The sequence below is a fragment of the Streptomyces sp. x-80 genome (assembly GCF_046549095.1).
GTDB classification, from domain to species: Bacteria; Actinomycetota; Actinomycetes; order Streptomycetales; family Streptomycetaceae; genus Streptomyces; species Streptomyces celluloflavus.
The window spans coordinates 1-112914 of sequence record NZ_JAJPWM010000005.1; the positions used below are offsets into that span (position 1 = coordinate 1).

A 112914-nucleotide genomic window follows, 5' to 3' on the forward strand; every position below is an offset into this window, starting at 1 on the left:
GCAGCGGGGGCCGTTGTCGTGTTGGCACATGGAACAGCGACCACGCCACGCCTCCGCTGACCTGCGAATCTGAGCCACGACACGGCACGTCAGTACCGGGTGGTTGACAGCAAGGGTTAGCAACGACCAACCCCGACAACCCGAACCACTGGCTACGCCGCGACTACCTGCTCAGGCCCACCGAGGCCCGACTCAGGTCGTGGCACTTCCAGTTGGACGACAACCCCGCCCTTGACGACGAGTACAAAGCCCGGATCAAGTCCACGCACACCGGCCTGTTCTACCAGCGGAACGTACTCGGCCTGTGGGTACAGGCCGAGGGCGCGATCTACGACATGTTCGACGAGTCCGAGCACGTCGTCGACGACCTGCCCACTATGCGCCGGTACTGGATCGGAATCGACTACGGCACCGTGAACGCCACCTCGGCGATCCTGCTCGGCGAAGGCGCCGACGGCCGGCTGTACGCGTGCGCCGAGTGGCGCCACGACTCCCGCACCGCGCGCCGCCAGATGACCGACGCCCAGTATTCGACCGCCCTCCGCAAGTGGGTTGCCGAACAAGGCGTCGCCCCCGAGTGGACGTTCATCGACCCCAGCGCGGCGAGCTTCATCACACAGCTATGGGCCGACGCCTATCCGGGCGTTACCCGCGCCTCGAACGAAGTCGTGGACGGAATTCGCAGCGTGGCGAACCTGCTCGGTGCCGGGCTGCTCCGCATACACCGATCGTGCGAGGGCCTGCTCGACGAGCTGCCCGGCTACGTATGGGACGAGACGGCCGCCAACAAGGGCGAGGACAAGCCCGTGAAGCAGGCCGACCACTCGTCCGACGCGCTGCGGTACGTCGTGCACTCGACGGCGCACGAGTGGCGCCACCTACTCACCGCACCGAGGGAGGTCGCCGCATGACTGCCGTATGGCTCCACATGCCTATGACGCTGACCGTCGGCGACCACACCGGCGACATAGGCACGCTCACGCTCGGCCCCGGCGACAGCGTCGGCCCGTGCCTTGCCCTCATGCTCCGCAACGTCGCCGAGGCGTGCGAGGCCATACAGGAAGGGGGCGACGATGGCACTTCCTGACGCCAACGCACCCTGGCCGCCGCCGAGGCTCGCCCCGCTCTACCGCGAGCTGCGCGTCGACGACGCCTGGTACTCCGGCGACCGAACCAAGCTCGCCGACGTCTACCAGCACCAGCAGCGACGCGAGGACGGCCGGCGCCGACTGTGGGCCCGCCACCGGCATCCGCAGCCCGGGAAGCGCGACACCCGCCTACACATCCCGCTCGCCGGCGACATCGCCACCACCAGCGCCGATCTTCTGTTCTCCGAATCGCCGACGTTCACCGTGCCGGACCCTGGCGCGCAGGATCGCCTCGCCGAGCTCGTCGAGGTTGACGGCGTCGAGAACACGCTGCTCGAAGCGGCCGAGGTCGCCGCCGCTTTGGGCGGTGTGTACCTGCGGATCACGTGGGATACCTCGCTCGCCCCACGTCCTCTTCTGACCGCCGTGCACGCCGACGCTGCCGTACCCACCTTCCGTTGGGGGCAGTTGACCGAGGTCACGTTCTGGCGCGAACTCGCTTCGGACAACGCGACCGTATGGCGCCACCTCGAACACCACGAACCCGGCCGCATCTTGCACGGACTGTACGAGGGGACCGTCGACCACCTTGGCCGGCGCATACCGCTCACCGAACACCCCGAGGTTGCCTGCCTCGCCAAGTCTCTCAGCGCCGAGGGCGATGCGATCGAGACCGGCATACCGGAGCTCACTGCCGCCTACGTTCCCAACATCAAGCCGAACCGCAAACACCGCGGCAGCCCGTTCGGACGCTCGGACTACGCCGCACCTCTCCATGACCTCATGGACGGCCTGGACGAGACATGGTCAAGCTGGCTGCGCGACATCCGCCTCGCCCGTGCCCGCCTGATCGTCCCCGACGGGTACCTGCGCGACCACGGGCCCGGCCGCGGCGCCTCGTTCGACGATGACCGGGAAATCTGGCAGGCATTGAGCATGCCCCCGACCGAGCAGGGCGGTATTACCCTGGCGCAGTTCGCGATCAGAGTCGCCGAACACCAGTCAACGTCCGACGCAATCGTGCAGCAGGCCGTACGCTCCGCCGGATACTCCGCGCAGAGCTTCGGACTCGGCGACCAGGGCGGCGCCGTCACGGCAACCGAGGTCACCGCCCGCGAGCGCCGCTCGATGATCACCCGAAACAAGAAGTCGCGCTACTGGCGACCGGCCCTCGCACACATCTTGCTCGTCATGCTCCGGCTGGACCGAGCGATGTTCACCCCAAACCTCGTCGTCGACCGGCCCCGTGTCGCCTTCGACGACGGCGTGAGCGAGGACCCGCAATCAGTCGCACAAACCCTGTCCCTGCTTCAGCAGGCGCAGGCCGTGAGCACCGACACCAAGGTGCGCGCGCTGCATCCAGATTGGGACGACGACACCGTGCGGGCCGAGGTCGACCGCATCCTCGCCGAGACCGGCGCCGCCGTACCCGACCCAATGCAGGCCGGCGCCCTCGACTGAAAGGAAGGGGGCGCCGTGCCGATCCACCCGGGCATGGTCGAGGATCTGTCGGCCGGCGTCCGCGACCTGTACGCGGGCGCCGAGGCGCGGCTGCTGTCGCTGATCGCGCGACGGCTCGACGACGGGTTCGACGCGCCGGCATGGGCGGAGAAGAAGCTCGCCGATGTGCAGGCGCTACGCCGGGCTGCGCAGTCCGTCGTCGCTGAACTCGGCAAAGCCACTCAACTTGAGGTGTTCGACGTGGTCGCCGAGGCGTACAACGTCGGCTCCCGCGCCGGTCTGGTCGAGTTGGGCGCGCTGCATGACGTCGACGTCCGTCGGATTGCGGAGAGTACGCCCAACGCCCGCGCGGTCGATCGTCTCGCGCATGAGGCGGTCGACCGTGTCACCGCTACGCATCGCGGCATCCTGCGGGGCGTAGCGGACGGGTATCGGCAGGTGATCGCCGAGGTATCTGGTACGCCGTTGCTGGGTGTGGAGACGCGCCGGCAGGCGACGCAGGCTGCCATGGAGCGTTTTGCCGACCGAGGGTTCAGGAGCTTCGTCGACCGGTCCGGTCGTGCCTGGTCGATGACCTCGTACGCCGAGATGGCCGTACGAACGGCCGTCGGAAGGGCCGCGGTCGAGGCGCACGGCGACCGTCTACGCGCGGCCGGGGTGTCCTTGGTGATCGTTTCCAACGCGCCCCACGAGTGCCCCCTGTGCTCCCGTTGGGAAGGCAAGGTGTTGGCCCTCGACGGGCCCGACGGCGTCCGAACGGTTGAGGTCGAGCATGCCGTCGAGGACGGACGGACCGTGCACGCACACGTCGCCGGATCACTCGATGAAGCGCGCCGTCAGGGATTGCAGCATCCCAACTGCCGTCACTCGACGTCGGCTTATCTGCCGGGGGTCACTCGGGCGCCGGTGGAGCACTCCACCGATCCGAACGGGTACGAGGCCAGCCAGCGGCAGCGCGCAATCGAGCGCGGCATTCGGAAGTGGAAGAACCGCGCCACCGCCGCCATTACCCCGGAGGGCAAGCACGCGGCTGAGGCCAAGGTTCGCACCTGGCAGAAGAAGCAGCGCGAACACCTCGCACAACACCCTGAGTTGATCCGTCGCCGCTACCGCGAACAGTCGGGCGCCGGGAACCTCCCGGAGCGCCGGCCGCATCCGCCGCAGGACGCTGTCGAGGCCGCCCGGGTGCGCTCCGGCGACCGTCACACTCTGGCGGAGATGAGCGACACCCAGCTCGGGGCGTCGCTGAGACCTGGGGTACTCGACGAGCACGACCGCGGCCGTATCGCGGCCGAGGCGGATCGCCGGGACCTGATGGCCCGCGCCTTTCCCGGCGGCCGGCTGGCCGCCAACCTCGCCGGACTGACCGACGATGCCCTCGGCGCAGCGATCCGGCATGCGCAGCCGTCCGAGGTCGCGCGGATCGCGGCCGAGTTCGACCGCCGGTATCCGCCGCGGCCTGCGCCGGCCGCCGATGGCGCGCAGACCGTTGAGGGGCAGGTCGCTGACCATCAGGCCCTCGATAGTGCCTTGGCCCCTGTCCCCGATCCGGATGACTGGGGCTGGCTCGCCAACGATGCCGGCGACCGGTTCACGGGCATGACCGCAACCGACCGGTGGGTCGCCGAGCGCACCGAGGAAGCCGCGGCCGGCCGCGGCGCCTATACCCGCGCGCAGGTCCGGGAGATGTACCGGGAGCACGTCTACGCACAGTGGCAGTCCGCGGAGGATGCGTGCCGGGGCGTGCTGCTGTCCCGTGAGGCCGCCGCCGCTGACATCGACCCGATCAGCCTGTTCACGGGGCCGGCGCACGTCGCGTACGCCCGCGCTTCCGAAGAACTCAAGCGATGGTGGGCCGATCACCCGCGCACTACGCTGGCCGAGTACACCGAACAGCTCACGGGTCAGCGCAACGCGGCGGCCGACACTGCCCGCAAGGCACGGTCGGACCGTGACAACCGGCTGTAGGAGGCGAAGTTGTCCCGCTCAGACCTCGTACGCGCCCTCACAGAAGGGGCCGAGGCCGGCCGCGCTCGGCAGCCGGTGACCGTCTGCCCCTACCCGGCCGGCGACCTGCGTCGTAGCGCATGGGTCCGCGGCTACGCCAAGGCCCGCCCGCTACCGGGCGAGGACGAAGCCGCGCAGTAGCGCAACACAGACACACCCCACGGGGCCCGCCTGGTGCGGGCCCCTTTCGCATGCCCGAACGCCCGCCAGGAGCGGGCCCACCGCACCAGGAGTGCACACCGTGAGCGACACCACCCCCAGCACCACTCCGGCCTCCGCCGAGACCGTCGCCCCCGACACCACGCTGGCCCCCGCCGCTGTCCCGGCGCCGCCGGTCGCTGCGAACGAGGTCGAGCAGGTTGAGCCCGCGGCGCAGATCGCGCGCCTTGAGCGTCAGCTCGCCGAGGCCCGCGCCGAGGCCGGCAAGACGCGCGTAACGGCCAAGGCACGTGCGGCGGATGAGGCCCGCACGCAGCTCGCGCAGGAGATCGGGCGCGCGCTGGGCCTGGCCCAGGACGCCGACGCCGCGCCGGACCCGGCCGCCTTGACGCAGCAGCTCGCCGCCGAGCAGCAGCAGGCGCGGCAGGCCGCCGTCGAGCTGGCCGTGTACCGGGCCGCGGGCGCGGCCGGCGCGGACCCCGACGCCCTGCTCGACTCCCGGGCGTTCGCCGACGCCGTCGCCGAGCTGGACCCCACCGACACGGCCGCCGTACAGGCCACGATCACCGAAGCCCTCAAGACCACCCCGCGACTCGCCTCCACCCCGGCCGGCCCCGCTCGCAGCGGCGGGGAGTTCAACGGCGCGCCCACCGCGCCGCGCCGCGCCACCTCCCTCGATGACGCCATCGCCGCCCGCCTGGGCGGCTGAACCAGATAGGAGCCCCACCTATGGCCGTGACCCTGGCCGAGGCCCGCAACAACGCCCAGGACGATCTTGATGTGCAGGTGATCGACGAGTTCCGCAAGGGCAGCGCGATCCTGGACAGCCTCCAGTTCGACCAGGCCGTCAACCCCGCCGGCGGCGGCGCGACCCTGACCTACGGCTACCGCCGACTGGTCACTCAGCCGACCGCCGCGTTCCGCCCGCTCAACAGCGAGTACGCGCCCAGCAACGTCAACACCGAGCGCCACACCGTCGATCTCACCGTCTTTGGTGGCTCGTTCGAAATCGACCGCGTCATCGCGAAGATCGGCCCGGCCGCCTCCGGCGCCGTCTCGCTGAACATGCAGCAGAAGATCAAGGCCGCCCGCACCCTTTTTCAGGACACCGTGATCAACGGTGATACCGCGACGGACGAGAACGCGTTCGACGGCCTCGACAAGGCCCTGACGGGCAGCTCGACGGAGTTCCGCGCGGACTCCGTCACCGACTGGTCCGACTTCGACACCAACACCCGTGCGGAGCACCGCGCGTTGGACGCGATTGACGAGTGGCTGTCGCTGCTGGATGGCACCCCGACCGTGATCCTCGGCAATGCCAAGGCCCTTGCCCGCGTGCGTGCTGCCGCTCGCCGCGCCGGGATGTACACCCGTGATCCGATCGAGGGTCTGCTCGGCCCCGGCGGACGCCCCATCGAGCGCGAGTCCTACGGCGGGATCGTGTTCGCCGACCCCGGCGCCAAGGCCGGATCCAACGACCCGATCATTCCGGTTGAGTCCCGGAAGGTCAGCGACGCCGACACCAGCGGACTCACGGACCTGTACGCCTACCGGGCCGGCCTCGACGGGTTCCACGGTGTCGCCACCGCCGGCGGACAGCTTGTGTCCACGTGGCTGCCCGACTTCAACAGCGCGGGCGCCGTCAAGCGCGGTGAGGTCGAAATGGGCCCGGTCGCCGTCGCGTTGAAGGCGACCAAGGCCGCGTCGGTCTTCCGGAACATCAAGGTGGTGTGACCATGCGTGACACCCCAGGCGGTGAGCACCGCAACGCGCTCGACGCCCCGGCCGTCACCGTGGTGACGCCGGAGGGCCGACAGCCCCTCGACGCCGTACTCGACACCCTCTCCGGTGGCGGGCCGGTGGCGTGGGCGAGCGTGACGGGCAAACCGGCCACCTTCCCGCCGACCGTCGGCACCGGTGCCAAGGACGCCGCCGCGGGCAACCACACCCACACCGGCCTGCTCACCGGCAGCGCGACCAAGGTCGCGAACTCCGACGCGGCCGAGGTCGCCGGGCTGGTCGACGACTTCAATGCGCTGCTGGCCGCACTCCGCGCCCGCGGCGTGATCAGCGGGTGACGCCCGTGGCCACCATCTACAGCCCCGTTCCCCACTTCACCGGCCCCGGCCCCGGTGGAGTTCCGATCGTCGACGGGCAGGCGCAGACCGACGACCCGCGCGTCCTCGCCTACGCCCGCCGCCACGGCTACCGAGTCGACGACGCACCCCCCGCACCGGCACGCCCACGCAGACGTAAGGAGGAGTAGCCAATGCTGCGCCGCCTGTACGCCACCCCCGAACAGCTCGCCGCCTACCTCGGCGAGGCTGCACCCGCGGGCGCCGAGCGGCTGCTCACCCGCGCATCCGAGGACATCGACAGCGCCCTGCTGACCGCGGTGTACGCGGTCGACGAGGACGGCGACCCGCTCGACGCCCGAGTACGCGCCGCCCTAGCCGATGCCGTGTGTGCGCAGGTTGAGCACTGGCTCGCCACCGGTGACGACGGCACCGGCGCCGGTGGCATCTGGGATGCGGTGTCCATCGGGCCGGTGTCCCTGTCCGGCCGGTCCGGGCAGGCGCCGGCCGCTTCGGGCGTCGAGCTGGCGCCGCGCGCCGGCCGGGCGCTGCGCCGGGCCGGGCTTGAACCGGGGGTGGTGTGGCCGTGGTGACCCGCGTACCGGCGGTGCTGCTGCGCCACCGCGTCACCATCGAGCCGTACCTCGGCGACGGCGCGTACGGGCCGACGTACGGCCCGCCGGCAGTGGTGCGGGCCCTGGTCGCCGACCGGCCCCAGATGACCCGCACCCCCGAGAGCCGCACCACCCAGGCCACCGCGACTGCAATCGCCGGACCGGAGATCGAGTGCCCGGTCGGTAGCCGCCTGACGCTGCCCGACGGGCGCACCACCACCGCACTGACCGTCGCCCGCCACACCGCCCCGGGATTGCCGGTGCCTGCCTGTACGGAGGTGATGTGCCAATGAGCCCCCGCGTCCGATGGCAGGGGCCGGCGGTGGTCGCCGCGGCGCGCTCCGCCGCTGCCCGCGGCATGCTGCTGGCCGCCGAGCACGTGCTCGGCGCCTCCCGTCAGCGGGTGCCGATCGCCGAGGGGGTGCTCGAACGGTCAGGGGCGGCCTCCGTGGACACCGGCCGGATGACGTCCGCCGTGTCCTACGACACCCCGTACGCGGTGCGCGTCCACGAGGACATGCACGCCCGGCACGCCCCGGGCCGCACCGCCAAGTACCTCGAATCCGTGCTACCCGAGGAGAGCGGCACCGTGCAGGCATTGATCGCTGCGCAGATTCGGCGGGCCCTGTCGTGAGCTACACCGCCGACCTGCTTGACGGCCTCGCCCGTCTGCTCGCCGAGCACGGCGTCGGCACCTACCGGCCCGACGGCCGGTACGCCCCGGGCGAGACCGCGCTCACGATGGCCGCGATTCCACCGGCGCCGGATCGCGTCATCTGCCTGACCGCGTATCCGGTCCAGGACTCTTCCGCGCTCACCGACTGCACCACCGGAATCCAGGTCCGCACCCGGGCCGGGGCCGACCCCCGCGAGGTCGACGCCCTCGACGACCAGGCGCACGACCTGCTGCACGGCGCCGGACCGTTCCTGTGGGGTGTAGCGCGGGTGCAGCTCCTCTACCGCACCGCGTCGGCTCCGATCGGCGCCGACGACTGTGGCCGCATGGAGCGGTCGAGCACCTACTACGCCCGCGCGCACCGCGCGGCCCGACACCTCGAATAGGAGACGACCGATGGCAACCCCCACGCCGCCGGCCGAGACGGTGACTGCGCTCGCGCGCCGGTACCGCCTTGAGCTGGACATGGGCAAGGACGGCACCCCGACTTGGGCCCTGGTCCCCGGTATCACTGAGTTCACGCCCAAGATCGAGCCCACACAGCAGGATGTGACGACGTACGACGCCGAGGGCTGGTCGGAGCAGGCCGTGACCATGCTCGCGTGGTCGGTCGAGGTCGCCCTCGCCCACCGCGCCCACCCGGCCACAGGTGCTTTTAACACCGCGCAAGAGGCGCTCCGGAAGGCGTCGATGCGGTTCGGTGCCGACAGCTACGTCGCGGTGCGGTACTACGACCGCAACGGAGCCGATGACGCGTACGAAGGCCGCGCCCTGGTCACCTGGGAGCCCGACGGCGGCGGCCCCGACGAAGTCGACACCATCAAAGTCACCCTGACCGGCTCCGGACCGCTGACCGAGATCACCAACCCCGTTGCCGATGGCCCGCCGGCCGGGCCGAAGACGCTGAAGGCGGTGAGCTGATGGCCTTCAAGGCACTCGACGAACTACTCGACGAGTCTCTGCATCTGCCGATCGCTGACACGGTCTACACCGTCCCGGCCCCCTCCGCCAAGGTAGGACTGCGCACACAGAAGCTGATCAACGCCGCGGCGGTCGCCGCCGACGGCGGGGCGGTCGACGAGCAGGTACTCGGGGACGCCGCCGAGCAGGACCTGTACCACGACGTACTCGGCTCCGCGCACGACGAGATGGTCGCCGACGGTGTGACCTGGCCCGCGCTCAAACACGCCGCCATCACGGCCATGGTGTGGATTGCGCAGGACAAGGCCGCAGCCGAAACGTTCTGGAACGCGGGCGGCGGCCCTTCTCGGCTGGCCCCGAACCGGCAGGCGCGGCGCAGCCGGCCGGGCGGGGCGAATACGACGAAGAGAGCGGCCTCTACGAGTGGTACGAGTACCCGGAAGGCACCGGCCCGCAGCGAGGACCACACGCGTCGCTGACCTGGGCCCGCCTCCTTGCCGAGTGGCCCCTCATCGAGGCCGATCTACACGAGACGTACGGAGTTGACGTCAGCGCTCCGGGTCTACTGCAAGACCGGTCCTGGCGCTGGCTCCGTGTCCGCATTCTGGGCCTTCTCTCGACAGAGTCGCGCCTGTCCCGCGCGCTCGCTCCCGGCCCTTCCCCCTCCGCCCCGCCGGGCGGCACGATCCCCCGGAGGTGACCACGGTGGCGCTGCGCGTCGGTGAACTCTTTGCCAGTCTCCGCTTGGACGATTCCCAGTTCCGCGGCCGACTGGCCACCGCACAAGGCCAGTTCTCCAGCGTCGGGCAGACCGCGGCCAGTGTGGGCGGCGGGATGTCGAAATGGCTCACCGCCCCTCTGGTGGGGGTGGCTGCCGCCGCGATCAAGACCGGCGGCGACTTCCAGGCATCCATGAACCGCGTCAAGGCCGTGTCCGGCGCGGCCGGTGCGCAGTTCGCCTCCCTGGAAAAGCTCGCCAAGGAGATGGGGTCGACGACCCAGTACAGCGCGAGCGAAGCCGCGGACGCCATGGGCTACATGGCCATGGCCGGCATGAAATCCCGGGACATCACCCAGGCTCTACCGGGGGTGCTGAACCTCGCCGCGGCCGGAAACATCGCCCTCGCGGACGCCGCCGACATCGCAACCAACGTCCTTTCCGGATACGGGCTTCAGACGAAAGACCTCGCACACCTCAACGACGTGTTGGCTAAGACGTTCACCAGCACCAACACCGATATGAAGATGCTCGGCGAGAGCTTCAAGTACGTCGCGCCCGTGGCCTCAAGTGCCGGTCTGGCGATCGAGGAAACCTCGGCCGCTATCGGCATGATGGGCAACGCGGGCATTCAGGGGTCCGAGGCCGGTACCGCACTGCGGGGCGCAATCGCCTCGCTGCTCAAGCCAACCGGCGACACAGAGAAGATTCTGAAGAAGCTCGGCGTGTCCGTTGTCGACAGTCACGGCAAGCTGCGTCCACTCGTCTCCATCGTTGGCCAACTCGAAAAGGCCGGCGCGTCGACCGCGGACATGATGGGAATTTTCGGTGTCGAGGCCGGCCCCGCCATGCAGGCACTCGTATCGCAAGGCTCCGGCGCCCTCAAGAAGTTGACGAAAGACCTGGAGCACTCCGGCGGTACCGCAAAGAACATCGCTGACGTCCAAATGCAGGGCTTCAACGGCCAGATGAAGGGGCTTCAGTCTGCGGTCGAGGGCCTAATGTTGGCTATCGCCGGGTCCGGGATTTTGCAGTGGGCTACCAGTTTTGCGGAAAAGCTCACTGCGCTTGCGTCGAAACTGTCGCAGACGGATTCCGGGCTCCTGCGGACCGGCACTGTTGTGGCGCTGGCAGTTGCCGCGCTCGGTCCGCTCGTAATCGCCATCGGAAAGACCATCTCCGCGTTCGGAAGTTCCCTGACCACCATCGCGAATTTCGCGCGAGGCACCATGGCCGCGGCGAGCGCCATCGGCCGCATGGCTGTCGCCGCCAGCGGCTACGCCGCGCGTATGACCGTGGTGGCTGCCCAGGCCGTTGCCGCAGGCGTGCGAATGGCGGCCTCGGCGGCAGCGACCGCGGCACGCGTCGTGGCCGGCTGGGTGCTCATGGGAGCGCAGGCCCTCGCCCAGGCGGCCCGGATGGCCGCCGCGTGGGTGATGGCCATGGGCCCTGTCGGCTGGGTCATTACTGCTGTCGTGGGCCTGGTGGCTTTGATCGTCGCCAAGTGGGACGCCATCAAGAATGCTACCGCCGCCGCCTGGGACTGGGTCTGGGGAAAGATCAAGGCCGTCGGCCAATGGCTGATCGACCTGTTCATGAATTTCACTTTGGTCGGGATCATCATCAAGCATTGGGATTCCATCAAAGCGGGGACAGTACGCGTATGGAATACCATCGTCGATTGGGTCAAGGGACTACCGCAAAAGCTGCTGAACTTCTTCCTCAATTGGACTCTTCCCGGGCTGATCATCAAGCATTGGCAGGCCATCAAAGACGGGACAGTGCGCAAGGCGACTGAACTCGTGAACTGGGTACGGGGGTTGCCGGGCCGCATCGTGTCGGGCCTCGGAAACCTTGGAAATCTCCTCTACAACAAGGGCATGGACATCGTCCGTGGCCTATGGAACGGCATTCGCTCCATGGGATCTTGGCTGAAAAATACACTGATGGGATGGGCAAAGGATCTAATTCCGGGACCGATTGCCCGCGCGCTGGGGATTCACTCACCTTCGCGTGTCATGCGGGACCAGATCGGCCGGCACATTCCGTCAGGCATCGTCGAGGGCATCAAGTCGGGCGCCTCCGCGGTCGACCGCACCATGCGCTCGCTGGTGTCCGTACCGGCTGCTCCCCAATTCGCCACGGCTGGCACGACGCCCACCAACGGCACATCACAGAACGCTGGTTGGGGAGCAACCGTGCACATCGAGAATTGGCACGCGGACGGGCAGTCCGCCGACCAGATCGCCGCGTCACTGGCGTGGCAGATGAAGGGCAGGGGGTGACCATGGCCGCCGGTGACCTGGTCACCCTCCCCGGACACATCCAGTACGGCGAGCTGCTGCTCGGCCCCGGCACCGCCGTGCGCTGGCAGAAGCTCACCGGCTGGGAGGAATCTCCCGGCGCGGACTCCGGCACCGTGCCGCGGGCCGGCGCGCACGGAGCGATCCCCGGCCGGCTCCTGGCCCAACTCCGCACGATCACCGTCGATGGCGTCGTGCTGCGCACCCCGCCCGGCGCCATGACCACAGCAGTACGGGAGTTGGGCGCACACCTGGCGCTCCGCGACGACGAACTGCCGCTCGTGGTCCGCCTGGACGATGCCCCGCCGCTGCTGGCCTACGCCCGGTGCCTGCGGCACTCCATACCCGTGGACACCGGATACCGCATAGGCGTTGCGTCGGGTGGGGCGATTCAGTTCGAAGCCAGCGACTCCCGCCGCTACAGCCTGAACGAGCAGCGCGCCGAGATCCGGTTGCCGGCTGCCGAGCCGGGCCTCGACTGGAACCTTGACCCCGGCCCCGAGGGGCTGGGGTGGCCGCTGGACTTCGGGGCTCCTGGCTCGACCGGCACCACCACCGCCACCAACGACGGCACCACCGACACACACCCCCTGATCACCTTCCGGGGGCCGGTCGAGCTTCCGTCGCTGACCAACCTGGCCACCGGCGACACGCTCGAATACGACATCCCCCTCGCCACCGATGACGAACTGCTCATCGACACCGCGGCCGGCACGGTCACGCTCAACGGCACCGCCTCACGCCTCTACACCGCCACCGCGCGCAGCGTGCCCGAGGAAACGTTCACGCTCCCGCCCGGCACAACGAATTACATCTACCGGGCCGCGCCCGGATCATCCGACCCGCGCGCCGCCTGCACCGTGCGATGGCGCTCGGCCTACTGGTGACAGGAGTTGCCCCGTGACCGTGCGCGCCGCATGGCTGCTGCCCAAGGAACAGACCCGAGAAGACACCCGACTCGCCCCCGTCGGGCCCATGGCGCCCGAGGGCGAGCTACGGTCGCGTGGCGGTGTGATCGCCGGCGGCGATCCGCTCAAGGCGACCGGCGTCGCCTCCATGCAAGTCCAGATCGGCACCGGCCGCGCCCTGGTCCAAGGCACCGACACTCAAGGCGCCTACCCCGTAGCCATCACAGCCCCCGAAACGCTCACCGTCACCGACGGCGACGCACAATACGCACGGATCGATTCCGTCGTGCTGCGCGTGCTCGACCCGCTGTACGACACCAGCGAGCAGCCCGCCGCCGTCGTCGAGATCATCCAGGGTGCGCCCTCGGCCACCCCCGCGCCTGCGAGCCTGCCGGGTACATGTCTGCGGCTGTGGGACATCACCGTGCCCGCCGGAGCCTCCGCCGGTGTCGGCGGAATCAACTGGGCGGGCGCACTTGCCGACCGGCGCCGCTACACCGCGGCGGCCGGCGGAATCATCCCCCGCGGCTGGGGCCTCAGCTTCGAGGGCGCCTACCCGGGCCAGTACCGCGACAACGGCACCGGGCTGGACCGCTGGGACGGAAACGGCTGGAGCAGCGTGGCCGAGCGCCATTACGTCGCCGTCCGCAAAGACGAGACCTACAGCCTGGCGGCGAATCGCTACACCCCGGTGCGGTGGAGCGGCGCAGACGCGCGGTCCGACACATCGATGTGGACGTCGACGACCCCCACTCGTCTCGTCGCCCCCGTCGCAGGGCTTTACACCGTCTACGCACAGCAGACATGGCCGGGCGGCGCCGACCAGGCTCGCGTCCTGGTCGTCAAGAACGGTGGCGTCCGGGAATGGCACATGTCCTTCGTCGCGCGGTCCACTGGTGGGCAGGGGCATGCCGCTGCCCTCCCCGTCGTGCTGAAGACCGGCGACTACATCGAGATGAGCCTCTACACCGCGACCGCCTTGACAAACATTCCAGGGACGTACAGCTCGGCCGCGCTGCGGTGGGAGGGCCCGGCATGACCCCTGCCACCTATCGCGTGCTGCTGTGCGACCTGCGCAGCGACCAGCTCCTCGACGTCGTCCCCGTTTCCGGCCTGAGCCTTGACGACTACATCGGCAAAGCCGGATCGCTGCAAGCAACTATCCCTCTCCCGAACACGGCGCTCGCCGCACGCGTCCGCGCCGCCCTGGTGCCCGGCCGTACCGCGGTATGGGTCGAGCGCGGACGGGAAATCTGGTGGGGCGGCGTTCTGTGGACGGCGTCGATACAGTCCAGCGACCGCGGGTATCTCTCCGCCCAGATCCAGGCCGGCACATGGGATACCTACCTCGATCACCGGCTGCTCTACGACACCCAAGAGGCCCGGAAAGTCGACCAGTTCGACATCGTGCGGACCCTGCTCGACTACGTCCAAGGCACACCCGGCGGAGACATCGGCATCACGTACGGCACGGAGCTATCCGGTATGCCACGTGACCGCGTCTACAGCCGCTACGACCTGCCCACGGTTCGCGATCTGATCGACCAACTATCCCGCGTCCAAGGCGGGTTCGAGTGGCGTATCGCGTCGTTCCGCGAGGCACAGACCGGCCGGCGCGTGAAGCGACTGCAACTCGGCGCTCCCACGATCCGCACCGGAACCAGCGACATCGTGCTCGACCGCCCCGGCCCGGTCATGTCCTACACCTGGCCAGTGGACGCCAGCGGGCAGGCGAACGCTTGGCAGTCCCGCGGCGCCTCGGACAACGACAACCAAGCGTCCGAGTCCGTGCCGTTGCTGTCCGATCTGCTCGTTGACGACGCCGCCCTCGCCGCCGGCTGGCCCCGCCTCGACGGCACCTCGGACTACTCGACCGTGATCGAGAAACCGACCCTGGACGCCCACGCGCGGGCCGACTGGAACATCGCCCGCTCCCCGCGCACCATTCCCGAGATCACCGTGCACATGGGCCACGCTCCCCTCTCCCCCGCCATGCTCGGCACCACCATCCGCCTCCGCATACGTGACCTGTGGTGGCCCAACGGCCTCGACGAGCGGTACCGCGTCGTCGGCATCGCCATCACACCGCCGGAACGCGGTCAGTCCGAAACCGCGAAGCTCTATCTGGAGGCGCCCTGATGGCCGCGATCCCCCTCGACCTGCTCGACCGCATCCGGGCCCTGGAACGGCAAGTTCGGGAGCTGACTGGCCGCGCGCAGACTCGGCCGGCTCTGAACAAGATCACCCACGGCGCCGTGGTCATCGGCGAGGGCGGCAGCCTCGACGTCCGCGCCCCAACGGGAGCGCAGATTCTGGGAGTCGGCCAATTCACTACCGGCCGCTACGGCGTCAGCATGGCCCGCGAGGACGGCACCGGCCTCGCCCTGCAAGTCGGCGGCAACGACCCCGCCTCCCCCCAGATGGTCCGGGCCTTCGCCCGCGGCGGATACCCGTCCCCGATCATCATGGACGACGCAGACGCCGACGGGTACCTCGGCCGCCCCTGGGTGCCCATCCCCCTCACCCCCGGCGCCTCCGTCACCGCCGCCGACTGGATCACCGCCCACTCCGGCACCATCCAGACCCAGCACGCCGTACTCGCCGCGCGGTGGTCCCTCTGGGCCCCGGCCGGCACCACCGCCGAGGCCCGCCTCATGCTCAACCGCGGCGGCACCCTCACGCAGCTCGGCGACACCATCACCGCCACCGGCAAAGAGGTCTACGCCTCACCGCGAATTACCCCCGGCGCCCATGGTCTTTCGCATGGCGACGTCGCCGGCCTGCTCATCCAGGCCCGCCGTACCAGCGGCACCGGCACCGCTACGGCCTGGTGCCACGGCATGTGGGGCACCAACACCATCAACCCCAACGAGGCGAACTGATCATGCTGCCTGACTCCATCCCCACCGTAACCGTCACCGGCCGCTACCTCTCCCCCGACGGCCGCCCCCTGTCCGGCAGCGTCGTCTTCCGCGCCCCCGCGCAGCTCACGTTCCCGGCCGCCGACGTGATCCTCGGCGGCCCGGTCGTCGCGCAGCTCGACGCACAAGGCCAGATCAGCGCGACCCTGCCCGCCACCGACGCGCCCGAGATGATCCCCGATGGCTGGTCGTACACCGTGACCGAGGCCCTGTCGGGCATCCCCGCCGGCCGCTCGTATCAGATCCTGCTGCCGGCCGAGGCACCCGAGGTGGACCTCGCCGACATCGCGCCGACAGATCCGAGCAAGCCCAACTACGTTGCTGTACGCGGTGACTCCGCGTACGAGGTGGCCGTCGCCGCCGGGTTCGAGGGCACCGTCGCCGACTGGCTCGACTCCCTCGTCGGCCCGCCGGGTCCCCGCGGGGAGACCGGCCCGCCGGGGCCGCGCGGCGAGCAGGGCCCGGCCGGCGCGGACAGCACGGTGCCCGGCCCGCCGGGCGAGACCGGGCCCCGCGGCGAGCAGGGACCGCGGGGCGAACGCGGCGAGCAGGGGCAGCCCGGCGCCGACGGCGCGCCGGGGGCCGACGGCCGCGACGGCGCCCCCGGTCTCGTGCAGTCCGTCAACGGCCACTCCGCCGCCGAGGTCCGCCTCGACGCTGCGGACGTCGGCGCGCTCCCGGCCACCGCCGCAGGCGCCGCGGGTGGCGTCGCCCAGCTCGACGCCACCGGCCGCGTTCCCGCCGCGCAGCTCCCGGCCGCGAGCGGCGCCCGTAACGTCTGGACGCCGCAGGCCCTCGGATTCGTCGCCTGGTCGTGCGACCCGGGCAGCGTGGCCAACCCCGCCGCGAAGTACCTCGCCCCGCAGCGCCTCTACCTCACCGGCATCAACATCACGGAGAACACCACCGTGAGCCGAGCGGTCATGTTCGCCCGTGGGTACGGAGGCGTGACTGCCGATCGGTTCATGGCCGGCATCTACCGCGCGGACGGTACCCGCGTCGTCGCGTCGAGCGCGGTCGCCCTCACCCAAGCCGGGCAGGAGACCGGCGCGCTCCCGGCCATGGCGGCGAACCACATCGGCGCCGTGCCCCTGTCGTTCACCTCAACGACCCTCACCCCGGGCCGCTACTGGGTGGCGTGGCTGATGACCACGGGCGGCGCGAGCGACTTCTCGTTCTTCCACGTGCAGAACGATGCGCCGGTCGCCGCGGCGAACTTCTTCATGACCAGCAGCCCGTTCCCGCGCGCCTGGTACATCGCCGCACAGTCCACGCTGCCCACCACGGTCAGCCCGACGGCCACAACCGCGCTCGCCGACCACGACATCCCGATCTTGGCACTCGCACCCTGACCACCACCCCACCCGTACGCCCCGGCAGTCGCCGCGGGCGATTTTTCATGTCTGGAGCCCTACCTATGGCAACTCCCCTGACCGCCGACAAGCTGCTCGCCGCCCTGCGCGCCGAGGGCGTGAAGGTCGTCGAGTACGGATCTTGGCGCACCCACAGCCGCGCCGGCCACGGCGCATGGGGCCCGATCAACGGCGTGCTGATCCACCACACTGTGTCGTCCGGCACCGACGGTTCAGTACGCATGTGCCACGACGGATACGCCGACCTGCCCGGCCCGCTGTGCCATGGCGTGATCGCCAAGGACGGCACGGTCTACCTGATCAGTTCCGGCCGCGCGAACCACGCCGGCCGAGGCGACAGCAACGTACTCGCCGCGGTCGTGGCCGAGCGCAAGCTACCCGCCACCAACCGGAACGACACCGACGGCAACGCGCGGTTCTACGGATTCGAGTGCGTGAACCTCGGCAACGGCGCGGATCCATGGCCCGAGGCGCAGTTGCTCGCCATCGAGAAGGCCGGCGCCGCGATCTGCCGCGCCTACGGATGGAGCGCAGCGAGCGTCATCGGCCACAAGGAGTGGACGAACACCAAGGTCGACCCGCGCGGTTTCTCCATGGCCACCATGCGCGAGCGCGTCGACCGCCGGCTCGGCACCAAGCCGGGCAAGCCCGTACCGGCCCCGAAGTTCGAGCCGTTCCCGGGCGTCGACTTCTTCAAGAGCTATCCGCGCTCTCCCATCGTGACCGCCATGGGCCGGCGCCTCGCCGCCGAAGGCTGCTCGGCCTACGCAGAGGGGCCCGGCCCGCAGTGGACGGCCGCCGACAAGGAGTCGTTCCGACGGTGGCAAAAGAAGCTCGGCGACGCCCCGCAATACTGCGACGGATGGCCCGGTCGACGCCAGTGGGACGCGCTCAAGGTTCCCAAGGTCTAACCACGCCGCCGGCCCGCACCCGCGGGCCGGCCGGCCCTCCCCACTTCATGAAATGAGAACCCCATGACCGATGCCGCTCGCCGGACCGTCCGCACCGTCGTGCAGACCGCCGTAGCCCTCGCAGTACTGCTCCCCGCCATCGTCGATGCCTCCGGCATCCCCTCCACCCTGCCGTGGGTCGCCGGCGCGCTCGCCATCGCCGGCGGCCTCGCCCGCGTGATGGCTCTGCCCAGCGTCCAGGCCCTCATACCCGAATGGCTGCGCACCGCACCGCCAGCCCGGTCCGAGGACGGAGGCGGTAGCGCGTGACCGATCCGGCTTCGGTCGCGCTGGAACTCGAACGCATCCGAAGGACGATCGAGGTCGGATTCACCCGCACCGACGGCGCCCTCGCCCTGCTTGTGCAACGGCACGACCAGACCGACGAGGCGATCAAGGAACACGCCCGCCGCATCGACGACCACGACGCCCGCCTCGACACCCTCGAACGGGGCGAGACCGAACGCCAGAAGCGCGGCGACACCCGCCTCGACACCCTCGAAAAGAGCCGGTGGCCGCTTCCGTCGGTAGCCGCCCTGGTCGCCGTCGCCGGTCTCGTTCTGTCCCTGTGGCAGTTCGCAGCCCGCTCATGAGCAACGCCCCCCGCACGGCCACCTACGGCCGTGCGGGGGGCGTTATTCTGCTTTGGAGCACTGCCCGTCCGGATCACCGCGAGCTGTGCCTACACCTCGCCCTCGACCACGCTTCCGATGAATGCTTGCCACCCCTCGAAAGTGCACGTCAGGACCGGGCCCGCCTGCTCTTTGCTGTCTCGCATGGCAACCGCATCGTCGAGGTATGCCACCTCGACGCAGGCGCCGTTTCCGTTGCTGTGGCTCGACTTGAACCACTCAGCGTTGTCAACCCTTTTCATAGCTCCCTGCTACCTCAGAAATTAGGCGCTGCGACGCCTGCTCATCTAGCGATGCTTCCCAGATGCTGTCAAAGGCCGCGTCATACTGTTTCACCTCCCGTTCCTTGTCCAGGTACAGGCCCCCCGTGTACCCGTCCGCGTAGACCGTCGGTGGCTCCGTGGCGACCCCGTCGCCGTTCATGGGGAAGCGCAAGATGATGAAAGGCCCGGTGACGGCCCCCGAGTGCATACCAGCCGCGAAGGGGATCACACGAATCGCGACGTTCGGCAACTCGGAGACGTAGACAAGGTGCGCAAGTTGCTGCGCCATCACGTCGCAACCGCCAACGGGGCGGCGTAGTACCGCCTCGCTCAGCGCGACGCGCAACACCGGCGGATCAGTGACCCGAGTCAGAAGCGACTGACGCTCGATGCGCAGGCGCACGCGTCCATCGAGGTCCGTGTCGCCAATCCCTCGGATGTGCGTACGGATGATCTCGCGTGCGTACCCGTCGGTTTGAAGCAGCCCAGGGACGATGTCGCTCTCGTACAACGACAAGGTGTCCGCGGCTTCTTCAAGTCCCACGTAGACGTCGAAACCCTCTGGGATCACGTCGCCGTAGGCGTGCCACCAGCCACGCGCCTTAGTTTCCTTCGCCAGCCCCATCAGAGCCTCGGTGAGGTCTGGTGCAGCGCCGTACACCAGGCACATTGCCTGAACGTCGAGGCTGCGCAGAGGGGTTTGGCCCGTCTCGATGCGCCACATCTTCGCCTCGGACCACTCCAGTTTCGTTGCTGCTGCGCGCACCGTCAGGCGAGCCCGGTTGCGCAGGGCTCGCAGATTTCGCCCCAGTTGACGACGCGGCACGGTCGACCCGGTCGGACCCTCAGCCATCTCTACCCCTCCTACAGAACCCAGTATGAAGGACATTTGTCCCTCACGATGAAAGCTGTTGGGCACTCGCTCCGCAGTACAAGGCATCAGTTCGACACCCTGCAAGCGGTGCAACGCCATGAAGTCTTGCACGGCATAGGGCCCGCCGTGCAGTCTGGAAAACCACTTCCCGAGCGATCGTTCCGCTACGTCGCTGTGCCGGACTGCACACGTCGGCTCCGCGCGCGGCATTTGCCCGTAAGGGGACTCGCATGTTCGATCCACCGCGGGTGCTTCGACCCGCATGTTGCCCGCCGCCCGACGGTCCTCCGCCCAGGCTGTTGCTGGCGAGCGACCCCCAATCGGCCAGACGCGCCCGTGAGTTTGCACGCGAGTTCACCGCGTACCACGTTCCGGGTGCTGAGACCCATGCCGATTCGGTCGTCTTGGTCGTCTGTGAGCTGGTAACGAACAGCATCAGGTACGGCACCGAACCCGACGACTTTCTACGCCTCACGCTCGACACGGACGAGGTCCGAACGCGGGTCGAGGTGCACGATCCGGTTCGTCGGCATCCCCGCGTTCGCCCGGAGTCCGCAGAACGCGACCGCGGGCGCGGCCTGATCATCCTTGACGCCCTCTGCCCTATGGCGTGGGGCACCTACGACGTCCCGTTCGGTAAAGCCGTATGGGCGGAGGTGGCACTGTGACGAATCCAGTCACTATCAGGGCTGTGCCCGGCCCCGGTTTCACAGTCGGGTGTGTGATCTCAACGTGGATGGACGTAAACATCCGTTCCGCCTCCATCGCATACGTTTTGATCGGCCACGCACCTCCGCGACGCCCTGAGGAGACGGCCGCGATCGAGACTGGCCTGTTGGGCATGGTCGACGCGATGCGCTTACGGCCGGCCGCCGAGCGCGTACCGCATGTCGGAGACCGGCTGACGCTGCGCGGACCGGTCGTCGTCCTCGACTACGGGCACCCGGCCTGCACCATGCAGCTACCGGCGACCGGCGACGAGTGGCGCGCGCACGTGAGCGCCGGCGGACGCGTGTGCTTAGCGATCGGCCTTGACCCGATCCCGCCCGGCGCGGGCCCGGACGCCGTCGAGGCGTACCTCGCGCGCGTCCTCGCGACAGGCCGCGCCTACATGGGCGCGACGACAATCCGGCGCCGGTGATGGCCGAGGACCCGCGCAAGGTCGGTGAACGGCCTGTACCACCGCCGTTCATGTGGGGCTGTCCCGAGTGCGCGCGATTGCTGCTGCGGCTCGGCCGCCAGTGGGCCGCCGCCGAGGGCTGTTTCTGGGAACAGTTGCAATTGGCGCGGCACATAGCCGCGGCGCACCCCGACGACGTGCCGCCCCAGCACATCAACGGCTGCGACCTGTGCCCCTACTACGCGCGCTGCAAGGACGAAGCCGCACTCATATGGGCGCAGCACCGGGCGCGCGACCTCTTCATGCCGCCGTCAATCGCGCGCCTCATTTAAGCCATCGACACCAAAGGATGCGCCATGCCACCACCGGCCCCCGGTCACCCCGTGACCGCCGCCGTACTCATCACGGACCCGCGCGACCACCTGCTACTCGTCCACCCCGCCAAGCCCGACGGTCCGTGGCAGCTTCCAGGGGGCATCGTCGACCAGGGCGAGTCGCCCCTCGACGCTGTCCGCCGGGAAGGTCGCGAAGAACTCGGGCTCGACCTCGACATACAGGAACACGACCTGTTCGCCATCGAATGGCTGCAAGCCACCCGCCCCGGCCGCCGTGACCGGATGGCGCTCCTGTTTGCCGGACCCGAGCTATACCGGGACGACACCGATCGCATCACCTTGCAGCGCGAAGAACTCGACGCCTGGCGCTGGGCCACCCGCGCCGAGGCGGAATCGATGCTGCACCCCGCAATAGCCGCGCGAATCGTCGGGCCCCTCCAGCCCGACGGCGCGGTCTACCGTGAAACCAGACACGAAGGGACGTTATGAACACGACCGACTTCCCCGCCCGGAAGCTGCGCATCGGTACCCGCAGCTCGCCGCTGGCACTCGCTCAGGTTGACCAGGTGTCGGCCCTGCTCCGCAAGATCGAGCCCGACCTCGACATCGAGGTCATGCCGGTCACCACCGAAGCGGACAAGTGGCAGGGCGACTTAGCCCTGTTGGGCGGGAAGGGCTTGTTCGTCCGCGAAATCGATCAGATGTTGCAGCGCGGTCAGATCGATATGGCCGTGCACTGCATCAAGGACGTACCCGGTGACGTTCCCATGCCGCGCGGCCTGATCTTCGCCGCGTACCTGCCTCGCGACGACGTGCGCGACGTGCTGCTCGTCCCCGAGGGTTCCGACGTTCAGACGCTCGCCGATCTGTCCCCCGGCGCCTCCGTCGCCACCTCGGCCGTGCGCCGCAAGGCTCAGATCCTCCGCACGCGACCTGATCTGAACGTGATCAGAGTTCGCGGCCTGGTCGGTACGCGAATCGACAAGCTCGACGGGCGGAAGCCCATGGATCACAAGCTGGACGCAATGGTTCTCGCGCAGGCCGGACTCGAACGGCTCGAACTTCAGGGCCGGGCCCGGCAGGTGTTCGAGGTCGCCGAGATACTGCCGGCCGTCGGCGCCGGTGCGCTCGGCCTCGAATGCCGGAAGGATGACGACGCGGTCGCCTACCTGCTCCAGCAGCTCAACCACGAACGCACCATGACGGAGATCACCGCTGAGCGCGTCATGTTGCACGGCCTCCGGGGACACTGCAACAGCCCCATTGCGGGGCACTGTGTCACGGACCCCGACGGGCAGCTCAGCTTGCGCGGAATGGTGTTCTCGCGCGACGGCTCCAAGTTCGTTCACGCGCACTTCTGGGGCGAGTCTCTGAACGACCCGGCCGTACTCGGCTCCCGCGTCTGCGCCGAACTGCTGCGGCAGGGGGCGCGCGACATCATCGAAGGTATCCCCCACTAACGACCAGCCCGTGCCCGCCGACGGCGGGCACGGCCTCGCACTCAGGCCACGGCCCCGGCACCTCGCTCACAGGTACCGGGGCCGCTCTGCACTTGACCACCTCGTTCACTGTCCTTTAGAGCCACTGACATGGAAAAAGGGCAGTACGGCCAGGACCCGGTCGCCGGGGCCGCTGGTGATCAGCGGGTCGAGCTGGGCGAGGTTGGTGGCGATGCTGCGGTGGGTGAGCATCACGCCCTTGGGGGTGCCGGTGGTGCCGGAGGAGTACGGCAGCGCGGCCAGGTCGGTGGCGGCGTCGAGGGTGACGGAGAGTTCCGGGGCGGTGCTGCCGAGCAGGTCCTGGACCGACCGGTGGCCCTCGGCGCGGTCGCAGACGAAGATCTCGGCGATCCCGCCGGTCTGCCGGGCCGCGGCGCGGGCGGTGTCCAGCAGCGCCGCGACGGTGACGATCCAGCGGGCCCCGGAGTCCGCCAGCTGCTTGCCGAACTCGGCTTCCGTGGCGAGCGGGTGGACGGTGGTGACGGCCGCCCCGCAGCGCGAGGCGGCGTAGAAGACGACCGGGTAGACGAGGGAGTTGGGGCTGTGCAGGGCCAGCACCTCGCCCTTGCGGACCCCGGCCGCGGCGAGGGCGGCCGCGAGCCGGCGGGTGGCGTGGTCCAGCTGGGTGTAGCTGAGGGTGGTGCCGTCGAGGCCGTCGATCAGTGCGGGGCGGTCGCCGTAGGAGGCGGCGGGGCCGAGAACGGCCTCGTGGATGGGGAGTTCCACGGGCGCGACCTCGGGGTACTCGCTGCGGAACACCCGGGACGCGGGGGATGCGGGTGGCGCGGCGGACGTGTCGGAGACACGGGACGTGGAGAACACCATGACCGGTCCTGCCCTTCAGCGGTGAGAGTGCGGCTCAACGGTGTGAGTGTGACGGGGGTTTCCCTGCCCTCGGTGCACGTCTCCCTACCCTCAGTAGGACTTGGGCAGCCCCAGCGACTGGTGCGAGACGAAGTTGAGGATCATCTCGCGGCTGACCGGTGCGATCCGGGCGACCCGCGCGGCGGTGATCAGCGAGGCGAGGCCGTACTCCTGGGTGAGGCCGTTGCCGCCGAGGGTGTGTACGGCCTGGTCCACGGCGTGCACCGCGGCCTCGGCCGCCGCGTACTTGGCCATGTTCGCGGCCTCGCCCGCCCCCATGTCGTCGCCCGCGTCGTAGAGGTGCGCGGCCTTCTGCATCATCAGCCGGGCGAGTTCCAGCTCGATATGGGCCTGTGCGAGCGGGTGCGCGACGGCCTGGTGGGCGCCGATCGCCTCCTTCCAGACCTGCCGGGTGCGGGCGTAGTCGACGGCCCGCTCCAGGGCGTAGCGGCCCATACCGAGGGCGAACGCGGCAGTCATGATCCGTTCGGGGTTGAGCCCGGCGAAGAGCTGGAGCAGTCCGGCGTCCTCGTCGCCGACCAGCGCCTCCGCGGGCAGCCGTACATCGTCCAGGGTCAGCTCGAACTGCTTCTCCGGCGCGGCCAGTTCCATCGGGATCGGGCGGCGTCCGAAGCCGGGGGTCTCGCGCTCCACGATGAACAGGCAGGGCTTGAGGCGTCCGGTCCTGGCGTCCTCGGTGCGGCCGACGATCAGCGTCGCGTCGGCGATGTCCACACCGGAGACGAAGACCTTGCGGCCGTTGAGGATCCAGTCCGTGCCGTCCCGGCGGGCGGTGGTCGTGATGCGGTGCGAGTTGGAACCGGCGTCCGGCTCGGTGATGCCGAAGGCCATCTTGCGGGTGCCGTCCGCCAGGCCCGGCAGCCAGGCCCGCCGCTGTTCGTCGGTGCCGAACCGGGCGATGACCGTACCGCAGATGGCGGGCGAGACGACGAGCATCAGCAGCGGACAGCCGGCGGCACCCAACTCCTCCAGCACGATGGCGAGTTCGGCGATGCCGCCGCCTCCGCCGCCGTACTCCTCGGGCAGGTTGGCGCCGAGGTAGCCGAGCCGGGCGGCCTCCGTCCACAGCGCGTCGGTGTGCCCGCCCTCCGCGACGACGTTCGTGAAGTACGCGCGGCCGTAGCGCTTGCCGAGCGCGGCGACGGCGGCACGCAGCGCGCGGTGCTCCTCGGACTCGATCGCGGGGTGCCGGTGCCGCACGGCGTCGGCCGCGGTGGTGTGGGTCGTGTGGTCCGTGGTGTTGATCGTGGCGTCGTTCGTGGGGCTGTTCACGGCGTTGCTCACGACGGCTCCTTTGTCGGGAGGGGTGGGAACGGGAGAACGATCGGACGAGGTGGAGCGGCCGGACAGGGTGGTGCGGTCGGGCAGGGTGGTGCGAGCGGGCAGGGTGGTGCGAGCGGTGGTGCCGGTCAGTCCGTGACGACGGCGAGCAGGGTGCCGACCTCGACCTGCTGCCCGGTACGGACCGGCAGCGCGGTGAGGGTACCGGCGGCGGGTGCGGTGATCCGGTGTTCCATCTTCATCGCCTCCAGCCACAGCAGCGGCTGCCCGGCCCCGACCCGGTCGCCCGCGGTGAGCCCCGGCGCGATCCGTACGACGGTGCCGGGCATCGGCGCGAGCAGCGAGCCGGGTTCCGTACCGGCGGTGGGGTCGGGGAAGCGCGGCCGGGCGGCGAAGGCGTACCCGCCGAGCGCCGAGTCGACGTGGACCCGGTCGCCGTAGCGCGCGACGGTGAACTCCCGCCGCAGCCCGTCGACTTCGAGGATGACGTGGTCCGGTGCGAGGCCGCGCAGCCGGACGCCGGGGAAGTCCTCGGCGGTCAGTCCGTCCCGGCCGAGGCGGTAGCGGATCTCGTACTCGGCGCCCGTGCCGCCGTCGGCCGCGTAGGTCTTGGTCTGCGGCTGTGCGGGGACGTTGCGGAAGCCGCCGAACCGGGAGCGGCCGGACGCGTCGGCGAGCGCGGCGGCCAGCGCGGCGACGCGCTCCCGGGCGGCCCGGGTGGTGTCGCGGGCGGTCAGCGCGGTGAGGTGGCGGCCGTAGAAGCCGGTGCCGAGGCGGGCGGGGGTGGTGAAGTCCGGGTGCCGCAGCGAGCGGACCAGCAGATCGCGGTTGGTGACCGGGCCGTGGACCTGGGCCCGCTCCAGGGCGTGCGCGAGCCGCCGGACGGCCTCGTCGCGGGTCGGCGCCCAGGCGATGACCTTGGCCAGCATCGGGTCGTAGTGCACGCCGATCGGGTCGCCGTCGGTGACGCCGGAGTCGAGCCGGACACCGTCGGGCACCGCCAGCCGGTGCAGGGTGCCGGTGCCCGGCTGCCAGTCGGCGGCCGGGTCCTCCGCGTAGAGCCGCGCCTCGACCGCGTGCCCGCGCGGCGCCGGCGGTGCGCTGTCCAGGCGCTCCCCCTCGGCGATCCGCAACTGGAGTGCCACGAGGTCGAGTCGGTAGATCGCCTCGGTCACCGGGTGTTCGACCTGGAGGCGGGTGTTCATCTCCAGGAAGTACGCCCGCGCGGGGCCGGTGGCGGGCGTGCCGGAGTCGCCGGGCCGGGTGGCGGGGGCGGCGCCGGGCGCGACCAGGAACTCCACCGTGCCCGCGCCCCGGTAGTCGACGGCGCGGGCGGCCCGCGCCGCGGCCTCGTGCAGGGTGCGGCGCAGCGGGTCGGGCAGCGCGGGGGCCGGGGCCTCCTCGATGACCTTCTGGTGCCGCCGCTGGAGGGAACAGTCGCGGGTGCCGAGCGTCCAGACCGTGCCGTACGCGTCGGCGAGGATCTGCACCTCGACATGGCGGCCGTCCACGACATACGGCTCGACGAACACCTCCCCGTCGCCGAACGCCGCTGCCGCCTCGGCCCGCGCCGCCGCCAGCTCGGCGTCCAGATCGGCCAGTCGCGTCACCGTCCGCATCCCGCGTCCGCCACCGCCGGCCGCCGCCTTCACCAGCAGCGGCAGCTCGGCGGCGGTGGCCAGGGCCGGGTCGACGGGCGCCAGCAGCGGCACCCCGGCCGCCGCCATCAGCTCCTTGGCCCGGGTCTTGGACGCCATGGCCTCGATGGCGGCGGGCGGCGGCCCGATCCAGACCAGCCCGGCGGCGGCGACCTCGGCCGCGAAACCGGCGTTCTCGGAGAGGAAGCCGTAGCCGGGGTGGACGGCGTCGGCGCCCGCCGCGAGCGCGGCCCGCACGATCAGGTCACCGCGCAGATAGGTGTCGGCCGGGGCGTCGCCCGGGAGCCGTACGGCGGTGTCCGCCTCCCGGACGTGCGGTGCGCCCGCGTCCGCGTCGGAGTACACGGCGACAGTGGAGATGCCCAGCTCACGGCAGGTGCGGAAGACCCGCCGGGCGATTTCGCCGCGGTTGGCGACGAGCAGGGAAGAGATCACGGGTTCCTCACATCCGGAAGACGCCGAAGCCGCCGCGCGCGCCCTCGACCGGGGCGGTGTGCAGGGCGGACAGGCACAGGCCGAGGACGGTGCGGGTGTCGCGCGGGTCGATGACGCCGTCGTCGTAGAGCCGCCCGGACAGGAACATGGGCAGCGACTCGGACTCGATCTGCGCCTCCACCATGGCGCGCAGCGCCGCGTCCGCCTCCTCGTCGTAGGACTGCCCCTTCGCCGCGGCCGAGGCGCGGGCGACGATCGACAGCACCCCGGCGAGCTGCTGCGGCCCCATGACGGCGGACTTGGCGCTCGGCCAGGCGAAGAGGAACCGCGGGTCGTAGGCCCGGCCGCACATGCCGTAGTGCCCGGCGCCGTACGAGGCGCCCAGCAGCACGCTCAGATGCGGGACCTTCGAGTTCGACACCGCGTTGATCATCATCGCGCCGTGTTTGATGATGCCGCCCTGTTCGTACTCCTTGCCGACCATGTAACCGGTGGTGTTGTGCAGGAACAGCAGCGGGATGTCGCGCTGGTTCGCCAGCTGGATGAACTGGGCGGCCTTCTGCGACTCGGCGCTGAACAGCACGCCCTGCGCATTGGCGAGGATGCCGACCGGATAGCCGTGCAGTGCGGCCCAGCCGGTCACCAGGCTCGGTCCGTACAGCGGTTTGAACTCGTCGAAGTCCGAGCCGTCCACGATCCGGGCGATGACCTCGCGCGGGTCGAAGGGCGCCTTGAGGTCGCCGGGGACGATGCCCAGCAGCTCCTCCTCGGCGTACTTCGGCGGTTCGGCGGGGCCCGGATCGGGGTGCGCCTTGCGCCAGTTGAGGCGGGCGACCACCCGCCGGGCCTGCCGTAGCGCGTCCGGCTCGTCGACGGCGAAGTGGTCCGCGAGCCCGGAGGTGCGGGCGTGCATCTCGGCGCCGCCCAGCGATTCGTCGTCGCTCTCCTCGCCGGTCGCCATCTTCACCAGCGGCGGCCCGCCCAGGAAGACCTTGGCCCGTTCCCTGACCATGATCACGTGGTCGGACATCCCGGGGACGTACGCACCGCCGGCGGTGGAGTTGCCGAAGACGACGGCGACGGTCGGGATGCCGGCCGCGGACAGCCGGGTGAGGTCCTTGAACAGCGCCCCGCCCGGGATGAAGATCTCTTTCTGGCTCGGCAGGTCGGCGCCCCCGGACTCGACGAGCGAGATGACCGGGAGCCGGTTGGCGGCGGCGATCTCGTTGGCCCGCAGCGCCTTCCGGAGCGTCCAGGGGTTGCTGGCCCCGCCGCGTACCGTCGGGTCGTTGGCGGTGACCAGGCACTCCACGCCCTCGATGACGCCGATGCCGGTGACCAGCGAGGCGCCCACCGGGTAGTCGCTGCCCCAGGCGGCGAGCGGCGACAGTTCCAGGAACGGGGTGTCGGGGTCCAGCAGCAGTTCGATCCGCTCGCGGGCGAGCAGTTTGCCGCGCTTACGGTGGCGTTCGCGGTACTTCTCGCCGCCGCCGTCGAGCGCGCCGCCGTGTGCGGCCGCGACCTCCGCCAGCTTCGCGAGCATCGCCGCGCGGCGCTCCGCGTACTCGGCGTCCGCCGGATCGAGTCCGGTCGCGAGCACGGTCACAGCAACACCTCCGGTATCTCCAGGTACCGCGAGCGCAGCCACTCCCCCACGGCCTTGGCCTGCGGATCGAACCGGGCCTGCGCCGCGACCCCCTCGCCGAGCAGCCCGTCGACCACGAAGTTCAGCGCCCGCAGCCGGGGCAGTACATGCCGGTCGACCGGCAACCCGGCGGTCTCCGGCAGCAGTTGGCGGAATTTTTCGACGGTCAGCTCATGCACCAGCCACCGCCAGGCCCGGTCCGTACGGACCCACACCCCCACGTTCGCCGAGCCGCCCTTGTCGCCGCTGCGCGCACCCGCGACCCGGCCGAGCGGGGCCCGCCGGACGGGCAGCGCGGCGTCGAGCGGGGGCGGCAGCGGCGGATCGGGCAGCCGCGTCAACTCCCGTGTCTCTTCGGGTGGTTGTACGTACACCCGGGTGCCGTCCGGCAGTACCGCGAGATGCGGCACCGCCGCCCGGTCCACCGCGACCGCCTCGAAGACGCCGTACGGGTCGCCCTTGCCGGGCGGTGCGGTGACGTGGAATCCGGGGTAGCTGCCCAGCGCCAGCTCGACCGCGGCGCCGCTGACCACCCGCCCCACCGCGGCCGGATCGGCGTCCCGCACCACCAGCCGCAGCAGGGCGCTCGCCTCCTCCTGGACGGCGGCGTCCGCGTGGTCGGTGCGGGCCAGCGTCCACCGCACCTCGGCCGGGCGCCGGCCGGCGGCGTCGAAGGCCGCCGCCATCTGCGCGCGGACCAGCGCGGCCTTGGCGTCGATGTCCAGCCCGGTCAGGACGAAGGTGACCTCGTTGCGCCAGCCGCCGAGGCGGGTCAGTCCGGCCTTCAGCGCCGGCGGCGGCGCCTCGCCGCGCACCCCCTCGATCCGGACCCGGTCGGCGCCGTCCGCCGTCAGCCGCACGGTGTCCAGCCTGGCCGTCACATCCGGCCCGGCGTAGCGCGCCCCGGCCGTCTCGTAGAGCAGCTGGGCGGTGACCGTACCGGGCGTGACCGCGCCGCCGGTGCCGGGATGCTTGGTGATCACCGAGCTGCCGTCCGCGGCGATCTCGGCGAGCGGGAAACCGGGCCGGCGTACGTCATGGGCGCCGAAGAACGCGTAGTTGCCGCCGGTGGCCTGGGTGCCGCATTCGAGGACGTGCCCGGCGACGACCGCACCGGCCAGCTGGTCCAGATCCTGCGGCCGCCATCCGAAGTGAGCCGCGGCCGCCCCGCTGACCAGCGCGGCATCGGTGACCCGGCCGGTCACCACCACCTGGGCACCGGCCCGCAGACAGGCGGCGATCCCGCCGCCGCCCAGATAGGCGTTGGCCGTCAGCACCTCCGGGCCCCAGCCGTCCACGGCGCGCCCGAGCGCCGCCGCCGGTCCGGGGTCCCCTGACGGGCCGGGGGCCGCCGGGGTGCCGGGGCTCCGGTCCCCGGGCGCCCCGCGCCGCGCCAGCAGATCGTCGCCTTCCACATGCGCCACCCGTACGGGCACCCCGGCCTTCGCCGCCAACTCCCGGATCGCGTCGGCCAGTCCGGCCGGATTCAGCCCGCCCGCGTTGGTGACGATCCGCACGCCGCGGTCGACGGCCAGTCCGAGGTTCTCCTCCAGCTGCCGCAGGAACGTCCGCGCGTAGCCCCGGTCGGGGTGCCGCTGCCGGTCCCGGCCGAGGATCAGCATGGTCAGTTCGGCGAGATAGTCGCCGGTCAGCACGTCCAGGGGGCCACCGGTGAGCATCTCGCGGACGGCGTCGAAGCGGTCACCGTAGAAGCCGGAGGCATTACCGATGCGCAGGACGGCGGGGCGGGGGGCCGCGGGGGGCGATCCCTCGGGGGCCGGGGCATCGGGGCGCGGGGCATCGGGGCGCGGGGCATCGGGGCGCGGGGCGCTCATATGGGGCCGCCCTCGGCGCCGTCGGGGCCGCTCCCGGCCTGTTCGCTCCGGGCGGCCTGTTCACTCCGGGCCTGTCGCGTCCCGGCCGCCCGGGGTCCCTTCACCGGCGGGCGCCCCTGCCCCGGCGGGCCCGCGAACGCCTGGGCGATCCCGAGCCACCGCTCCGCCTCGGCCCCTTCGGACCGTACGGACACCGCGTCGTCCCGGTGCAGCCGCTGGGTCACCAGCAGACAGAACTCCAGCGCGTCACCGGTCACCCGCTGCGCGGCGGCCGGCGGCCCGTACGTCCAGAGCGCACCGTCCGGCGCCCGCAGTTCGACGCGGAACTCCTCGGCGGGCGGGGTGAGTTGCCGGGCCGCGTAGGAGTAGTCCCGGGCCCGTACGCCGATATGGGCGACATGCCGCAGCCGGGCGGTGGGGGTGCGCGTGACACCCAGCGCGTCGGCGACGTCCTGTCCGTGCGCCCAGGTCTCCATCAGCCGCCCGGTCGCCATCGAGGTGACGCTCATCGACGTCCCGAACCACGGCAGTTTCCCCCCGTCCGGCCGGGCCGCGAGCGCGCGCAGCAGCGCCTCGCGGGTGGCCCGCCAGTCCGCGAGCAGCTCGGCGGCCGGCAGCCGCGCCCCGGCTCGGGCGCCGTCGTCGACGAAGGTCAGCGGCGCGGTGGCCAGCGCCTCCCGCGCGGCGCGCCGGAAGCCGTCCGGGTCGGTGGCGGAGCGCAGCGCCTGCCGGTCGGTCCAGGCCAGATGGGCGATCTGGTGGGCGACGGTCCAGCCTTCGGCGGGCGTGGGCGCCGCCCACCGCCCGGCCGGGAGCCCGGCCACCAGCCCGTCCAGCTCGTCACACTCATCCCTGAGGTCCGCCAGTACGGCGCCGGGAACGGACACGCGACACTCCCCTCATCGGCCCCATTGCCTTACGGGCAGGGCGCGTTGGCATACGTGACGGCCCACGGCGGGAGCCGCGGCCGTGCGGGTGCGGTGCGAGGTGATGCGCTCCGAGCGTGGCAGCGCCGAAAGAAACAATCAAGCACGCCTGCATGATTCACGCCGCATTCGCCGGACGGCGGGGGGCGGGCGGCGGGCGGCGGGCAGCAGACAGCGAACGGCGGGCGGCGGGCACTGGACGGCTGACGGCAGACAGCGACATCTCGGCGTCTCGCGGCAGGCGTTCGGCGGGTGTTCGGCGGGTGTTCGGCGGGTGTTCGGTGTCGTCCGCCAGGTGTTCGGCGCGTACCGGCGGGCACCACCGCCAAGCCGGTGAACATGGCGCCCCGACAGGTGACGGCCCAAGGACACGGCCGGATGTCTCCGCCTCCCGGGCGCATCCCCGGGAGTATCCGTCTACCGCTGCACTCTCCACGGAAGGACGGCCGAGCCGCGATGCGCGCCACCGCACTGAACCTCTCCGCAGCCACCGCCGCCGGACTGCTCGTCTGGAGCCTGCCGGTGGCCACGAGCGCCGCGGCGCCCAAGGGCCCGGCCCCCCGCACCGTGAAGGTGCAGGGCAAGCTGGACGGTCTGACGGCGCGGTGCCCGGCCGGTTACCACGCGTCCGGCGGCGGTTTCGAGGTCCCCGGCTACGAGATGGAACAGGCCGTCACCGCCTCCCGCCCCACCGCCGACGGCACCGGCTGGGTGGTCAGTGCCAGCTCGGTCAACCCCGCCCTGCTGCACCAGTTGGAGGTCGTCCAGGACAGGCAGGACGCACTGGACAAGGTCATGGGGGACAAGACCGCCACGGACGCGCAGCGGCAGGCCGCCCAGAAGGCCCTGGACGAAGCCCAGAAGACCGCCTGGGACATGCCGCAGCGCGCCGCACTCACCGGTACGGCGTACGCGGTCTGCACGAAATGATCCAAATGATCCCGGGGCGGTACCGCGGCACAGCGCCACAGCGCCACAGCGAGACTGCGACACCGCCACGGACGCCCCGGTCCGGACGACGGGCGGGCCGGACGACGGGCGGGCCGGACGACGGGCGGGCCGGACGACGGGCGGGCCGGACGACGGGTGGCCCGTACGCCGGGCGGCCCGTACGACAAGGAACCCCCGTACGGCGGTGTCCCGCCACCTCAGCCGTGTGACGCCGCCCCCGCGCCCCGTACCGCGCCCACGCTCGCGACCACGACCAGGCCGATCGCCAGGATCTCGGCCCAGCCCAGCGCCTGGTGCAGGACGAGGAACCCGGCGGCGGCCGCGGCGGCCGGCTCCAGGCTCATCATGACCGCGAAACCGGAGGCCGGGAGCTTGCGCAGGGCGAGCAGTTCCAGGGTGTAGGGCATGACCGACGACAGCAGGGCGACGGCGGCGCCCAGGCCCACGGTGACCGGGTCCAGCAGCGCGGTGCCGGCGCTGAAGATGCCGAGCGGCAGGCTGAGCACCGCCGCGACGGTCAGCGCCAGCGCGAGCCCGTCGGCCTGCGGGAAGCGCTGTCCGGTACGGGCCGAGAGCAGGATGTACGCGGCCCACAGCCCACCGGCCGCGAGCGCGCAGCCCGCACCGGCCAGGTTGAGGCTGTCGAAGCCCTCGCGTCCCAGCAGCAGCACGCCACCCAGCGCCAACGCCGCCCACACCAGGCTCAGCAGCCGACGCGAGGTGACCACCGAGAGGATCAGCGGCCCGAGGAACTCCAGGGTGACCGCCGCACCCAGCGGAATGCGGTCGATCGCCTGGTAGAAGAGGGAGTTCATGCCGACCAGGGCGACGCCGAAGGCGAGCACCGTGGCCCAGTCGCCGCGCGAGTAGCCGCGCAGTCGGGGGCGGCAGACGAGCAGCAGCACCAGCGCGGCGACGACCAGCCGGAGCGTGACGACGCCCAGCGCACCGGCCCGCGGGAAGAGCAGCACCGCCACCGACGCGCCGAACTGGAGCGAGACGATGCCGCCGATCACCAGCGCCACCGACCCGAACCGCCCCGGCCCGCCGCCGGCCCCGGCCTCCGCCGCCAGGACCTCGGGCGAGGCCGGTACGGGCGCGGATATCACCCCGTCGCCGGACGGCCTTCCGTGGCCGGGAGCCGAGACGGCGGACGGGGCACCGGACGGCGCGTCGGCAGGCGGGCCGGCCGGGGCGGGAGTGGCTGAGCGGGGGCCATCGGAACTGGCGGGCGATGAGGTCACCCCACCCACGCTACGGCCCGCCCTTACGGTCCGTGAAATGCCTTTTCTCCTGTTGTTATGCTCCGCACGCATGAGCATCGAGCTGCGTCATTTCCGCTGCTTTCTGGCCATCGCCGACACCCTCAGCGTGACCCGCGCCGCCGAGCGGCTGCACCTGACCCAGCCCGCCGTCTCCCGCACCCTGCGCCGTCTGGAGCAGGAACTCGGCATCCGCCTCGTCGACCGTTCCACCCACCACCTCGCGCTCACCCCGGAGGGTCTCGCCTTCCGCGACCGGGCGGCGATCGCGGTGGCCGCCTTCGACCGGGCGCTCGGCCAGGCGGGTCACACCGTCTGGCCGCTGCGCCTGGGCCACGCCTGGTCGGCGGCCGGCGCGTACACCACGGCGCTGCTCCGCCGCTGGCACGAGGAGTACCCCGACACCCCGCTCGAACTGCTCCGGGTCGACGACCGCACGGCCGGGCTCGCCCGCGGCGAGGTGGACATCGCCCTCCTGCGCGGCGAGGTGGCCGCCCCGGGCCTGGTCACCGAGCAGCTCACCACCGAGTCCAGGGTGGCCGGCCTCCCGGCCGACGACCCGCTCGCCCACCGCACCTCGCTCGCCCTCGCCGAGCTGGCCGGCCGCACCATGGCCCTGAACACCGTCTCCGGCACCACCACCCTCGACCTCTGGCCCGCGACGGCCCGCCCGGCCACCAGCATCACCACCGGCAACACGGACGACTGGCTCGCCGCCATCACCGGCGGCCGCGCCGTGGGCGTCACCACGACCGGTACGGCCCGGATGCACCCCCATCCCGCGATGGCCTACGTCCCCCTGTCCGACGCCCCGCCCGTCCCCGTCGTCCTCGCCTGGCGCGACGCCCCCGGTCACCCCCGCATCCCGGACCTGATCGCCCTGGCCCGCGCGGTCATCGGGGCGGCGGGGGACGCGGCGGCGGGCGACCATGGACACCACCATGGATATGGCGGACGGGGCGGCGGGGGCGACGACGCGAGCCGCCGCCGGCCTGCTCACCATTCCGGCGGGTAAACCTCGCCGGCCGCCCGGACTCGGCGCGGAATCCACGACGGGAATGGAGTCGGGTTCACGAAGCAACAGCCGATGTCAACCACCCCACCACGGCCATCACTTGTCCGGTTCACCCCGCTTTCCTTGCTTGACCGCACGCTGCCCCAGGTTGCAGGGTAAGAGCCGTGATCAGCCGGGAATCCGGGCTGGATATTTCTCATGATGCCGTCTCAAAATCCCTCGGCACCGTCCCGGAATCCCTTCACCGCCCGTGGGCATGGAATGGAGAGGAAAAGAAATGACGGAATGGAGCGCGGCACAGGTCGATGCGCGCCGGACGCTGATGCAGTGGGTATTCGGGGCGCGGGCCACGGAGGTCGTCAGCGTGGCGACCAGGATGGATATCGCCGACACCATCGGCGACGGCGAGGCGGATGTCACCGAGCTCGCCCGGGGATACGAGGTTCCCCCGGAGCAGTTGAACCGGCTGCTCCGCGCGCTCGCCAGCCTCGGGTTGTGTACGGAACCCCGCCCCGGCACCTTCGCGCTCACCGAGGCCGGTTCGTTACTGCGCAAGGAGCACCCGGCCTCGCTGCACGACTTCGCCGGATTCCACACCGCGCCCGTGTCGCTGGCGCCCTGGTCCCGCCTGGAATCCAACATACGCACCGGCCGCACCGCCTTCGACGAGCACTTCGGCATGCCGATATACGAGTACCTCGGCAACGAACCGGAACTGTCGGCGGTGTTCAACACCGCCATGAGCCAGGAAACCCACCGGACGGCCGCCACACTGACCGAACACTACGACTTCGGCCGGTTCACCACGGTCACCGATATCGGCGGCGGCGACGGCACCCTGCTCGCCTCGATCCTGAAGGGTCAGCCCGATCTGAGTGGAGTCGTGTTCGACACCGCCGAGGGCGCGGACCAGGCGGCCGGCACCATAAAGGCCGCCGGACTGGAAAAGCGCTGCACGGTCGCCACCGGGAACTTCCTCGAAGCCGTACCGGCCGGCGCGGATCTCTATATGATCAAAAGCGTCATCCACAACTGGGACGACGACCGCGCGGCCACCATTCTCCGGAACTGCCGCACGGCGATGTCCGCAGGGAGCCGGCTGCTGATCGTGGACGTGGTACTTCCCGAGACGGTGATCCCGGACACCTCGGAATTGAATCCTTATCTCAAGGACCTTCAGATGATGGTGCTCGTCGGCGGAAAGGAACGCACCCGCGCCGACTTCGAGAAATTGTGCACGCGGTCGGGGCTCACCCTCACCGATATCGTGACGCTGCCGTCGCACGTCGGCCTCAGTCTGATCGAAGCGGTCCCGAGCTGACCCTGCGGCGCGCCCCGCGGCGGCACCAGGCCGGCGGTTCCGGCCTGGTTCCCCGCCGGGCAGCCCGCCCCGCTAGCGCCCGGCCGGCCCCTCCCGCAGCGCCTCCGCCAGCACCTCCGCCAGGTGGCGGCCGCGGCGGTCGGTGAGCCCGCCGAGCTGGGTGCGGCAGGAGAAACCGTCGGCGAGCACCTCGGCTCCGTCACCGGACGCGCGTACGGCGGGGAGGAGCTGGTCCTCGGCGCAGGCGACGGAGACCTCGTAATGGCCGCGCTCGAAACCGAAGTTTCCGGCCAGTCCGCAGCACCCCCCGCTCAACTCGCCCACCAGTCCGGCCCGTTCCCGCAGCCGCCGCTCCGCCCCGTCGCCGAGGACGGCGTGCTGATGGCAGTGCGTCTGCCCGACGACGGGGCGGTCGAGGCGCGGCGGCCGCCAGTCGGGGGCCAGTTCCTCCAGCGCCTGCGCGAAGGTCCGTACGGAGGCGGCCAGCCGGGCGGCCCGCGGATCGTCCGGCAGCAGTTCGGGCAGGTCCGTACGGAGCGCGGCGGCGCAGCTCGGTTCGAGGACGACCAGCGGACGGCCCGCCGCCAGCAGCGGGCCCAGCACCTCGACCGTATGCCGCATGACCGCCCGCGCCCGGTCGAGCTGACCGGTGGAGACGTACGTCAGGCCGCAGCAGAGGGCGCGGCGGCGCGGCGGACGGCGGCGGGGCAAAGGGGTGCCGGGCGGGCGCAGGGGGGTGGCGGGCGGCAGCAGGGGCCGCAGTCCGGCCGACTCCAGGACGCGTACGGCGGCCCGGCCGACCTCCGGGGAGAGGAAGTTGGTGAAGGTGTCGGGCCAGAGGATCACCACCGGTCCGGCGGGGGCCTCCGGGGCGGCCCCGGGCTCCCGCCTCCGCCGCCACCACCAGCGGGTGAACGGCTCGCCGGCAAGGTGCGGGACGGGACGCTCGGGCGTGATTCCGGCGAGGCGTTTACCGACGGCGGCGAGCGGGGTGCGGGCGAGGGCGTTGAGCACCGGTGCGGCCGGCGCGGCGGCGCGCAGCCACTCGGGCAGCCGGCCCATGACGTAGTGCGCGGCGGGGCGCAGCCGGCCCGCGTAGTGATGGTGCAGGAACTCCGCCTTGTAGGTGGCCATGTCCACCCCGACCGGGCAGTCGCTGCGGCACCCCTTGCAGGACAGGCAGAGATCGAGGGCGTCACGCACCTCGGCCGAGCGCCAGCCGTCCGTGACGACCTCACCGGCGAGCATCTCGTGCAGCAGCCGCGCCCGGCCCCGGGTGGAGTGCTGCTCCTCGCCGGTGGCGCGGAAGGACGGGCACATGACGTCCGACGGCCCCGAACTCGTACCGGTGGTACGGCACTTGGCGACGCCCACACAGCGCCGTACCGCCGCCGAGAAGTCGCCGCCGTCCTGCGGATAGCCGAACTCCACCGGCACCGGCCGCCGCGGCAGCACCGCGAAGCGCAGATTCGCGTCCAGCCTGGCGGGCCGTACGAGCATCCCCGGGTTCAGTCCGGCGGCCGGGTCCCACAGGTCCTTGAACCGTTCGAAGAGGCCGACCAGCGCCGGTCCGTACATCTTCGGCAGCAGTTCGGCGCGGGCCTGTCCGTCACCGTGCTCGCCGGACAGCGATCCGCCGTGCGAGACGACCAACTCGCCCATGTCATAGGAGAATTCGCGGAAGCGGCGGATACCGGGCGGGGTCAGCAGGTCGAAGTCGATGCGGACGTGGATGCAGCCGTCGCCGAAGTGGCCGTACGGCGTGCCGCGCAGTCCGTGCTGGGCGAGGAGGGCGCGGAAGTCCCGCAGATACGGGCCGAGCCGGGCGGGCGGTACGGCGCAGTCCTCCCAGCCGGGCCACGCCTCGCTGCCGTCCGGCAGCCGGGTCGCGGTCCCGGAGGCGTCCTCGCGCACCCGCCACAGGGCCCGCCGGCCGGCCGGGTCGGCGACCACCGTACGGCCGGTGGTGCCGTCCGCCGCCGCCCGGCAGAGCGCCTCGGCCCGCGCCACCGCCGCGCCCCCGCTCTCCCCGCCCGTCTCCACGAACAGCCAGGCACCCCCTTCGGGCAGCCCGGCCGCGCTCCGCACCGCATCGCCCACCAGATCGGCGGCCATCCCCTCCACCGTCAGCGGCCCGTACGGCAGCAGGGTGTGCGCGGCCTCGGCGGCCGCGCTCTCGTCCGGATACCCGAGCACCGCCAGCGCCCGCGCCTTCGGCGTCTCCACCAGCCGTACGGTCGCCTCGGTCAGCACCCCGAGAGTGCCCTCGCTGCCGGTGAGCGCACGCGCCAGATCGGCGCTCCGTTCCGGCAGCAGGGCGTCCAGCGCATAGCCGGAGATCCGCCGCGGCAGCTCCGGGTAGCCGGTGCGCAGCAGCGCCAGTTCCCCGTCCACCAGGGCCCGTACGCCGTCCCGCAGCCGCGGCGGCAGCCCGGCGGGACCACCGGTGCCGGCCGCCCCGCGCCCGGCCCGCACCCGTTCCCCGCCGTACGTCAGGAGCGCCAGCTCCGCCACGTTGTCGGCGGTGGTGCCCCAGGCCACCGAATGCGCCCCGCAGGAGTTGTTGCCGATCATGCCGCCGAGGGTGCAGCGGCTGTGCGTGGACGGGTCGGGGCCGAAGGTCAGGCCGTGCGCCCCGGCCGCCGTCCGCAGCTCGTCCAGCACCACACCGGGCTGCACCACGGCCGTCCGCGCCACCGGGTCCAGCGACACGATCCGCCGCAGATGCCGGGTGAAGTCCAGCACCACGCCGACCCCCGTCGCCTGCCCCGCGATGCTCGTCCCGCCGCCGCGCGGCACCACCGGTACGCCGTGCTCCCGGCACACCCGCAGCGCCGCCGCGACATCGTCCGCGTCGCGCGGTGCGACCACCGCCCTGGGCACCCGCCGGTAGTTGGACGCGTCCATCGTCACCAGCGCCCGGTCGGCCGCGGCGAAGGAGACCTCCCCCCGCACCGCGGCCGTCAGTTCCCTCGCCAGGTCCCGCTGCTCCGTCGTCTCCGTACGCTCAGCCATGCCCTCAGCCTGCCCACTCCGGCGGGTTACGGCGCCTCGGCATCCGCGGTCAGCGGGCGGGGGGTCCTTCTGCCGGCCCCGCTGCCGGCACCTCAGCCGACCCTTCTGCCGGCTCTTCCGCCGAGGGGGGATTCCCGGACGGGGGTGCCTCGGGCATCGCCGCCACAGACGCCTCGACCGGCCGGACCGCGGACAGCGGGACCGGCACCGGCACCGGCCCCGCGGACGGAGGGAAACGGAAGAGGCCGGCCGGGTCGTACCCGGCCCGCAGCGCAGCCAGCCGCCGGTGCACAGCCGCCTCGTGCACACCACGCGCCACCTCCGCCTCAGACGCCCCCACGTCCGTCCGGTCCCCGCCCCCGCCCTCGCCGAACAGGAAGTTCACGCTGCGGCCGACCGTCCACGGTGCGACGGCCGCCAGCGCCTCGGTGTGCAGCGCCCGTGCGGTCGCCCGGTCCGCCGCCGGGTCCGCGGCGTCCAGCGGCGACAGCAGCCGCAGCGCGAACCGGGCGTCGCGGTGCCCGACGGCGTCCCGGCGCCCGGCCCCGCCCACCGCGGGCCGCCTGGCCAGCGCGCCCCCGAGGTGGTTGAGCTGGACCACGCACATCACCGGCGCGGCCGGTCCGGTCAGCGCGGCCACCCGCCACAGCGCCGCCGCGTCGACCCCGCTGAGCAGCGCGTTGTCGCCGAGGTACGCGTGCGGATCGCTCGGATCCTGGTGGATGGTGTGCGATTCGGCGTACGGCATCTCGCACAGCTCGTCGCTCACCCGCGGCCCCACCGCCCGCAGCGGCGCCACCAGCCGCTCCCCCGCCGCGGCACTCCCGGTGTACGCGATCCGGATCTGCGCGAGGTAGCGGCCGCGCAGCGCCGCCGGCAGCTGCGGGATGTCCGGGTACGCGATCAGCGCGACCGACGACGTCAGCTCGTCCGGGACGGTCGCGGTCCACCGCACATATGCCGCCAGCGCGTCCTCGACGAGGTCACCGCCGAACACCAGCCGCCCGCCGTACAGCCGCGCCACCGGCAGCAGCCCGAACTCCATCGCCGTCACCGCACCGAAACCGTGCCCGCCGCCGAGCAGTGCCCCGAACAGCTCGGGGTCGCTGTCGGCGGTGACCCGGCGCCGCCGGGCGTCGGCCGTGACCAGTTCGACGGCCCGCACCTGGTCCGCGGCGAAGCCGAACGTACGGGCCAGCAACCCCACCCCGCCCCCGAGCGTGTACCCGACCACGCCGACGCCCGGCGAGGAGCCGTTGAGCGGCGCGAGCCCGTACCGCGCGGCCGCCTCGACCACCTGCCCCCAGACGGCCCCCGCCCCGACCCGCGCGGTACCGGCCACCGGGTCCACCCGCACCCCGGCCATCCGCCGCGTGCTGATCAGCAGCCCGCCGTCGGTCGCCGCGGTGAGCCCGTGCCCGGTGGCCTGCACCGCGACCGGCAGCCCGCGCTCGGCGGCGAAGTCCACGGCGGCGGCCACATCGTCCGCACCCGCCGCCCCGACGATCACGGCCGGCCGGTGCCGGTACGCCAGCTGGAACCCGGACCGCTCGGCGTCGTAACCGTCGTCACCGGGGAGGAAGACCGGCCCCCGGACCCGCCGGACGAGCGCGGCGAGGGCTTCGGAACCGCCGTTGGCGGGGTGGTCGTGCGTGGGGTGGCAGCCCGAGCGGTGGTCGCCCGTGCTGCGGTGGCCCGTCGTGCGGTCGTCGTGGTGGTGGTTGCTCTCCATGCGCCGCACTCTGGCGCGATAACTTGACACCGGCCGTCATATATAAAAACCCAGGTATAAACCCAGGTGTGAAGTCCGACCGCCTCCTCGCCATCCTCCTGCTGCTCCAGACCCGCGGCCGGGTCCCGGCCGGGGAGCTGGCCGAGCGGCTGGAGGTCTCGGCGCGCACCGTCTACCGCGATATCGCATCGCTGTCGGCGGCCGGTGTGCCGGTCTACGCCGAGCGCGGCCGGCACGGCGGGATCGCGCTGCTGCCGGGCTTCCGTACGGATGTGACGGGGCTGACCACCGACGAGGCGCGCGCCCTGTTCATCCTGGCGACGCAGGGCGCGCACACCGCCCTCGGACTGGACGACACGCTGGGTTCGGCGCTGCGCAAGGTGATGGCGGCGCTGCCCGCACCCCACCGTCCGGCCGCGGAACTGGCGAGCCGCCGCATCCTCGTCGACCCCGGCCGCTGGCTGGGCAGCCCGCGCCGCACCGTCGATCTCGGCGCCCTGCACACGGCCGTCTTCACCGACCGCAGGCTGCGCATTCGCTACCGCCACAGCGGCGAGACCAGGCTGCGGACGTACACCGTCGATCCGTACGGGCTCGTGGCCAAGGCCGGGATCTGGTACCTCGTCGCGGACCGGCGTGGCAGACCGCGGCTCTTCCGGGCCGACCGGGTGGCGTCGGCGACCGTGACCGACGCCCCGGTACGCCGTCGCGCGGGCGTGGAGCTGGCCGGTGTCTGGGAGCTGCTGCGCCGCCAGGTGGAGGAGCGCCCGGCCGGGGTACGGGTGACCGCCCGCATCCGCCGGGACCGCCTGGACCTGGCCGTACGCCTCCTCGGCGGGGCACTCACCGAACCGCCGCCCCCTACGGACGACGTACCGGGCGGCACCGGGAAGGAGGGCGGGCGGGACGCCTCCGACGACGCCTGGGCCACCGTCCGGCTGACGTACCCGGTTCTCAGCGCCGTCCGCCAACTCCTCCAGTTCGGCGACTCCGTCGAGGTCCTCGCACCGCCCGAGGCCCGCCAGGTCCTGGCCGAGGCCGCGGCCGCCGTCACCCGTCTGTACGCGGCGGACGGCACGGGCCCCTGACCGGCGCCCCCGATCCGGTGCCGGCCCGGCTCGGGCACCGCCCATCTCATCCGGCGGACGCGCCCTCGGAGCCCGTACCGTGACGGATTAGGCTGCATCCGTGGCTGATATCCAGATTCCCGCTGACATCAAGCCCGCCGACGGACGCTTCGGCGCGGGCCCCTCCAAAGTGCGTACGGAGGCGCTCGGCGCCCTCGCCGCCACCGGCAGCTCTCTTCTCGGTACCTCTCACCGCCAGGCGCCGGTGAAGAACCTGGTCGGGAAGGTGCGCGACGGCGTACGCGACCTCTTCCAGCTCCCCGAGGGGTACGAGGTCATCCTCGGCAACGGCGGCTCCACCGCCTTCTGGGACATCGCGACGCACGGGCTGATCGAGCGCAAGTCCCAGCACCTCACCTTCGGCGAGTTCTCCGCCAAGTTCGCCAAGGCCGCCAAGCTGGCGCCGTGGCTGAAGGAGCCCACCGTCATCTCCTCGGACCCGGGCACCCACCCGGAGCCGGTGGCGGAGAAGGGCGTCGATGTCTACGCCTTCACCCACAACGAGACCTCCACCGGCGTCGCGGCCCCCATCCGGCGCGTCGACGGCGCGGACGCGGGCTCCCTCGTCCTGGTCGACGCCACCTCCGGCGCCGGCGGCCTCCCGGTCGACATCACCCAGACCGATGTCTACTACTTCGCCCCGCAGAAGTCCTTCGCCTCCGACGGCGGCCTGTGGCTGGCGGCCTTCTCCCCCGTCGCCCTGGAGCGCGCCCGCTCCGTCCACGCGACCGGCCGCCACATCCCGGAGTTCTTCTCGCTCCCCACCGCGATCGACAACTCCCTCAAGAACCAGACGTACAACACCCCGGCGCTGTCCACCCTCTTCCTCCTCAACGAGCAGCTGGAGTGGATCAACGGCCAGGGCGGTCTGGACTGGGCGGTCCGCCGCACCGCCACCTCCTCGCGCACCCTGTACGGCTGGGCCGAGGAGTCCAAGTACGCCACCCCGTTCGTCACCGACCCGGCGAAGCGCTCGCAGGTCATCGGCACCATCGACTTCAACGACGAGGTGGACGCGGCCGCCGTCGCCAAGGCCCTGCGCGCCAACGGCATCGTCGACACCGAGCCCTACCGCAAGCTCGGCCGCAACCAGCTCCGCATCGCGATGTTCCCGGCCGTCGACCCGTCGGACGTCGAGGCCCTGACGGCCTGCATCGACTACGTCATCGAAAAGCTGTAACCGAGCCGTACGGCACACGGCGCACAGCACGCAGCACGCAGCACGCAGCACGCAGCACGCAGCACGCAGCACGCAGCATCTAACGAGGCTCCCGGCGTTCACGGCCGGGAGCCTCGCTGCGTCGGGCCACCCCGCAGCGGATCGGTCAGGGAAGCGACGGGCCGCCGACGCCCGGCAGGAACCGCGGGATCACCGGCGCCGGAACAGCCTCCGGAGGGCGACAACCAGCACCGTCGCCACGACGAACACCAGCGCCCCTTTCCCGAAGCTGGGACGGAACTCCGAACTCCCCTTGCCGGACGGGTCGTTGACGGCGCCCGTGCCCTCCTTCCGGTCATCCGCCGTCGCGGCCGACGCCGGCAGTTGTCCGCCGGTGAGACCGACCGGCGCGACCTTGCGGAACGTGTGGGTACCGGAGGTGTGGGTACCGGAGGGGTGGGTCCAGTACACGCCGGGGTGCGCGCGGCCGGCGGTCAGGCCGCTGGACTCGGCGATCCGCGGATCACCGTTGGTGAAGCCGTCGGGTTCACCGGCCGCGGCGGCCGGCGCGACCGCCGCCCACACCAGAACCCCCGCGGCACCGGCCGCGCACAGAAGCGAACGCATGGACCCAGCGTGCCATCCCCCGCCGAACGTGCCGGTGATCAGCTCGTCGTCGAGCCCGTTCGTCGCTCATGGCGTGAACGTGCGAGGTGATGGGCACTGCGGAGCAGCTCGCGGACCGCCGCATCGGTCCGCCGGCCCGGATTCACCACCGCGAGCCAGCCGACGGAGCCGTAGACGGGGTGCGCGATCACCGCGTCGGTGACGCTGGGGTCGTCGTCGATGGCCGGTTCGCGTGGCGCGTGGCCGGTCCAGTCGATGAACGATTCCTTCCCGGCGGCCATATTGACGCGGAACGTATCCGGGCGGTCCAGGCGCGATCTCTCGTCGCCCGGCTGGTTCTTCGTCACGATCGTCGCGAACGGTTGAGTCGCTTTCGGCATGACGCCCTCAGGGGCGTAGAAGAAGAACGTATCCCCCCAACTGATCTCTGGTGAGCCGTCGCCGGGTCCCGGCCTGATGGCCAGGGCCCCCTCCAGGTCCGCTACGAAGTCGATGATCTCCTCTATGGTCACGTGCTCAAGCGTTTCATTAAGGTGCTTGTGGAGACTTTGAGCCGGAAGACAGAGGAGTTTCGGGTGTCAGCTCTCAAGTCGTCGGCCATGCGCACAGTCGATGTCGCGCGACGTGCCGGGTACTCCGTCCAACAGGTGCGCAATCTCGAACGCGACGGTGTCCTGCCGCCGGCGACGCGCTCAGCCGCGGGCTACCGGATCTACGGGGAGATTCACCTTCAGTCCGCCCTGGCCTACCGAGCCCTCGCAGCCGGCACGGGTCCGGTTGAGGCCAAGCGGATCGTCCGTGCCGTGCACGAGTGCCCGGCCTCGGAAGTACTCGCACTCCTCGACGCGGCACACGCCCGACTCGACCGGGAGCGTACGGACCTCAAGCTCGCCGAGGAGGCCGCCGCGGCGATCTCCGCCGAACTGGTCGAAGACGTACGCCCATCGGATTCCCTGAGCGTCTCCGAACTTGCCGCCGCGCTCGGAGTGCGCCCATCGACCTTGCGGCACTGGGACGCCGAGGGGCTCGCTGTTCCTGACCGGGTCTCCCCGCGAGAAACGCGACGCTACTCACCGGCCCAGACTCGGGACGCCCGGATTGTGCACCAGCTGCGCAGCGCCGGGTACCGCATCGACCAGCTCCGGGCCTTGCTGCCGGGCCTGCGGCGCGGGCACCGGTCGGAAGACATCGGAGCCGCGCTGGCGGCCCGGGATGCGAGCATCGCGGCTCGCTCCCGTGCCCTCCTCGACGCCACCGTCGCACTCAGTACAGTCCTCGCCGCCACCCGGACGTGAAGACATGAGGCTCCGTCAACAACGTTCCGCGCCACAACAGCTGGTTCAGAGAATGAACGGAACAGAAGAACGTGACAGGCCAGCCGGCCGATGCCGAACCGTGCCTGCGCCTGGGCGTGCGCACCCTCATCACCGACCGACCGGCTGGCCGCGCCAGGTGCCGGAGATACCCGGGCAACGGTGAGTGGCGAGCAGTAAGCGGTGTGCGGTGAGCAGTGTGCGGTAAGCGGTGAGCAGTAATCAGTTATCGGTGTGCGGTGTGCGGTGAGCGGTACGGCCGCATCCGTGGTCCGGAGCGGGTGGTGTCCGCAGCACGGGCGGGGACCTCGGACACCGGCCGGCGCTCAGCCCGCGTCGGGCCGCCCCGCGGGCTTTACCCTCAGCTCGCTGCCGTCCTCCCTGCCCAGCCCCTGGGAGTCCGGGCGGTGGGCCAGATAGCGGTCCAGCTCCTGCGGCCACTGGCCGTCGGCCTCGGCGTCCATCGTCGCCAGCCGCGCCGTCAGGGGCGCGGTCTGCTCGGGGGTGCACACCAGCGCCACGGTCGTGTAGAGCGCCCGCAGCCGCCGCTGCACCTGCATCGAGGCGGCGCCGAAGTGCCGGACCTCGTCCGTGCCGATGCAGACGTAGTCGGCCCAGGAGCGGGTCCGGTGGCTGAAGGCGGCGCCCGCGCCGGCCTCGGGTCCGGCGGCGAGGCGCGGGGCGAGTTCGGTGAGCAGGTCCTCGACGTGGTCCAGGGCCTGTACCGCCCGCCCCGGGTCGTTGACCGCCGGGGAGAGCCCCTTGAGCGCGATATCGACCAGAGTGCGCAGCGCGCCGGCCGGGTCGATGGTGGAGCTGTGGGTCTCCCCGAACAGCAGACAGCGCAGCAGCGCCCGGCGGCGGACCCGGTCCATCGGTCCGTGGACGAGGAACAGCGGGGCCTGGAGGGCCACGAAGTCGCCCACCACCGGGACCAGTTCGATGCGCACGCCCCAGGTGCGGGCCAGCTTCTCCAGCCGCTCGGTGTGGAAGGCCAACAGGATCTGACCGGACCGGGGCGGCCGGTCCAGGCTCAGGACCGTCGGCTCCGCCGCGCCGGGAGCCTTCGCGCCGGGGCCGGCCGCCGCGCCGTGCGGCCCGGCCGGGGTGCGGTACGGATGCGTACGGGCCACTGTGCGGCGGCCCTCCAGCGCGACGGTGCGCAGCAGCGTCCCGGAGTTGAGCACCCCGCTGACCCGGGCCACCAGCGCGAAGAACAGCACCGCGCACACCATGGAGATGACGACGGCGAAGAGCGTGGACAGGACGGGCCGGTACTCCTCCTCGTGGACCGCGAGCCGTACCGAGATCATCAGCGTGTAGACGAAGGTCGCCATGAAGGTGCCGGTGGCCCAGCGCATCAGCGGGTCCTGCTGGAGGATCGGTACGACCCGTACGGACAGCTGGCCCGCCCCGAACTGCATGGCCAGGGTGAGCGCGGTGAAGACCAGACCCGCGAGGGTGACCATGCCGCCGGCCACGGAGCCGAGCAGGGTGGCCATGGAGCCCGCGTCGATCTTCGCGAACAGCTGCTCGCCGGTGTCGTGCCCGAACCGGGTGACCTCGCGGTCCAGCAGCGGCAGCAGCCAGGACAGGAACAGGCTCACCACGAGGAGGGCCACCGGCAGCCGCCAGATGCGGTGGGTACGCAGCCTCCGGCGGGTGCGGTACCAGCGCCAGGCTCCCATGGCGGTTCCCTCCTCAACCTTTGGGCAATTGCGCTAAAACTACCGCAAGACGACAGGCGCCAGGGCTGCCCGACGCGGGTGCGCTCGGAACCGTCGGCCGGGGCCCGCCCTCCAGCTATGTACGCATCCGGCATCGCCCCGCAGCGATGCGCCTGCTCATTCATCCGGATGCAGATCTCGGCGATCCTTTCTCGATCTCGATGCTCTTGCTGAACTCCGCGAATTCGGCCCGGCGGGGGGGGCTGAACGGTCATCGTTCCGTACTGTCGGGCCTTTGTATCCCGGACCATTACCTTGGCCGGGTCATTATCGGAAACTTCAACGCAGCTATCCGGCTTCGTGTATGTACTGGTGCGCCAGTTCGGAATTTCACCCACGCCTCTCCCTTCCCATACGATCGAAATACCCGACAGCGGTCAGGACAAGGTCTCTTGCGGACTGCCCATAGACGGCACCCTGTCGATGAAGCTCGAACGCCTTGCGGTAGAGCTCGACTTCCCTCGGCTGTGTCACAGAGATCTCCGCGGAGTATGTCTCCACCATGACGAGTCTGTCGTCGAACATCGCAAAGCCGTGCCCGATCCAGAGGGCGAGGGGAGCGGCCCGTGGGACGATGCCCAGGCTGAGCCGCGGAAGCGCCCATACGGCCAGAAGCCGGTCGAGTTGCGCCCTCATGACCTCTGATCCGCCGTGGTTCGAGTAGAGAGCCTGCTCACCGAGGAGCACGTTGAAGATCCGGTTCCCCTCGTAGAGATACCTCTGCCGTTCGAGGCGCTTCGCCACGGCGGCTTCCGTGTCGGCCGGCGTCTCATGGAAGTTCGATACCTGCTGGAAGATGTTCTCGGCGTAGTCGGCGGTCTGGATGGTGCCCCAGATCGTGGAGGGCTCCCAGATCCTGAAGACCCTGGTCTTTCGGTAGAGCGGCAGGGACTTCTTCTGACGATTCTCGGTCCCGTCCTGGATCTGCCGGCGCCACTCCGTCCACATCTCGTCGATGTGGCGGACCGTGGCGACCAGGTCAGCGAGATCGGCCTCGTGCCCGGTCGTCCGGCACCAGACACGGATGTCGTCCTCGCTCGCGTTCTGCCTGCCGTTCTCGATGCGAGAGACCTTGGATTCCTGCCAATTCAGCGCACGCGCAAGGGCCCGGCCGCTGGTGAAGCCTGCGTCCTTGCGGAAGCCTCGCAGCCGGGCACCAAGTGCCTCTCGTGACTCCTGTGCCTGCGTGCTCACGTGCACCTCACGGCTTGTACGTGCCGTGCGGCGTGGCGATGCCCCAGAGCAGATCACGGATACGGACGCATTCGGATACGACCGAGGGGGTCTCCATCAGCTCGGAGCCCAGGACGCGTCCACCATCGTCGAAGTGCCCTACAGCCAAGAGCTTGTCGTCGAAGAGCCACCAGTCGTTTCCCGCCACGGGGAACACAAGCCCCTCGGGCAGTTCGCGCCTCGGCAGCCACCGGATGGACTCGCCGGCCTCTTCGTTGATGCCCGTGGTGGCGTGCTCCCACCGGATGTAAGAACTGTGCGGCTCCGTGACGACCCGCACTCGGCGCACTGTCCTCCCCGAGTCGGTGACCCGCTTCATGAGCTGTGTCCACGGTGCCATGAACGAGTCGTCGGCCATCCCGCTCAGCCAGCTCTCATACGGGCCCTCCTCGTTCGGGACCGAGTAGTCGTCCCTCAGCTCCAAGTGGAAGGCGTCGTGCACGAAGCTCTCAAAGAGCCGGTTGCGCTCGGCGCTGGAGATCAGCTTCACGCGGTTCCTCCAGTAGGGCGGTGATCGCGGCCTTGGGGACCTCGACCACAGTTTCGTAATCCGGGATCGCCATCCCCGCCAGGGCCTCGGGATCAGTGACCTCCAGTCCCTGGACGACGAATGTGCCGTTCGGGGTGAGGACCATGATCGGGTCCTCCAGTCGCCTGATCTCCCCGGTCGGCAAACCGTCCTCGGTCAGGAACTCGAACAGCTCTGTCGGTACTTCCACAGCTGTCTTTCCTACGGGGATGTCGAGCTGCATCAGCAGGTCGTTCGCGAAGATCTGCCAGCCCTGGACGAGGTACGTGCCCCGGTCGGTCGCGTAGAGCGTGGGGCAGTCCCCTTGCTTGGAGTTCTTACCAAGGAACCTCAGCTTCATGGTCGTTCTCCTGTCTTCGACCTTGCGCGAGATTGCGAGACACAGCGATGGTCGGCCTCCCATTCGGCCGCGTCAATCTTCTTCCTGCAAACTCGCGCAATCTTCTTGGGGGTTGGCTCTGCACCGATCTACGTTCGCCTTGCCTCCACCCACACCGACACGGTCAGGAGCCGAACCTCCATGCCCCGGACGAGAGCCTCGGAAGAGCCGTTCGAAGCGTTGCATCGCACGTTGCGAGCCGCCCTGGAGACCGCTGGGCTCGATCTCCCGGAGCTGTACGTGGACTACGGGGAGCGCCACCTTGTCCACCTCGGAAAGGTCAGCTTCGCAACGGCCGGGAAGCAGGCGCGTATCGTCCGGACTGCACGCGAGCCGTTCCGTGTCGGTACGTCCGTTGTCGACACCACCCGCTCCAAGGTCGCGAAGCCCCTCGCCGTCAACGGCGAATGCCTCGTGCTGAGTCGTCCCGTGGGAGACCCCTGGGATGCCCTCGTGAACTGGTGCCGCCCGGAGACCCTCGGCGAGGCATTGAGCCTCACCACCTTCCAGAAGACCGAAGTTGGCGAGCCCACGGAAGATCACCCGTGACGCCTGAGCAGCGCCGTGTCGTCACGTACCTGACGTGTCTGGCCGCCCTGGTCTTCGTGCTCGCCATCGGCGTCTCCGGCAGCCGCCACGGCTGATGCGTCCTCAGGGCCCCCTCCGCCACCCAGCACCTCGCCCGGCCCCACCTTCCCCGCGCCTCTCCCCCGATGCATACGCGGGTGACAGCCATCCGACAGCGTGAGGACCTCCCCATGACCACGCGCACACCCATGCAACCCCTCGGGCTCGGCCACGTGAGCCACCCGTTGCTCGGCCACCGGGTGATCGACCACGCCCACGACGACCGCATCGGCATCCTCCGCGCCATCGCTCCCGATGCGAAGGCCAACGCCCCCGGCCTCATCATCGGGATTCCCGACACGCCCCCCGTGGCGTGGCTTGCGCCCGTGGCCGGTGGCGTGGAGTGGACGACGGACCCCGACGCGATCGAGGCCGCAAAGTGAGCGGTGTCCCCGCAAAGCCGCCTCGGCCTCCCCATCGGATCGCCGTTCGGCACCCCATCGCCGCCCTGGCGTTGCTTGGCACCGACGCCCTGCGGCGATCGTCACCAGCGCCGACGGGGCCCGAAGTGCGCCCGTGCCGGCCGGCGTTCCGGGCGCCGGCCCGGAGATCACCACGGCGGCGCACAGTACCTCGGTTTCCGCGCGGAGGCCCAGGGCAGGACGGGGTTCGCCGCTCTGAAGATGATTCGCGAGGAAATCCCTGCGGTGGTACACGCCCTGGACACCTGCCTGGCCATGCCGGGGCTGTTGTCCGCGCTGACTCTCGGCACCTTCCTCCAGGGATAGCGGAAGCCCGGTTGATCGAAACGAACTTCCGCCCTCGGCGGGAACTTCCCGGGGCGCCGGTAATCCATCACGGGCGGCGCCCGACCGAGGGCGGATGCCCGCGCCGTACCTGACTGACGGACGGGCACCTCCTGCGCCTGTCCGGGCCGGGACCGACGAAAGAAAGGAGGCGCGGCATGGCCGCGACCGCCGGGATCGAGAGCACCACGTCCACAACGCACCTCGCCGCAGCCCGCCCGTGGGGGGCCGGCCGACTCGCGCCGTACCCGACCACTGTCCGCCGTCCGCACGCCACGGTCACCATCGATCCCGCCACGCAGCTCGGCGTGTTCCGCGACCGTGCCGGTCTGGTGGTCGACATGGGCGCGCACGGCACCAGCAAGGGCACCGAGACCTCGACCATCACGAACTCGGACTCCAGGAACGACCAGGGCCACGACCAGGACTCCGAACAGGATTGACGAGATGACCGAGGAGAGGCCGGTCCTGGTGGCCACGGAGGCGGACGACCTGACCGCCGACATGGTGATCACCGAACTCAACCGGCGGAACGTGCCGGTGGTCAGGTTCAACCCCGCCGACATCGGCGCGGGCCTGACGGTCTCGGCTCGGTTCGGCAGCTGCCCGGCCCCCGTGGCCGGGCAGCTGCGCACCCCGTCGAGGACCGCTGATCTGACCCGCGTCCGAGCGGTGTACTGGCGCCGCCCTGAATGGCCCGCCTTCTCCCGCCTGGAGCCGGACGACGCCCGGTTCGCGGCCGCGCAGGTTCGCTACGGGCTCGGCGGAAGCCTCTACGCCCTGGACGGCCCGCTCTGGGTGAATCACCCTCTGCGCATCGCCGCCGCCGACTACAAGCCCGCTCAGCTCGCCCTCGCTCAGCAGCTCGGCCTTGCCGTACCGCCAACTCTGGTGACCAACGACCCGGACGAGGCACGGGAGTTCATCGGCGCCCACGATGAAGTGCTCTACAAGACGCTGCGGTGGACCCCCTGCACACGGAACGGAGTTCCGGTGACGGGCTGGGCGGAGCCGGTCACGGCCGCCGGGATCGACGACAGCGTGCGCGTGACGCCACACCTGTTCCAGGCCCGCATCGACAAGGTTGCCGACCTCCGGGTTCTGGTGGTCGGTCGGCAGACATTCGCCGTACGCATCGCATCCGACCTGCTCGACTGGCGCAAGGACTACAGCGCCCTCACCTACACCGTGGAACACCTGCCCGACCAGGTGAACGCGGCGCTTCCCGCCTGTCTGGAGCGCCTCGGCCTGGTATCGGGGAGCTTCGACCTCGCCGTGGACCGCGCGGGGGACTACTGGTGGCTGGAGCTGAACCCGAACGGCCAGTGGGGGTGGTTGGAGACGGAAACCGGCCTTCCGATGTCCGCCGCTTTCGCCGACCTGCTCACCCAAGGAGATGTCGCATGAACGACTCCGCCCCCGAACGCCGCCGCCTCGCCGTGCAGCTGGTGCGGAGCGGTGTTCTCAAGTCCCCGTGGCTGCGCGCGGCCGTCGAGGCCGTACCGCGCGAGCTGTTCCTTCACCCCGGCGTGTTCCTCGACGAAGGCGGCGCCTGGCAGCCCGTCACCGCAGCCGGCACCGACCCGGCCGAGTGGCTGAAGATCGCCTACAGCTACGACACCCTCACCACCCAGCTCGACGGGCACCTCACCGCCGACCGGGCCAGTGACCCCGTGCAGGGCGTGCCCACGTCTTCTTCCACCACCCCGGCCACAGTGGTCGACATGATCGAGAGCCTGGAGGTGGCGGCCGGCCATCGCGTGCTGGAGATCGGCACGGGCACCGGCTACTCCGCGGCTCTGATGTGCCACTACCTCGGTGCGGACAACGTGACCACGGTCGAGGTCGACCCCGAGGTGGCGGAGCGGGCGGACACCGCGTTGGAGGCGGCGGGTTTCTCGACGTGGGCCGTCACCGGGCGACGGTCTCCTCGGGCATCCCCGAAACGCGCCGTACGACCGCGTGATCGCCACCTGCGCCGTTCGCCGCATTCCGCACACCTGGGTCCGGCAGACCAGGCCCGGCGGCATCGTCCTCGGCACCGTGGGCTCCTGGCCGTACGGGACCGGCCTGGCCAAGGTCACCGTGGACGAGAACGGCAACGCGGAGGGGCGCATCATCGGCCGGTCTTCGTTCATGCGGGCACGGGCCCAGGCCGTAGTGCCGGTGGCCGGTGATCTGTCCGCCCGGACGGCCTATGCGGACAGCGAGAGGGAGACGAGGGTGCCTCCCACCCTGCTGGACGAGTGGATGCCCGCCTTCCTCGCTCAGCTCGCCGCGCCCGGGGCACACCTCGTCCGCGCCGCACGGAGCGACGGGACCAAGCTTCTGTACGTCTTCGACCCGGAGCGCGAGTCCTTCGCCGCCTTCACCGCCAACAGCGACGGCTGGAGCGTCCGCCAGGGCGGCCCCGTGGCCCTGTGGGACGACATCGAGCAGGCACTTGACGCGTGGCAGGACGCGGGAAGCCCCGGCATCACCGCCGTACAGCTCCACATCACGAACAGGTCCCACACGTACTGGATCGAGGACCACCCGACCCTGCGTTGGCAACACCACCTCGCCTGAGCGATGGTGAAAGCGATACCCCCTCGGGCCCACTACTCTCCCGGGGAGAGTCGCAGAACCGTAGGGAAGCAAGATGGACGACGAAGAGCCACTGGCCGACTACATCGCCCGCCGTGACTCGCGCATCGGCCGCCTGCGCGCTGTGCATGCCTGCGGACCTCAGCGGGGTGAGCACGTGGACCCCGAGCAGCCAAGACTGATCCAGCGGTGGAACGGGTCCGCCTGGGAGGTCTTCACCATGGCCGCCAACCTCAGCGAGGCCCGCAGGCTCCTGCGGCCCGCCGATACCGAGAGCCCGGCGCAGGAGCCCGCCCAGCCTGCCCGGTCGCCGTTGGCGCCGGGACGTGGCCGCCACCGCAAGCAACGGTGAATGAATCGGCTGCCCCCTCTGGCTACCCCGTGCGCATCGCGGCACAGCGTCGTCCCGGCGCCCGGCATCACCCCGACGCCCGCGCCTCCGGACCGACGTTGCGCACAGCCGATGCGACGGCCGCGCGGACTCCGCCCGACCGGCCCACCCGACCCCCACGACCTCGGCGTCCTCACCCCGCCGCGTGTCCAGCGTCACGTACCAGCAGGTGGGGCGGTCGGAGATCATGGCCGGATGAGGATCATGTTCGTCGGTGACTCGATGACCGTTGGGCACACCGGCGATTTCACGTGGCGCTATCGCATGTGGCAGCACCTGAACGCGGCGCACGAGGGCCCGTACCGGATCGTCGGGCCGCGTAGCGCGCTGCATGACACCCTCCAGGACAGCCCCACTTCGTACGAGTACGGCGATCCCGGGTTCCCCGAGGCCGCCCGTCGGCACCTCGCCGGGTGGGGTGAGGGGTGGCTGCACATGGCGCCGCTGATCGGGGATGCCGTGCGGTGCCATGCGGCCGACACCCTGCTGGTCTCGCTCGGGCTGATCGACCTCGGTTTCTATACGAACGCCGGGCAGACCGCCGAGAACGTGCGGCGGTTCGTGGCGGAGGCGCGGGCGGCCGCGCCGCGCGTGCGGGCCGTGCTGATGCCGGTGATACCGAATGTGCGGGCCCTGACGGACGCTCCGTTCGGCGCCGAGTGCGCGCGCTTCAACGGGCTGCTGGCCGAGGCCGTCGCGGAGCTCTCCACCCCGGATTCGCCGCTGCTGCTGGCCGCCACGCCCGAGGGGTGGGACATCGACCGCGCCACGTACGACGGGACGCATCCCTCGCCCGCGGGCGAGCACCTGCTGGCCGGCGCCTTCGCCGAGGCGATGTATCGGGGGTGGGGAGTGGGGGCCCCGTACGCGCGGACCCGGACCCGGGCGCGGACACGGACCCGGCCCCGGGCGCAGGACGAGGTTTCCGTCGGCTGAACCGAGCGACCGCACCGCGGTACGGCTGATCCGAGCGACCGCACCGCAGTACGGCTGAGCCGCTGGGCGACCGCACGGCGGAGCAGCGGAACGGCTGAACGGCCGGCCGGCCGCCACCTCGGCCCTCCCCTGTCTCCGCCCCGCGCCCTGATGCCGAACCGCCCGTCCCGCGACACCCCCACCCCCCACCCTTGATTCGAGCGCACTCGAAGGCGTTGGCTGAGCGGCTATGGAGTACACGCAGCTCGGACGCACCGGACTCAAGGTCAGCCGACTCGTCCTCGGGACGATGAACTTCGGGCCTCAGACGAACGAGGCCGACAGCCACACCATCATGGATGCCGCGCTCGACGCGGGCGTCAATTTCTTCGATACCGCGAATGTCTACGGCTGGGGTGAGAACAAGGGCCGCACGGAGGAGATCGTCGGCTCGTGGTTCGCCAAGGGCGGCGGCCGGCGCGACAGGACCGTGCTGGCCACCAAGGTCTACGGCAACATGTCGGCCGACGGCGACCAGGTCTGGCCCAACGACGACAAGCTCTCCGCGCTGAACATCCGGCGGGCCGTCGATGCCAGCCTCCAGCGCCTGGGCACCGACCACATCGATCTCTACCAGTTCCACCATGTGGACCGGAGCACGCCCTGGGAGGAGATCTGGCAGGCCATGGACGTCCTCGTCCAGCAGGGCAAGATCCTCTACGCCGGTTCCTCCAACCACGCCGGCTGGCATATCGCCCGCGCCAACGAGACCGCCGCGCGCCGCGGTTCCTACGGTCTGGTCAGCGAGCAGTGCCTGTACAACCTCGCCGAGCGCCGCGCCGAGATGGAGGTCATCCCGGCCGCCGAGGGCTACGGCCTGGGCGTCATCCCCTGGTCGCCGCTGCACGGCGGGCTGCTCGGCGGCGCCCTCCGCAAGGAGCGGGAGGGCGGCGGGACGCGTTCGACCACCGGGCGCTCCGCCGACACGCTGGCCGACCCGGCGGTCCGCACCAAGATCCAGGCGTATGAGGACCTGGTCGCCAAGCACGGTCTGGAGCCCGGTGAGGTGGCGCTGGCCTGGCTGCTGACCCGGCCCGGGGTGACCGGCCCGATCGTCGGCCCGCGCACCGCCGACCAGCTCACCTCCGCGCTGCGCGCCGTCGGGCTGACGCTGCCGGCGGAGCTGCTCGGGTCGCTGGACGAGATCTTCCCGGGGCCCGGTCCCACGCCGGAGGCGTTCGCCTGGTGAGAGCCGGGGCGTCCGGCGGCCGGTCCCGCCGGGCGGTCGTGGACGGGCGGCCGGGGGCCCTCGCCGGTCCCCGGGCGGCCCGTCCCGTACGGCTGGGCGCGCCGTTCGGCGGGCGTGGCCGGCCGGTGGCGGGGCACGGTCAGCGGACGGCCGCCGCCACGATCACGACGACGAGCAGCACGGCGAACAGGCCGGACATGATCCGGTTACGGGTTTTGGGGTCCACCCTCTGAGCGTAACCGGGCCGGGGTCGCACACTTCAGCGGCCCGGCCCGGGGCCGGGTCCGGCGCCCGCGCGGTCAGTGCCCCAGGGGCCAGGACGCCACCGTCTCGTACCGCGGCTGTCCGCCCACGACGCCCGGCTCGGGCGGGTGGCTGCGTACCAGCGCCAGTTCCCGGACCGTCCAGGACGCGCTCGCGAAGCCGTCGAGGGCCGCCGCGAACGGGGCGAGGCGCAGCTCGCCGGTGCGGTTCCTGGCGAGGGTGAGATGCGCGGCCCAGGTGCGGCGCTCGTCCATCGTCAGGCCGGCCCGGCGGCCCGCCGCGGCCGCCGAGTCCGCCAGTTTCCGCAGGACGGCCAGGTCTCCCTCGGCGCCCGCCCACAGCACGCGGTCGGCGAACCGGCCGCCGCCCGCGATCCGCAGCCCGTGCGGGGCGTGCCGCCGGGCGGCGCGGGCCAGCCGCTCGTGCAGGCCGGGCAGTACCGCGTCGGCGACGGTGCCGTAGAAGGCGAGCGTGAAGTGCCACCCGTCCCGGCCGGTCCAGCGCAGCCGGTCCGCGCCGGGCAGGGACGTCAACCGCGCCATTTCAGCGGCCAGTTCGTCGGCGACGGGCGCGGGCGGCAGGACGGCGGCGAAGAGTCTCATACCGCACAGTCTCGCCGTCGGGCCGCGTGGCGGTGCGCCGCCGCGCGGCCCGACGGCCGCCACCCGCGTCCGTCAGGCGACCGTCGCGAGTTCCCGGTCCGTTGCCGGTGCGGCCGCCCGTGGCACGAACGCCACATGCTGATGGCCGCGGCGCAGGTCTATCTTCAGCCGCAGGCCGCCCGCGCGGGCGAGGACCAGGCCGATGACGGCCGCGGCCACCGCGGAGATCACCCCGCCGGCGAGGAAGCCGATCCGGGCGCCGGCCGCGTCGGTGACCCAGCCGACCAGCGGCGCGCCCAGCGGCGTACCGCCCATGAAGACCATCATGAACAGGCTCATCACCCGGCCGCGCATCGCGGGGTCGGTGGCCAGCTGGACGCTGGAGTTGGCGGTGACGTTGACCGTCAGGCCGAGCATGCCGATCGGGGCGAGCAGCGCCGCGAAGATCCAGAAGGACGGGGCCAGCGCGGCCGCGATCTCCAGTGCGCCGAAGATGACCGCCGCGCCGACCAGCAGCCGCAGCCGGGAGGTCGCGCGCCGCGCCGCGAGCAGCGCGCCGATCAGTGATCCGGCCGCCATCAGGCCGTTGAACAGCGCGTAGGTGCCGGGGCCCGCGTGGTAGACCTGATGGACGAACGCGGTGAGCCAGATCGGGAAGTTGAAGCCGAAGGTGCCGATGAACCCGACCAGCACGATCGTCCAGATCAGGTCGGGGCGCCCCGCGACGTAGCGGAGCCCCTCCCTCAACTGGCCCTTGCTGCGCGGCACTCGCTCCACCTTGTGCAGTTCGGCGGTGCGCATCATCAGCAGTCCCGCGACGGGGGCGATGAACGAGAGGCCGTTGAGCAGGAAGGCCCAGCCGCTGCCGAAGGCGCCGATCAGCACACCGGCGACGGCGGGCCCGATCAGGCGCGCGGACTGGAAGTTGGCGGAGTTGAGACTGACGGCGTTGCGCAGATCGTCCGGGCCGACCATCTCCACGACGAAGGCTTGCCGGGACGGGTTGTCGAGGACGGTGACCAGGCCCAGGACGAAGGCCACCAGGTAGACGTGCCAGACCTGCACATGGCCGGTGAGGGTGAGCACGGCGAGCGCCAGACCGGTCAGTCCCATGGCGGACTGGGTCATCAGCAGCAGGGTGCGCTTGGGGAACCTGTCGGCGATGACACCGCCGTAGAGCCCGAAGAGCAGCATCGGCAGGAACTGGAGCGCGGTGGTGATGCCGACGGCGGTGGACGAGCCGGTCAGGCTGAGCACCAGCCAGTCCTGGGCGATGCGCTGCATCCAGGTGCCGGTGTTGGACACCAGCTGGCCGGAGGCGAAGAGGCGGTAGTTGCGGATGCGTAGCGAACTGAACGTGCCCTTGCGCGGTGTGGCGGCGGGGCCTGCGGCGACACCTGGGGCGGCGCCCTGGGTGGTCGCGGTCGCGTCGTCGGAAACCGTGTCGTGACGGGAGTTCGGTGCGGGGGCGGAGTGTGCTCCGGATCCCGTACTCAAAGTGGGTTCGCCTCCTCGGCCTGGGTGTTTACAACTGTGCGAGTTTCTCCAGTACGGGCGCGGCGGCCCGCACCTTCGCCCACTCGTCCTCGTCCAGCCCGGAGGCCAGCTCGGCGAGCCAGGCGTTGCGCTTGCGGCGGCTCTCCTCGAGCATCGCCTCGGCCTGTTCCGTCTGGGTGACGACCTTCTGCCGGCGGTCGTCGGGGTGCGCCTCCAGCCGGACCAGCCCCTTGGCCTCCAGCATCGCCACGATGCGGGTCATCGACGGGGGCTGGACGTGCTCCTTGCGGGCCAGTTCGCCGGGGGTGGCGTGGCCGCACCGGGCGAGGGTGCCGAGCACCGACATCTCGGTGGGGCTCAGCGACTCGTCGACCCGCTGGTGCTTGAGGCGGCGGGACAGGCGCATCACGGCGGACCGCAGCGCGTTCACCGCGGCGGCGTCGTCGGGGGGCACCTCGGGGCCGTCAGGCTGGGGGCGGGACAGTTCCGGCATGTTTGTTAGCATAACTCATTACCTTTTCTAAAGAAAGTGCGGAGCGGGGCCCCGAGATCATCCGTACGGGTGAGGACGCGGCAGAAAGCGACACACCTGACCGGGGCGCGCGGGGACCGTGTCCCTATGGGATCGGGAGTGCTCAGTCTGCGCGTCGACGGGGAGTTGCTGGAGCGTCTTCGGCAGCATGCCGCAAAACGTGGAATGAGCGTCCAGGACTATGTGGTCCGGACGCTCATTCGCGAGGATTTCGACGAACGCTTCAAGACGTCGGTCGACGAGACGGCGAGGTTCTACGCGGCACCGCCGCGTCACTTGTTCCCCAGTACCTGCTCGATCGGCTCCAGCAGGAAGTAGACGAGGAAGCAGAGGCCGACGACGTTCAGCAGCCACGGGATCTGCCGGAAACGGCCGGTCGCGGTGCGCAGCAGGATGAAGGCCAGCACGCCGATGCCGATGCCGTTGGTGATGCTGTAGGTGAACGGCATCGAGATGATCGTCAGGAACGCCGGGATGCCGATGGTGAAGTCGCTCCAGTCGATCTCCCTGATGTTCGCGGACATGATCAGGAAGCCGACGACGAGCAGCGCGGGCGTGGCGGCCTGCGAGGGGACGACGGTCGCCAGTGGCGTGAAGATCAACGCGAGCAGGAAGAGGCCACCGGTCATCAGGTTGGCGAGGCCGGTGCGGGCGCCCTCGCCGACGCCCGCCGTGGACTCCACGAAGCAGGTGTTGGCGGAGGCGGACCCGACACCGCCGGCCGCGACCGCGAAACCGTCCACCATCAGGATGCGGCCCATGCCCGGCAGGTTGCCGTCCTTGTCGGTCAGCCCGGCCTCCTCGCCGACGCCGATGATGGTGCCCATCGCGTCGAAGAAGCCGGAGAGCAGGACGGTGAAGACGAACAGGCAGCCGGTGAGCACGCCGACTTCCTTGAAGCCGCCGAACAGGCTGATCTGACCGATCAGGCCGAAGTCCGGCGCCCCGATGATCTTCTCCGGGACGTTCGGGACGGCCAGGCCCCAGGCGGCGTCCGGGATGACCGCGACGGCGTTGATGATGATCGCGACGACGGCCATGGTGACCATGCCGATCAGGATCGCGCCCTTGGTCTTCCGCACGATCAGGACGAACATCAGCGCCAGGCCGAGGACGAAGACCAGCACCGGCCAGCCCTTGAGGTGACCGCCCTCGCCCAGCCCCATCGGCACGGTGGTGTGCGCGGCGTCCGGGTTACGGCTCACGAAGCCCGCGTCGACCAGGCCGATCAGCGAGATGAAGGTGCCGATACCGATCGCGATGGCCCGCCGCAGCCCGTTGGGGATGGCGTCCATCACCCGCTGCCGGAGCCCGGAGGCGACCAGGATCATCAGCACCAGACCGGCGAGCACGACCATGCCCATCGCGTCCGGCCAGCTCATCTTGGGGGCGAGCTGGAGCGAGACGACGGCGTTGATGCCCAGGCCGGCGGCGATGGCGATCGGGACGTTGCCGATCACGCCCATCAGGACGGTGCTCAGACCGGCCATCAGCGCGGTGGCGGTGACCAGCTGGCCGTTGTCGAGGTGGTGCCCGAACTTGTCCTGGCCGGCTCCGAGAATGATCGGGTTCAGCACGATGATGTAGGCCATCGCGAAGAACGTCGCCAGACCGCCCCGTAGCTCACGGCCGACCGTCGACCCCCGCTCGGAAATCTTGAAGAAGCGGTCGAAGCCGTTCTTGGGCGGCTTCGGGCCGGGGCTGTCGAGAGTGTCGACCGGCGTGGTGGCCGAGGGGGACATGCGGGACCTCAGTCGGACGGGCCTGGTGGCGGCGCGGGGGCCCGTGGGCCCGGAACAGGAACAACCGGATCAGTTTGGATGATTCAACGAGCGAATCCAGTCAGATACGGATAGGTTCAGTATGAATAAACAAGACGATGATCGCTATCTCCGCGCGTAGACACACAGTCGGACAGCCTCCGCAACCCGGCGGACCACCGCCCGGGGCCATCACCCGGGGCCACCGCCCGAAACCGCCGCGCACGCCCCCCGTAAGCTGAACCCCATGTGGAAGAAGTCCGAACTGCGCGAGGCCCCGGCGCCTCTCGAAGGTCCCGTCGTCGGCACGATCACCGGCGGCACCATCATCTGGTTCGTGCTCTTCCTCGGTCAGCTCCCCTTCTACGGCTGGTTCGCCGACCACGGCCTCACCCGGTGGGTGTGGACCTGCCTGGCCGGCGGCGGTCTGGGCCTGCTGGGTATCTGGTACGTCCGCAAGCGCGACGCCGCGATCAAGCGCGACGCGGCGGCGAAGGCCGCGCCCGGCCCCTCCTGATCCCCGCCCGACGCACCCCCTTCCGGCCGTATCGCCCCGTTCCCGACCGCTCCGGACGCCTTTCGGTCGTCCCGGGTTGCCGTGGAACCGTGTAAGAACTCCCACCGCCGATCTGTGGACATCCAGCGGGTGAATCACCGGCTGCGCCCGTAACGTCGAGAGCATGACGCAGCGGGCGAAGACCGAAGTCGAGGAACCCGAACCGGGCCGGCACTCCGATTGCGGGGCCGTCGCGGAAACGGCCCATCGCGGGCTGAGCGCCGCCGAGGTCGCCGAACGGGTGGCCAGGGGCGAGGTCAACGACGTCCCCGTACGGTCGTCCCGCTCGACCGCCGAGATCGTCCGCTCCAACGTCTTCACGCGGTTCAACGCCATCATCGGCGTGCTGTTCGTGATCATCCTGATCGTCGGCCCGATCCAGGACGGCCTGTTCGGCTTCGTCATCGTCGCCAACACCGGCATCGGCATCATCCAGGAGCTGCGCGCCAAGAAGACCCTGGACAGCCTCGCGGTCGTCGGCGAGGCCAGACCGACCGTACGACGCGACGGGGTGGCCGCCGAGATCGCCACCTCCGAGGTCGTGCTCGGCGATGTGATCGAGCTCGGGCCGGGCGACAAGGTCATCGTCGACGGCGAGGTGCTGGAGAGCGACAGCCTGGAGGTCGACGAGTCGCTGCTGACCGGCGAGGCCGACCCGGTCGTGAAGAAGCCGGGCGAGCGGATGATGTCCGGCAGCTTCGTCGTCGCGGGCGGCGGCGCGTTCACCGCGACCAAGGTCGGCCGGGAGGCGTACGCCGCGCAGCTCGCCGAGGAGGCCAGCCGCTTCACCCTGGTCCACTCCGAGCTGCGGACCGGCATCAGCCGGATCCTCAAGTACGTGACGTGGATGATGGTTCCGACCGCGATCGGGCTCATCCTCAGCCATCTGTTCACCCTCAACATGGCCGGTCCCGAGGCCGTCCGCCGGATGGTCGCCGGCATCGTGCCGATGATCCCCGAGGGCCTGGTGCTGCTGACCTCGGTCGCCTTCGCGATCGGCGTCGTCCGGCTCGGCCGCAAGCAGTGCCTGGTCCAGGAGCTGCCCGCCATCGAGGGGCTGGCCCGGGTCGATGTGGTCTGCCTGGACAAGACCGGCACCCTCACCGAGGGCGGTATGGACGTCAGCGCGCTGCGGCCGCTGGGCGACAGCGACCCGGTCCACGTCCAGCAGGTGCTGGGCGCGCTCGGCGAGTCCGACCCGCGGCCCAACGCCTCCCTCCAGGCGATCATCGACTCCTACCCCGCGGTCGGCGGCTGGCGCTGCACCGAGTCGCTGCCCTTCTCCTCCGCCCGCAAGTACAGCGGCGCCGCCCTGAACGGCCCGGACGGCGAGAGCGCCACCTGGCTGCTCGGCGCCCCCGATGTGCTGCTGCCGGCCGGCGACCCCGTGCTCGACGAGATCGACGAGCTCAACGCCCAGGGCCTGCGGGTGCTGCTGCTGGCCCGCTCCGCCAAGGAGCTGGACGACCCCGAAGTCGGGCGGGACGTACGGGCCACCGCGCTGGTCGTCCTGGAGCAGCGGCTGCGCCCGGACGCCGCGGACACCCTGCGCTACTTCGCCGAGCAGGGCGTACAGGCCAAGGTCATCTCCGGTGACAACGCGGTGTCGGTGGGCGCGGTGGCCGGCCAGCTCGGGCTGCCGGGCGCGGACGCCCCGGTGGACGCGCGCCGGCTCCCCGCGGACCAGGAGGAGATGGCCAAGGTCCTGGAACAGGGCGCGGTCTTCGGCCGGGTCACCCCGCAGCAGAAGCGGGACATGGTCGCCGCCCTCCAGTCGCGCGGCCACAACGTCGCGATGACCGGCGACGGCGTCAACGACGTGCTGGCGCTGAAGGACGCGGACATCGGCGTCTCGATGGGTTCCGGGTCCGAGGCCACCCGCGCCGTGGCGCAGATCGTGCTGCTCAACAACAGCTTCGCCACGCTGCCGTCGGTGGTCGCCGAGGGCCGCCGGGTGATCGGCAACATCACCCGGGTCGCCACCCTCTTCCTCACCAAGACCGTCTACTCCGTCCTGCTGGCGATCCTGGTGGCCTGCTGGCAGATCCCCTACCCGTATCTGCCCCGCCATCTGACGCTGCTGTCGACCCTGACCATCGGCATCCCGGCCTTCTTCCTGGCGCTGGCGCCTAACCGCGAGCGCGCCCGACCGCACTTCGTCCGGCGGGTGATGCGGTACGCCATCCCGTCCGGCGTCATCACGGGCACCGCCGCCTTCGTCACCTACCTGCTGGCCCGCAGCTACTACACCGGCCCGGACGCGCTAGCCGCCGAGACCAGCGCGGCGACGCTGACGCTCTTCCTCACCTCGATGTGGGTGCTGGCGATCATCGCCCGCCCCTACTCCTGGTGGCGGATCTGCCTGGTGCTGGCGATGGGGCTGGCGTTCCTGGTGGTCCTCGTCACGCCCTGGTTGCAGAGCTTCTTCGAGCTGAAGCTGGTCGGGACGACCATGCCGTGGACGGCCGTCGGCATCGCGGTCGTGGCGGCGGCGCTGCTGGAGGTCGTCTGGCGCCTGGTGGGACGGAAGTTCCCGGCCTGACATCGCTACCCGAGTCCTCGGCCCCCGGTCCCCCGCTGTACGGGGCCGGGGGCCGAGGGCGTGCGGGGCCGGGGCCATGGCCTCAGGCCGTCAGTAGTTCCGCCGGGTTGTCGTGGGTCAGCGTCTTCAGGAGGGCGCGGTCGAGCCCCAGCCCGGCCAGCATCTCCAGGAAGACGGTCGGCGCGTACGCGAAGCCGTTGCCGCCGTGCTGGGTCCACATCTGCTTGAGGAACACATCGTGGCTGAGCAGCACCTGGCCGGCGTAGCCCTGCTCGATGAGGTACGCGACGGCGTCCGCGGTGACCGCCGGGTTCGGTGACACGCCCTCCTTGGGGAAGGTGATGTCCATCCCGATCATGTCGAACTCCAGGCGCACCCCGCGCTCGGCGACCGACCGCTGGTAGCCGGGGTCCTGCGACGAGGGGTCCATATGCGCCAGCGACACCTTCTCGGGACGGACGCCGACCTCGGTCAGGACGATGTCCAGCACCTCGTGCGCGCGCCGCTGCCAGCCCGGCAGGTGGATGTTGAGGGCCACGGCCGGGTGCGCGAGCTGGGCGAGGGCGGCGGCCCGCACCGAGGCCCGTTCGGCGTCGGTGAAGTCCGGGGAGACCCCGATCTCGCCGATCATGCCGGGCCGGATACCGGTGTCGCCGACTCCGTGGGTGAGTTCCTCGCCGATGGCCCGCGCCTGGTCGTCGACCGACCGTGCGGTGATCCGTTCGCCCTCGAACTTCTCCAGGTACGCGCCGCAGCCCATGACGATGTGCAGGCCGGTGCGCTCCGCGACGGCGCGCAGCCGCTCCGGGTTGCGGCCGATCGCGGCGCTGGAGGTGGCGTCCACGACGGTCCGCCCGCCGAGCGCCGCGAACGCCCGGATCTCGGCGACCACGGCGTCGACCGGCTTGTCCGCGATGTTGTCGGCGCAGCAGTACGGGTCCTGGCGCAGCGCCCAGGCGATCGGGGCGGCCACCGGCGCGTCGACGATCGCCGCGGAGAAGCGGTAGCTGGGCGGGTCGAGGACGCCGGAGAGATCGTTGAAGAGGTGCTCGTGCGGGAGGATCAGGCCGAGGTCGGCCCGGCCGACCGGGCCGAGGACGGTCTGTACGGCGGGGGCGGCGGGGGCGGCGGAGTCAGTCCCCCGCGGTGCGGTGGCGGTCATGACCGGCTCGCTTCCGGCGCCGGGGCGACCGGTTCCGGCCGGGCGGCGGGCTCCGCCGTCCTGCGGGACGGGATCATTCCGATGCCCGCGGCGACCAGGGCGAGCAGGGTGCCGATCAGGGTGGCGATGTGGACGGCGTGGCCGAGCGAGGGGATCGACCAGTCCAGCAGCAGCGAGCCGACGAGCTGTCCGGCGGTGGACGCCAGGCCGAGCAGCAGCAGGCCCAGACCGCGCACCAGCAGTGCCATCAGCGCGATCGACAGCAGGCCGAGCGGACCGCCGAGGTACATCCACCAGGTGGACGGCAGCTCGAAGGTGACGCCGCCGGTGGCCGCGCGGACGCCGTAGGCGAGGAGCAGGGCACAGAAGCCGACCAGGAAGTTCCAGGTGATGGAGACCAGCATCGAGTGGGCGCTCTTGGCGACCGCGGCGTTGCCCGCGGGCTGCCAGCCGGCCAGGAGTCCGCCGACGAACGGCATGACGGCCAGCGCGATCATGTGCGGCATCTGGAAGCTGGGCGAGATGACCACGACGGTGGCGACGATCGCGAGCACCGCGCCGCCGGTCCGCGGCAGGGTCAGCGGCTGCTTGGTGTCGGTGGTGACGCCCAGCCGGTCGCAGACGATGCCGGAGACGATCAGACCGCAGATCAGCGAGATCTGGAAGGTGGCGACGCCCAGGGCGCCGACGGTGACGCCTTCGGAGAGCACGATGACCGCGCCGCACAAACCCGCGAGGTAGTTCCACCACGGCAGGGTCCCGGCGCGGACCTGGCCGGGGATGGCCAGGGCCGCCTTGCGGGTGGCGGGCCGGGCTCCGACGATGACGGCCATCAGGACCAGGCCGGTGCCGAAGGAGATCAGGGCGGCGGCGTGGCCGTCGCCGAGATGCTGGCCGAGCCGGCCGTTGACCGCCGACTGCATCGGGCCGAGGGTGCCGGCGAGCACCGTGGCCAGGACGAGCAGCGCGGTGGCGGTGCCACGGGCCGCGCCGCCGGTCTCCGGGCGTTCGGCCGGGCCGCCGCCGTCGGGGGTGCCGGAGCCGCGGGCTCCGGCCGGTTCTGCGGGGCGGCGGGATCCGGGGTCCGCCGCGGGGCTGCGCTTCACTGTCCGACCGTGCCTTTCATCGTCATTGATGGGAGGAACCGGGTGTTCCGCAGGGGCGCGGGTCAGCGTCCCCTCAGTCTCGGCCCGCCGGGGCCGAGCTGTCTGCGAGCCAGGTCACGGCCTGGTCGAAGAGCCGCTGGTAGCCGTCCCAGTCGAGGAACTCGCGGGGCGCCCAGTGCGGCGAGATGTCCGAGGCGAAGGCGAGCGTGCGGCCGGCGCCCTCGGTGCGCACCGCGAGCAGCGGGCGGCCCTCGATGGTGGCGAGGACGGTGGCGTCGTCCTTGGCGGTCAGCCGCTGGTAGCCGAGGAGGATCGGCCACTGCGCGTCCAGGCCGGCGGTGACCGGGTGGCGCTCGGCGGTGAGTTCGCCGCCGATGCCCTCGGGGGTCTCGACCCGGTCGTCGTACGGCAGGATCGACACCGGCAGCACGTCCTCGACGGCGGAGCCGTGGTAGTTCGCCTTGGCCTGGAAGCCCTGGAAGCTGAGGTAGCCGCCGGCCATCGCGAGCCCACCGCCGTTGCGCACCCATTGCGCAAGAAGCTTGAGGCGGTTGGGGAACGGCCGGCCCTGGCCGAAGACCACCGGCGGCAGCAGCAGGGTGTTCGCGCCGACGTCCGAGAGCAGCACGACGTCGTACGCCGCGAGCTTCTCCTCGGTCTCCGGGAAATCGGTGGCCACCGCGTGCGACGGCATGTGTACGACGTCGTGTCCGGCCGCCGTCAGCGCCTGCACCAGCCGCTCGCAGCCGATCTCCAGCCGGGCGTGCGGGAAGGCGTCAAAGCCCTTGTAGTCGGTGACGGCGTTGATCCAGGACTCCCCGGCGATCAGCACGCGGGCCATGGGGCACCTCCTTGAGGAGAAGCTTCGTGAGTTTTGCGCAATCCATTGCGCAACTTGCGCACGCAAGGTATCCACGGCCCGGAGAAACTGTCAATACCCCCGGGAAACCACCCGGGACCGGCCGAAACGGCCCTCCGTACCGGCCCTTCCCCGTCCGGCCCGCCCTGCGGCGGTATGCTCGGCAACGCCCGCCACGTGCGGGAACACACCCGGCTCGCCGGGATGTGGCACAGTCGCCAGAAGGAGCCGAGATGACGTTGACCCGCGTTGCGCAACACGCGGGCGTATCCGCCTCCACCGTGTCGCGCTATCTGCGCGGCCAGCTCAACGTCCAGCCGGTGACGGCCGCACGGATCGACGCCGCGGTGAGCGAGCTCGGCTACCACCCGCCCGCACCCCCGCCCACCGCCCCCGCCGCAACCGGCACCGGCCTGGTCTCGCTGGTGCTGCCGGACCTGGTCAACCCGTTCTTCGCGCAGCTCGCGGACGCCTTCGCGGCGGCCGCCGCGGCCCGCGACATCCCGCTGCTGCTCGGCGTCAGCGGCCGGCACGCCGAGCGCGCCGCCCGCCTGCACCGGCTGCTGTCCGCCGCGCACTCCGTCGAGGGGCTCATCTACGTCGGGATGCGGCGCACCAACGAGGACGTCGACCGGGCCATCGACGAGGGCCTGCCGGTCGTCATCATGGACGAGGAACTGGACCTCGCCGACGGCCGCGAGGTCGACACCATCACGGTCGACAACTACGGCGGCGCCTACCAGGCGACCTCGTATCTCGTCCAGCTCGGCCACCGCGCCATCGCGCATGTGGCGGGCCCCGAGGAGCTCTCCACCACCCAGGAGCGCAAGCGCGGCTACCTCGACGCGATCCGCGACGCCGGTCTCGACCCGGCCGCCCAACTGGTGCTGCACGGGCCGTACACCGAGCAGTTCGGCGCCAGCACCTTCCCGTATCTGCACCGCGCCGGCTCCGCGCCGACCGCGGTGTTCGTCGGCAGCGACATCGCCGCGGTCGGCATGCTCGCCGCCGCCGAGCTGCACGGTCTGCGCATCCCCGACGATCTGTCGCTGGTGGCCTGCGACGGCATCCGGGTCGGCCAGTGGCTGCGCCCCAAGCTCACCACCCTCGAACAGCCCACCGCGGAACTCGCCGCGACCGCCCTGGACGCGCTCACCGCCCGGATGGCCGGCAACGGCGCCAACCTGCGCAAGGTACTGCCGCTGCAACTCGTGGTGCGCGGTTCGGCCGCGCCACCGCACCACCCGGCCACCGGCGCCTGACCCGCCACCGGCCGCTCCCGGTCGGCGGTACGGCGGCACGGCGGCACGGCGGCACGGCGGCACGGCGGCACGGCGGCACGGCGGCACGGCGGCACGGCGGCACGGCGGCACGGCGGCACGGCGGCACGGCGGCACGGCGGCACGGCGGCACGGCGGTCGATGATGGCGTCTGCCTGCAACCCCGCCTAGGGTCCATGCCCATGACATTCACCACGGGGAACCTGACGTACGAGCTGCTGGGCCGCTCGTCTCATCACGTCTACCACCACTACTCCGGCGGCGGCTCCTACGGGAGCGGCAGCGGCGGCGGCAGCTGGTGGTGGCCGCTGCTCGCCATCGCCGCCGTCATCGCCGTCATCGCCGTCGTATGGGGCATCGCCAGGAAGTCCAGCACCGGCTGACCGCCCGTCCGGCCCGGCCGTTCCGCCGGGCCGGACGGCTCCGCCGGGCCGGACGACTCCGCCGGGCCGGACGACTCCGCCGGGCCGGACGACTCCGCCGGGCCGGACGACTCCGCCGGGCCGTCAGTCGAACCAGCGCGCCCGCGCCAGCTCGTCACCGCGGTCCGGCTCCGCCAGCAGCGCCGCGACCTCGAACCGGCGCGGCCACTGGCCCGCCGCCCAGGCCAGCCCCGCCGCGACCCCCTCCAGCGTCGCGGCGTGCAGGGTGCCGTCCGGCGTCCACCGCCAGTCCAGCTCGGCCTCGCCCGCTCCCTCGCCGACGATCAGTTCCTCGTGCTCCACGTACGCGTCCGGCGTACCGGCGCCGAGCAGCGTCCGCACCGCCTGCGGCACCTCGTGCCGGACGCCCGTGGAGCGCACCTCGGCACCGGCGGTCTCGCTCAGCCGCCGCACCTGGAGCAGCTCCGCCAGCTCCGCGGCCCGCGCCGGCCGCACCGGCAGCAGCGGTGTCCGCGCCGCCAGCGGCATCAGATCCGGCGCGTCGGCGACCACCGCGTCCGCCGCGTCCACCACCCGGACCGCACCGTCCACCACGACCCGCAACGCGTCGGGCAGCGTCACCTCATCGGGGTCCAGCTCCGCCAACTCCCCGTAGAGCGCGTGCAGTTGCTGGGCGTGCACCGGCAGCTCCGGCTCGGCCAGCCGCCCCAGCAGCTCCGCCGCACCGCCCGGCTCCGCCAGCAGCGCCGCGACCGAGGTCCGCACGCCCAGCGCGCGCAGCACCTGCGCATCGACCTCACCGGCGTCCGCGGACTCGTAGAGACCGGCCAGCAGCGGATCACCGCCGGCCGACCGCAGCCCCGCGGGCCGCCGCCCGTCCAGCACCGGGTGCCCGCGCAGCCACCAGGCGGTGTACGGCCGTACGGACTCGGTGGTGCCGTCCGGCAGCAGCACCCGCACCGGCGCGGTCAGCGCGTCGCGCAGCGGGGGCTGCGCGAGCATCGCGAGCACCTGCGGCCAGGCGCCGTCGTCGACCAGGTCCAGATCGCGCACCGCCACCAGCTCGGTCACCACCGGCGGCACCGGGGTGTCCGGCAGCGCGTCGAGGAGGTCCTCGCACCACACGTCCACCGCGTCCAGCAGCCCGGCGTCGTCCGGCTCGGCGAAGTCCCCCTCCCGCGGCTCCAGCTCGTCCGGGTCGAGCACCACGTCGGTGGCCCGCACCAGCGCGAAGGCGGCCTGGACGCCGACGGCCGTCAGCGGCTGTTCGCCCCACCGGTCCGCCAACTCGGCATCGCACGCCGCAAGTTCACCCGCACGAATGACCTGCTCGAAGGCGCTCCCCGGGAAGACCAGTTCGCCCGCCGGGGCCAGCTCACCGTCCTCGTCCGGCAGCGCGAGGGCGCCGAGCCACGGTTCGTCCCCCGGCGCCAGATTCGCGTCCCGGACCAGCGCGAGCACCGTCTCCGCCAGCGCGTCCGCGTCCAGCGGCGCCCCCGGCCCGCCCGCGGCCATCTCGTCGGCGAAGACGTCGTACGCGTCCTCGTCCGCGTCCAGGGAGTTCGCCACGGCCGCCCGGACCTGCGGGGTCGACAGCACCGCGCGCGGGGCGGCCGGGGTGGCGCCGAGCTTCTCCAGCAGCGGGTGCACCGCGTCCGGATGGGCGACCTTCAGCCCGAGCCGGGCGAGGGTACGGTGCCGCGCCGCCACGTCCTCGTCCGCCGCGCCACCGGTCAGCGGCAGCAGCACCTGGCGCGGCCCGATCGTCGTCCGTACGCTCCCGGCCGCCCCGCCGGGTCCCCGCCCGGACGGGCCCGCCAGCGGTACCGGCAGTCCGCTCAGCCGGTCCGGGTCGGTACCGGCCAGCGCGTCGTAGAGCCGCCACCACCAGCCGGGCGGCCGCTCGACGCCCGCCAGCCGGTCGATCATCTCGCCGAGCGGCACCCGGGCCACCCCCAGCGCCCGCAGTTCGGGCCGCCGTTCGAGCCCCGCCGGCAGCAGGCTCGGAAACAGCTCGGCCAGCACCCCGGCCGTCGCCGCCCCCGCGCCCTCCAGCACCTCGGCGTCCACCGGCCGCAGCACGAACCGCTCCGCGTCGGCCTCGCCGCCGTCCCACTCGGCACCCGCCGCCGGTGCCCCCGCCCCGCCCTCGCCCGGCGTACCCGCGCTGGGCAGGAAGCGCACCCGCGGCAGCAGTTCCAGCACCTGCCGGCGCAGCTCACCGTCGAGACCGCCCTTGCCCAGCGGCCCCGGCACCAGGTCCAGTGTGCCGACCGACACCGGCCGCCAGTCGCCCAGCAGCGACGCGTACGTCTCGGCCGCCCGCGCCACCAGGAAGTCGGCCAGCGGCCCGGGGGCGACATGGCGCCGGGTCGGCTCCAGCGGGAACGAGGCGATCAACAGCGCGGGCAGCCCCAGCGGTTCGTCCGTCGGCGTCGGCGCGTGCACCACCGGCGCCGTCCCCGGCCGCACCGGCGCGCCTTCGGCGTCCACCGGCACCGCCCAGGTCACCGACCAGGCCGGCCGCAGCCGCTCCTCGACCGGCCGGTCCGCGAGCAGCTCCGCCGCCAGCGGCCCGCCCGCACCGGCCACCCGCCAGCGGGTGGCGCCCCGCTCGCTGTCCTCGATCAGGACGTACTCGCCGTCCCGACGCCGCCTCAACTCCCGTACGCCCTCCGGCGTCTCGACGATCACCTCGGCCAGCCCCGGCAGCGTCAGCAGCAGCGCCGCGTCGATCCCGGCCAGCAGCCGCTCGACGAGATCCTGCGCCGCGCCGTCCCGCAGCGGCAGCACGACGGCGGTGTCGTACCCCTCGGGCGCGCCGCCCTCCGCGGGCAACGGCAGCCGCAGCAGCGGTACGTGCCCGTCGCGGCGGCGCAGCTCACCACCGAGGCCGGGACTGTGCGCGGCCACCTCCTGCGCCAGCGCGCGGGCCTCGGCGAGCGACCAGCGGACGCCGCCGGTACGTCCCACCAGGGCCGGCTCGTCGCTGACGGCCAGCACCGCGGCGAACCCGACCCCGAACCGGCCGACCGCACCGGCCGCCGCGCCGCTCTCCCGCTTCGCGGAGGCGCGCAGCGTCGACAGCGATTCGACGCCGGTGGCGTCCAGCGGGGCGCCGGTGTTGGACGCCACGAGAACGGCGGGCTCGGTCCCGTCGGCCGGATGCAGGGTCAGCCGCAATCGGCCGGGGACCCCGGCGCGGGCCGCCGCGTCCGCCGCGTTCTGCGCCAGCTCCACCGCGAGCCGGTCACGGTAGCCGCCGAGCGCGAGATCCTCCTCGGCGTTGGCGTCCTCCCGGAACCGGGCCGGCGAGGTGGCCCAGGCATCCAGCACGCCACGCCGCAGTCGCCCCGTCCCGAACGGGTCCGCCCCTTCGGCCGCGCCTCGCACCATCGACGTACCGGTCACTGTGTGGGTCTCCCTTGACTCGATCGGTCCCCGACCGTATCGCCCCACGCCCCCGCACACCGCCGAGCACCACCCCCTGACCACACCGGTGGCTCTTTTCCCACCCCCACACCCGCTTTTCTTCGCCATCCCCACCTGGGCGGAGGCCGCCCACCCCCGGCACCACGACGCACACCCGCGGCCCCCGCCGCCGGAACCACCAATCCCGCCGCAGGCGGAAAACGGGTACGGCGGTGCCACCCGACAACGTGAGGCAAACCCCGCCCGCCCCAGGCGGAAAACAGGCACGGCGGCGCCACCCGACAACGAAGGCGGCACCCCGCCCAGCACAAGCCACGGCGGATCACCCGAAAACGTGGGAAAAGTCCCCCAGCGACCAGCTGGGCCCGCGACCAGCTGGGCCCGCGACCAGCTGGGCCCGCGACCAGCTGGGCCCGCGACTAGCTGTGCCCCAGCTCCTCGGCCGGCCCCGACTCCTCCACCGACCCGCCATCCCGCTCCGGCCGCAGCGACAGCGCATCGACCACCGTCTCGTCCACCACCGGCGCGGCCCGCCGCGGCGGCTTCGGCATGACGGCGGCCTCCGAGTGCCCGCCGCAGCCGTAGTCCAGCGAGACGACCCGGCCGTCCGCCGGGGCGAACTCGTTCGCGCAGACGCCGAACGCCTGGCGCAGGGAGCCGCCGAGCGGGGTGAGGAAACCGCAGGTCATACAGGTGGCGGGGGCCGCCTGGGCCATCGGGGTCTTGGCGCCGTACGCCTCTTCCCAGCGGTCCGCCGCGAGGTGCAGGCCGTAGCGCGACAGCACCCGGGCGCGGCGCATACCGAGCTCCTCGGCGACCGCCGCGATGCCGCCCCGCACGGGGGCGGGCTGGACCGCGGGCGAGCCCGGGACGACCTCCGCGTCCTCGACGTCCGCGACATCGGCCACCTCGGCGATGCTCTCCGAGACGACGGAGTTCGGCGGCGGGACGTCCTCGCCGGAGTAGCCGGGCTCCAGCCGCAGATCCTCGGCCTCGGTGGGCAGCAGATCGCCGGGGCCCAGGTCACCGGGGCGCAGCCGTTCGCTCCACGGCACCCATTCGGGGGCCAGCAGCGCGTCGGGGCCCGGCAGCAGGACCGTCTCGTCAAGGGTGACGATCTTGGCGCGGGAGGCCCGCGCCACCGTCACGGCCCAGCGCCAGCCCCGGTAGCCGGGTTCGTTGCAGGCGAAGAGATGCGTGACAACGCGGTCTCCGTCGGCGACGGCATCGATGTACTCGCCGACCATCCCCGGCAGGGCGGTCTCCTCCGCCGCCGCACGGGCAAGGTCGACCGCCTCGGCGCACAGGCGGTCGGGGGTACGGCTTCGCATCGCAGCACTCACAAGAATCGATTCTCTCTTCCACGCCGTCTCACGAGTGCGCCAGCCGGAGCTGTCCTGTCCTGTCCGGACGACCGGCGGGGCCGGGGCGGGCGGAGCGGACCAGGGGACCGCGTCGACGTCCGCGCCCGGTCGTTTCGGTCGAGCGCACCTCTTACGACCCATTCTGCGGGATCGCGTAAAGGCGCGCGGCCAAAAACGACCGCCGGTGGCGCGCTACACACGCTACCCCTTCCTTAGCGGACGGCCCCTCGGCGGGAGCGGCAAAAGTCGCCGCCCGCCGCCGCGGCCCGGTGTGCTCCGCGCGCGGCGCCGGAGAAACCGCCCTCCCCTGGGCGAGTTGGGGCACTATGGCGGGGTGGCTGCCGCGAAGGCGTCGAAGGTGCCGAAGACCGCACGGGTGTCGCACACCTCGACCGGAGGCGGGGATGCAGGCAACCGGGTCCGCCGGGCGGGCCGGGCGGCCGGACGTGCGCTGCGCTGGCCGTTCACCCGTGCGGGCCGCGGCGTACGGCGCGCGACCCATGCGCAGGGCGCGGGCGAGTCGGGCCTGGGCAAGCTGATCGAACTGCACGCGGTGAACTCCGCGGGCGACATGATGATCACGATCGCGCTGGCCTCGACGGTGTTCTTCTCGGTGCCGACGGACCAGGCGCGGGGCCGGGTGGCGCTGTATCTGGCGGTGACGCTGGCACCGTTCGCCCTGCTCGCGCCGGTCATCGGGCCGCTGCTCGACCGGGTGCCGCACGGCCGGCGGGCGGCGATGGGCTGCGCGATGCTGGCGCGGGCGCTGCTGGCGCTGACGATGTCCGGCGCGGTCGCGGGCGGCGGTCTCGAACTGTATCCGGCCGCGCTGGGCGTGCTGGTGGCGTCGAAGGGCTACGGCGTGGTCCGGAGCGCGGTGGTGCCCCGGCTGCTGCCGCCGCGGATCTCGCTGGTGAAGGCCAATTCGCGGGTGACGCTCGCCGGACTGCTGGCGACCGGCGCGGCGGCGCCGGTGGGTGCCGGGCTGCATCTGATCGGGCCGAGCTGGCCGCTGTACGGCGCGTTCGTGGTGTTCACGCTCGGTACGTTCCTGTCGTTCTCGCTGCCGCACAAGGTCGACTCGGCCAAGGGCGAGCGCCGGGCCCGGCTGACGTCCCGGGACGGCGGGACGGCGGCCGGCACACGGCGGCCGGGGCTGCGGACGGTCGGCCCGTCGGTGCTGCACGGTCTCCAGGCCAACGCCGCGCTGCGGTCGCTCTCCGGTTTCCTGACCTTCTTCCTGGCCTTCATGCTGCGCGAGCACCCGCTGGGCGGTCTCGGCCCGGCCACCTCGCTCGGGCTGGTCGCGGTCGCCGCCGGCGGCGGCAACGCGCTGGGTACGGCAGTCGGCGCGTGGCTGAAGGCGCGCGGCCCGGAGACGATCATCGCGGCGATGCTGGGGCTGGCGCTCTGCGCGACGGTGCTCGCGGCGGTCTTCTACAACGTGCTGGCGATCATCGTCGTGACGGCCGCGGCGGCCGCCGCCGGGCTCTGCCAGGCGCTGGCGAAGCTGTCGCTGGACGCGATGATCCAGCGCGATGTGCCGGAGCAGGTCCGTACCTCCGCGTTCGCCCGGTCCGAGACGGTGTTGCAGATGTCGTGGGTGATCGGCGGCGCCATCGGGATCGCGCTGCCGCTGATCGGCATGCTGGGCATGGCGGTGGCCGCGGGCCTGGTGGCGGTCGGCGCGATCGCGGCCGTCCGGGGGCTGCTGGACGTGGCGCGGCGCGGCGGCAGGCAGACTCCGCGGGTGGTGTGAGCCGGGGTGCCGCGCGGCACGCCGTACCCGGGCGTGGCGCGGGCCGGGGCGCCCGATAGCCTGCCCGTATGACCGCTGCGTTGATCTCCTGGGGCAAGGGCCGCCGAGCCGCTGCCACCATCGGTGCCGTTTCCCTGGGCCTCATCACCCTCTCCGCCTGTGAGAAGCCGACCGCGCTCGCCACCGTGACGGCCGGCACCACGACGGTGACGGCCGAGGCCACTCCTGGCTGCGACGGTGACGGCAAGGTCCTCGACAAGAAGACCATCGAGACCTGCGTCACCAAGAAGGGCGGCAAGACGATCACCGTGCGGCCCGGTGAGAAGGTCCGCGTCGGCGTGGATCCGTCGGTCGCGAAGTCCGGCTGGATCGTCATCGGCGGCGGCCCCGTCATGCGCGAGGCCAGCAAGGAGACGTACCGCAGCTTCGACGCGGAGACCCTCTTCGCCAAGCAGGACCCGCAGACCGGCCAGACCACGTACGCCAAGGAGGTCACCCTCCAGGTCGCCGAGATGGGCGCGGGCGAGGGCCCCACGACCATGTGGCACTTCACGCTGAAGCAGAAGGACTGATCCCGCTGACCGGGGCGCGGCCGGGCGCCGGGCGGGCCGTCTGATGCGGCCACTGCGCGTCCTCGTGGTCACGGCGGTGGCCGCCGAGCGGGACGCGGTGTGCGCCGCCGCGGGACCGTACACCGCCGAGCAGCTGCCCGGCGGTTACGCCCTGCACCGCCCGGTCCGGCCCGTGGACCACTCCCCCGGCCCGGCCCCGGTGGTGCTCGACGCGCTCGCGGCCGGTGTCGGCCCGGCCGCCGCGGCCGCCGCCACGGCGACCGCGCTGACCGCCGCCGCGCTCACCGGCGAGCCCTACGGTCTGGTCGTCTCGGCCGGTATCGGCGGCGGCTTCGCCCCCGGCGCGCCGCTGGGCTCCGTGGTCGTCGCGGACGCGATCGTCGCCGCCGACCTGGGTGCCGAGACCCCCGAAGGATTCACCCCGGTCACCGGACTCGGCTTCGGGACCGTGGCGCACCACCCCGATCCCGCGCTCGTCCGGGCCGTCGCCGCGGCGGCCGGTGCGGCGGCCGGCCCGGTCCTGACCGTCTCGACGGTCACCGGCAGCGCCGGGCGGGCCGCGGAGCTGGCGGCCCGTCATCCGGGTGCGCTGGCCGAGGCGATGGAGGGGTTCGGGGTCGCCGAGGCGGCCGCCGCGCACGGCGTGCCGGTGCTGGAGATCCGTACGGTCTCCAACGCCGTCGGCCCCCGGGACCGCGCCGCCTGGCGGATCGGCCCCGCGCTCACCGCCCTGACCGCCGCCTTCGGCGCACTGCCCGGCGCGCTGCGCGCCACCACTTCCCCCGGGGCCGCACCGGCTCCGCAACCGGCACCGTCCGCGAGGAGGACCCCGTGACCCGGCCGTTGAACATCGCGTACTCGCCGTGCCCGAACGACACCTTCGTCTTCGACGCCATGGCGCACGGCCGCGTCCCGGGCGCGCCGGAGCTGGACGTCACCTTCGCCGATATCGACATCACCAACGGCATGGCCGAGCGCGGTGAGTTCGATGTGCTGAAGGTGTCGTACGCGGTGCTGCCGTGGGTGCTGGCGGAGTACACGCTGCTGCCGTGCGGCGGGGCGCTGGGGCGCGGCTGCGGTCCGCTGGTGCTGACCCGGGAAGGCGGCACGGCCGCGGATCTGACGGGCCGGACGGTGGCGGTGCCCAGTGAGCGGTCCACCGCGTATCTGCTGTTCCGGCTCTGGGCGGCCACGGAGGTGCCGGGCGGCGTCGGCGAGATCGTCGTGCTGCCGTTCCACGAGATCATGCCGGCCGTGCGGGACGGCAAGGTGGACGCGGGCCTGGTCATCCACGAGGCACGCTTCACCTACCGGGACTACGGACTGGCCTGCCTCGCCGATATGGGCGAGCACTGGGAGGACACCACCGGTCTGCCGATCCCGCTCGGTGCGATCATCGCCAAGCGGTCGCTGGGCGAACCGATGCTGCACGCGCTCGCCGCGGCCATCCGCGCTTCCGTGCAGCTGGCCTGGGACGACCCCGAGGTCTCCCGGCCGTATGTGCTGGCGCACGCCCAGGAGATGGATCCGGCCGTCGCCGACCAGCACATCGGGCTGTACGTCAACGAGTTCACCGCCGACCTCGGCGAGGACGGCTATGCCGCGGTGCGCGGGCTGCTGACACGCGCCGCGGCCGAGGGGCTCGTACCACCCCTCGGCCGCGATGCGCTGACCTTTATCTGAGCTGTCTGAGCTGTCTGAGCTGTGAGATACGGAATGTGAGTTCGGCCACCCGGTGCGCACCGGGTGGCGGTCCGGCCGGTGCCGGAACGGCGGGCCGCGCCGTCCGGTCGACCGGTGGCCGGGCGGTCAGACGTCCAGCTGGTCGGCGACCGCGCGCAGCATGCCGGCGATCTTCGCGCCGTGCGCCTTGTCCGGGTAACGGCCGCGCTCCAGCTGCTGGGTGACGTTCTCCAGGAGCGTGGTGAGGTCCTGCACGATCGACGCGAGTTCGTCCGGTTTGCGGCGCTGCGCCGCGGCCACCGACGGCGCGGGGTCGAGGAGTGTCACGGTCAGCGCCTGGTCGCCGCGCTGACCTGCGACGACGCCGAATTCGACGCGCTGGCCCGGCTTGAGTGCGTCCACGCCGTCGGGGAGTACCGACGAGTGCACGAAGACGTCGCCGCCGTCGTCACGGGAGAGAAAGCCGAAGCCCTTCTCGCTGTTGAACCACTTGACCTTGCCGGTAGGCACGTCTGTCCTCGTCCTCGTACTCGTGGGAAAAAGCTGGGCTGGGTCTGCTGCGTAAGTTTCGAAGGAAACAGGTCTGGATAGCAGTGCAGCGGGCCACCGGACCCGCCACCACCAAGGCTAATGGTCCGGTGCCCGGTGACAAGACGTCGCCGGGGGGGATCCTCGGTGCTGATGGCCCGGACTTACCCTGGTCAGGTGTCTGACGAAACTCCCCAGGCCGGGGATCTGCTGGTCCGAATCGGCGCGATCGTGTTCCTGGTTGGCGCAGTGGCCACTCTCGCCACGATGACGCCACTGTTCATCGGGGCCGATCCGCTGCCGTCCGTCTTCTACTGGGTGTGCATGCTGATGGGCGCCGGATTCCTCATCGCCGCGGCGGGGGTGATCCGGTCCGTCCTCGCCCAGCGCCGTCAGGCGGAGGCGGTGTCTGCGGCGTCTGCCGCCTCCGCTGCATCGGCGGCGTCCGCCCCGACCGTCACATAACGCTCCAGCCAGGACGGGAACGCGGTCAGGTCGCCGAGCAGCACATCGGCGCCGGCCGCGCGCAGTTCGGCGGCGTCACACGGGCCGGTCGGGACGGCGACGGACAGCGCGCCCGCGGTGTGGGCACCGCGGACGTCGCCGGTGTGGTCGCCGACGTAGACCCGCGCGCCGTGTTCCCGCAGCGCCTCGGCCTTGGCCTCCGCCCACAGCGAGCCGACGACCACGTCCGCCTCGATGCCGAGGTGTGCCAGATGCAGTTCGGCGTTGGGCGTGAACTTCGCGGTCACCACGATCGCCCGGCCGCCGGCCGCGTGCACCGCGGCGACGGCCTCGCGGGCGCCGGGCATCGCGGGCGACCCCGTGATGGCGTACCGCGGGTACAGCTCCCGGTAGACCTCGCTGATCTCGGCCAGCCGCTCCTCGGGGAACCACTGGCGGAGTTCGTCCTCCAGCGGCGGCCCCAGCCGGGTCACCGCGAGGTCGGCGTCGACGTAGGTACCGGTCCTGGCGGACAGCGCCCGGTACGCGTCCTTGATGCCGGGGCGGGAGTCGATCAGCGTCATGTCGAGGTCGAAACCGACCGTCAGGGGGTGCGCAGCCATACCTGCCATTGTGCCCGGGTCGGGACCGGCCGGGCCGTACCCTTAGCCTTGCCTTACCTTCCTCACCGGACCGTCCGCACGGAACCGCCCCGGACCGTTCGCAGCACCGCCGGGCCGCGAACGCCCGGGAACGCACCGCGCCCACCGCGAAATGGACCCGATGTCTCTCGCCCAGGCCAGCCGCCCCCGAACCGTCGTCGCGCGTTCCGCGATACCCCGCGCCTCATGAAGCCCCGGATGCGCGGGCGCCGGCTCGGACTGACGGTGGTGGCGGTGCTCGCCCTGCTGCTCGCGGTGCTCTTCTCCCTGGCCGTCGGCAGCCGCCAGTTCGCGCCGTCCGAGGTGCTGCACGCGCTGCTGTACGGCGGTGACAGCGATGTGGCCCAGGTCGTGCGCTATCTGCGGCTGCCGCGCACGCTGATCGGGCTGATGGTCGGCGCCGCGCTCGCGATGGCCGGGACCGTCATGCAGGGCATCACCCGCAACCCCATCGCCGACCCCGGCATCCTCGGCATCAGCCAGGGCGCCTCGGTCGGCGTGGTGCTGGCCCTCTCCTTCGCCGGGATCCACACCCTGACCGGCTATGTCTGGTTCGCGTTCGCCGGGGCGGGGATCGCCTCCGTCGTCGTCTACGCCATCGCCGCCAGTGGCCGCGGCGGCGCCACCCCGGTCAAGCTCGCCCTGTCCGGCGCCGCCATCAACGCGCTGCTGGTGTCGGTGACGATGGCGGTGCTCACCACCAAGGCCGCCGCGCTGGACGAGTTCCGGTTCTGGCAGGTCGGCTCGCTCTCCGGCCGGGACAGCGAAGTGGCCGGTCAGATCTGGCCGTTCCTGCTGGTCGGCGCGGTGCTCGTGCTGTCCGTGGCTCGCGGCCTGGACGCGCTGGCGCTCGGCGAGGACGTCGCCAGGGGGCTCGGTCAGAAGGTCGCGACGGTACGGATCGTGGGCGGGCTCGGCGCGACGGTCCTGACCGGCGCGGGCGTGGCGGCGGCCGGCCCGATCGCCTTCGTCGGCCTCGCCGTCCCGCACCTCGCCCGCGCGGTCGTGGGCAGCGACCATCGCTGGCTGCTGCCGATGGCGGCGCTGCTGGGGCCCGTCATCGTGCTGGTCTCGGACACCGTCGGGCGGATCGTCTTCCCGCCCTCGGAGGTCCCGGCGGGCGTGATGACCGCCCTGATCGGGGTGCCCTTCCTGGTCACCCTGGTCCGGCGGAAGGCGGTGGCGGCATGACCGCGCCCGTCACTCCCCCGGCGCCCGCCGTGCCCGCGCCCCCGGCGCGTACGGCGCGCCCCACGGGCTACGCCCTGGTCCGGGCCGGCCGCGGCTCCTTCCTGCTGCACCGGCGGGCGGCCGTGGTCGCCCTCGTCCTCGCCGTCCTGCTGGCCGCGGTGAGCGTGGCGTACCTCTGCGTCGGGGAGAGCTTCGTCGCGCCGTCCGAGGTGCTCAAGGTGCTGCTGGGGCAGCCGTCCGGGCAGGAGCTGGTCGTCGGGACGCTGCGGCTGCCGCGGATGACCGTCGGGCTGCTGGCCGGCGCGGCCTTCGGGGTCGCCGGTGCGCTGATCCAGACGGTCGCCCGCAACCCGCTGGCCAGCCCCGACATCATCGGCGTCACCCAGGGCGCGAGCGCCCTGACGGTCGGCGCGATGACCTTCGGCATCACCTCGTACGGCGTGCTGCCGTATCTGTCGGTGGCGGGCGGGCTGGTGGCGGCCGGGCTGGTCTATCTCTTCGCGTGGCGCGGCGGGCTGCACGCGACCCGCTTCGTGCTGATCGGTATCGGTTTCGCGGTCGCGCTGCGCTCGGTCACCCAGCTCTTCCTGACCAAGGGCGACTATCTGGTCGCCCAGCAGGCCCAGGTGTGGATGACCGGTTCGCTCAACGGCCGCGGCTGGGCGGAGGCGGCGCCGCTGGGCTGGGCGCTGCTGGTACTGCTGCCGTTCGTGCTGTGGGCGGCGCGCGCCCAGCGGACCGTCTCCCTGGACGACGACACCGCGACCGCGCTCGGCACCCGGCTGGGCCGCACCCGCCTCGGGCTGGTCGCGGTCGGCGTGGTGCTGGCGTCGATGGCGACCGGCGCGGCGGGCCCGGTGGACTTCGTGGCGCTGCTGGCGCCGCAGATCGCCCGCCGGCTCACCCGTACCGCGCAGATCCCGCTGCTCTGTTCGGCGCTGCTCGGCGCGTTCATCGTCGTCCTGGGCGACCTGCTGGCGCGCAAGGTCCTCGCGCCGACCGAGCTGCCGGTGGGCGTGCTGACCGCCGCCGTCGGCGCCCCGTATCTGATCTGGCTCATCGTCAGGGGCCACCGCGACCGCGGCCGTTCCGCAGGAGGAAAAGCGTGACCGAGACCGGCGAGAGCGTCCAGCGGCGGGCACCGGGAGCCCGGGAGGCAGACCACGACGCGGGCCACCGGACAAACCGGCCCGCGGACCGTGGCGCGGGCTCCCCGAGCAGGCTCACCGCGCGCGATCTGACGCTCGCCTACGAGGACCGTACGGTCGTCGACGGCCTGGACCTGGACATCCCGCACGGCGCCGTCACGATCGTCGTCGGCCCCAACGCCTGCGGCAAGTCCACGCTGCTGCGCGCCCTGGGCCGGCTGCTGCGGCCGCGCCGCGGGGCGGTGCTGCTGGACGGTACGGACCTGGCGCGCATCCCCACCAAGCGGATCGCGCAGTCCGTGGGGCTGCTGCCGCAGACGCCCGTCGCACCGGAGGCGATCACCGTCGGCGATCTGGTCGCCCGCGGCCGGCAGCCGCACCAGAGCTGGTGGCAGCAGTGGTCGGCGGACGACGAGCGCGCGGTGACGGAGGCGATGGCGCGCACGGACGTGGCGGAGCTGGCCGACCGCGCGGTGGACGAGCTCTCCGGCGGCCAGCGGCAGCGGGTGTGGATAGCGATGGCGCTCGCCCAGGAGACCGAACTGCTGCTGCTGGACGAGCCGACCACCTACCTCGACATCGCCCACCAGGTCGAGGTGCTGGACCTCGTACGGCAGTTGAACCACGACCGGGGGCGTACCGTCGTCGCCGTGCTGCACGACCTCAACCAGGCCGCCCGTTACGCCGACCATCTGGTGGCGATGAAGGCGGGCCGGATCATCGCCCAGGGGCACCCCGCCGAGGTGGTCACGGCGGAGCTGGTCCGTGAGGTGTTCGGCCTGGACTCGGTCGTGGTGCCCGACCCGGTGACGGGCTCCCCCCTGGTCGTCCCCGGCCGCCCCTGGCAGTCCCCGCGGCCCTGACGCCGCCCGCGCCGTCCCCTCCCCTCCCGTCCGCCGAAAGGGCATGTCATGTCCCGCTCCGCAGCCTCCACGCGCCGTACCGCCGTCGCCGCGGCCGGTGCGCTCACCGCCTCCCTCGTCCTGGCCGCCTGCGGGTCCGGCGACGGCGGCGCCTCGTCCGGCTCGGGCGGCTCCTTCGAGGCCGCCGACTGCCCCGAGCAGCCCACGACGGTCTGGGCGAAGCCGTCGTCCGGCGCGCGGCACACGGTGCGGACGGCGATGGGCGATGTGCAGGTGCCGGCCGCCCCGAAACGGGTCGTCGTGCTGGACACCGCCGAACTGGACTCCGCCGTCACCGTCGGCGTCAGACCGGTCGGTGCCACCCGCTCGGACGTCGCCACCGGCTTCCTGGACTACCTGTCCAAGGACGAGGTCGCCGGCATCGAGGACGTCGGCAAGATCGGCGCCCCGAACCTGGAGGCGGTCGCCGCCCTCAAGCCCGATCTGATCCTGTCCAGCAAGGTCCGCGACGGCGTGCGCTACGACGCGCTCAAGAAGATCGCGCCGACGGTGCTGACGGAGAGCACCGGCTACCCGTGGAAGCAGAACTTCGCCACCCACGCCGACGCGCTCGGCAAGATCCCCGAGGCGAAGCAGGCGGTCGCCGCGTACGAGGCGCACGCCCGGCAGGTCACCGAGGCGCTGGGCGGCGCCGCCAAGGCGAAGCAGCTGCGGACGAACGTCGTCCGCTTCATCGAGGGCGCCGACACCCGCATCTACGGCTGCCGGAGCTACATCGGCACCGTCCTCGACGACCTCGGCACCGGCCCCACCGACGTCGTCGACGGCGCCAAGGACGGCCTGATGACGGAGATCAGCCCCGAACAGGCCAACAAGGCCGACGCGAACGTGGTCTTCTACGCGACGTACGGCAGCCCGCAGAAGTCCAAGGAGGCGGAGATCACCGGCGGCGCACTCTGGAAGAACATGACCGCCGTCAAGGGCGGCAAGTCCTTCCGCGTCGACGACCAGCTGTGGATCCAGGGCATCGGCTACACGGCGGCCGACAAGATCCTGGACGAGATCCGGCAACGGCTGGTGAAGAAGGGCTGAGGCGGGGCGGGGCGCCCCCTCGCCTTCCGGACGGCCGGACGAGCCGCCGTCCCGCATACCGGTGACGGGCCGTCACCGGCCGGGCGGGGCCGCCGCTTCGAGGTCGTCGAGACCGCCGGTCATGACGGTCCGCAGATGCCGGCCGAGGTGTTCGGCCGGCCAGTCCCACCAGGCGACGGCGAGCAGGCGGGCGATGTCCGCCTCGCGGTAGCGGGTGCGGATGAGCCGGGCCGGGTTGCCGCCGACGATGCCGTAGTCGGGGACGTCGTCCACCACGACGGATCCGGACGCGATGATCGCGCCGTGGCCGATGCGGACACCGGGCATGACCGTGGTGCGGTAGCCGAACCAGACGTCGTTGCCGACCACGGTGTCCCCGCGGCCGGGCAGTCCGGTGAGGGCGTCGAAATGCTCGGCCCAGGCGCCGCCCATGATGGGGAACGGGAACGTCGAGGGGCCGTCCATACGGTGGTTGGCGCCGTTCATGAGGAAGCGCACCCCCGTGCCCAGCGCGCAGAACTTCCCGATGACCAGCTTCTCCGGACCGTAGTGGTACAGGACGTTACGGGTCTCGAAGGCGGTCGGGTCGTCCGGATCGTCGTAGTAGGAGTACTCGCCCACCTCGATCAGCGGGGACGTCACCAGCGGTTTCAGCAGCACCACACGCGGCTGCTCGGGCATCGGGTGGAGCACCGAGGGGTCGGGGGGAACGGGACTCACGGCAGCACTGCTCCAGACGGTACGAAAACGCGGGACCGCCATGATCTCAACCGTCCCGGACCGGCGCACCGCCATTTCGCGGCGGTGCACCGGCGTCGGGGGGCGGCGGCACGGCCGGCCCACCTCGACGGTCCTCGGAAAACCGCGGTGGTTTCAGGGTGTGCGGGGCGGAGCGATGGCGTACTCGGTGAACACCCCGCACGCCTCGAACCCGAGTCGGCGGTATACGGGTTCACCGTCCGCGGACGCTTGCAGGACCACGGTGCGGTGGCCCGCGTCGTACGCGGTGCGCAGGGCCGCCAGGGTGATGGCGCCGCCGTACCCGCGCCGCCGGTCGGCCGCCAGGGTCGCGATGTTGTAGATCCCGGCGACTCCCGCGTACAGGAAGACCTCGGCGGAGCAGACCGGGCGGCCGTCCACGTAGCCGACCAGATAGCGGGCGGGACAGCCGGGGGCGAGGGCCCACTCGGCGGCCTCGGCGAAGAAGCGGCGCACGGTGGCGGCCGGCGGGTCCCAGTTCGCGGCCAGGACCGCCGCGTAGTCGGCGAGTTGCCCGGGGGTCGTCACCGGGCGGATGTCCGGACCCCCGGCGTACGGCTCCGGCGGGGCCGCCAGCTCCCGCCACATGCCCGTCTCGGTCTCGGACGCCTCAAGACCGGCGTCCGACAGGAGCGAGGCGAGATCCGCGGGTGCGGAGGCGGGCCCCACCCACCACGAGAAGGGGCGCCCGGTGGTGGCCAGGGCCCGGACGGTCCCGGCGACCCGGGCCGGGGCGGTGTCCGCGGTGAGCCGCGCCGCCGCGACGATGTTGAAGGTGTCGTCGGCCAGCCCGCTGTCGGCGATCAGGAGGCCGTCCGACTCCGTGACGGTCGGGCCCGCCATGTGCCGGTGCAGGTGACAGGCGTGCTCGGCGAGGTTCTGCTCCATCTTGACCAGCAGATCGGGGTCGCTGCCGGTGGAGGCCGATGTTTCGTTCATAGCTGCTCATCGCATCACGCCGCTCCGCGGCCCGCACTCCGTTTTTCCCGGTCCTCCCCTCCTGCGTCAGGTGAGGTTCTTCTCCAGGGCGGCGAGGTAGTCGCGCGGGAAGTGGCCGCGGATGCCGTCGCCGGCGGGCGCGAAGGCGTCCGCGGTCAGGCCCCTGGCGCGGTCGACGAGGCCGCTGCCGAGCGGCATGGCCTCGTGGACCCGGCCCTGGGAGCCGAGGCAGCGCAGCGCCTCGACATGGGTGCAGGCGGGCTCGGGCGGGAGCTGGGGCACGGTGTGGCCTACGTGACGGGCCGGTCCGGCACACCCGCCGGTCCCCCGGAAGGCTCCGCCGGAGGTCCTCCGGGCTGCCTGCGAGGGTGTCCGGCGGGCGGGCGAGCCGCGGCTCCCGGGTTCCCCCGTCCGGTGTCCGGGGCGGATGAGGTACGAGCGGTGGCCCGGCCCCTGGTGTCCGCGTACTCGTCCCGGCGGCCCGGCGGCGGCACGGCCCGAGCCGTGGCGAGGACGGCGGAGGGGGCGTTGGCGGAGTGCTCGGTGCCGCGGCGCGGCGTACGGGGCACAGCCCCCTCCTCCGGCGCGCCTCACCACCCGCTCCATGACCAGGAGTTGGCGGCAGGGGGGCATGGGCAAGGTGATCGGGAAGGGACCGGGAGGGGCCCGGCGGCTGGGCGCGGGGCGGGGGTGCGGCCGTCGTGCGCACCCGCCGTGCCCGTCGGTCGCCCCCGGCTATGTTGTGTCCATGGGAACTGGGGTACCGCTGGGCGGGATGGCGGGGATTCCCGCCGACCTCACCGCCCTGGTCGGCCGGCGCGCCGAGGTCACGGAGGTGCGGCGGCTGCTCTCCGCGTCGCGGCTGGTCACGTTGACGGGGGCCGGGGGCGTCGGCAAGACCCGGCTGGCGCTGCGTACCGCCGCCACGGTCACCCGGGCGTTCCGCGACGGTGTGTGCGTCGTGGAGCTGGCCGGGCTGCGCGACCCGAAGCTGCTGGCCCACACCGTGGCCACCGCGCTGGGCCTGGTGAACCAGTCCGGCCGCGCCACCCTCGACGTGGTCACCGACCAGGTCCGCCGCCGACGGCTGCTGCTCGTGCTGGACAACTGCGAGCACCTCGTCGACGCCTGTGCGCAGCTGGCCGACACGCTGCTCCGGGCCGCGCCCGGTATGCGCGTTCTGGCGACCAGTCGGCACGTGCTGGGCGTCACCGGGGAGCAGGTGTTCGTGGTGCCGCCCCTGCCGACGCCGGTCCCGAGCCGTCGGCCCCCGGTCCGGGAGCTGCTCAAGTGCCCGGCGGTAGAGCTGTTCGAGCAGCGCGCCGCGGCCGTCCTGCCCGGGTTCGAGGTCACCCGGGACAACGCCGAGGCGGTGGCGCAACTCGTCCAGCGCCTGGACGGGCTGCCCCTGGCGATCGAACTCGCCGCGGCCAGGATGCGCACGCTCACCCTCCACGAGATGCTCGCCCGCCTGGAGGACCGGTTCGCGCTGCTGACGCTCGGCAGCCGTACCGCCCTGCCCCGGCAGCGGACCCTGCGCGCGCTGATGGACTGGAGCCACGCGCTCTGTACCGAGCGGGAGCGTGCCCTGTGGGCCCGGGTCTCGGTCTTCTCGGGCGGCTTCGACCTCCAGGCCGCGGCGGCCGTCTGCGGGGCGGACGACCTGCCGGAAGCGGCGCTGCTCGATGTGGTGGACGGCCTGGTGGAGAAGTCGGTGCTGACCCGGCACGAGCACGGCGGCCGCGCCCGGTACCGGATGCTGGAGACCGTCCGCGAGTACGGGCAGGACCGGCTGGCCGCGTCCGGCACCGCCGCGACGTACCGCCGCCGCCACCGTGATCACTACCTCGGCCTGACGGCACAGGCCCAGGCGCAGTGGTTCGGCCCGGAGCAGGCGGCGTGGTTCACCCGGCTGCGTCTCGACCACGCCAACCTGCGGGTGGCCCTGGACCACTGCCTGACGGAGCCCGGCGAGGCGACGGCCGGGATGCGCCTGGCGGTGGCGCCCCGCCACTACTGGATCACGCTCGGGTCCCTGCACGAGGGGCGCCACTGGCTCGACCGGCTGCTGGCGGCCGAGCGCGCGCAGAGCCCGGCGCGCGCCACGGCACTGGGCACCTACGCCTATCTCGGCGTCCTGCAAGGCGCCATCGAGGAGGCGCTGCCCGCACTGGACGAATACCGCGCGGCGGCCGAGCATCTCCAGGACGCTTCCGCCCTCGCCTGGGCGCGGCACCACCAGGCGCTCGCCGCCGCGTTCCGCTGGGATCTGCCGCGCGCGGCCGCGCTGTTCGAGGACGCCGCCAGCGGCCACCGCGCGCTGGGCGATCTCGGCGGCGCCACCGAGTGCACGGTCAAACTCGCCATCGCGGTATGGCACTTGGGCGACCACGACCGCGCACTGGCCCTGTGCCGGGAGTGCGAGGCGGTCACCTCGGCGCACGGGGAATCGTGGCTCAGGGCGCTCACCCTGTTCGCCCAGGGCCTCCTCCAGTGGCTGGGCGGCGACCGCGACACCACCGACGGCCTGGCGCGCGAGGCGATCCGGCTCATGCGGCCGTTCCATGACTGGTGGGACATCGCGATGTGCGTGGAGCTGGTGGCATGGAGCGCGGAGGCGGCCGGCGCGACCCGGCGCGCCGCCCATCTGCTCGGCATCCTCCGGTCCCTCTGGGAGACGATCGGCGGGACGCTCTCCGCCGCGCCCTTCATGGCCGAGTCCCATCAGCGGTGCGAGGACGCGGTGCGCGCGGCGCTGCCGGCCGGGGAGTTCGACCGGGCGGTCCGGCGCGGCGCGGCGTTCAGCCCCGCCGCCGCACTGGCCTACGTACTGGAGGAAGAACCCGCGCCCGCCCCACCCCCGCCCCGGCGCCCCGCGCCCACGGGCCCGGACGCGCCGCTCACCCGGCGGGAACGCGAAGTCGCCGGTCTCGTCGCCCTGGGCCTAAGCAACAAGGAGATCGCCGCCCGTCTCGTGATCGCCCAGCGCACCGCCGAGAACCACGTCGAACGCATCCTGGCCAAGCTCGGTTTCACCTCCCGCTCCCAGGTGGCGGTGTGGGTCCACGAGCGGCGGAGGGAGCCGGCCGGCCCGTAGGAGGACGCGTTTTCCCCCTGGCGGGACGCGATTCACCCGCCGCGCCGATCCGTCCGCCGTACGTCATCGGCCATCCGCCGTACGTCATCAGCCGTACGTCATCGGCCGAGCCGTACGTCATCAGCTGTCCGCCACTCGCTGTCCGCCCTCGGCTACCGGCTCGGCCGTCCGTCCCCTCCGGGGTCGCGCAGGGGCCGGATGACGGCCTCGCGGGGGACGCCGTCGGCCGCGTCGCGCTCGGCGACGTTCCGGCCCGCCTCGCACAGCGCCGTGACCGTCGCCTCCGCCGCCGGTGCGGCGCCCGCGGGACCGGTGCGGTAGAGCAGCCGGGAGACGAACAGACCGGAGACCGGCACCTCGGTCACCCGTGCGTCCGTCAGCCGGGCGGCGAAGTAGGCGGGCAGGAGCGCCGCGCCGAGCCCGGCGGTCAGGAGTGTCCGCACGGCGCTGGGGTGCGCGGCGAGATGTTCGGCCGACGGCACGATGCCGTGCGTCGCGGCGAACCGCGCGAACGCCCGGCCCCGCGCGGAGTGCACCGGGGCGCTGATCCACGGCCGGCCGGAGAGCCCGGCGGCCCCGTCCGGGGCCGGCCACCCGTCGGGCACGACGAGGTGATACGCGTCCTCGACGAGCACCCGCGCCTTGACCGAGGGCGGCAGCGGGACGGCCGTCTCGCGGTCGTCGGAGACGATCAGGACGTCCAGTTCGCCCAGGCGCAACTGCCGTAGCCCGTCCCGCAGTCCGGTCTCGACGATCCGGGGCTCGATGTCGGGGTACCGGTCGGCGAGCAGCCGGAGAGTGGGTATCGCGATCCTGACGATGACCCAGGAGGACGCGCCGATCGACACCGGGCCCGCCACCCGCCCGCCCGCCACGCTCAACCGGCGGGCCGCTGCGGCGAGTTCGCGGTGGATGCGCTCGCCGCTGGCGGCCAGCAGCCGTCCGTCCGCGGTGAGTTCCAGCCGGCTGCCCGTGCGGTCCACCAGCGGGAGGCCGACCTGCCGTTCCAGACGGGCCAGCTGCTGGGAGACCGCGGAGCGGGTATGGCCGAGGGCGCGCGCCGCCGCGGCCAGGCCGCCGCCGTCGGCGAGCGCGTGCAGCACCAACAGGCGTTTCGGATCGAGTTCCAAGCCGTCATCCTCCTGGGCATGCCCCGGCCCGCGGCCGCGCCCCGCCCTGCGTACGGGGCCGCGCCCGGTCCCGTACCCGTCGCCCGGCCCTCACCCGTTCGTCCGCTTCACGAAGCGGAGGCAGACGGGGTACCGGAACTGCTCGCCGCCGCCCGCCTTCAACGCGGCCATGATCTGAACGATCAGGCAGCAGACGAACAGGACGAGGCTCAGTACGCCCCCGAACCCCCGCGCCGCCAGGGACAGCAGCAGGATGACCGTGCCCGGGATCAGCACGGTGAGCTGGAAGTTGAGCGCCTCGCAGGCGTGGCTCCGGACGTACTCGGACTTCGCGGTCGTCATCACGATCAGCGGTGGCACGAAGCAGAGGAACACCGAGAGACCGGGGATGACGAACGCGAAGACGACCGCGACCACCAGTGGCGTCCAGTGGGCCAGCGCGGCGACGGTGCGATCGCTGCCGGCGCTGTGCGCGGACAGGTGTCCCGGCGGCGGGGGGACGTACCCCGGGGGCGGTGGCCCGTAACCGGGGTGCGTCCCGTAGCCGGGGTAGGTACCGCCGGGGTGCGTCCCGTAGCCGGGTGCCGCCTGGCCGGGATCGCTCTGGTTCGGCGCCCCCTGGCCCGGCGCCCCGTAGCCCGGTGGCGGGCAGGGCGGCGGCAGGGCGCGTCCGGGGTCGGGGCCGTACTGCCGCTGATAGCGGAAGAGCTGGCAGGCGGGACAGGCGCACCTCGCCACGTCGTGGGGGGCCTGCTCGGGACTGGGTGTCGAGTTCATGGTCCTGTCCGGGTGGGAGAACGGAGAGGAGACGGGAGAACGGAGCGGAGATCGGAGCGAAGAGGGGAACACATATGGCGCGTGACAAGTGTCGGCAACGGGCCTGCTGTTCGGATACGGGAGAACTACTCACATCGCCGAACTCGTGGCCCTGCCCGCCCCCGCCGAACCCGTGGCCGTGGCCGTGGCCGTGGCCGTGGCCGTGGCCGTGGCCGTGGCCGTGGCCGTGGCCGTGGCCGTGGCTCCTGCTGGTATCGCTGTCGGTATCGCGGCCGGTTGTCCTGTCGGCTTCCCTGCCGACTGTCCTGTCGGTTTTCCTGTCGGCCGGGGTTAAGCAGAACGCGGTTCCGCCGACCGGGACGATCGGCGAAGCTGGCCGACGCGGTGGGTGTGCGCGCCCGTTCCGCCTTCCGCGTCCCTCGTGAGGAGCCCGGCCATGCCCGACGAACACCTCGAACTCCCGGTACGCCGGGAACCGTCGCGACGACCGCGCGGTGTGGCGACCGCGCTCGTCCTGGTCGCCACCGGGGCGGTCGTACTGGCCGGTTGCGGACCCGACGGCAGCGGTGGCGGCCGCCCGGCGAACGGCGGACAGGACAGCCGCACGGCCACCGCGCACACCCCCGGCGCGGGGACCTCCGGCCCGGCGGCTTCAGGCGGCGGAAATCCGGGCGGCGGCTCCACAGACGGGGGAACCGTAGGCGGCGGCACCGGAGGCGGCGGCACCGGCGGGCCCTCGTGGGTGATCGGCTTCCCGGAGAAGCTCGGCGCGTACCCCCTGGACCGCCACCCGTCCGCCGACGCGCGGCAGAAGATGCACGAAGGACTGGGCCAGGTCGCGGGTCGGCTCGGCGTCAACGGCACCGAGGCCGACGCGGTCTACGACGACGCGGCCGACGAGTACTGGGTCGTCATCACCGGTATGAACGGCACGGGCTACGACCCGTCGAAGCTCGTCCCCACTCTCCAGAAGCCTCCGTCGGTGACCGACGACGGCGCGGGTACCAGGTCCACCCAGAGCTGGACAGCCGCCGACCCCGGGCCGCACGGCGGCGCCGCCGTCTGCCACGAGGAACTGCTTCAGTCGGGCCGCCTGGCCGTCGAGTCCACGGCCTGCGTCTGGGAGACCGCGACCACACTCGGCACCGCCACCCTCTACCCCAAACAGGGCGGCACCCGCATCAAGATGGGCTACGGCGCCAAGGAGATGGGCGGCTGGATGCGAAAGATCCGCCCCGTGGTCGAGCACCACGCCTGATCAGCCGCGCCGACGACGAGTAGCCGTGCGGCCGGCCTGCGGGCTCAGCACATGGCCGGGCCGCAGTCCGGCCAGGACAACCTCGTCGTACGGGCCCTGCTCGGCCGGCGCTACCCGGAGCACGTCACCCTGCGCCCCGCCGGCCGTTCCGCTGCTCGGCCGTCGCACCCGCGGGGGCCTGGCCGCCGCCCGCGTACCTCGCCCGCCCCCGCAATCCGCAGGCACCGCGCCTCTACGCGCGCCGCATCCGCCACACCAGGAACGCGGCCGAGGCGACGGCGGCGACCCGGACCATCACCGGCAGCCCGTCGAAGAGCTCCTGGCCCAGCCGGCTCTGGGCGATCGGCTCGCCCCACCGGCCGTCGAACCGTCCCCACACCCAGACCAGCAGGCCGCCGACGGCGATGCCCGGTACGCCCAGCGCCGCGAACTTCGCCTCGACCCGGGTCAGCCGCCGCGATACGTACGCGAGCGCCCAGCCACCGGCCAGGGCCAGCCACGACCCCAGCACCGCCCCGGCCACCAGCAGCAGCGCGGCCAGCGTGAGGACGGGGCTCAGCCGCAGCCGCGCGATCAGCGAACCGTCCGCCTCGGCCGCCTCCCCGGCCCCCGCGTCGGCCTCGTCCGCCGCCTCCTCGTCACCGGCCGGCGCACCGCGCCGCCGGGCGAGGGCGCGGCCCAGCAGTCCGGGCAGCGGCGGCCGCTTCCCGTCCGCCTCCCCTTCGGCGTCCTCCCCGCCCTCCGTGTCCGCCGCGCCGGGGTCCCGCTCCGCCCCGTCGCTCCCGTCGTGCTCCCCGTGCTCCCCGTCCCCCTCCCCGTCCTTCTTCAGCGACAACGGGCGGTCGCCCGTCAGCCGTTCCCGCATCTCCTCGATCTCGATCCCGCCGACGAACCCGGGCACGGTCTCGCCCGGCCCGTACGGGTCCGCCTGCACCGACCACCAGTCGGGCGACTCGTCCGCGTCGCCGAGTTCGTCCGGGCCCGCCAGATGCGGCGGCGAGGCGGTCCGCGGCGCGGGAGGGGCGGGCCGCTCGGGGCGGATGACCTTCTTCAGGAAGCTCGGGCGGCCGGCCGGGGGCTCCGTGGCCTCATCGCGGGGAGCGGGGATCCGGCCGGTCAGCCCGCTGCGCCGGGCCAGTCCGCCGAGCTTGTCGCGGGTGCCCGGCCGCGGCGCGGGCGGCTCGGCGGGACGCGGGAAGAAGCGCGAGGGGGCGGGGGCGGCGGGGGGCGCGCCGGGCGGGGCGCCGTCGTCGTCCGGCGCCGCGGGCCCGGCCGCGGGGGTCACGGGGCCCGCCGGAGCCCGGCCGCCCCCTTCGCCGTCCCCGCGCCCGCCGGCAGGCCCGTCCCCGCGCCCGGCGGCCGTCACCACGGCCTCCGGCGTCCCCAGCCGGGACAGCACCCGCTTCACACCGGAGACCGAGTCGGCCTGCTGCGCGTCGATCTCCGCGCGCAGCGTGGCCACCAGCCGCATCCGCGCGCCGGAGGGCAGCCCCCGCTGCTGGGCCAGGTCGCCCACCCGGCTCAGATAGTCAAAGACGAGCTGATCGCTCTCGATCCCCACGAAATCCCCTGCGACGTGCGCTGGTTACTGCCCCGACGGTACCGCTTCGGCCGACGGCGGGCGCCGGACCGTGCGGGCCGCGGCGGCGTACGGACCACTCCGGCGGAGCCGGCCGCCGCCCGCACCGCCGCCGCGCGCGGCTCCCTCCGATCCCCGGCACCGCTACCGTAGGACGAATGACTGATACGCCCCGAACCCTCGCCGAGGAGCTCCGGACCCGCACCGACAGCGGCCTCACCGGCCTGCTGCGGGCCCGTCCCGACCTGCTCAACCCGGTGCCGGGCGATGTCACACAGCTGGCCACCCGGGCCGGGACGCGGGCCTCGGTCGTCCGCGCGGTGGAGCGGCTGAACCGCTTCACGCTCCAGACCGCCGAGGCGCTGGCGGTGGCGCCCGACCCGTGCCCGTACGAGACGCTCGGCGCGCTGATGGCCGGGGACGCGGGGGACGCGGCCGTCACCGCGGAGCTGCCCGGGGCGGTCGCCGAGCTGCGCGCACAGGCGCTGGTCTGGGGCCCGGACGACCGGCTGCGGCTGGTACGGACGGCCCGCGAGCTGCTCACGCCGAGCGCCACCCACCCCTCGCCGACCGGACTCGGCCCGAGCGTCGCCGAGGCCACGGCCGGTATGTCCCCCGGCCGGCTCCAGGACATCCTCGCCGCGGCCGGGCTGCCGGCCACCCACGATCCGGTCACCGCGGTCGCCGCCCTCACCGCGCTCTTCTGCGACCGCACCCGTATGGCGGCACTGCTCGACACCGCGCCGGCGGAGTCGGCCGCGGTCCTGGACAAGCTGGTGTGGGGCCCGCCGTACGGCGGTGTCACGGACCGGCCGGCCGGGCACCTCCAGTGGCTGCTGGACCGCGGGCTGCTGATGCCGGCGGGTACGCGCCATGTCGTACTGCCCCGGGAGGCCGCGCTCCACCTGCGCGGCGGGCGGGCGCACCGCGCCCCCGAGCCCGTACCGCCCGCGCTCTCCCCGGTCACCGAACGCGACCCGCGGCTGGTGGACGGCGCCGCCGCGAGCCAGGCGTTCACGGCGCTGGCGACCGTCGAGGAGCTGCTCAAGGAGTGGGACCTCGGCGGGCCCGCCGTACTGCGGGCCGGCGGACTGAGCGTGCGCGACCTCAAACGGACCGCGACCGCGCTGGACACCACCGAGCAGCTCGCCGCCTTCTGGCTCGAACTCGCTTACGCGGCAGGGCTGGTGGCCTCCGACGGGGAGGCCGACGAGCGGTACGCGGCGACCCCGGCCGCCGAGGACTGGCTCCAGCTGCCCGACCAGGAGCGCTGGGCGCGGCTGGTGGCCGGCTGGCTGTCCGCGACCCGTACGCCGGGGCTGGTCGGCACCGCCGACACCAAGGGCCGCGCGCTCGCCGCCCTCGGCCCGCACCTCGACCGCTCGGCCGCGCCCGAGGTCCGTCGCCGCGCGCTCGCCCTGCTCGGCACCCTCCCGCCCGGCACCTCCGTACCGCCCGCGGCGCTTCTGGCCCGGTTGCGCTGGGAGCGCCCGCTGCGCGGCGCGTCGACGGCACCGGCCGGGACCGGGACGCCGTCCGGGGCCGCCCCCCACACACCCCCCGCGTCCCCCGTTCCTCCCGCCGACGATCTGCGCTCCCGGCTCGCCCAATGGGCGCTCGCCGAGGCCGAGTTGCTCGGCGTCACCGGGCGCGGCGCGCTGGCCGCCCACGGCCGCGCCCTGGTCGCGGAGAACACTCCGCCGGTCGCCGCCGTCCCCACCCCCACCGAGATCCGGGCCACCGCCACCCGCGCCGCCGCACTCCTCGCCCCCCTCCTGCCCGAACCCCTCGACCACGTCCTCCTCCAGGCGGACCTGACCGCCGTCGCCCCCGGCCCGCTGCTCCGCCCGCTCGCCGAGGCGCTCGGCGTACTCGCCGACATCGAGTCCAAGGGCGGTGCGACGGTCTACCGCTTCACCCCCGCGTCGGTGCGCCGCGCCCTGGACACCGGCCGCTCCGCCGCCGAACTCCAGGAGTTCCTGGCCACCCACTCCCGTACGCCCGTCCCCCAGCCGCTCGCCTACCTCATCGACGATGTGGCCCGTAAACACGGCCAGTTGCGGATCGGCGCGGCCGCCGCGTACGTCCGCTGCGACGACGACGCGCTGCTCGCCGAAATCCTCGCCGACCGCCGCGCCGCCGCCCTCCGGCTGCGCCGCCTCGCCCCGACCGTGCTGGCCGCGCAGACCTCCGCCGACCAACTCCTCGACGGTCTGCGGGCGATGGGCTACGCCCCGGCCGCCGAGTCCGCCGAGGGCGACGTGCTGATCGCCCGCGCCGACTCCTACCGCACCCCGCCGCGCACCGCGCCCGCCCCGGTCCCCGACGGCCCCCCGGCCCCCGACCCGGCCCTCCTCGACGCGGCCGTACGCGCCATCCGCGCCGGCGACCTCGCCGCCACGGCCGAGCGCAAGCCCCACCACGCCGCCGCTCCGGGCCCCGGCGCCCTCCCCCGCACCACCTCCGCCGAGACCCTCGCCACCGTGCAGGCCGCGGTCCTCACCGGGTCCGCCCTGTGGATCGGCTACGTCAACGCCGACGGCGCCGCCAGCCAGCGCGTCATCGCCCCGGTCCGCGTCGAGGGCGGCTTCGTCACCGCCTACGACCACACCTCCGACGAGGTCCGCACCTACCCCCTGCACCGCATCACGGGCGTGGCGGAACTGGCGGACGGGGCGGTCTGACGGGGGCTCGGCCTGACGCGGGGGAAGCGGCAGGTCGGCGGGCAGCAGATCAACAGGTCCGGCAGATCAGGCGAATCGGCCCCGGTCTCCTGCCCCTGACCCAGGAGGCGAAGCAGCGACCAGGGCCGCACGGACGCCCCTGCCTTCGCGGTGGGGGCACCCCGTCAGGTGCGCTCGCTCACCGGACGGCTTCGGCGCCGGCGCGCTTCCAGGCCGCGTCGCGCAGCAGGCGCAGGCCGTTGAGACCGACGATGACGGTGGAGCCCTCGTGGCCGAGGACGCCGAGCGGCAGCGGCAGGCTGGCGACCAGGTCCCAGACGACCAGGCCGGAGATGAACACACCGGCGATGACCAGGTTCTGCACCACCAGGCGGCGGGCCGCCCGGGACAGGGCGATGACCTTGGGGACGGTGGCGAGTTCGTCGCGGACGATGACGGCGTCGGCGGTCTCCAGGGCGAGGTCGGATCCGGCGCGGCCCATGGCGATGCCGGTGTGGGCGGCGGCCAGCGCCGGGGCGTCGTTGACACCGTCGCCGATGACCAGCACCTTGCGCCCGGCCGACTCCTGCTCGCGTACGGCGGTGACCTTGTCCTGCGGCAGCAACCCGGCGCGGACGTCACCGATGCCGACCTCGGCGGCGAGGCGGGCGGCGGCGCGCGGGTTGTCGCCGGTCACCAGCATCGGGGCGGTACCGGTCAGCGCTCTCAGGGCGGTGACGGTGGCGGCGGCGTCCGGGCGGAGCCGGTCGGCGACGCCGAGGATGCCGACCGGGATGCCCTCACGTTCGACGAGCACCGTGGTGCGGCCGTCATTCTCCAGTTCCTCGGCGAGGGCCGCGGCTCTGGCGGAGCGCGCGTCGGTGGCGCCGCCCAGAAGCCGGGCCGGGGCGCCGACGGCGACGGCGGCGCCGTCGACGGTGGCGGTCACGCCGGTGCCGGGGGCGGAGTCGAAGTCCCGTACCTCGGGGACATCGAGACCGCGGGTGCGGGCGGCGCCGACGATGGCGCGCGCGAGGGGGTGCTCGCTGGGGTGCTCGGCGGCGGCCGCCAGGGCGAGCAGCGCGTCGTCGGAGAGGTCCGACCCGGCCAGGGGGCGGATGTCGGTGACGCGGGGGGTGCCTTCGGTGAGGGTGCCGGTCTTGTCCAGGGCGACGGTGTCGACCTGGCCGAGGCGTTCCATGACGACGGCGGACTTGACCAGGACGCCGTGGCGTCCGGCGTTGGCGATGGCGGACAGCAGCGGCGGCATGGTGGCCAGTACGACGGCACACGGGGAGGCCACGATCATGAAGGTCATGGCGCGCAGCAGCGAGCTGGTGAGGTCGGCGCCGAAGCCCAGCGGGATCGCGAAGACGGCCAGGGTGGCGGCGACCATGCCCAGGGAGTACCGCTGTTCGACCTTCTCGATGAACAGCTGGGTGGGGGCCTTGGTCTCGGAGGCTTCCTCGACCATGGCCACGATCCGGGCGATCACGGAGTCGGAGGCGTCCCGCTCGACCTTGACCCGCAGCGCGCCGGTGCCGTTCAGGGTGCCCGCGAAGACCTCGTCGCCGGTCTGCTTGGCCACCGGCAGGGGCTCACCGGTGATGGTGGCCTGGTCGACTTCGCTCGCCCCGGCGAGGACCCGGCCGTCGGCGCCGACCCGCTCGCCGGGGCGGATGCGGAGGGTGTCGCCGACGGCCAGGTCGGCGGTGGCGACCGTCTCCTCGCGGCCGCCGTCACCCAGGCGGGTCGCGGTGGCCGGAGCGAGGTCGAGGAGGCCCCGGACCGCGTCCTGGGTGCGGGCGGTGGCCAGTGCCTCCAGGGCACCTGAGGTGGCGAAGATGACGATCAGCAGCGCGCCGTCCATCACCTGCCCGATCGCGGCCGCGCCGATCGCGGCGACGACCATCAGCAGATCCACGTCCAGGGTCTTGTCCCTGAGGGCCTTCACCCCCGCCCATCCCGGCTCCCAGCCGCCCGTGAGATAGGTGAGCGCGTACAGCGGCCCCCAGGCCCCGGCCGGGGCACCGGTCAGCTGGAGCGACAGCGCGATCAGGAACAGCACCAGGGAGGCGCCGGCCCAGCGGGCCTCGGCCAGCGCGAACACCCGCGTACGCCGCTTGGGGGCGGCAGCGTCGCGCGCCGTCGCGGCCGTAACCGGGGCCGGGCGTTCGGTAAGGGTGGAAGGCATGGCGAAAGGCCCCTTCACGGGCTGGGGACGACAACACCACCACCATACAGGAACACATGAACACCTCTTCATCCATTGTCGTTAGGATGGTGCCATGGGACATGGAGCCGACGCCGCAACCACCGCCACCCCCCGCGAGCGCCTGGACACGGCCGGAGCCGCCGACGTCGCCGCCACCCTCCAGGCACTGGCCACGCCTTCGCGGCTGTACATCCTCGCCCGCCTGCAAGAGGGCCCGTGTGCGGCCGGCGAACTGGCCGACGCCGTGGGCATGGAGCAGTCCGCCTGCTCCCACCAGCTGCGGCTGCTGCGCAACCTCGGCCTGGTCACCGGCGAACGGCGCGGCCGCTCCATCGTCTACAGCCTGTACGACAACCACGTCGCCGAACTCCTCGAACAGGCCCTGTACCACGTGGAACACCTGCGCCTCGGCCTGCACGACACCCCCGCCGAAGCCGTCGCGACAGCGGCCGAACCTGCCGCCGCACGCTGACCGGAGGGCCTTGGAGGCGTCCTCGGCGTCGTCCGCGTCCAGGGGCGCCGTGATCACCGCCGACAGCCGGGTTGTCGGCGTGATCGACGCCGTGCATCCCACGGCGGAGACCTGCTCACTCGGCTTGTTCCTCATCCACCCCGCTCACCGGCGCCACGGCCTGGGCCGGCTGGCCGCATCGGCACTCCTCGGCGAACTCGTCGCGCGGGGCTGTACCGATGTCGCCGCCTCGGTGGCCGAAGGCTGGCAGCCCGGCCTGGAATTCCTCGGCGAACTCGGATTCTCCTTCGGATCGCCCCGCACACCCGCGAACGCCAACCGGAACCTCGGCCCGGGTGAGCGACGTGCCATCCCCGCGCGGCTCCGTCTGTCGCCCGGCCGGTAGACACGTATGCCGGTCGTGTCGGACGCCGGCTGCGCCAGGACCGCGACGACCGCGATCACCTTTGCCACCGCCCTGCCCAGGGACGAGGTGAGGTCCGGCGGCTCGGTCGCCGACGTGAGTGCCACGCGCCGGGCCTCGGCGAGCCGCCTGATCCCCGCGAAATCCGTCGCGGACCGGCGAGACGATCGATCCCGAGGCCGCACCCCCGTATGCCACACCCCGCACACCGGTGTCCCGCCGAGGTAGACTCTTCTGTTTCCCGCGAAAGACGTACGTAGAGGGCCGCGCGCATTCCTGGCGCATCGGTCGGACGCCTTTCGCACGACGGGCACGGGGCATCGCCCGAACCGTAGTGGTGGCAGGTGTGGTGTCTGTCACGCTGACGTTCCTATCCGCGGAGGTATGTGTGTCCTGCCTGATCGTCCAGAGCGACAAGACGCTGCTTCTGGAGGTGGATCACGAGCTGGCCGACGCCTGTCGGCGGGTGATCGCCCCGTTCGCGGAGCTGGAGCGGGCGCCCGAGCACATCCACACGTACCGGGTGACGCCGCTGGGGCTGTGGAACGCGCGGGCCGCCGGGCACGACGCCGAGCAGGTCGTGGACGCGCTGGTGGAGTACTCGCGGTATCCGGTGCCGCATGCGCTGCTCGTGGACATCGCCGAGACGATGTCCCGTTACGGGCGGCTCACCCTCACCAAGCACCCCGCCCACGGGCTGGTGCTGACCAGCACCGACCGGCCGGTGCTGGAGGAGATCCTGCGGTCGAAGAAGGTGCAGCCGCTGGTCGGGGCGCGGCTCGACCCGGACACCGTCGCCGTCCACCCCTCCGAGCGCGGGCAGATCAAGCAGACGCTGCTCAAGCTCGGCTGGCCGGCCGAGGACCTCGCCGGTTACGTCGACGGTGAGGCGCATCCGATCGAGCTGGCCGAGGACGGCTGGGCGCTGCGGCCGTATCAGCAGCAGGCCGTGGAGGGGTTCTGGCACGGCGGCTCCGGTGTCGTCGTACTGCCCTGTGGCGCGGGCAAGACGCTGGTCGGGGCGGGCGCGATGGCGCGGGCCAAGGCGACCACGCTGATCCTGGTGACGAACACGGTCTCGGCGCGGCAGTGGAAGCACGAGCTGGTGAAGCGGACGTCGCTGACCGAGGACGAGATCGGCGAGTACAGCGGGACGAAGAAGGAGATCCGGCCGGTCACCATCGCCACGTACCAGGTGCTGACGACCAAGCGGAAGGGCGTCTACCCGCACCTGGAGCTGTTCGACTCCCGCGACTGGGGCCTGATCGTCTACGACGAGGTGCATCTGCTGCCCGCGCCGGTCTTCAAGTTCACCGCCGATCTCCAGGCCCGGCGGCGACTGGGGCTGACCGCGACGCTGGTGCGGGAGGACGGCCGGGAGTCGGACGTCTTCTCGCTGATCGGGCCGAAGCGGTTCGACGCGCCGTGGAAGGAGATCGAGGCGCAGGGGTACATCGCGCCCGCGGACTGCGTCGAGGTACGGGTCACCCTGACCGACTCGGAGCGGCTGGCGTACGCGACGGCGGAGACCGAGGAGAAGTACCGCTTCTGTGCGACCACCGCCAGCAAGCAGCGGGTCACCGAGGCGCTGGTCCGTAAGCATCAGGGCGAGCAGACGCTGGTCATCGGGCAGTACATCGACCAGCTGGACGAGCTGGGCGAGCAACTGGACGCGCCGGTGATCAAGGGCGAGACGACCAACGCGCAGCGCGAGAAGCTGTTCGGGGCCTTCCGGGAGGGCGAGATCTCCGTCCTGGTCGTCTCGAAGGTCGCGAACTTCTCCATCGACCTGCCGGAGGCGACCGTCGCGATCCAGGTGTCCGGCACCTTCGGCTCGCGCCAGGAGGAGGCGCAGCGGCTGGGCCGGGTGCTGCGGCCGAAGGCGGACGGGCACGAGGCGCGGTTCTATTCGGTCGTCGCGCGCGACACCATCGACCAGGACTTCGCGGCGCACCGCCAGCGCTTCCTGGCCGAGCAGGGGTACGCGTACCGGATCGTGGACTCGCACGAGCTGCTGGCGGCGCACGAGGACGAGGGTGAGGACGAGGGCGTCGTGACGGGCGGGGACCTCTGAGGGGCGGGGACGTCTGAGGGCCGGGGACGGCTGAAGGCCGCGGACGGCTGAACGCCGCAGACGACTGAACGCCGGGGACGGCTGAGGGCCGCAGACGACTGAACGCCAGGGACGACTGAAGGCCGCAGACGACTGAACGCCAGGGACGACTGAAGGCCGCGGACATCTGAAGGCCGGGGACGGCTGAGGGACGGGACGTCTGAGGGGCGCGCGCTCCGGGCGGTCTCGCCCACGGGTGCGGGCCGCTGTTCCGGCGGGGGACATCCGCCCGGGGGCCAGCGGGATTCAGCCCACCCGGGGGCTGGGGTTCAGCCCCCGGGTGGGCCGGGGTTCAGCCCGCCCGGGACTCCGTGCTCAGCCGCGGCCGGTCGGCGCGTGGCTGCGGGATCAGGCCCGGCTGTCCCGGGCTGCCGGGGCCGTACCGCGTCCACCAGGCCACCGCCGCCAGCAGGGCCAGTCCGAGCACCGGATAGGGCGCGGCGAACGGCTGGTGCCACCAGGGCAGGTGCAGGTCCAGGTCGCCGGCGTGCGGGACCAGCCAGTGGCTGCGGGCGGTGAAGACCAGCGTGACCGCGCCGACCAGCGCCCAGCGCCAGGGCACGTCGCGCGCGTGGGCGGCGAGCGCGATGATCAGCGGGACGCACCAGACCCAGTGGTGGGACCAGCTGATCGGCGAGACGAGCAGAGCCGTGACGGCGGTGCAGAGCACGCCCCAGTTGTCCAGGCCGCGCCGTACGTAGACCCGCCGGGCGACGTAGAGCCCGGCCCCGGCGGTGAGCAGCGCCGCGATCGCCCAGACGATGCCGGGCTCGGGAGTGTGCAGGACGCGGGCCATCAGCCCCTGGAGGGACTGGTTGTCGACGATCCATGCCTTGCCGACCCGGCCCGTCTCGAACATCCGCTGCGTCCAGAACTCGACGCTCGCGCCGGGCAGCACGACGAGCCCGATCAGCACCGAGCCGACGAACCCGGCGAGGGCGGTGAGCGCGGCCTTCACCCGGCCGGTGACGAGGAGATAGACGGCGAAAATCGCGGGGGTGAGCTTGATTCCGGCCGCTATACCGGTGGCGAGGCCCTTGAAGCGGGCGCCGTCCGGGCGGGAGAGGTCCCACAGGACCAGGCAGGCCAGGGCGAGGTTGACCTGCCCGAAGACAAAGGTCTGGAAGACCGGTTCGAGCCAGACACCGAGGGCGGTGGCACCGAGGACGGCGGGTGCGGTGTAGGCGGACCTGCGCACTCCGGCGGCCTTGCAGGAGAGATGGATCAGCAGGGCGAGCAGCCCCGCGTTGACCACGGCGCCGATGATTTTGAGCGTGGCGAGCGAGATCCAGGTCGTGGGGATGAAGAGCAGGGCGGCGAACGGCGGGTAGGTGGCCGGCAACGCCCATTTGGTGACGGTGAAGCCGTACAGGTCACCGCCGTTGGCGGCGGCCTCGCCCTCCGCGCGGTAGACCACTATGTCGGCCATCGGCAGCTTCACGAACGTGTACACCACCCACGCCCCGGCGAGCGATGCCACGGCCAGCAGGGCGGCTATCACCAGTCGGCGTGGGTTGGCGAGGCACTGGGCCCTGGTCTGCCTCCACGTCCACGTCCCCCTACCGTCGGCGGCAGACATCTCCCTGATCCTCCTCGTCGCCCAGAGCGTGCTCTCTGCGGCGACGCTAGTGGATCGGGGCCGACCGCCCGTAACGGATTCCGGTCACCCGGGTGTCTATACGGGGTCGACTCCTTGTGTGTGATTGTGCGCGATTGTGCATGGTTTGCGCGAGCGCGGCCGCTGCGCGCACGCGTTCAGGTACATATGCGGCACCCCGGTGGCCCCGCCTTCCGTGACTTCCCCACCCCCCTGCCTCCCCTGCCTCCCCTGCCTCCACCGTCCGCCCCGTTCATCCCGTTCATCCCGCCCGGCCCGTACGCCCTTGTCCGTCCCGTACCCGTACACCCTTGTCCGGCCTGTCAGCCCTCTCCGGCCCGTCCGACCCGTCCGGCCCGTCCATCCCGTCCGGCCGTCAATCGTCCACGTACTCGCCCATGACCATGACGCTGAACGCGGCCGCGGCGAAGACTCTGACCGCGCGGAAGGCGTTTCCGAAGGCGTGGCGGTCCGTGGGGGCGGTGCCCGCGACGGGGTCGGGGCCGAAGGCGGCCGCGGCCTTGGCCGGGTGCAGGGAGGACGGGTGTGCGGTGGCGGGGGAAATCGTTGCGCTGCTCATGACTCCATGATGGTTTTCCCGTGGCTGCCGCACATCGGCCCACGGGTCCATCCAGCATCGGCCGGAAGTCAGACCGCAGGCGCACCCGTCCCCTACGGGAGATGGACGGCACCCCTCAGAGATCCGTCGCAGGTACACCCCGACCACCACAAGCCACCACGGCCACCCCGACCACCCCGGCCACCACCAGCCCACCGCGGCCACCAGAGCCACCACCACCGCTCCAGCCGCCACAGCCGCCACATGTTCGTCGCCGCCGAACAACCGCATGCTCGTCGCCGCCACATATTCGTTGGCGCCCCGAAAAGCCGCTGACTACAATCGCGCGTCTGCCCTGCCTCCCGTCGAGGAGTGCCGCCGACCGGACGGAAACCGGCCGGTCCTTCGCATCACGCCGACGACCCGCCCTACGTACCGACCACCGGCCCGCCGTGCCCGCTCTCCGTGGCGCGCGCCCGCCGTGTGACACCCACCGGAGGCAACGCCGTGCCCTCGCACGCCCACCCGTCACCCCCCATCGACCCGAGCGGCGCCCCCGCCACCAGCGGCGCACAGCCGGCCGGCCCCCGGCCCGACGTACCCCGCCCGGCCGCCCACCGGCCCGAAACGCCCCGTACCGGCCCCGCCTCCCCCGACCCCCTCCAGCGCGAACGCGCCCACCTCGCCGCCTCCCGCGCCGCGCTGCGCGCCATGCGCGAGGACGCCGAGGCGCTGAACATCGCCGACGTCACCGCGAACTGGGTCAACGCCGAGGTGCTCCAGGGCGAGATCGACGCCCGGATCAAGGCCCTCGCCGACCTCGCCCACACCCCGCTCTTCTTCGGCCGTCTCGACTACCTGCACGCACCGGGGCCCGGCCTCGCCGAGGGCGCGTCGAAAGGTGCGCCGGACAGCGCCTTCGACGAGGGCGCGGGCGGGCCGCGGACCGGCGAGAACTTCTACATCGGGCGACGGCACGTCCACGACGCCGACGGCGACCCCATGGTCATCGACTGGCGCGCGCCCGTCTCCCAGCCGTTCTACCGGGCCTCCAAGAAGGACCCGATGGACCTTGAGCTGCGCCGCCGGTTCGGCTACACGGCGGGCGAGCTGACCGCGTACGAGGACGAACACCTCACCGACCCGACGGAGGCCGCACAGACCAGCCGGCTGCTCCAGTCGGAGATCGAGCGGCCGCGCGTGGGCCCGATGCGGGACATCGTGGCGACGATCCAGCCGGAGCAGGACGAGATCGTGCGCGCCGGGCTCGGCGGCTCGGTCTGTGTGCAGGGCGCGCCGGGCACCGGGAAGACGGCGGTCGGTCTGCACCGTGTCGCGTATCTGCTGTACGCGCACCGGGAGCGGCTGGCCCGCTCCGGCACCCTGGTCATCGGCCCGAACCGCTCCTTCCTGAACTACATCGAGCAGGTGCTGCCGGCCCTGGGCGAGCTGGAGGTCAAACAGGCCACGGTCGACGACCTGGTGGCGCATGTGGAGGTGCGCGGGACGGACGACGCGGCCGCGGCGACCGTCAAGGGTGACGCGCGGATGGCCGAGGTGCTGCGGCGGGCCGTCCGCTCGCACATCACGCTGCCCGTGGAGCCGTGCATGGTCGTCCGCGGCTCCCGCCGCTGGCGCGTCCCGGCTTATGAACTGGAAGAGATCGTCCGGGAGCTGATGGCCCGCGACATCCGCTACGGGGCGGCGCGCGAGGCGCTGCCGCAGCGGATCGCGCACGCCGTACTGGTGCGGATGGAGCAGGCGGGCGAGGCTCCGGACGACCGGGTGCAGGACGCGGTGGCCCGTAACGCCGCCGTGAAGGCCGTGGTCAAGGAGGTCTGGCCGCCGGTCGATCCGGCGAAGCTGGTGCTGCGGCTGCTGGGCGACGCGGAGTTCCTGGCCGAGCAGGCGGCGGGCATCCTGACGCCCGAGGAGCAGCGGACGATCCTGTGGGCCAAACCGGCCCGCAGCCCGAAGAGCGCCAAGTGGTCCGCCGCGGACACGGTGCTGATCGACGAGGCGACGGACCTGATCACGCGGACCCACTCCCTGGGCCATGTGGTCCTGGACGAGGCGCAGGACCTCTCCCCCATGCAGTACCGCGCGGTGGGCCGCCGCTGTACGACGGGTTCGGCGACGATCCTCGGCGATATCGCGCAGGGCACGACGCCGTGGGCGACCGACACCTGGGAGGAGGCGCTGGCCCATCTGGGCAAGCCGGGTTCGGCCGTCGAGGAGCTGACCCAGGGCTTCCGGGTGCCGCGCGAGGTCATCGCGTACGCGTCCCGGCTGCTGCCGGCCATCGCCCCCGATCTGACGGAGGCCACGTCCATCCGCGAGTCCGCGGGCGACTTCGAGATCCGTACGGTCGCGGCGGACGATCTGGACGCCGCCGTCCTGGCGGCCTGCGACGAGGCGCTGACCAAGGAGGGCTCGATCGGGCTGATCGCGGCCGAGGCCCGCGTCCCGGTGCTGCGCGCGGCCCTGGAGGCGGCCGGGGTGACCTGCCTGGCGCCCGGCGAGGAGACCTCCGCGGAGTCCCGGCTGACGCTGGTGCCCGCCACGCTCGCCAAGGGTCTGGAGTACGACTACGTGGTGCTGGACGAGCCGGCGGAGATCGTCGACGGCGAACCGGACGAGCGCACCGGGCTGCGCCGGCTGTACGTCAGTCTGACCCGCCCGGTCTCCGGACTGATGGTGATCCACGCGGCCCCGCTGCCGGCGCAGCTGGGACGGACCGGGGCGGCCCTCCTCTGAGGGCGGCCCTCCTCTGAGGACGGGCCGCCGGCCTCCCCAGGCCCCGCGTCCTCCCACGGCGCTTGAGCCCCGCAAGGCATTCGCGCCCCTCAAGTGCCCCTCAAGCGCCTCTCAAGCGTCCCTCAAGTGCCTCGCATCTCATGGCACTTGAGGGGCGTTCCCCTCGTATGCCCTGAGGAGCGCCTCCACCAGGCCGGGGAAGCGCGCGTCGAGGTCGGCCCGGCGCAGCCGTACGTAGCGGTTGCGCCCGACGGCCCGAGTGGCGGTGATCCCGGCCTCGCGCATGATCCGCATATGGTGCGACACCGTCGACTTGTGCAGATGGCCGATGCCCAGCCGTTCGGAGGAGCAGCTGTACCGCTCCCCGTCCGCGTAGACCCGGAAGAGGTGCAGCCGCGTCGGGTCGCCGAGCGCGTGCAGCACCTTCACCAGCTCGATGTCCGCGGTCGCCGGCTGCTCCAGCAGCTCACCGCCGCCCATCCCGTTCTCCGGCTGCTCCGGCTGCGCCAGCAGCTCACCGTCGTTCATCCCGGCCTCCGTCCCGACCGTCCCGTCGGCCGCACCACCGACCGTACCGACTCCCGGACCGGCACCGGCACGGGCCCCGGGACCGGCCGCACCGGCTCTCGCCGAATCGTTTGACATACGCCCAACAATCCCTATCGTTTGACGCACGTCAAACTTACCTGTCGCGCCCGTCCGGCGCGTACCGGGAGGAACACCCGTGCGTCCGCATGCCCGTCCCCACCCCCAGCCGCGTTCCGAACCGCATTCCGGGCCGCCTTCCCGCTCCCGGCTCCGGCTGCTCCTGCTGGCCCTCGGCGCCTTCGCCATGGGCACCGACTCCATGGTGATGGCCGGGATTCTCGGCCTCGTCGCCCGCGATCTGGAGGTCTCCGTCCAGGAAGCCGGCCAGATGGTGACCGTCTTCGCCCTCTCCTACGCGCTGCTCGCCCCGGTCCTCGCCACCGCCACCGCCCGGTGGCCGCGCCGCCGCCTGCTGCTGACCGCGCTCACCGTCTTCACCGTGGCCAACGTGCTGAGCGCGGTGGCCGAGGACTACCCGTTCCTGCTGGCCACCCGGGTCCTCGCGGCGGCCGGTGCCGCGCTCTACACCCCGACCGCCAACGCCGTCGCCACCACCCTCGTACCGCCCGAGCGGCGCGGCCGGGCGCTCGCCACGGTCCTGGGCGGGATGACGGTGGCCACCGCGCTCGGCGTCCCCCTGGGCACGTACATCGGGCGTACGGACTGGCGGCTGACCATGTGGCTGGTGGCCGCCCTCGGGGCCGCGGCCTTCCTCGGCCTCGCCCTGCTGCTGCGCGACCTCCCGGCCCCGGCCGCCGCGCCCGGTCTGCGCGCCCGGCTGGCCCCGCTGCGCGACCGCCGCGTCCTGGGCGCCGCGAGCACCACGCTGGTGTTCCTGCTCGCCTTCAACCTGGTCTACATCTACCTCGGTACGGCGTTGCGCCCGGCGACCGGTGGCGACGCGGGGCGGCTCACCCTGGTCCTGCTGGTCACCGGGGTCGCGTCGGTCGCCGGCAGCTGGCTGGGCGGCCGGGCCGTGGACCGGCTGGGCGTACGGACCGTACTGCTCGTCGGCAGCGGCGTGGTCGCGGCCGTCTACCTCGCCCTCCCCTGGCTCTCCGGGTCGATGCCGGGCGCGCTGGTCTACGCCGCCGTCGCCCCGCTGGCGGGCTGGGCGGTCTCGGTCGCGCTGCCGCACCGGCTGGTCTCCCTCGACCCGCCCGCCGCACCGCTGCTGATCTCACTGAACAGCAGCGCCCTCTACCTGGGCATGGCCGCGGCCGGCGGCGCCGGCAGCCTGGCCATCACCGTCCTGGGCACCCGCTGGTTCCCGCTCGCCTCCGCCGCGCTGGCCCTCGTCGCGCTCACCCTGTCCGCCGCCACGACCACCCGGCGCCCGGCCACCCGGACGGCGGCGGCATCGACCGCGCCGAGCACCAGGGGCATTACGGGCGCGGCGGGCGCGGCGGGCGCGGCACACTCCGCCCCCGTCCCACTCCCCGCCCACTGCCCCGCGCCCCCGGCGGGCTGATCCCCCAGGAGGTCGCAGCGGGGCCGCCCCGCCTCGGCGGCCCCGCGCCCCGGGCGGCCGGGCCTATCCCACGGCCACCGCTCCGTCCACCGCCCCGTCCAGCGCCTCCCGCCACTCCCGTACCGCCGCCGCGTCCACCGGGGCGGACCAGCCGGCCGGGCGGGCCGCGCCGCCGATGTGGAACGCGTCGAGGCCGGCCGCGCGCAGCGTCGGCAGCTGTCCGAGCGTGAGCCCGCCGCCGACCAGGATCCGCGGCGCGTAGCCGGGTTCGCCGGCCGCCGTACGGGCCTGTTCTGCCAGCAGTGTCGGCAGCCCCGTATCGACCCCCGCCACGGCACCGGCCGTCAGGAAGGTGTCGAGACCGCCCGGACCGGCGGGCGCGGCGAACGCGGCCAGTTCCTTGCGCAGCGCGTCCCGGTCGGCGGCCCGGTCGATGGCCCGGTGGAAGGTCCAGCGGCAGCCGTCGATCACCTCGGCCAGCGCCCGTACGGCGTCCAGGTCCGGTCGCCCGTCGGGCGTCAGGAAGCCGAGGACGAACTCGTCGGCGCCCTCCGCCCGCAGCGCCGCGGCGTCCTCGCACAGCGCCGCCACATCGCCCGCCGCGAAACCGTCGGCGGCCCGCAGCATCACCCGCAGCGGAATGTCGACGGCCGCCCGGATCGCCGCGAAGGCGGCCCGGGGCGGCGTGAGCCCGTCGGCCGCCATATCGGTGACCAGTTCCAGGCGATCGGCTCCGCCGGCCTGTGCGGCGATCGCGTCCTGCGGACCGAGCGCGATCACCTCCAGGAGTGCGTGCTTGCTCATGTGACCCCAATCCTTCGACGACGACCGAAACGCATAGAACCGAGACGAGACGCGAGGCCGAGCAGACAACAGGTCTAGTCCAATATCCAGCGTAAGGGCTGGTCAGCAATTCGTGGGCCATAACGATGCCGGACGCGGCCGGAAACCACCCCTGCCTTTGCGGCACGCCACCCCCGTCCCCCCGTTCCCTCCGCCGCCAAACCCCACGGAAGAATGGGTGTGGTTTGCCACCCGGGCGGGTAACACGCCTTTCCGGTAAGGGTGTTGTGGTATTTCACCGCGACCCACGAACGGGGGGAGAGCCGAAATGTCCGACCTGGCGACCGTGTCCGCCGAAATCGCTCCATATCTCGCGCTGGCAGCGAACAGCCTCGGCGCCTCCGTGGTCACCGCCGCCCAGGAGCGGATCGCCGACCGCGCCGTGACGGCGGGCGAGGGCTTCTTCCGCCGGCTGCTGCACCGCGGCGCACCCGACGAGGGCGACGAGCCCGGCGTTACGGAACTCGGCGGCGGCGCCGCACAGCCACTCCTCGACGTGCGCCGCGCCGACGCCCTCGACAGGCTGCTCACCCGCCTCGACGACGAGGAGCGGGCGCTGCTGTCCGCCGCGGTGACCGCCTGGCTGGCGGACCCCGCCGACCACCGCGACGCCGCCCACCTGGTGGATCACGTCTCGCGACTGTCCTCCGCCACGGACATCCGGATCGTCCACAACACGCCTACCGCGACCGGCCAGGGCTCCATCGCCGCCGTCGAGATCCACGGAAACATCCATATGGGCGGCGGGCCCACCCAGGACGGCAGATGACCCGCCCCGGGGGCGGCGAGACCCACAACAGCCCGACGACACACGGCGACCACTCCATCGCGGCCAACGACATCAAGAACGTGATCATCAAGTGGGTGATGCACCCGAGCGCGCGCTGGCTGCCGCTGCTGCTGGCCTGCGCCGCTCTGGTGATCGCCGCGAGCCTGCGGCCGGCCGGACCGGTCGGCCGGTTCGCCGAGTGGGGCTCCCTGGCCGGACTGGCCCTCGCCACGGCCGTCATCCGCGTACTCATCCGCAAGCCCCGCCACACCTCGGTCATCGCCGCCCTCTCCCTGGTCTCCGTGCTCTCCACCGTCGGCGGCTGGCTGGCGTTCCAGGACGCCGTCGCGCACCGCGAGATCGATGTGACCGGCCAGCTGCGCCTGGCGGGCCGGCAGCCGCTGGACGGCGGCCCGCACAACGCGCTGACGCTGCGCCTCGACGCCCCCGCCCTCAAGGAACCGCGCAACGCGATGCGGCTGACACTGGCCGTCACGGACCACGACCCGGCCGGTCCGACCTGTGTCCAGGACACCTCGGCCACCGTCGCGCTGCTCGTCTCGGGCGTCGAGGCCCAGGAGACGGACCTCAGGCCCGGCGGCACCGTCGACTTCACCCTGGGCGCGCAGACGAGCAGCGTGGAGATCCACCTGGCCCTGCACACCGCCCACGGCTGCCGGATGGACGTCCGGACCACGCGCGCGGTCCTGCACGACACCTGACGCACGACGACTGACACCCGACGACCGACACCCGACACCTGGCGCACGAGAACGAGAACGGGGACGCACGCCCATGAAGCCGACGGCAGAGGACCGCCAGGAGCACCCAGCGCACCCAGCTCATCCAGCACACCCAGCGCACCCAGAACGCTCAGCACGCTCAGCGCACGAGGAGCACCCGGCGCACCCCACCCGGTCACCGCGGCCGTCACGCCCGCCTCACCGGCGCCCGCTCCACCGCACCCTGCTGGCCCCGGTGGTGCTCACCGTCGCCGCGCTGACCGCGACCGCCTGCGGCTCCTCCGGACCGGCGTCGCTCTTCGCGGACGGCAGGGTCTCGGTCGGCGCGAAGAACGACCAGCCGGGCACCGGGGTGGTGCACAAGTACAAGTTCTCCGGCTTCGACATCAGCGTCACCCAGCAGGTCCTGGGCGAGGTGGGCGCCGAACCGGACTTCGGGATCGTCCCGTCCGAGGACCGCACGGCGGTGCTCACCGACAAGAAGAAGGACCTGGTCGCCGCGACGTTCTCGATCACCACCGACCGGATGAAGGTGCTGGACTTCGCGGGGCCGTACGCCGCCACCTTCCAGGGCATCATGGTCCGCAAGAAGGACAACCGGATACACAGATACGAGGACCTCTTCGGCAAGCGGGTCTGTACCTGGCCCGGGACGACGTCCAAGACCACCCTGGACAAACAGGGCGACCAGCGGATCGCGGTCAACGAGCGTGAAGACGCCTCCAGTTGCATCAACGCCCTGCGGAGCAAACAGGCCGACGCGGTCTCCACCGACCAGATGATCCTTTACGGCATCACTCAGGAGAACCCGGACTTCGAGGTCATCCCCGGCATCACCTTCGGTTCCGCCAACCAGTACGGCATCGCCATGGCCAAGGGCCACCGCGAGGACTGCCTGCGGCTGCGCGACGCCCTGCGGAAGTACGTCACCAGCAATTCCTGGAGCCACGACTTCTCGACGTCCCTGCCGTCCATCCCGAAGGTGGACGCCACCTGGGAGACCGACTACAAACCGCGGGTCGAGACGATCGACGCCCTGTCGTGCCGGGACGAGCCCAAGACCTGACACCGCCGCCCCGCCCCGGACCGTCCCGCCCCCGGGTCCGTTCCGGGGCGCAATGCGCCGTCCGGGGCACAATGGCCCGTATGACTCCCGTGTCCCCGACGGCGCACCCCACCGACCCGGCACCGGCCCTGCACCGGCGCTGGGCCGCCACCGTGGCCGCGGCCCGCGGCCCCGAGGGCGCCGACCCCGCTCCGTACGCCGCCAACCTCCTGGCCCGGTGGAACGAACCGCAGCGCCGCTATCACACGGTGGAGCACCTGACCGCGGTCCTCGACCGCGTCGACGAACTCGCCGAGTACGCCGACGACCTGGCCGCCGTCCAGTTGGCGGCCTGGTTCCACGACGCGGTCTACCGCCCGGACCGCTCCGAGAACGAGGAGCGCAGCGCCGCCCTGGCCGAGCGTGCCCTGCCCGAGCTGGGCGTCGGCGCGGCCCGGACCGCCGAGGTCGCCCGGCTGGTGCGGCTCACCGTCAGCCACGACCCGGCACCCGAGGACCGGGACGGCGAGGTGCTGTGCGATGCCGACCTCGCCGTGCTCGCCGGTTCGCCCGAGCGGTACGCGGCCTACGCCGCCGCGATCCGCGCGGAGTACGCGTTCGTGCCCGACGCCGACTTCGCCGCGGGCCGGGCCGCCGTGCTGCGCCAACTGCTGGCCCTGCCGCACCTGTTCCGGACCCCGCTGGGCCGCGACCGGTGGGAGCACACCGCGCGCCGCAACCTAGCCACCGAACTGGACCTGCTCAACGGCTGAGCCACCGGGCCACGCGACGGCGCGCCGCACCGGCGCCCGCCGCCCCGCCCGCGGCCGTCCCGGGGCGGGTGTCCATGGCATACATCACTCGCCGCGACGCCCCTGACCTGGAATGCCGTGGTCCGGCCCGCTGTTCCTTGCTGACATGCCTGCACCATCCGAACGCACTCGTATGCCCGTCGCCGTGTACGTCCTCGGCCTGTCCGTCTTCGCGCTCGGTACGAGCGAATTCATGCTCTCCGGCATCCTCCAGCCCCTCGCCCGCGATCTGGGGGTGTCCATTCCGCAGGCCGGTCTGCTGGTCTCGGCGTTCGCGATCGGCATGGTGGTCGGCGCCCCCGTACTGGCCGCCGCCACGCTGCGGCTGCCCCGCCGGACGACCCTGATCGCACTGCTCGCCGTCTTCGGCCTCGGCCAGATAGCGGGCGCGCTGGCGCCTTCGTACGGGGTGCTGTTCGCTTCGCGGGTGGTCAGCGCGCTGGCCTGCGCCGGGTTCTGGGCGGTCGGCGCGGCGGTCGCCGTATCGCTGGTGCCGGTGACCGCGCGGGCCCGTGCGATGGCGGTGATGGTCGGCGGGCTGAGCATCGCGAACATCGCGGGCGTCCCGGCCGGTGCGCTGCTCGGCCAGCACGCGGGCTGGCGGGCGGCGTTCTGGGCGGTGGCGGGCATGTCCGCGGTCGGCCTGGTCGGGGTGATCGCGCTGGTGCCGCGGACAGCCGTGCCGACCGGCGACGACCGCCCCCAGCTCCGCCGCGAACTGCGCATCTACCAGGACAAGCAGGTCTGGCTCGCGCTGACCGCCACCGCGATGAACGGCGCGGCCGTCTTCGCCCTGTTCTCCTACCTGTCGCCGCTGCTGACCGAGACCGCCGGGCTCGCCGAGAGCTGGGTGCCGACGGTGCTCGCGCTCTTCGGCGTCGGCGCGCTGATCGGTACGTTCGTCGGCGGACGGATCGCCGACGCCCATCTGTTCGGGACGCTGTTCGCCGGTATCGCCTCCTCCACCGTCGTCCTTGCCGTCCTCGCGCTGACCGCGCAGAGCCCGGTCGCCGCCATCGCGCTCTCGCTGATGCTGGGCGTCACGGCGTTCACCACCGCGCCGGCGCTCAACGCCCGGATGTTCAACGTGGCGAACGCCGCACCGACGCTGGCCGGTGCGACCACCACCGCCGCCTTCAACATCGGCAACACCCTCGGCCCCTGGCTGGGCGGCCTGACGATCTCCGCGGGCTGGGGCTATCAGTCGGTGGCATGGACCGGCGCGGCCCTGGCAGCGGTGGCCGTCCTCACCACCTTCATCGCCTTCCGGCTGCACCGCTCGGACCGGACCTCCCGCATCGTCGCCTCGTCGGCGGCACCAGCCGGCGTCCCGGAGTGCGCGGAGGTGCGCTGACCGTCGTACGGCCCGGTCCGGCGTTCGGTACCAGGCGTCCGGACGGCTCCTTTCCGGCCACCGCCCTCGGCGTCGGTCCCGTTCCTCCGTCGGCCGAGGCGGGCTGCCGGTCCAGGCGACCGTCCGGCAAGGCGGCCGTCAGCCGAGGACGGCGAGGCCGAGTCGCCGGAGGCGCGCGGGAGCGGCGATCACGTCGTACTCGGTGATCCGGCCCTCCTCGATGG

Annotated in this window: 110 protein-coding genes and 2 pseudogenes (1 of these 112 only partly in view); 70 read left to right on the forward strand and 42 right to left on the reverse strand. The window is 72.3% G+C overall.

Annotation, left to right across the window (positions count from 1 at the left end):
• Nucleotides 1-212 precede the first annotated feature (212 nt).
• From ACLJWH_RS10570 to ACLJWH_RS10685, 24 genes are all read left to right on the forward strand, one after another.
• Nucleotides 213-911 carry a terminase gene (locus ACLJWH_RS10570; protein WP_411141377.1) on the forward strand — a complete coding sequence of 233 codons (699 nt, stop codon included), beginning with the start codon at nt 213-215 and terminating at the stop codon, nt 909-911.
• A complete protein-coding gene (locus ACLJWH_RS10575; protein ID WP_411141378.1) occupies nt 908-1087 on the forward strand; it encodes a hypothetical protein in 180 nt (59 codons plus the stop codon). The genes ACLJWH_RS10570 and ACLJWH_RS10575 overlap by 4 nt, the downstream gene beginning before the upstream one ends.
• Nucleotides 1074-2549: a phage portal protein gene (locus ACLJWH_RS10580; protein ID WP_411141379.1), complete on the forward strand. Its 1476-nt coding sequence runs from the start codon at nt 1074-1076 to the stop codon at nt 2547-2549. The genes ACLJWH_RS10575 and ACLJWH_RS10580 overlap by 14 nt, the downstream gene beginning before the upstream one ends.
• A 15-nt stretch (nt 2550-2564) precedes the next feature.
• The gene (locus tag ACLJWH_RS10585) at nt 2565-4517 is read left to right on the forward strand and encodes a phage minor capsid protein (RefSeq protein WP_411141380.1); all 1953 of its coding nucleotides are present in this window, start codon (nt 2565-2567) and stop codon (nt 4515-4517) included.
• A gap of 9 nt (nt 4518-4526) precedes the next feature.
• Nucleotides 4527-4697 carry an Rmf/CrpP fold protein gene (locus ACLJWH_RS10590; protein ID WP_411141381.1) on the forward strand — a complete coding sequence of 57 codons (171 nt, stop codon included), beginning with the start codon at nt 4527-4529 and terminating at the stop codon, nt 4695-4697.
• A gap of 100 nt (nt 4698-4797) precedes the next feature.
• Nucleotides 4798-5424 carry a hypothetical protein gene (locus ACLJWH_RS10595; RefSeq protein ID WP_411141382.1) on the forward strand — a complete coding sequence of 209 codons (627 nt, stop codon included), beginning with the start codon at nt 4798-4800 and terminating at the stop codon, nt 5422-5424.
• A gap of 20 nt (nt 5425-5444) precedes the next feature.
• On the forward strand, nt 5445-6449 hold the full coding sequence (locus ACLJWH_RS10600) for a major capsid protein (RefSeq protein ID WP_411141383.1): 1005 nt from the start codon (nt 5445-5447) through the stop codon (nt 6447-6449).
• Nucleotides 6450-6451: 2 nt separating this feature from the next.
• Entirely contained in the window at nt 6452-6793 is a 342-nt protein-coding gene (locus tag ACLJWH_RS10605) for a hypothetical protein (RefSeq protein WP_411141384.1), read from the forward strand.
• Between the two features lie 5 nt (nt 6794-6798).
• The gene (locus ACLJWH_RS10610; RefSeq protein WP_411141385.1) at nt 6799-6981 is read left to right on the forward strand and encodes a hypothetical protein; all 183 of its coding nucleotides are present in this window, start codon (nt 6799-6801) and stop codon (nt 6979-6981) included.
• Between the two features lie 3 nt (nt 6982-6984).
• Entirely contained in the window at nt 6985-7383 is a 399-nt protein-coding gene (locus ACLJWH_RS10615) for a hypothetical protein (protein ID WP_411141386.1), read from the forward strand.
• Nucleotides 7380-7697: a hypothetical protein gene (locus tag ACLJWH_RS10620; protein ID WP_411141387.1), complete on the forward strand. Its 318-nt coding sequence runs from the start codon at nt 7380-7382 to the stop codon at nt 7695-7697. The genes ACLJWH_RS10615 and ACLJWH_RS10620 overlap by 4 nt, the downstream gene beginning before the upstream one ends.
• Nucleotides 7694-8038, forward strand: coding sequence for a hypothetical protein (locus ACLJWH_RS10625; protein ID WP_411141388.1), 345 nt, complete (start codon nt 7694-7696; stop codon nt 8036-8038). Before ACLJWH_RS10620 ends, ACLJWH_RS10625 begins: the two co-directional genes overlap by 4 nt.
• Nucleotides 8035-8466: a minor capsid protein gene (locus ACLJWH_RS10630; protein ID WP_411141389.1), complete on the forward strand. Its 432-nt coding sequence runs from the start codon at nt 8035-8037 to the stop codon at nt 8464-8466. The genes ACLJWH_RS10625 and ACLJWH_RS10630 overlap by 4 nt, the downstream gene beginning before the upstream one ends.
• A gap of 10 nt (nt 8467-8476) precedes the next feature.
• On the forward strand, nt 8477-9001 hold the full coding sequence (locus tag ACLJWH_RS10635) for a phage tail tube protein (protein ID WP_411141390.1): 525 nt from the start codon (nt 8477-8479) through the stop codon (nt 8999-9001).
• Entirely contained in the window at nt 9001-9480 is a 480-nt protein-coding gene (locus ACLJWH_RS10640; protein ID WP_411141392.1) for a hypothetical protein, read from the forward strand. The genes ACLJWH_RS10635 and ACLJWH_RS10640 overlap by 1 nt, the downstream gene beginning before the upstream one ends.
• Nucleotides 9481-9706: 226 nt before the next feature.
• Nucleotides 9707-12004: a phage tail tape measure protein gene (locus ACLJWH_RS10645; protein ID WP_411141393.1), complete on the forward strand. Its 2298-nt coding sequence runs from the start codon at nt 9707-9709 to the stop codon at nt 12002-12004.
• A 2-nt stretch (nt 12005-12006) separates the two neighbouring features.
• Complete coding sequence (locus ACLJWH_RS10650; protein WP_411141394.1) at nt 12007-12909, forward strand: phage distal tail protein; 903 nt, start codon at nt 12007-12009, stop codon at nt 12907-12909.
• A 13-nt stretch (nt 12910-12922) separates the two neighbouring features.
• Nucleotides 12923-13969: a hypothetical protein gene (locus ACLJWH_RS10655; RefSeq protein WP_411141395.1), complete on the forward strand. Its 1047-nt coding sequence runs from the start codon at nt 12923-12925 to the stop codon at nt 13967-13969.
• Nucleotides 13966-15069 (forward strand): hypothetical protein, encoded by a 1104-nt coding sequence (locus ACLJWH_RS10660; protein WP_411141396.1) that lies wholly within the window; start codon nt 13966-13968, stop codon nt 15067-15069. The genes ACLJWH_RS10655 and ACLJWH_RS10660 overlap by 4 nt, the downstream gene beginning before the upstream one ends.
• A complete protein-coding gene (locus tag ACLJWH_RS10665; protein WP_411141397.1) occupies nt 15069-15812 on the forward strand; it encodes a hypothetical protein in 744 nt (247 codons plus the stop codon). The genes ACLJWH_RS10660 and ACLJWH_RS10665 overlap by 1 nt, the downstream gene beginning before the upstream one ends.
• A gap of 2 nt (nt 15813-15814) precedes the next feature.
• The gene (locus ACLJWH_RS10670; protein WP_411141398.1) at nt 15815-17203 is read left to right on the forward strand and encodes a hypothetical protein; all 1389 of its coding nucleotides are present in this window, start codon (nt 15815-15817) and stop codon (nt 17201-17203) included.
• 65 nt (nt 17204-17268) lie between these two features.
• Nucleotides 17269-18135: a peptidoglycan-binding protein gene (locus tag ACLJWH_RS10675; RefSeq protein WP_411141399.1), complete on the forward strand. Its 867-nt coding sequence runs from the start codon at nt 17269-17271 to the stop codon at nt 18133-18135.
• A 63-nt stretch (nt 18136-18198) separates the two neighbouring features.
• A complete protein-coding gene (locus ACLJWH_RS10680) occupies nt 18199-18444 on the forward strand; it encodes a hypothetical protein (protein WP_411141400.1) in 246 nt (81 codons plus the stop codon).
• On the forward strand, nt 18441-18767 hold the full coding sequence (locus ACLJWH_RS10685) for a hypothetical protein (protein WP_411141401.1): 327 nt from the start codon (nt 18441-18443) through the stop codon (nt 18765-18767). The genes ACLJWH_RS10680 and ACLJWH_RS10685 overlap by 4 nt, the downstream gene beginning before the upstream one ends.
• A gap of 89 nt (nt 18768-18856) precedes the next feature.
• Here ACLJWH_RS10685 and ACLJWH_RS10690 read toward each other — a convergent pair whose 3' ends face one another.
• Both ACLJWH_RS10690 and ACLJWH_RS10695 read right to left on the reverse strand, forming a co-directional pair.
• On the reverse strand, nt 18857-19048 hold the full coding sequence (locus ACLJWH_RS10690) for a DUF397 domain-containing protein (RefSeq protein WP_411141402.1): 192 nt from the start codon (nt 19046-19048) through the stop codon (nt 18857-18859).
• A complete protein-coding gene (locus ACLJWH_RS10695) occupies nt 19035-19922 on the reverse strand; it encodes a helix-turn-helix domain-containing protein (RefSeq protein WP_411141403.1) in 888 nt (295 codons plus the stop codon). Before ACLJWH_RS10695 ends, ACLJWH_RS10690 begins: the two co-directional genes overlap by 14 nt.
• A gap of 251 nt (nt 19923-20173) precedes the next feature.
• On the opposite strand from ACLJWH_RS10695, the gene ACLJWH_RS10700 reads away from it, so the two are divergent.
• The 5 genes from ACLJWH_RS10700 to hemC all read left to right on the forward strand — a co-directional run bounded on the left by ACLJWH_RS10700 (nt 20174) and on the right by hemC (nt 22858).
• On the forward strand, nt 20174-20611 hold the full coding sequence (locus tag ACLJWH_RS10700; protein ID WP_411141404.1) for an ATP-binding protein: 438 nt from the start codon (nt 20174-20176) through the stop codon (nt 20609-20611).
• 68 nt (nt 20612-20679) lie between these two features.
• The gene (locus ACLJWH_RS10705) at nt 20680-21084 is read left to right on the forward strand and encodes a hypothetical protein (RefSeq protein ID WP_411141405.1); all 405 of its coding nucleotides are present in this window, start codon (nt 20680-20682) and stop codon (nt 21082-21084) included.
• A complete protein-coding gene (locus ACLJWH_RS10710) occupies nt 21084-21395 on the forward strand; it encodes a hypothetical protein (RefSeq protein ID WP_411141406.1) in 312 nt (103 codons plus the stop codon). Before ACLJWH_RS10705 ends, ACLJWH_RS10710 begins: the two co-directional genes overlap by 1 nt.
• Nucleotides 21396-21446: 51 nt before the next feature.
• Nucleotides 21447-21887: an NUDIX domain-containing protein gene (locus ACLJWH_RS10715; RefSeq protein ID WP_411141407.1), complete on the forward strand. Its 441-nt coding sequence runs from the start codon at nt 21447-21449 to the stop codon at nt 21885-21887.
• A complete protein-coding gene (gene hemC / locus ACLJWH_RS10720; protein ID WP_411141408.1) occupies nt 21884-22858 on the forward strand; it encodes a hydroxymethylbilane synthase in 975 nt (324 codons plus the stop codon). The genes ACLJWH_RS10715 and hemC overlap by 4 nt, the downstream gene beginning before the upstream one ends.
• Nucleotides 22859-22978: 120 nt before the next feature.
• On the opposite strand, the pseudogene ACLJWH_RS10725 reads toward hemC, so the two are convergent.
• The 6 genes and pseudogenes from ACLJWH_RS10725 to ACLJWH_RS10750 all read right to left on the reverse strand — a co-directional run.
• Nucleotides 22979-23656, reverse strand: a pseudogene (locus ACLJWH_RS10725) (AMP-binding protein); the annotation flags it as partial.
• Nucleotides 23657-23812: 156 nt separating this feature from the next.
• Nucleotides 23813-24982: an acyl-CoA dehydrogenase family protein gene (locus ACLJWH_RS10730; protein ID WP_411141791.1), complete on the reverse strand. Its 1170-nt coding sequence runs from the start codon at nt 24980-24982 to the stop codon at nt 23813-23815.
• 209 nt (nt 24983-25191) lie between these two features.
• On the reverse strand, nt 25192-27156 hold the full coding sequence (locus ACLJWH_RS10735; RefSeq protein ID WP_411141409.1) for a biotin carboxylase N-terminal domain-containing protein: 1965 nt from the start codon (nt 27154-27156) through the stop codon (nt 25192-25194).
• Nucleotides 27157-27163: 7 nt separating this feature from the next.
• Nucleotides 27164-28762, reverse strand: a complete 1599-nt coding sequence (locus ACLJWH_RS10740; protein WP_411141410.1) for an acyl-CoA carboxylase subunit beta — start codon at nt 28760-28762, stop codon at nt 27164-27166.
• The gene (locus ACLJWH_RS10745) at nt 28759-30636 is read right to left on the reverse strand and encodes an acyclic terpene utilization AtuA family protein (RefSeq protein ID WP_411141411.1); all 1878 of its coding nucleotides are present in this window, start codon (nt 30634-30636) and stop codon (nt 28759-28761) included. The genes ACLJWH_RS10740 and ACLJWH_RS10745 overlap by 4 nt, the downstream gene beginning before the upstream one ends.
• Entirely contained in the window at nt 30633-31523 is an 891-nt protein-coding gene (locus tag ACLJWH_RS10750) for a TIGR03084 family metal-binding protein (RefSeq protein WP_411141412.1), read from the reverse strand. Before ACLJWH_RS10750 ends, ACLJWH_RS10745 begins: the two co-directional genes overlap by 4 nt.
• A gap of 495 nt (nt 31524-32018) precedes the next feature.
• Here ACLJWH_RS10750 and ACLJWH_RS10755 point away from each other — a divergent pair, with 495 nt between their 5' ends.
• Nucleotides 32019-32492 (forward strand): hypothetical protein, encoded by a 474-nt coding sequence (locus ACLJWH_RS10755; RefSeq protein ID WP_411141413.1) that lies wholly within the window; start codon nt 32019-32021, stop codon nt 32490-32492.
• 218 nt (nt 32493-32710) lie between these two features.
• Here ACLJWH_RS10755 and ACLJWH_RS10760 read toward each other — a convergent pair whose 3' ends face one another.
• Complete coding sequence (locus ACLJWH_RS10760) at nt 32711-33586, reverse strand: EamA family transporter (protein ID WP_411141792.1); 876 nt, start codon at nt 33584-33586, stop codon at nt 32711-32713.
• A 241-nt stretch (nt 33587-33827) separates the two neighbouring features.
• Here ACLJWH_RS10760 and ACLJWH_RS10765 point away from each other — a divergent pair, with 241 nt between their 5' ends.
• Together ACLJWH_RS10765 and ACLJWH_RS10770 are read left to right on the forward strand one after the other, a co-directional pair.
• Nucleotides 33828-34790 carry a LysR family transcriptional regulator gene (locus ACLJWH_RS10765; protein WP_411141414.1) on the forward strand — a complete coding sequence of 321 codons (963 nt, stop codon included), beginning with the start codon at nt 33828-33830 and terminating at the stop codon, nt 34788-34790.
• A gap of 277 nt (nt 34791-35067) precedes the next feature.
• On the forward strand, nt 35068-36111 hold the full coding sequence (locus ACLJWH_RS10770; protein WP_411141415.1) for a methyltransferase: 1044 nt from the start codon (nt 35068-35070) through the stop codon (nt 36109-36111).
• Between the two features lie 72 nt (nt 36112-36183).
• Here ACLJWH_RS10770 and ACLJWH_RS10775 read toward each other — a convergent pair whose 3' ends face one another.
• Both ACLJWH_RS10775 and ACLJWH_RS10780 read right to left on the reverse strand, forming a co-directional pair.
• Complete coding sequence (locus ACLJWH_RS10775; protein ID WP_411141416.1) at nt 36184-39126, reverse strand: FAD-binding and (Fe-S)-binding domain-containing protein; 2943 nt, start codon at nt 39124-39126, stop codon at nt 36184-36186.
• A gap of 49 nt (nt 39127-39175) precedes the next feature.
• Complete coding sequence (locus tag ACLJWH_RS10780) at nt 39176-40858, reverse strand: FAD-binding oxidoreductase (RefSeq protein WP_411141417.1); 1683 nt, start codon at nt 40856-40858, stop codon at nt 39176-39178.
• A 68-nt stretch (nt 40859-40926) separates the two neighbouring features.
• Here ACLJWH_RS10780 and ACLJWH_RS10785 point away from each other — a divergent pair, with 68 nt between their 5' ends.
• A complete protein-coding gene (locus ACLJWH_RS10785; RefSeq protein WP_411141418.1) occupies nt 40927-41946 on the forward strand; it encodes a helix-turn-helix transcriptional regulator in 1020 nt (339 codons plus the stop codon).
• A 100-nt stretch (nt 41947-42046) separates the two neighbouring features.
• Nucleotides 42047-43165: a phosphoserine transaminase gene (serC, locus tag ACLJWH_RS10790; RefSeq protein WP_411141419.1), complete on the forward strand. Its 1119-nt coding sequence runs from the start codon at nt 42047-42049 to the stop codon at nt 43163-43165.
• Between the two features lie 189 nt (nt 43166-43354).
• On the opposite strand, the gene ACLJWH_RS10795 is transcribed toward serC, so the two are convergent.
• Nucleotides 43355-43771, reverse strand: coding sequence for a hypothetical protein (locus tag ACLJWH_RS10795; RefSeq protein WP_411141420.1), 417 nt, complete (start codon nt 43769-43771; stop codon nt 43355-43357).
• A gap of 38 nt (nt 43772-43809) precedes the next feature.
• The gene (locus ACLJWH_RS10800) at nt 43810-44283 is read right to left on the reverse strand and encodes a DUF6194 family protein (protein WP_411141421.1); all 474 of its coding nucleotides are present in this window, start codon (nt 44281-44283) and stop codon (nt 43810-43812) included.
• Between the two features lie 63 nt (nt 44284-44346).
• Here ACLJWH_RS10800 and ACLJWH_RS10805 point away from each other — a divergent pair, with 63 nt between their 5' ends.
• The gene (locus ACLJWH_RS10805) at nt 44347-45066 is read left to right on the forward strand and encodes a MerR family transcriptional regulator (RefSeq protein WP_411141422.1); all 720 of its coding nucleotides are present in this window, start codon (nt 44347-44349) and stop codon (nt 45064-45066) included.
• Nucleotides 45067-45410: 344 nt separating this feature from the next.
• Here the strand turns inward: ACLJWH_RS10805 and ACLJWH_RS10810 are convergent, their stop codons facing one another.
• Genes ACLJWH_RS10810 through ACLJWH_RS10830 form a run of 5 tightly spaced genes read right to left on the reverse strand, consistent with a single transcriptional unit; the run spans nt 45411 to nt 48913 of the window.
• A complete protein-coding gene (locus ACLJWH_RS10810) occupies nt 45411-46772 on the reverse strand; it encodes a DUF2254 family protein (RefSeq protein WP_411141423.1) in 1362 nt (453 codons plus the stop codon).
• Complete coding sequence (locus ACLJWH_RS10815; RefSeq protein ID WP_411141424.1) at nt 46688-47149, reverse strand: DUF397 domain-containing protein; 462 nt, start codon at nt 47147-47149, stop codon at nt 46688-46690. Before ACLJWH_RS10815 ends, ACLJWH_RS10810 begins: the two co-directional genes overlap by 85 nt.
• Complete coding sequence (locus ACLJWH_RS10820) at nt 47142-48005, reverse strand: helix-turn-helix domain-containing protein (protein WP_411141425.1); 864 nt, start codon at nt 48003-48005, stop codon at nt 47142-47144. The genes ACLJWH_RS10815 and ACLJWH_RS10820 overlap by 8 nt, the downstream gene beginning before the upstream one ends.
• A 7-nt stretch (nt 48006-48012) precedes the next feature.
• Entirely contained in the window at nt 48013-48534 is a 522-nt protein-coding gene (locus tag ACLJWH_RS10825; RefSeq protein WP_411141426.1) for a DUF6879 family protein, read from the reverse strand.
• Nucleotides 48494-48913, reverse strand: coding sequence for a hypothetical protein (locus ACLJWH_RS10830; protein ID WP_411141427.1), 420 nt, complete (start codon nt 48911-48913; stop codon nt 48494-48496). The genes ACLJWH_RS10825 and ACLJWH_RS10830 overlap by 41 nt, the downstream gene beginning before the upstream one ends.
• Before the next feature lie 180 nt (nt 48914-49093).
• On the opposite strand from ACLJWH_RS10830, the gene ACLJWH_RS10835 reads away from it, so the two are divergent.
• The 8 genes and pseudogenes from ACLJWH_RS10835 (at nt 49094) to ACLJWH_RS10870 (ending at nt 55466) form a co-directional block, all read left to right on the forward strand.
• Nucleotides 49094-49501, forward strand: a complete 408-nt coding sequence (locus tag ACLJWH_RS10835; protein ID WP_411141428.1) for a hypothetical protein — start codon at nt 49094-49096, stop codon at nt 49499-49501.
• 209 nt (nt 49502-49710) lie between these two features.
• Nucleotides 49711-49962, forward strand: coding sequence for a hypothetical protein (locus ACLJWH_RS10840; protein ID WP_411141429.1), 252 nt, complete (start codon nt 49711-49713; stop codon nt 49960-49962).
• 521 nt (nt 49963-50483) lie between these two features.
• The gene (gene tgmA / locus ACLJWH_RS10845) at nt 50484-50768 is read left to right on the forward strand and encodes a putative ATP-grasp-modified RiPP (RefSeq protein ID WP_411141430.1); all 285 of its coding nucleotides are present in this window, start codon (nt 50484-50486) and stop codon (nt 50766-50768) included.
• 4 nt (nt 50769-50772) lie between these two features.
• The gene (gene tgmB / locus ACLJWH_RS10850; protein WP_411141431.1) at nt 50773-51732 is read left to right on the forward strand and encodes an ATP-grasp ribosomal peptide maturase; all 960 of its coding nucleotides are present in this window, start codon (nt 50773-50775) and stop codon (nt 51730-51732) included.
• Nucleotides 51729-52893 (forward strand): annotated as a pseudogene (gene tgmC / locus ACLJWH_RS10855) (ATP-grasp peptide maturase system methyltransferase). Before tgmB ends, tgmC begins: the two are co-directional and overlap by 4 nt.
• A 73-nt stretch (nt 52894-52966) precedes the next feature.
• Nucleotides 52967-53263: a DUF6087 family protein gene (locus ACLJWH_RS10860; RefSeq protein WP_411141432.1), complete on the forward strand. Its 297-nt coding sequence runs from the start codon at nt 52967-52969 to the stop codon at nt 53261-53263.
• Nucleotides 53264-53506: 243 nt separating this feature from the next.
• Entirely contained in the window at nt 53507-54238 is a 732-nt protein-coding gene (locus ACLJWH_RS10865; RefSeq protein ID WP_411141793.1) for a GDSL-type esterase/lipase family protein, read from the forward strand.
• A gap of 229 nt (nt 54239-54467) precedes the next feature.
• Nucleotides 54468-55466, forward strand: coding sequence for an aldo/keto reductase (locus ACLJWH_RS10870; RefSeq protein ID WP_411141433.1), 999 nt, complete (start codon nt 54468-54470; stop codon nt 55464-55466).
• A gap of 299 nt (nt 55467-55765) precedes the next feature.
• Here the strand turns inward: ACLJWH_RS10870 and thpR are convergent, their stop codons facing one another.
• From thpR to ACLJWH_RS10885, 3 genes are all read right to left on the reverse strand, one after another.
• Entirely contained in the window at nt 55766-56332 is a 567-nt protein-coding gene (gene thpR / locus ACLJWH_RS10875) for an RNA 2',3'-cyclic phosphodiesterase (protein WP_411141434.1), read from the reverse strand.
• Between the two features lie 72 nt (nt 56333-56404).
• Entirely contained in the window at nt 56405-57829 is a 1425-nt protein-coding gene (locus tag ACLJWH_RS10880) for an MFS transporter (protein WP_411141435.1), read from the reverse strand.
• Between the two features lie 28 nt (nt 57830-57857).
• The gene (locus ACLJWH_RS10885) at nt 57858-58322 is read right to left on the reverse strand and encodes a MarR family winged helix-turn-helix transcriptional regulator (RefSeq protein WP_411141436.1); all 465 of its coding nucleotides are present in this window, start codon (nt 58320-58322) and stop codon (nt 57858-57860) included.
• 126 nt (nt 58323-58448) lie between these two features.
• On the opposite strand from ACLJWH_RS10885, the gene ACLJWH_RS10890 reads away from it, so the two are divergent.
• Complete coding sequence (locus ACLJWH_RS10890; protein WP_411141437.1) at nt 58449-58679, forward strand: ribbon-helix-helix protein, CopG family; 231 nt, start codon at nt 58449-58451, stop codon at nt 58677-58679.
• Here the strand turns inward: ACLJWH_RS10890 and ACLJWH_RS10895 are convergent.
• On the reverse strand, nt 58634-60103 hold the full coding sequence (locus ACLJWH_RS10895; RefSeq protein ID WP_411141438.1) for an NCS2 family permease: 1470 nt from the start codon (nt 60101-60103) through the stop codon (nt 58634-58636). The genes ACLJWH_RS10890 and ACLJWH_RS10895 overlap by 46 nt on opposite strands.
• Nucleotides 60104-60368: 265 nt before the next feature.
• Here ACLJWH_RS10895 and ACLJWH_RS10900 point away from each other — a divergent pair, with 265 nt between their 5' ends.
• On the forward strand, nt 60369-60638 hold the full coding sequence (locus tag ACLJWH_RS10900; protein WP_411141439.1) for a DUF2530 domain-containing protein: 270 nt from the start codon (nt 60369-60371) through the stop codon (nt 60636-60638).
• A gap of 163 nt (nt 60639-60801) precedes the next feature.
• Entirely contained in the window at nt 60802-63219 is a 2418-nt protein-coding gene (locus ACLJWH_RS10905) for a cation-translocating P-type ATPase (protein WP_411141440.1), read from the forward strand.
• Between the two features lie 82 nt (nt 63220-63301).
• Here ACLJWH_RS10905 and ACLJWH_RS10910 read toward each other — a convergent pair whose 3' ends face one another.
• The 3 genes from ACLJWH_RS10910 to ACLJWH_RS10920 all read right to left on the reverse strand — a co-directional run bounded on the left by ACLJWH_RS10910 (nt 63302) and on the right by ACLJWH_RS10920 (nt 66328).
• Nucleotides 63302-64381 (reverse strand): phosphotriesterase, encoded by a 1080-nt coding sequence (locus ACLJWH_RS10910; RefSeq protein ID WP_411141441.1) that lies wholly within the window; start codon nt 64379-64381, stop codon nt 63302-63304.
• Nucleotides 64378-65487, reverse strand: a complete 1110-nt coding sequence (locus ACLJWH_RS10915) for a DMT family transporter (protein ID WP_411141442.1) — start codon at nt 65485-65487, stop codon at nt 64378-64380. The genes ACLJWH_RS10910 and ACLJWH_RS10915 overlap by 4 nt, the downstream gene beginning before the upstream one ends.
• A gap of 73 nt (nt 65488-65560) precedes the next feature.
• Nucleotides 65561-66328: a glutamine amidotransferase gene (locus tag ACLJWH_RS10920; protein ID WP_411141443.1), complete on the reverse strand. Its 768-nt coding sequence runs from the start codon at nt 66326-66328 to the stop codon at nt 65561-65563.
• Nucleotides 66329-66579: 251 nt separating this feature from the next.
• On the opposite strand from ACLJWH_RS10920, the gene ACLJWH_RS10925 reads away from it, so the two are divergent.
• Complete coding sequence (locus ACLJWH_RS10925; RefSeq protein ID WP_411141444.1) at nt 66580-67608, forward strand: LacI family DNA-binding transcriptional regulator; 1029 nt, start codon at nt 66580-66582, stop codon at nt 67606-67608.
• Between the two features lie 200 nt (nt 67609-67808).
• Nucleotides 67809-68009, forward strand: a complete 201-nt coding sequence (locus ACLJWH_RS10930; RefSeq protein ID WP_411141445.1) for a hypothetical protein — start codon at nt 67809-67811, stop codon at nt 68007-68009.
• A gap of 123 nt (nt 68010-68132) precedes the next feature.
• Here the strand turns inward: ACLJWH_RS10930 and ACLJWH_RS10935 are convergent, their stop codons facing one another.
• Together ACLJWH_RS10935 and ACLJWH_RS10940 are read right to left on the reverse strand one after the other, a co-directional pair.
• Nucleotides 68133-71405: a sacsin N-terminal ATP-binding-like domain-containing protein gene (locus ACLJWH_RS10935; protein ID WP_411141794.1), complete on the reverse strand. Its 3273-nt coding sequence runs from the start codon at nt 71403-71405 to the stop codon at nt 68133-68135.
• 455 nt (nt 71406-71860) lie between these two features.
• Entirely contained in the window at nt 71861-72772 is a 912-nt protein-coding gene (locus ACLJWH_RS10940) for a DUF3027 domain-containing protein (RefSeq protein ID WP_411141446.1), read from the reverse strand.
• Nucleotides 72773-73181: 409 nt separating this feature from the next.
• Here ACLJWH_RS10940 and ACLJWH_RS10945 point away from each other — a divergent pair, with 409 nt between their 5' ends.
• The 4 genes from ACLJWH_RS10945 (at nt 73182) to ACLJWH_RS10960 (ending at nt 76819) form a co-directional block, all read left to right on the forward strand.
• Nucleotides 73182-74564, forward strand: coding sequence for an MFS transporter (locus ACLJWH_RS10945; protein WP_411141795.1), 1383 nt, complete (start codon nt 73182-73184; stop codon nt 74562-74564).
• A 68-nt stretch (nt 74565-74632) separates the two neighbouring features.
• Nucleotides 74633-75136: a hypothetical protein gene (locus tag ACLJWH_RS10950; RefSeq protein WP_411141447.1), complete on the forward strand. Its 504-nt coding sequence runs from the start codon at nt 74633-74635 to the stop codon at nt 75134-75136.
• 52 nt (nt 75137-75188) lie between these two features.
• On the forward strand, nt 75189-75971 hold the full coding sequence (locus ACLJWH_RS10955) for a futalosine hydrolase (protein ID WP_411141796.1): 783 nt from the start codon (nt 75189-75191) through the stop codon (nt 75969-75971).
• Nucleotides 75968-76819, forward strand: coding sequence for a 1,4-dihydroxy-6-naphthoate synthase (locus ACLJWH_RS10960; RefSeq protein ID WP_411141448.1), 852 nt, complete (start codon nt 75968-75970; stop codon nt 76817-76819). Before ACLJWH_RS10955 ends, ACLJWH_RS10960 begins: the two co-directional genes overlap by 4 nt.
• A 126-nt stretch (nt 76820-76945) precedes the next feature.
• Here ACLJWH_RS10960 and ACLJWH_RS10965 read toward each other — a convergent pair whose 3' ends face one another.
• On the reverse strand, nt 76946-77329 hold the full coding sequence (locus ACLJWH_RS10965; protein WP_046926517.1) for a cold-shock protein: 384 nt from the start codon (nt 77327-77329) through the stop codon (nt 76946-76948).
• 171 nt (nt 77330-77500) lie between these two features.
• Between ACLJWH_RS10965 and ACLJWH_RS10970 the strand changes: the two genes are divergently transcribed.
• Entirely contained in the window at nt 77501-77812 is a 312-nt protein-coding gene (locus ACLJWH_RS10970) for a hypothetical protein (protein ID WP_411141449.1), read from the forward strand.
• Here ACLJWH_RS10970 and ACLJWH_RS10975 read toward each other — a convergent pair.
• Entirely contained in the window at nt 77740-78414 is a 675-nt protein-coding gene (locus tag ACLJWH_RS10975; protein ID WP_411141450.1) for an HAD family hydrolase, read from the reverse strand. The genes ACLJWH_RS10970 and ACLJWH_RS10975 overlap by 73 nt on opposite strands.
• Nucleotides 78415-78639: 225 nt before the next feature.
• On the opposite strand from ACLJWH_RS10975, the gene ACLJWH_RS10980 reads away from it, so the two are divergent.
• The 4 genes from ACLJWH_RS10980 to ACLJWH_RS10995 all read left to right on the forward strand — a co-directional run bounded on the left by ACLJWH_RS10980 (nt 78640) and on the right by ACLJWH_RS10995 (nt 82747).
• Nucleotides 78640-79644 carry a FecCD family ABC transporter permease gene (locus ACLJWH_RS10980; RefSeq protein ID WP_411141451.1) on the forward strand — a complete coding sequence of 335 codons (1005 nt, stop codon included), beginning with the start codon at nt 78640-78642 and terminating at the stop codon, nt 79642-79644.
• Nucleotides 79641-80753, forward strand: a complete 1113-nt coding sequence (locus ACLJWH_RS10985) for a FecCD family ABC transporter permease (RefSeq protein WP_411141452.1) — start codon at nt 79641-79643, stop codon at nt 80751-80753. The genes ACLJWH_RS10980 and ACLJWH_RS10985 overlap by 4 nt, the downstream gene beginning before the upstream one ends.
• Nucleotides 80754-80881: 128 nt before the next feature.
• Nucleotides 80882-81655 (forward strand): ABC transporter ATP-binding protein, encoded by a 774-nt coding sequence (locus tag ACLJWH_RS10990; protein WP_094793065.1) that lies wholly within the window; start codon nt 80882-80884, stop codon nt 81653-81655.
• A gap of 48 nt (nt 81656-81703) precedes the next feature.
• Nucleotides 81704-82747 (forward strand): ABC transporter substrate-binding protein, encoded by a 1044-nt coding sequence (locus ACLJWH_RS10995; RefSeq protein ID WP_411141453.1) that lies wholly within the window; start codon nt 81704-81706, stop codon nt 82745-82747.
• 72 nt (nt 82748-82819) lie between these two features.
• Here the strand turns inward: ACLJWH_RS10995 and ACLJWH_RS11000 are convergent, their stop codons facing one another.
• The 3 genes from ACLJWH_RS11000 to ACLJWH_RS11010 form a co-directional block, all read right to left on the reverse strand.
• A complete protein-coding gene (locus tag ACLJWH_RS11000) occupies nt 82820-83509 on the reverse strand; it encodes a CatB-related O-acetyltransferase (RefSeq protein WP_411141454.1) in 690 nt (229 codons plus the stop codon).
• Nucleotides 83510-83620: 111 nt separating this feature from the next.
• Nucleotides 83621-84394 carry a GNAT family N-acetyltransferase gene (locus tag ACLJWH_RS11005; protein WP_411141797.1) on the reverse strand — a complete coding sequence of 258 codons (774 nt, stop codon included), beginning with the start codon at nt 84392-84394 and terminating at the stop codon, nt 83621-83623.
• Nucleotides 84395-84511: 117 nt separating this feature from the next.
• Nucleotides 84512-84727 (reverse strand): hypothetical protein, encoded by a 216-nt coding sequence (locus ACLJWH_RS11010; protein WP_411141455.1) that lies wholly within the window; start codon nt 84725-84727, stop codon nt 84512-84514.
• A gap of 466 nt (nt 84728-85193) precedes the next feature.
• On the opposite strand from ACLJWH_RS11010, the gene ACLJWH_RS11015 reads away from it, so the two are divergent.
• Nucleotides 85194-87542 (forward strand): ATP-binding protein, encoded by a 2349-nt coding sequence (locus ACLJWH_RS11015; RefSeq protein WP_411141456.1) that lies wholly within the window; start codon nt 85194-85196, stop codon nt 87540-87542.
• Nucleotides 87543-87694: 152 nt separating this feature from the next.
• Here ACLJWH_RS11015 and ACLJWH_RS11020 read toward each other — a convergent pair whose 3' ends face one another.
• Nucleotides 87695-88672 carry a LysR family transcriptional regulator gene (locus ACLJWH_RS11020; RefSeq protein ID WP_411141457.1) on the reverse strand — a complete coding sequence of 326 codons (978 nt, stop codon included), beginning with the start codon at nt 88670-88672 and terminating at the stop codon, nt 87695-87697.
• Between the two features lie 90 nt (nt 88673-88762).
• Nucleotides 88763-89449, reverse strand: coding sequence for a DUF4870 domain-containing protein (locus ACLJWH_RS11025; RefSeq protein WP_411141458.1), 687 nt, complete (start codon nt 89447-89449; stop codon nt 88763-88765).
• Nucleotides 89450-89885: 436 nt separating this feature from the next.
• On the opposite strand from ACLJWH_RS11025, the gene ACLJWH_RS11030 reads away from it, so the two are divergent.
• Complete coding sequence (locus tag ACLJWH_RS11030; protein ID WP_411141459.1) at nt 89886-90707, forward strand: hypothetical protein; 822 nt, start codon at nt 89886-89888, stop codon at nt 90705-90707.
• Here the strand turns inward: ACLJWH_RS11030 and ACLJWH_RS11035 are convergent, their stop codons facing one another.
• Together ACLJWH_RS11035 and ACLJWH_RS11040 are read right to left on the reverse strand one after the other, a co-directional pair.
• Nucleotides 90708-90830: a hypothetical protein gene (locus ACLJWH_RS11035; RefSeq protein WP_411141460.1), complete on the reverse strand. Its 123-nt coding sequence runs from the start codon at nt 90828-90830 to the stop codon at nt 90708-90710.
• A 109-nt stretch (nt 90831-90939) separates the two neighbouring features.
• Nucleotides 90940-92268, reverse strand: a complete 1329-nt coding sequence (locus ACLJWH_RS11040) for a hypothetical protein (RefSeq protein ID WP_411141461.1) — start codon at nt 92266-92268, stop codon at nt 90940-90942.
• Nucleotides 92269-92444: 176 nt separating this feature from the next.
• Between ACLJWH_RS11040 and ACLJWH_RS11045 the strand changes: the two genes are divergently transcribed.
• A complete protein-coding gene (locus tag ACLJWH_RS11045) occupies nt 92445-94970 on the forward strand; it encodes a helicase-associated domain-containing protein (RefSeq protein ID WP_411141462.1) in 2526 nt (841 codons plus the stop codon).
• Between the two features lie 178 nt (nt 94971-95148).
• Here ACLJWH_RS11045 and ACLJWH_RS11050 read toward each other — a convergent pair whose 3' ends face one another.
• The gene (locus tag ACLJWH_RS11050) at nt 95149-97143 is read right to left on the reverse strand and encodes a heavy metal translocating P-type ATPase (RefSeq protein WP_411141463.1); all 1995 of its coding nucleotides are present in this window, start codon (nt 97141-97143) and stop codon (nt 95149-95151) included.
• Nucleotides 97144-97237: 94 nt separating this feature from the next.
• Between ACLJWH_RS11050 and ACLJWH_RS11055 the strand changes: the two genes are divergently transcribed.
• The 3 genes from ACLJWH_RS11055 to ACLJWH_RS11065 all read left to right on the forward strand — a co-directional run bounded on the left by ACLJWH_RS11055 (nt 97238) and on the right by ACLJWH_RS11065 (nt 100113).
• Nucleotides 97238-97636 carry an ArsR/SmtB family transcription factor gene (locus ACLJWH_RS11055; protein WP_411141464.1) on the forward strand — a complete coding sequence of 133 codons (399 nt, stop codon included), beginning with the start codon at nt 97238-97240 and terminating at the stop codon, nt 97634-97636.
• Between the two features lie 10 nt (nt 97637-97646).
• Entirely contained in the window at nt 97647-98021 is a 375-nt protein-coding gene (locus ACLJWH_RS11060) for a GNAT family N-acetyltransferase (protein ID WP_411141465.1), read from the forward strand.
• Nucleotides 98022-98427: 406 nt separating this feature from the next.
• The gene (locus ACLJWH_RS11065; RefSeq protein ID WP_411141466.1) at nt 98428-100113 is read left to right on the forward strand and encodes a DNA repair helicase XPB; all 1686 of its coding nucleotides are present in this window, start codon (nt 98428-98430) and stop codon (nt 100111-100113) included.
• Nucleotides 100114-100444: 331 nt separating this feature from the next.
• On the opposite strand, the gene ACLJWH_RS11070 is transcribed toward ACLJWH_RS11065, so the two are convergent.
• Together ACLJWH_RS11070 and ACLJWH_RS11075 are read right to left on the reverse strand one after the other, a co-directional pair.
• A complete protein-coding gene (locus ACLJWH_RS11070) occupies nt 100445-101731 on the reverse strand; it encodes a glycosyltransferase 87 family protein (RefSeq protein WP_411141467.1) in 1287 nt (428 codons plus the stop codon).
• Nucleotides 101732-102125: 394 nt separating this feature from the next.
• Entirely contained in the window at nt 102126-102329 is a 204-nt protein-coding gene (locus ACLJWH_RS11075; RefSeq protein WP_411141468.1) for a hypothetical protein, read from the reverse strand.
• A 486-nt stretch (nt 102330-102815) separates the two neighbouring features.
• Here ACLJWH_RS11075 and ACLJWH_RS11080 point away from each other — a divergent pair, with 486 nt between their 5' ends.
• Nucleotides 102816-105065 carry a HelD family protein gene (locus tag ACLJWH_RS11080; RefSeq protein WP_411141469.1) on the forward strand — a complete coding sequence of 750 codons (2250 nt, stop codon included), beginning with the start codon at nt 102816-102818 and terminating at the stop codon, nt 105063-105065.
• A 138-nt stretch (nt 105066-105203) separates the two neighbouring features.
• On the opposite strand, the gene ACLJWH_RS11085 is transcribed toward ACLJWH_RS11080, so the two are convergent.
• Nucleotides 105204-105593, reverse strand: a complete 390-nt coding sequence (locus tag ACLJWH_RS11085) for an ArsR/SmtB family transcription factor (protein ID WP_411141470.1) — start codon at nt 105591-105593, stop codon at nt 105204-105206.
• A 196-nt stretch (nt 105594-105789) separates the two neighbouring features.
• Here ACLJWH_RS11085 and ACLJWH_RS11090 point away from each other — a divergent pair, with 196 nt between their 5' ends.
• The gene (locus ACLJWH_RS11090; RefSeq protein ID WP_411141471.1) at nt 105790-107124 is read left to right on the forward strand and encodes an MFS transporter; all 1335 of its coding nucleotides are present in this window, start codon (nt 105790-105792) and stop codon (nt 107122-107124) included.
• 63 nt (nt 107125-107187) lie between these two features.
• Here the strand turns inward: ACLJWH_RS11090 and ACLJWH_RS11095 are convergent, their stop codons facing one another.
• Nucleotides 107188-107928: a copper homeostasis protein CutC gene (locus tag ACLJWH_RS11095; RefSeq protein WP_411141472.1), complete on the reverse strand. Its 741-nt coding sequence runs from the start codon at nt 107926-107928 to the stop codon at nt 107188-107190.
• A gap of 307 nt (nt 107929-108235) precedes the next feature.
• Here ACLJWH_RS11095 and ACLJWH_RS11100 point away from each other — a divergent pair, with 307 nt between their 5' ends.
• The 5 genes from ACLJWH_RS11100 to ACLJWH_RS11120 all read left to right on the forward strand — a co-directional run bounded on the left by ACLJWH_RS11100 (nt 108236) and on the right by ACLJWH_RS11120 (nt 112690).
• The gene (locus ACLJWH_RS11100) at nt 108236-108736 is read left to right on the forward strand and encodes a hypothetical protein (RefSeq protein WP_411141473.1); all 501 of its coding nucleotides are present in this window, start codon (nt 108236-108238) and stop codon (nt 108734-108736) included.
• Nucleotides 108733-109458 (forward strand): hypothetical protein, encoded by a 726-nt coding sequence (locus tag ACLJWH_RS11105; RefSeq protein ID WP_411141474.1) that lies wholly within the window; start codon nt 108733-108735, stop codon nt 109456-109458. The genes ACLJWH_RS11100 and ACLJWH_RS11105 overlap by 4 nt, the downstream gene beginning before the upstream one ends.
• 256 nt (nt 109459-109714) lie before the next feature.
• Nucleotides 109715-110545, forward strand: coding sequence for a transporter substrate-binding domain-containing protein (locus tag ACLJWH_RS11110; RefSeq protein ID WP_411141475.1), 831 nt, complete (start codon nt 109715-109717; stop codon nt 110543-110545).
• Between the two features lie 80 nt (nt 110546-110625).
• Nucleotides 110626-111297: a hypothetical protein gene (locus ACLJWH_RS11115; protein ID WP_411141476.1), complete on the forward strand. Its 672-nt coding sequence runs from the start codon at nt 110626-110628 to the stop codon at nt 111295-111297.
• A gap of 145 nt (nt 111298-111442) precedes the next feature.
• Nucleotides 111443-112690, forward strand: coding sequence for a Cmx/CmrA family chloramphenicol efflux MFS transporter (locus ACLJWH_RS11120; RefSeq protein WP_411141477.1), 1248 nt, complete (start codon nt 111443-111445; stop codon nt 112688-112690).
• A 138-nt stretch (nt 112691-112828) separates the two neighbouring features.
• Here ACLJWH_RS11120 and ACLJWH_RS11125 read toward each other — a convergent pair whose 3' ends face one another.
• On the reverse strand, nt 112829-112914 hold the end of the coding sequence (locus ACLJWH_RS11125) for a hypothetical protein (protein ID WP_411141478.1). It continues 91 nt past the right edge of the window; only the last 86 of its 177 coding nucleotides appear in the window; its start codon lies beyond the right edge, outside the window; its stop codon occupies nt 112829-112831.

Coding starts and splice junctions, on each gene's coding strand:
- tgmA (WP_411141430.1), top strand. CDS start 50,484: ATGGCCGCGACCGCCGGGATCGAGAGCACCACGTCCACAACGCACCTC.
- ACLJWH_RS10865 (WP_411141793.1), top strand. CDS start 53,507: ATGTTCGTCGGTGACTCGATGACCGTTGGGCACACCGGCGATTTCACG.
- ACLJWH_RS10600 (WP_411141383.1), top strand. CDS start 5,445: ATGGCCGTGACCCTGGCCGAGGCCCGCAACAACGCCCAGGACGATCTT.
- ACLJWH_RS10900 (WP_411141439.1), top strand. CDS start 60,369: ATGTGGAAGAAGTCCGAACTGCGCGAGGCCCCGGCGCCTCTCGAAGGT.
- ACLJWH_RS10710 (WP_411141406.1), top strand. CDS start 21,084: ATGGCCGAGGACCCGCGCAAGGTCGGTGAACGGCCTGTACCACCGCCG.
- ACLJWH_RS10670 (WP_411141398.1), top strand. CDS start 15,815: ATGCTGCCTGACTCCATCCCCACCGTAACCGTCACCGGCCGCTACCTC.
- ACLJWH_RS10910 (WP_411141441.1), bottom strand. CDS start 64,381: ATGACCGCCACCGCACCGCGGGGGACTGACTCCGCCGCCCCCGCCGCC.
- ACLJWH_RS10615 (WP_411141386.1), top strand. CDS start 6,985: ATGCTGCGCCGCCTGTACGCCACCCCCGAACAGCTCGCCGCCTACCTC.
- ACLJWH_RS10935 (WP_411141794.1), bottom strand. CDS start 71,405: ATGGTGCGAGGCGCGGCCGAAGGGGCGGACCCGTTCGGGACGGGGCGA.
- ACLJWH_RS10755 (WP_411141413.1), top strand. CDS start 32,019: ATGCGCGCCACCGCACTGAACCTCTCCGCAGCCACCGCCGCCGGACTG.
- thpR (WP_411141434.1), bottom strand. CDS start 56,332: ATGAGACTCTTCGCCGCCGTCCTGCCGCCCGCGCCCGTCGCCGACGAA.
- ACLJWH_RS10575 (WP_411141378.1), top strand. CDS start 908: ATGACTGCCGTATGGCTCCACATGCCTATGACGCTGACCGTCGGCGAC.
- ACLJWH_RS10780 (WP_411141417.1), bottom strand. CDS start 40,858: ATGGAGAGCAACCACCACCACGACGACCGCACGACGGGCCACCGCAGC.
- ACLJWH_RS10745 (WP_411141411.1), bottom strand. CDS start 30,636: ATGAGCGCCCCGCGCCCCGATGCCCCGCGCCCCGATGCCCCGCGCCCC.
- ACLJWH_RS11115 (WP_411141476.1), top strand. CDS start 110,626: ATGACTCCCGTGTCCCCGACGGCGCACCCCACCGACCCGGCACCGGCC.
- ACLJWH_RS11055 (WP_411141464.1), top strand. CDS start 97,238: ATGGGACATGGAGCCGACGCCGCAACCACCGCCACCCCCCGCGAGCGC.
- ACLJWH_RS10605 (WP_411141384.1), top strand. CDS start 6,452: ATGCGTGACACCCCAGGCGGTGAGCACCGCAACGCGCTCGACGCCCCG.
- ACLJWH_RS11050 (WP_411141463.1), bottom strand. CDS start 97,143: ATGCCTTCCACCCTTACCGAACGCCCGGCCCCGGTTACGGCCGCGACG.
- ACLJWH_RS10675 (WP_411141399.1), top strand. CDS start 17,269: ATGGCAACTCCCCTGACCGCCGACAAGCTGCTCGCCGCCCTGCGCGCC.
- ACLJWH_RS10705 (WP_411141405.1), top strand. CDS start 20,680: ATGGACGTAAACATCCGTTCCGCCTCCATCGCATACGTTTTGATCGGC.
- ACLJWH_RS10625 (WP_411141388.1), top strand. CDS start 7,694: ATGAGCCCCCGCGTCCGATGGCAGGGGCCGGCGGTGGTCGCCGCGGCG.
- ACLJWH_RS10885 (WP_411141436.1), bottom strand. CDS start 58,322: ATGCCGGAACTGTCCCGCCCCCAGCCTGACGGCCCCGAGGTGCCCCCC.
- ACLJWH_RS11045 (WP_411141462.1), top strand. CDS start 92,445: ATGACTGATACGCCCCGAACCCTCGCCGAGGAGCTCCGGACCCGCACC.
- ACLJWH_RS10860 (WP_411141432.1), top strand. CDS start 52,967: ATGGACGACGAAGAGCCACTGGCCGACTACATCGCCCGCCGTGACTCG.
- ACLJWH_RS11095 (WP_411141472.1), bottom strand. CDS start 107,928: ATGAGCAAGCACGCACTCCTGGAGGTGATCGCGCTCGGTCCGCAGGAC.
- ACLJWH_RS10650 (WP_411141394.1), top strand. CDS start 12,007: ATGGCCGCCGGTGACCTGGTCACCCTCCCCGGACACATCCAGTACGGC.
- ACLJWH_RS10995 (WP_411141453.1), top strand. CDS start 81,704: ATGTCCCGCTCCGCAGCCTCCACGCGCCGTACCGCCGTCGCCGCGGCC.
- ACLJWH_RS11070 (WP_411141467.1), bottom strand. CDS start 101,731: ATGTCTGCCGCCGACGGTAGGGGGACGTGGACGTGGAGGCAGACCAGG.
- ACLJWH_RS10665 (WP_411141397.1), top strand. CDS start 15,069: ATGGCCGCGATCCCCCTCGACCTGCTCGACCGCATCCGGGCCCTGGAA.
- ACLJWH_RS10700 (WP_411141404.1), top strand. CDS start 20,174: ATGTTCGATCCACCGCGGGTGCTTCGACCCGCATGTTGCCCGCCGCCC.
- ACLJWH_RS11085 (WP_411141470.1), bottom strand. CDS start 105,593: ATGAACGACGGTGAGCTGCTGGCGCAGCCGGAGCAGCCGGAGAACGGG.
- ACLJWH_RS10890 (WP_411141437.1), top strand. CDS start 58,449: ATGGGATCGGGAGTGCTCAGTCTGCGCGTCGACGGGGAGTTGCTGGAG.
- ACLJWH_RS10695 (WP_411141403.1), bottom strand. CDS start 19,922: ATGGCTGAGGGTCCGACCGGGTCGACCGTGCCGCGTCGTCAACTGGGG.
- ACLJWH_RS11000 (WP_411141454.1), bottom strand. CDS start 83,509: ATGGCGGTCCCGCGTTTTCGTACCGTCTGGAGCAGTGCTGCCGTGAGT.
- ACLJWH_RS10770 (WP_411141415.1), top strand. CDS start 35,068: ATGACGGAATGGAGCGCGGCACAGGTCGATGCGCGCCGGACGCTGATG.
- ACLJWH_RS10930 (WP_411141445.1), top strand. CDS start 67,809: ATGACATTCACCACGGGGAACCTGACGTACGAGCTGCTGGGCCGCTCG.
- ACLJWH_RS11025 (WP_411141458.1), bottom strand. CDS start 89,449: ATGAACTCGACACCCAGTCCCGAGCAGGCCCCCCACGACGTGGCGAGG.
- ACLJWH_RS10765 (WP_411141414.1), top strand. CDS start 33,828: ATGAGCATCGAGCTGCGTCATTTCCGCTGCTTTCTGGCCATCGCCGAC.
- ACLJWH_RS11015 (WP_411141456.1), top strand. CDS start 85,194: ATGGGAACTGGGGTACCGCTGGGCGGGATGGCGGGGATTCCCGCCGAC.
- ACLJWH_RS10835 (WP_411141428.1), top strand. CDS start 49,094: ATGCCCCGGACGAGAGCCTCGGAAGAGCCGTTCGAAGCGTTGCATCGC.
- ACLJWH_RS10810 (WP_411141423.1), bottom strand. CDS start 46,772: ATGGGAGCCTGGCGCTGGTACCGCACCCGCCGGAGGCTGCGTACCCAC.
- ACLJWH_RS10840 (WP_411141429.1), top strand. CDS start 49,711: ATGACCACGCGCACACCCATGCAACCCCTCGGGCTCGGCCACGTGAGC.
- ACLJWH_RS10905 (WP_411141440.1), top strand. CDS start 60,802: ATGACGCAGCGGGCGAAGACCGAAGTCGAGGAACCCGAACCGGGCCGG.
- ACLJWH_RS10680 (WP_411141400.1), top strand. CDS start 18,199: ATGACCGATGCCGCTCGCCGGACCGTCCGCACCGTCGTGCAGACCGCC.
- ACLJWH_RS10925 (WP_411141444.1), top strand. CDS start 66,580: ATGACGTTGACCCGCGTTGCGCAACACGCGGGCGTATCCGCCTCCACC.
- ACLJWH_RS10795 (WP_411141420.1), bottom strand. CDS start 43,771: ATGCGTTCGCTTCTGTGCGCGGCCGGTGCCGCGGGGGTTCTGGTGTGG.
- ACLJWH_RS11120 (WP_411141477.1), top strand. CDS start 111,443: ATGCCTGCACCATCCGAACGCACTCGTATGCCCGTCGCCGTGTACGTC.
- hemC (WP_411141408.1), top strand. CDS start 21,884: ATGAACACGACCGACTTCCCCGCCCGGAAGCTGCGCATCGGTACCCGC.
- ACLJWH_RS10940 (WP_411141446.1), bottom strand. CDS start 72,772: ATGCGAAGCCGTACCCCCGACCGCCTGTGCGCCGAGGCGGTCGACCTT.
- ACLJWH_RS11030 (WP_411141459.1), top strand. CDS start 89,886: ATGCCCGACGAACACCTCGAACTCCCGGTACGCCGGGAACCGTCGCGA.
- ACLJWH_RS11105 (WP_411141474.1), top strand. CDS start 108,733: ATGACCCGCCCCGGGGGCGGCGAGACCCACAACAGCCCGACGACACAC.
- ACLJWH_RS10870 (WP_411141433.1), top strand. CDS start 54,468: ATGGAGTACACGCAGCTCGGACGCACCGGACTCAAGGTCAGCCGACTC.
- ACLJWH_RS11005 (WP_411141797.1), bottom strand. CDS start 84,394: ATGGAGCAGAACCTCGCCGAGCACGCCTGTCACCTGCACCGGCACATG.
- ACLJWH_RS10580 (WP_411141379.1), top strand. CDS start 1,074: ATGGCACTTCCTGACGCCAACGCACCCTGGCCGCCGCCGAGGCTCGCC.
- ACLJWH_RS10640 (WP_411141392.1), top strand. CDS start 9,001: ATGGCCTTCAAGGCACTCGACGAACTACTCGACGAGTCTCTGCATCTG.
- ACLJWH_RS10950 (WP_411141447.1), top strand. CDS start 74,633: ATGACCGCTGCGTTGATCTCCTGGGGCAAGGGCCGCCGAGCCGCTGCC.
- ACLJWH_RS10975 (WP_411141450.1), bottom strand. CDS start 78,414: ATGGCTGCGCACCCCCTGACGGTCGGTTTCGACCTCGACATGACGCTG.
- ACLJWH_RS10830 (WP_411141427.1), bottom strand. CDS start 48,913: ATGAAGCTGAGGTTCCTTGGTAAGAACTCCAAGCAAGGGGACTGCCCC.
- ACLJWH_RS10690 (WP_411141402.1), bottom strand. CDS start 19,048: ATGAAAAGGGTTGACAACGCTGAGTGGTTCAAGTCGAGCCACAGCAAC.
- ACLJWH_RS10775 (WP_411141416.1), bottom strand. CDS start 39,126: ATGGCTGAGCGTACGGAGACGACGGAGCAGCGGGACCTGGCGAGGGAA.
- ACLJWH_RS10635 (WP_411141390.1), top strand. CDS start 8,477: ATGGCAACCCCCACGCCGCCGGCCGAGACGGTGACTGCGCTCGCGCGC.
- ACLJWH_RS11075 (WP_411141468.1), bottom strand. CDS start 102,329: ATGAGCAGCGCAACGATTTCCCCCGCCACCGCACACCCGTCCTCCCTG.
- ACLJWH_RS10895 (WP_411141438.1), bottom strand. CDS start 60,103: ATGTCCCCCTCGGCCACCACGCCGGTCGACACTCTCGACAGCCCCGGC.
- tgmB (WP_411141431.1), top strand. CDS start 50,773: ATGACCGAGGAGAGGCCGGTCCTGGTGGCCACGGAGGCGGACGACCTG.
- ACLJWH_RS10985 (WP_411141452.1), top strand. CDS start 79,641: ATGACCGCGCCCGTCACTCCCCCGGCGCCCGCCGTGCCCGCGCCCCCG.
- ACLJWH_RS10920 (WP_411141443.1), bottom strand. CDS start 66,328: ATGGCCCGCGTGCTGATCGCCGGGGAGTCCTGGATCAACGCCGTCACC.
- ACLJWH_RS10970 (WP_411141449.1), top strand. CDS start 77,501: ATGGCCCGGACTTACCCTGGTCAGGTGTCTGACGAAACTCCCCAGGCC.
- ACLJWH_RS11100 (WP_411141473.1), top strand. CDS start 108,236: ATGTCCGACCTGGCGACCGTGTCCGCCGAAATCGCTCCATATCTCGCG.
- ACLJWH_RS10660 (WP_411141396.1), top strand. CDS start 13,966: ATGACCCCTGCCACCTATCGCGTGCTGCTGTGCGACCTGCGCAGCGAC.
- ACLJWH_RS10980 (WP_411141451.1), top strand. CDS start 78,640: ATGAAGCCCCGGATGCGCGGGCGCCGGCTCGGACTGACGGTGGTGGCG.